Origin of the sequence: Pseudomonas sp. R3-52-08 (assembly GCF_003851745.1) — a bacterium.
Taxonomy (GTDB): domain Bacteria; phylum Pseudomonadota; class Gammaproteobacteria; order Pseudomonadales; family Pseudomonadaceae; genus Aquipseudomonas.
Genome location: NZ_CP027730.1, coordinates 3,135,059 through 3,247,484 on the forward strand (window position 1 = coordinate 3,135,059; position 112,426 = coordinate 3,247,484).

The 112,426-nt window shown below is 60.6% G+C and carries 110 protein-coding genes, 1 tRNA gene and 4 pseudogenes (2 of these 115 cut by a window edge); 63 read left to right on the top strand and 52 right to left on the bottom strand.

Going from position 1 to position 112,426, the window contains the following annotated elements:
* From fucP to C4J91_RS28180, 4 genes and pseudogenes are all read right to left on the bottom strand, one after another.
* Positions 1-969, bottom strand: the 5' portion of a protein-coding gene (gene fucP, locus C4J91_RS14255) for an L-fucose:H+ symporter permease (protein ID WP_124362920.1). Its footprint begins 363 nt before the window's first position; the window shows 969 of its 1,332 coding nt (coding positions 1-969); the start codon lies at positions 967-969; its stop codon lies off the left edge, out of view.
* Positions 970-995: 26 nt separating this feature from the next.
* The gene (gene rbsK / locus C4J91_RS14260) at positions 996-1,916 is read right to left on the bottom strand and encodes a ribokinase (protein ID WP_124362921.1); all 921 of its coding nucleotides are present in this window, start codon (positions 1,914-1,916) and stop codon (positions 996-998) included.
* A 190-nt stretch (positions 1,917-2,106) separates the two neighbouring features.
* Positions 2,107-2,970, bottom strand: coding sequence for a methyl-accepting chemotaxis protein (locus tag C4J91_RS28175; RefSeq protein WP_372238019.1), 864 nt, complete (start codon positions 2,968-2,970; stop codon positions 2,107-2,109).
* A 42-nt stretch (positions 2,971-3,012) separates the two neighbouring features.
* A pseudogene (locus C4J91_RS28180) lies at positions 3,013-3,720 on the bottom strand (MCP four helix bundle domain-containing protein); the annotation flags it as partial.
* 134 nt (positions 3,721-3,854) lie between these two features.
* On the opposite strand from C4J91_RS28180, the gene C4J91_RS14270 reads away from it, so the two are divergent.
* Complete coding sequence (locus tag C4J91_RS14270) at positions 3,855-5,051, top strand: multidrug effflux MFS transporter (RefSeq protein WP_124362923.1); 1,197 nt, start codon at positions 3,855-3,857, stop codon at positions 5,049-5,051.
* A gap of 3 nt (positions 5,052-5,054) precedes the next feature.
* On the opposite strand, the gene xerC is transcribed toward C4J91_RS14270, so the two are convergent.
* Positions 5,055-5,969, bottom strand: coding sequence for a tyrosine recombinase XerC (gene xerC / locus C4J91_RS14275; RefSeq protein ID WP_124362924.1), 915 nt, complete (start codon positions 5,967-5,969; stop codon positions 5,055-5,057).
* A gap of 108 nt (positions 5,970-6,077) precedes the next feature.
* Positions 6,078-6,890, bottom strand: a complete 813-nt coding sequence (locus C4J91_RS14280) for a M949_RS01915 family surface polysaccharide biosynthesis protein (RefSeq protein ID WP_124362925.1) — start codon at positions 6,888-6,890, stop codon at positions 6,078-6,080.
* 412 nt (positions 6,891-7,302) lie between these two features.
* Here C4J91_RS14280 and arnC point away from each other — a divergent pair, with 412 nt between their 5' ends.
* The 12 genes from arnC (at position 7,303) to C4J91_RS14340 (ending at position 20,355) form a co-directional block, all read left to right on the top strand.
* Positions 7,303-8,337 carry an undecaprenyl-phosphate 4-deoxy-4-formamido-L-arabinose transferase gene (gene arnC, locus C4J91_RS14285; RefSeq protein ID WP_124362926.1) on the top strand — a complete coding sequence of 345 codons (1,035 nt, stop codon included), beginning with the start codon at positions 7,303-7,305 and terminating at the stop codon, positions 8,335-8,337.
* Positions 8,334-10,325: a bifunctional UDP-4-amino-4-deoxy-L-arabinose formyltransferase/UDP-glucuronic acid oxidase ArnA gene (arnA, locus tag C4J91_RS14290; protein WP_124362927.1), complete on the top strand. Its 1,992-nt coding sequence runs from the start codon at positions 8,334-8,336 to the stop codon at positions 10,323-10,325. The genes arnC and arnA overlap by 4 nt, the downstream gene beginning before the upstream one ends.
* Positions 10,325-11,209 (top strand): 4-deoxy-4-formamido-L-arabinose-phosphoundecaprenol deformylase, encoded by an 885-nt coding sequence (gene arnD / locus C4J91_RS14295; protein ID WP_124362928.1) that lies wholly within the window; start codon positions 10,325-10,327, stop codon positions 11,207-11,209. The genes arnA and arnD overlap by 1 nt, the downstream gene beginning before the upstream one ends.
* Positions 11,206-12,861 carry a lipid IV(A) 4-amino-4-deoxy-L-arabinosyltransferase gene (gene arnT / locus C4J91_RS14300; RefSeq protein WP_124362929.1) on the top strand — a complete coding sequence of 552 codons (1,656 nt, stop codon included), beginning with the start codon at positions 11,206-11,208 and terminating at the stop codon, positions 12,859-12,861. The genes arnD and arnT overlap by 4 nt, the downstream gene beginning before the upstream one ends.
* A complete protein-coding gene (arnE, locus tag C4J91_RS14305; protein ID WP_124362930.1) occupies positions 12,858-13,205 on the top strand; it encodes a 4-amino-4-deoxy-L-arabinose-phosphoundecaprenol flippase subunit ArnE in 348 nt (115 codons plus the stop codon). Before arnT ends, arnE begins: the two co-directional genes overlap by 4 nt.
* Positions 13,202-13,615, top strand: a complete 414-nt coding sequence (gene arnF / locus C4J91_RS14310; protein WP_124362931.1) for a 4-amino-4-deoxy-L-arabinose-phosphoundecaprenol flippase subunit ArnF — start codon at positions 13,202-13,204, stop codon at positions 13,613-13,615. Before arnE ends, arnF begins: the two co-directional genes overlap by 4 nt.
* Positions 13,612-14,991 carry a UDP-glucose/GDP-mannose dehydrogenase family protein gene (locus tag C4J91_RS14315; RefSeq protein ID WP_124362932.1) on the top strand — a complete coding sequence of 460 codons (1,380 nt, stop codon included), beginning with the start codon at positions 13,612-13,614 and terminating at the stop codon, positions 14,989-14,991. The genes arnF and C4J91_RS14315 overlap by 4 nt, the downstream gene beginning before the upstream one ends.
* Positions 14,992-14,994: 3 nt before the next feature.
* The gene (locus C4J91_RS14320) at positions 14,995-16,617 is read left to right on the top strand and encodes a glycosyltransferase family 39 protein (protein ID WP_124362933.1); all 1,623 of its coding nucleotides are present in this window, start codon (positions 14,995-14,997) and stop codon (positions 16,615-16,617) included.
* Between the two features lie 296 nt (positions 16,618-16,913).
* A complete protein-coding gene (locus C4J91_RS14325; RefSeq protein ID WP_124362934.1) occupies positions 16,914-17,093 on the top strand; it encodes a hypothetical protein in 180 nt (59 codons plus the stop codon).
* A gap of 164 nt (positions 17,094-17,257) precedes the next feature.
* Entirely contained in the window at positions 17,258-17,965 is a 708-nt protein-coding gene (locus C4J91_RS14330) for an HPP family protein (protein WP_124362935.1), read from the top strand.
* Between the two features lie 131 nt (positions 17,966-18,096).
* Complete coding sequence (locus tag C4J91_RS14335; RefSeq protein WP_124362936.1) at positions 18,097-19,200, top strand: enoyl-CoA hydratase/isomerase family protein; 1,104 nt, start codon at positions 18,097-18,099, stop codon at positions 19,198-19,200.
* Between the two features lie 3 nt (positions 19,201-19,203).
* A complete protein-coding gene (locus C4J91_RS14340) occupies positions 19,204-20,355 on the top strand; it encodes an acyl-CoA dehydrogenase family protein (RefSeq protein ID WP_124362937.1) in 1,152 nt (383 codons plus the stop codon).
* A 145-nt stretch (positions 20,356-20,500) separates the two neighbouring features.
* Here the strand turns inward: C4J91_RS14340 and C4J91_RS14345 are convergent, their stop codons facing one another.
* Genes C4J91_RS14345 through C4J91_RS14365 form a run of 5 tightly spaced genes read right to left on the bottom strand, consistent with a single transcriptional unit; the run spans position 20,501 to position 26,058 of the window.
* Positions 20,501-21,274: an enoyl-CoA hydratase gene (locus tag C4J91_RS14345; RefSeq protein WP_124362938.1), complete on the bottom strand. Its 774-nt coding sequence runs from the start codon at positions 21,272-21,274 to the stop codon at positions 20,501-20,503.
* A gap of 11 nt (positions 21,275-21,285) precedes the next feature.
* Positions 21,286-22,413 carry an acyl-CoA dehydrogenase gene (locus tag C4J91_RS14350; RefSeq protein ID WP_124362939.1) on the bottom strand — a complete coding sequence of 376 codons (1,128 nt, stop codon included), beginning with the start codon at positions 22,411-22,413 and terminating at the stop codon, positions 21,286-21,288.
* 9 nt (positions 22,414-22,422) lie between these two features.
* Positions 22,423-23,607 carry an acetyl-CoA C-acyltransferase gene (locus tag C4J91_RS14355; protein ID WP_124362940.1) on the bottom strand — a complete coding sequence of 395 codons (1,185 nt, stop codon included), beginning with the start codon at positions 23,605-23,607 and terminating at the stop codon, positions 22,423-22,425.
* A gap of 12 nt (positions 23,608-23,619) precedes the next feature.
* Positions 23,620-24,387, bottom strand: coding sequence for an SDR family NAD(P)-dependent oxidoreductase (locus C4J91_RS14360; protein WP_124362941.1), 768 nt, complete (start codon positions 24,385-24,387; stop codon positions 23,620-23,622).
* A gap of 21 nt (positions 24,388-24,408) precedes the next feature.
* Complete coding sequence (locus tag C4J91_RS14365) at positions 24,409-26,058, bottom strand: AMP-binding protein (RefSeq protein WP_124362942.1); 1,650 nt, start codon at positions 26,056-26,058, stop codon at positions 24,409-24,411.
* 203 nt (positions 26,059-26,261) lie between these two features.
* Here C4J91_RS14365 and C4J91_RS14370 point away from each other — a divergent pair, with 203 nt between their 5' ends.
* From C4J91_RS14370 to C4J91_RS14380, 3 genes are all read left to right on the top strand, one after another.
* Positions 26,262-27,320, top strand: a complete 1,059-nt coding sequence (locus tag C4J91_RS14370) for a tetratricopeptide repeat protein (RefSeq protein ID WP_124362943.1) — start codon at positions 26,262-26,264, stop codon at positions 27,318-27,320.
* Positions 27,321-27,464: 144 nt separating this feature from the next.
* On the top strand, positions 27,465-28,967 hold the full coding sequence (locus C4J91_RS14375; protein WP_124362944.1) for an ATPase domain-containing protein: 1,503 nt from the start codon (positions 27,465-27,467) through the stop codon (positions 28,965-28,967).
* Positions 28,964-30,634 (top strand): ATP-binding protein, encoded by a 1,671-nt coding sequence (locus C4J91_RS14380; RefSeq protein WP_124362945.1) that lies wholly within the window; start codon positions 28,964-28,966, stop codon positions 30,632-30,634. Before C4J91_RS14375 ends, C4J91_RS14380 begins: the two co-directional genes overlap by 4 nt.
* A gap of 25 nt (positions 30,635-30,659) precedes the next feature.
* Here the strand turns inward: C4J91_RS14380 and C4J91_RS14385 are convergent, their stop codons facing one another.
* From C4J91_RS14385 to C4J91_RS14405, 5 genes are all read right to left on the bottom strand, one after another.
* Positions 30,660-31,037: a response regulator gene (locus tag C4J91_RS14385; RefSeq protein WP_015372062.1), complete on the bottom strand. Its 378-nt coding sequence runs from the start codon at positions 31,035-31,037 to the stop codon at positions 30,660-30,662.
* Between the two features lie 78 nt (positions 31,038-31,115).
* Entirely contained in the window at positions 31,116-32,309 is a 1,194-nt protein-coding gene (locus C4J91_RS14390; protein ID WP_124362946.1) for a hybrid sensor histidine kinase/response regulator, read from the bottom strand.
* Complete coding sequence (locus C4J91_RS14395; RefSeq protein ID WP_124362947.1) at positions 32,303-32,902, bottom strand: chemotaxis protein CheB; 600 nt, start codon at positions 32,900-32,902, stop codon at positions 32,303-32,305. The genes C4J91_RS14390 and C4J91_RS14395 overlap by 7 nt, the downstream gene beginning before the upstream one ends.
* Positions 32,899-33,729: a protein-glutamate O-methyltransferase CheR gene (locus C4J91_RS14400; RefSeq protein ID WP_372237478.1), complete on the bottom strand. Its 831-nt coding sequence runs from the start codon at positions 33,727-33,729 to the stop codon at positions 32,899-32,901. The genes C4J91_RS14395 and C4J91_RS14400 overlap by 4 nt, the downstream gene beginning before the upstream one ends.
* Positions 33,730-37,227: a response regulator gene (locus tag C4J91_RS14405; protein ID WP_124362949.1), complete on the bottom strand. Its 3,498-nt coding sequence runs from the start codon at positions 37,225-37,227 to the stop codon at positions 33,730-33,732.
* Positions 37,228-37,463: 236 nt separating this feature from the next.
* Between C4J91_RS14405 and C4J91_RS14410 the strand changes: the two genes are divergently transcribed.
* Both C4J91_RS14410 and C4J91_RS14415 read left to right on the top strand, forming a co-directional pair.
* Positions 37,464-37,820, top strand: a complete 357-nt coding sequence (locus tag C4J91_RS14410; protein WP_124362950.1) for a response regulator — start codon at positions 37,464-37,466, stop codon at positions 37,818-37,820.
* Positions 37,821-37,927: 107 nt separating this feature from the next.
* Positions 37,928-39,322, top strand: coding sequence for a DUF1254 domain-containing protein (locus C4J91_RS14415; protein WP_124362951.1), 1,395 nt, complete (start codon positions 37,928-37,930; stop codon positions 39,320-39,322).
* A 54-nt stretch (positions 39,323-39,376) separates the two neighbouring features.
* Here the strand turns inward: C4J91_RS14415 and C4J91_RS14420 are convergent, their stop codons facing one another.
* The gene (locus C4J91_RS14420) at positions 39,377-40,048 is read right to left on the bottom strand and encodes a DUF3313 domain-containing protein (protein WP_124362952.1); all 672 of its coding nucleotides are present in this window, start codon (positions 40,046-40,048) and stop codon (positions 39,377-39,379) included.
* A gap of 424 nt (positions 40,049-40,472) precedes the next feature.
* A complete protein-coding gene (locus tag C4J91_RS14425; protein WP_124362953.1) occupies positions 40,473-40,967 on the bottom strand; it encodes a hypothetical protein in 495 nt (164 codons plus the stop codon).
* 245 nt (positions 40,968-41,212) lie between these two features.
* Between C4J91_RS14425 and C4J91_RS14430 the strand changes: the two genes are divergently transcribed.
* Positions 41,213-41,905: an aspartate/glutamate racemase family protein gene (locus tag C4J91_RS14430; RefSeq protein ID WP_124362954.1), complete on the top strand. Its 693-nt coding sequence runs from the start codon at positions 41,213-41,215 to the stop codon at positions 41,903-41,905.
* Here C4J91_RS14430 and C4J91_RS14435 read toward each other — a convergent pair.
* Positions 41,902-42,414: a GNAT family N-acetyltransferase gene (locus tag C4J91_RS14435; RefSeq protein ID WP_124362955.1), complete on the bottom strand. Its 513-nt coding sequence runs from the start codon at positions 42,412-42,414 to the stop codon at positions 41,902-41,904. The genes C4J91_RS14430 and C4J91_RS14435 overlap by 4 nt on opposite strands.
* Positions 42,415-42,632: 218 nt before the next feature.
* Here C4J91_RS14435 and C4J91_RS14440 point away from each other — a divergent pair, with 218 nt between their 5' ends.
* Positions 42,633-44,225: an alpha/beta hydrolase gene (locus tag C4J91_RS14440; RefSeq protein ID WP_177412829.1), complete on the top strand. Its 1,593-nt coding sequence runs from the start codon at positions 42,633-42,635 to the stop codon at positions 44,223-44,225.
* 8 nt (positions 44,226-44,233) lie between these two features.
* Here the strand turns inward: C4J91_RS14440 and C4J91_RS14445 are convergent, their stop codons facing one another.
* On the bottom strand, positions 44,234-45,373 hold the full coding sequence (locus tag C4J91_RS14445; RefSeq protein WP_124362956.1) for a glycerate kinase: 1,140 nt from the start codon (positions 45,371-45,373) through the stop codon (positions 44,234-44,236).
* A 97-nt stretch (positions 45,374-45,470) separates the two neighbouring features.
* Positions 45,471-46,571, bottom strand: coding sequence for a sugar diacid recognition domain-containing protein (locus C4J91_RS14450; RefSeq protein ID WP_124362957.1), 1,101 nt, complete (start codon positions 46,569-46,571; stop codon positions 45,471-45,473).
* 161 nt (positions 46,572-46,732) lie between these two features.
* Between C4J91_RS14450 and C4J91_RS14455 the strand changes: the two genes are divergently transcribed.
* From C4J91_RS14455 to rarD, 3 genes are all read left to right on the top strand, one after another.
* Positions 46,733-48,043: an MFS transporter gene (locus C4J91_RS14455; RefSeq protein WP_124362958.1), complete on the top strand. Its 1,311-nt coding sequence runs from the start codon at positions 46,733-46,735 to the stop codon at positions 48,041-48,043.
* Between the two features lie 168 nt (positions 48,044-48,211).
* On the top strand, positions 48,212-49,219 hold the full coding sequence (locus C4J91_RS14460) for an aldo/keto reductase (RefSeq protein ID WP_124362959.1): 1,008 nt from the start codon (positions 48,212-48,214) through the stop codon (positions 49,217-49,219).
* A 159-nt stretch (positions 49,220-49,378) separates the two neighbouring features.
* Entirely contained in the window at positions 49,379-50,260 is an 882-nt protein-coding gene (rarD, locus tag C4J91_RS14465) for an EamA family transporter RarD (protein WP_124362960.1), read from the top strand.
* A gap of 131 nt (positions 50,261-50,391) precedes the next feature.
* Here rarD and hppD read toward each other — a convergent pair whose 3' ends face one another.
* Positions 50,392-51,468, bottom strand: a complete 1,077-nt coding sequence (gene hppD / locus C4J91_RS14470; RefSeq protein WP_124362961.1) for a 4-hydroxyphenylpyruvate dioxygenase — start codon at positions 51,466-51,468, stop codon at positions 50,392-50,394.
* Positions 51,469-51,858: 390 nt separating this feature from the next.
* On the opposite strand from hppD, the gene C4J91_RS14475 reads away from it, so the two are divergent.
* Together C4J91_RS14475 and C4J91_RS14480 are read left to right on the top strand one after the other, a co-directional pair.
* Positions 51,859-53,400, top strand: a complete 1,542-nt coding sequence (locus C4J91_RS14475; protein WP_124362962.1) for an EAL domain-containing protein — start codon at positions 51,859-51,861, stop codon at positions 53,398-53,400.
* Between the two features lie 192 nt (positions 53,401-53,592).
* Positions 53,593-53,958, top strand: a complete 366-nt coding sequence (locus tag C4J91_RS14480; protein ID WP_124362963.1) for a histone-like nucleoid-structuring protein, MvaT/MvaU family — start codon at positions 53,593-53,595, stop codon at positions 53,956-53,958.
* Between the two features lie 99 nt (positions 53,959-54,057).
* Here the strand turns inward: C4J91_RS14480 and C4J91_RS14485 are convergent, their stop codons facing one another.
* A complete protein-coding gene (locus C4J91_RS14485) occupies positions 54,058-54,594 on the bottom strand; it encodes a DUF4946 domain-containing protein (protein WP_124365158.1) in 537 nt (178 codons plus the stop codon).
* 178 nt (positions 54,595-54,772) lie between these two features.
* Here C4J91_RS14485 and gloA point away from each other — a divergent pair, with 178 nt between their 5' ends.
* Positions 54,773-55,294, top strand: a complete 522-nt coding sequence (gloA, locus tag C4J91_RS14490; RefSeq protein WP_124362964.1) for a lactoylglutathione lyase — start codon at positions 54,773-54,775, stop codon at positions 55,292-55,294.
* A gap of 49 nt (positions 55,295-55,343) precedes the next feature.
* Here gloA and ahpF read toward each other — a convergent pair whose 3' ends face one another.
* From ahpF to C4J91_RS14505, 3 genes are all read right to left on the bottom strand, one after another.
* Positions 55,344-56,909, bottom strand: coding sequence for an alkyl hydroperoxide reductase subunit F (gene ahpF / locus C4J91_RS14495; protein WP_124362965.1), 1,566 nt, complete (start codon positions 56,907-56,909; stop codon positions 55,344-55,346).
* 123 nt (positions 56,910-57,032) lie between these two features.
* Complete coding sequence (gene ahpC, locus C4J91_RS14500) at positions 57,033-57,596, bottom strand: alkyl hydroperoxide reductase subunit C (protein ID WP_003191303.1); 564 nt, start codon at positions 57,594-57,596, stop codon at positions 57,033-57,035.
* 133 nt (positions 57,597-57,729) lie between these two features.
* Positions 57,730-58,662, bottom strand: coding sequence for a site-specific integrase (locus C4J91_RS14505; RefSeq protein ID WP_124362966.1), 933 nt, complete (start codon positions 58,660-58,662; stop codon positions 57,730-57,732).
* A gap of 171 nt (positions 58,663-58,833) precedes the next feature.
* Here C4J91_RS14505 and C4J91_RS14510 point away from each other — a divergent pair, with 171 nt between their 5' ends.
* Entirely contained in the window at positions 58,834-59,841 is a 1,008-nt protein-coding gene (locus C4J91_RS14510) for a DNA-binding protein (protein WP_124362967.1), read from the top strand.
* Here the strand turns inward: C4J91_RS14510 and gorA are convergent, their stop codons facing one another.
* Positions 59,842-61,200: a glutathione-disulfide reductase gene (gene gorA, locus C4J91_RS14515; protein ID WP_124362968.1), complete on the bottom strand. Its 1,359-nt coding sequence runs from the start codon at positions 61,198-61,200 to the stop codon at positions 59,842-59,844.
* Between the two features lie 106 nt (positions 61,201-61,306).
* Complete coding sequence (gene galU, locus C4J91_RS14520; RefSeq protein WP_003173830.1) at positions 61,307-62,146, bottom strand: UTP--glucose-1-phosphate uridylyltransferase GalU; 840 nt, start codon at positions 62,144-62,146, stop codon at positions 61,307-61,309.
* A gap of 299 nt (positions 62,147-62,445) precedes the next feature.
* On the opposite strand from galU, the gene C4J91_RS14525 reads away from it, so the two are divergent.
* On the top strand, positions 62,446-62,631 hold the full coding sequence (locus tag C4J91_RS14525) for a hypothetical protein (RefSeq protein WP_124362969.1): 186 nt from the start codon (positions 62,446-62,448) through the stop codon (positions 62,629-62,631).
* A 143-nt stretch (positions 62,632-62,774) separates the two neighbouring features.
* Positions 62,775-63,056, top strand: coding sequence for a hypothetical protein (locus C4J91_RS14530; protein ID WP_124362970.1), 282 nt, complete (start codon positions 62,775-62,777; stop codon positions 63,054-63,056).
* A gap of 9 nt (positions 63,057-63,065) precedes the next feature.
* Here the strand turns inward: C4J91_RS14530 and C4J91_RS14535 are convergent, their stop codons facing one another.
* The 4 genes from C4J91_RS14535 to C4J91_RS14550 all read right to left on the bottom strand — a co-directional run bounded on the left by C4J91_RS14535 (position 63,066) and on the right by C4J91_RS14550 (position 65,464).
* Entirely contained in the window at positions 63,066-63,296 is a 231-nt protein-coding gene (locus C4J91_RS14535; protein ID WP_124362971.1) for a hypothetical protein, read from the bottom strand.
* A 75-nt stretch (positions 63,297-63,371) separates the two neighbouring features.
* Positions 63,372-64,283 (bottom strand): c-type cytochrome, encoded by a 912-nt coding sequence (locus tag C4J91_RS14540; protein WP_124362972.1) that lies wholly within the window; start codon positions 64,281-64,283, stop codon positions 63,372-63,374.
* A complete protein-coding gene (locus C4J91_RS14545) occupies positions 64,280-64,927 on the bottom strand; it encodes a c-type cytochrome (RefSeq protein WP_124362973.1) in 648 nt (215 codons plus the stop codon). Before C4J91_RS14545 ends, C4J91_RS14540 begins: the two co-directional genes overlap by 4 nt.
* 186 nt (positions 64,928-65,113) lie before the next feature.
* Positions 65,114-65,464, bottom strand: coding sequence for a hypothetical protein (locus tag C4J91_RS14550; protein ID WP_124362974.1), 351 nt, complete (start codon positions 65,462-65,464; stop codon positions 65,114-65,116).
* Positions 65,465-65,676: 212 nt separating this feature from the next.
* Here C4J91_RS14550 and C4J91_RS14555 point away from each other — a divergent pair, with 212 nt between their 5' ends.
* The 10 genes from C4J91_RS14555 (at position 65,677) to C4J91_RS14595 (ending at position 74,312) form a co-directional block, all read left to right on the top strand.
* Positions 65,677-65,979, top strand: coding sequence for a DUF1883 domain-containing protein (locus C4J91_RS14555; protein ID WP_124362975.1), 303 nt, complete (start codon positions 65,677-65,679; stop codon positions 65,977-65,979).
* 26 nt (positions 65,980-66,005) lie between these two features.
* A complete protein-coding gene (locus tag C4J91_RS27575) occupies positions 66,006-66,173 on the top strand; it encodes a hypothetical protein (protein WP_164484542.1) in 168 nt (55 codons plus the stop codon).
* Between the two features lie 3 nt (positions 66,174-66,176).
* Positions 66,177-66,842 (top strand): DNA oxidative demethylase AlkB, encoded by a 666-nt coding sequence (alkB, locus tag C4J91_RS14560; protein WP_124362976.1) that lies wholly within the window; start codon positions 66,177-66,179, stop codon positions 66,840-66,842.
* A gap of 133 nt (positions 66,843-66,975) precedes the next feature.
* The gene (locus C4J91_RS14565; protein ID WP_124362977.1) at positions 66,976-68,043 is read left to right on the top strand and encodes a nitronate monooxygenase family protein; all 1,068 of its coding nucleotides are present in this window, start codon (positions 66,976-66,978) and stop codon (positions 68,041-68,043) included.
* A gap of 96 nt (positions 68,044-68,139) precedes the next feature.
* On the top strand, positions 68,140-68,892 hold the full coding sequence (modA, locus tag C4J91_RS14570; RefSeq protein ID WP_124362978.1) for a molybdate ABC transporter substrate-binding protein: 753 nt from the start codon (positions 68,140-68,142) through the stop codon (positions 68,890-68,892).
* Positions 68,893-69,573: a molybdate ABC transporter permease subunit gene (gene modB, locus C4J91_RS14575; protein WP_124362979.1), complete on the top strand. Its 681-nt coding sequence runs from the start codon at positions 68,893-68,895 to the stop codon at positions 69,571-69,573.
* A 5-nt stretch (positions 69,574-69,578) separates the two neighbouring features.
* Positions 69,579-70,658, top strand: coding sequence for a molybdenum ABC transporter ATP-binding protein (gene modC / locus C4J91_RS14580; RefSeq protein ID WP_124362980.1), 1,080 nt, complete (start codon positions 69,579-69,581; stop codon positions 70,656-70,658).
* 75 nt (positions 70,659-70,733) lie between these two features.
* Positions 70,734-71,783: a DNA topoisomerase IB gene (locus C4J91_RS14585; protein WP_124362981.1), complete on the top strand. Its 1,050-nt coding sequence runs from the start codon at positions 70,734-70,736 to the stop codon at positions 71,781-71,783.
* A gap of 125 nt (positions 71,784-71,908) precedes the next feature.
* Complete coding sequence (locus C4J91_RS14590; protein ID WP_124362982.1) at positions 71,909-73,543, top strand: ATP-binding cassette domain-containing protein; 1,635 nt, start codon at positions 71,909-71,911, stop codon at positions 73,541-73,543.
* A 64-nt stretch (positions 73,544-73,607) separates the two neighbouring features.
* Positions 73,608-74,312: a YoaK family protein gene (locus C4J91_RS14595; RefSeq protein ID WP_124362983.1), complete on the top strand. Its 705-nt coding sequence runs from the start codon at positions 73,608-73,610 to the stop codon at positions 74,310-74,312.
* Between the two features lie 121 nt (positions 74,313-74,433).
* Here the strand turns inward: C4J91_RS14595 and C4J91_RS14600 are convergent, their stop codons facing one another.
* The 4 genes from C4J91_RS14600 to C4J91_RS14615 all read right to left on the bottom strand — a co-directional run bounded on the left by C4J91_RS14600 (position 74,434) and on the right by C4J91_RS14615 (position 76,249).
* Positions 74,434-74,787 carry a hypothetical protein gene (locus tag C4J91_RS14600; RefSeq protein ID WP_124362984.1) on the bottom strand — a complete coding sequence of 118 codons (354 nt, stop codon included), beginning with the start codon at positions 74,785-74,787 and terminating at the stop codon, positions 74,434-74,436.
* 171 nt (positions 74,788-74,958) lie between these two features.
* Positions 74,959-75,270: an AzlD domain-containing protein gene (locus tag C4J91_RS14605; RefSeq protein ID WP_124362985.1), complete on the bottom strand. Its 312-nt coding sequence runs from the start codon at positions 75,268-75,270 to the stop codon at positions 74,959-74,961.
* Complete coding sequence (locus C4J91_RS14610) at positions 75,267-75,962, bottom strand: AzlC family ABC transporter permease (protein ID WP_124362986.1); 696 nt, start codon at positions 75,960-75,962, stop codon at positions 75,267-75,269. Before C4J91_RS14610 ends, C4J91_RS14605 begins: the two co-directional genes overlap by 4 nt.
* Positions 75,963-76,033: 71 nt before the next feature.
* Positions 76,034-76,249 (bottom strand): hypothetical protein, encoded by a 216-nt coding sequence (locus C4J91_RS14615; RefSeq protein WP_046068240.1) that lies wholly within the window; start codon positions 76,247-76,249, stop codon positions 76,034-76,036.
* A gap of 171 nt (positions 76,250-76,420) precedes the next feature.
* On the opposite strand from C4J91_RS14615, the gene C4J91_RS14620 reads away from it, so the two are divergent.
* From C4J91_RS14620 to C4J91_RS14630, 3 genes are all read left to right on the top strand, one after another.
* Positions 76,421-76,621, top strand: coding sequence for a helix-turn-helix transcriptional regulator (locus tag C4J91_RS14620; protein WP_124362987.1), 201 nt, complete (start codon positions 76,421-76,423; stop codon positions 76,619-76,621).
* A 19-nt stretch (positions 76,622-76,640) separates the two neighbouring features.
* Complete coding sequence (locus tag C4J91_RS14625) at positions 76,641-77,924, top strand: arsenic transporter (protein WP_124362988.1); 1,284 nt, start codon at positions 76,641-76,643, stop codon at positions 77,922-77,924.
* 66 nt (positions 77,925-77,990) lie between these two features.
* Positions 77,991-78,602: a LysE family transporter gene (locus C4J91_RS14630; RefSeq protein ID WP_124362989.1), complete on the top strand. Its 612-nt coding sequence runs from the start codon at positions 77,991-77,993 to the stop codon at positions 78,600-78,602.
* 25 nt (positions 78,603-78,627) lie between these two features.
* On the opposite strand, the gene C4J91_RS14635 is transcribed toward C4J91_RS14630, so the two are convergent.
* Positions 78,628-79,320, bottom strand: a complete 693-nt coding sequence (locus C4J91_RS14635) for a tellurite resistance TerB family protein (RefSeq protein ID WP_124362990.1) — start codon at positions 79,318-79,320, stop codon at positions 78,628-78,630.
* A gap of 125 nt (positions 79,321-79,445) precedes the next feature.
* Here C4J91_RS14635 and C4J91_RS14640 point away from each other — a divergent pair, with 125 nt between their 5' ends.
* Complete coding sequence (locus C4J91_RS14640; RefSeq protein ID WP_124362991.1) at positions 79,446-79,973, top strand: DinB family protein; 528 nt, start codon at positions 79,446-79,448, stop codon at positions 79,971-79,973.
* A gap of 10 nt (positions 79,974-79,983) precedes the next feature.
* Here C4J91_RS14640 and C4J91_RS14645 read toward each other — a convergent pair whose 3' ends face one another.
* Entirely contained in the window at positions 79,984-80,460 is a 477-nt protein-coding gene (locus C4J91_RS14645; RefSeq protein WP_124362992.1) for a hypothetical protein, read from the bottom strand.
* A 224-nt stretch (positions 80,461-80,684) separates the two neighbouring features.
* On the opposite strand from C4J91_RS14645, the gene C4J91_RS14650 reads away from it, so the two are divergent.
* Positions 80,685-80,771, top strand: a tRNA-Leu gene (locus C4J91_RS14650).
* A gap of 321 nt (positions 80,772-81,092) precedes the next feature.
* Here C4J91_RS14650 and C4J91_RS14655 read toward each other — a convergent pair.
* Positions 81,093-81,332, bottom strand: a pseudogene (locus C4J91_RS14655) (hypothetical protein); the annotation flags it as partial.
* Between the two features lie 80 nt (positions 81,333-81,412).
* Between C4J91_RS14655 and C4J91_RS14660 the strand changes: the two are divergent.
* On the top strand, positions 81,413-81,814 hold the full coding sequence (locus C4J91_RS14660) for a hypothetical protein (RefSeq protein ID WP_124362993.1): 402 nt from the start codon (positions 81,413-81,415) through the stop codon (positions 81,812-81,814).
* Positions 81,815-81,840: 26 nt separating this feature from the next.
* Here C4J91_RS14660 and C4J91_RS14665 read toward each other — a convergent pair whose 3' ends face one another.
* Positions 81,841-82,095, bottom strand: coding sequence for a hypothetical protein (locus tag C4J91_RS14665; RefSeq protein ID WP_124362994.1), 255 nt, complete (start codon positions 82,093-82,095; stop codon positions 81,841-81,843).
* Positions 82,096-82,213: 118 nt separating this feature from the next.
* On the opposite strand from C4J91_RS14665, the gene C4J91_RS14670 reads away from it, so the two are divergent.
* Both C4J91_RS14670 and C4J91_RS14675 read left to right on the top strand, forming a co-directional pair.
* Complete coding sequence (locus C4J91_RS14670; protein WP_124362995.1) at positions 82,214-82,660, top strand: hypothetical protein; 447 nt, start codon at positions 82,214-82,216, stop codon at positions 82,658-82,660.
* A 106-nt stretch (positions 82,661-82,766) separates the two neighbouring features.
* Positions 82,767-83,132 carry a hypothetical protein gene (locus tag C4J91_RS14675; protein ID WP_124362996.1) on the top strand — a complete coding sequence of 122 codons (366 nt, stop codon included), beginning with the start codon at positions 82,767-82,769 and terminating at the stop codon, positions 83,130-83,132.
* Between the two features lie 9 nt (positions 83,133-83,141).
* Here C4J91_RS14675 and C4J91_RS14680 read toward each other — a convergent pair whose 3' ends face one another.
* Together C4J91_RS14680 and C4J91_RS14685 are read right to left on the bottom strand one after the other, a co-directional pair.
* Entirely contained in the window at positions 83,142-83,462 is a 321-nt protein-coding gene (locus tag C4J91_RS14680) for a hypothetical protein (RefSeq protein ID WP_256681583.1), read from the bottom strand.
* Between the two features lie 13 nt (positions 83,463-83,475).
* Positions 83,476-83,751 carry a hypothetical protein gene (locus C4J91_RS14685; protein WP_124362997.1) on the bottom strand — a complete coding sequence of 92 codons (276 nt, stop codon included), beginning with the start codon at positions 83,749-83,751 and terminating at the stop codon, positions 83,476-83,478.
* Positions 83,752-84,308: 557 nt separating this feature from the next.
* Between C4J91_RS14685 and C4J91_RS14695 the strand changes: the two genes are divergently transcribed.
* A complete protein-coding gene (locus C4J91_RS14695) occupies positions 84,309-84,485 on the top strand; it encodes a DUF3606 domain-containing protein (RefSeq protein WP_124362998.1) in 177 nt (58 codons plus the stop codon).
* Between the two features lie 83 nt (positions 84,486-84,568).
* Here C4J91_RS14695 and C4J91_RS14700 read toward each other — a convergent pair whose 3' ends face one another.
* The 4 genes and pseudogenes from C4J91_RS14700 to C4J91_RS14715 all read right to left on the bottom strand — a co-directional run bounded on the left by C4J91_RS14700 (position 84,569) and on the right by C4J91_RS14715 (position 86,506).
* On the bottom strand, positions 84,569-85,030 hold the full coding sequence (locus tag C4J91_RS14700; protein ID WP_124362999.1) for a hypothetical protein: 462 nt from the start codon (positions 85,028-85,030) through the stop codon (positions 84,569-84,571).
* A gap of 173 nt (positions 85,031-85,203) precedes the next feature.
* Complete coding sequence (locus C4J91_RS14705) at positions 85,204-85,524, bottom strand: hypothetical protein (protein ID WP_124363000.1); 321 nt, start codon at positions 85,522-85,524, stop codon at positions 85,204-85,206.
* Positions 85,525-85,529: 5 nt separating this feature from the next.
* A pseudogene (locus C4J91_RS14710) lies at positions 85,530-85,886 on the bottom strand (ShlB/FhaC/HecB family hemolysin secretion/activation protein); the annotation flags it as partial.
* Between the two features lie 161 nt (positions 85,887-86,047).
* The gene (locus tag C4J91_RS14715; protein ID WP_124363001.1) at positions 86,048-86,506 is read right to left on the bottom strand and encodes an Hsp20 family protein; all 459 of its coding nucleotides are present in this window, start codon (positions 86,504-86,506) and stop codon (positions 86,048-86,050) included.
* Between the two features lie 230 nt (positions 86,507-86,736).
* Between C4J91_RS14715 and C4J91_RS14720 the strand changes: the two genes are divergently transcribed.
* A complete protein-coding gene (locus C4J91_RS14720) occupies positions 86,737-87,165 on the top strand; it encodes a hypothetical protein (protein WP_124363002.1) in 429 nt (142 codons plus the stop codon).
* Between the two features lie 56 nt (positions 87,166-87,221).
* On the opposite strand, the gene treS is transcribed toward C4J91_RS14720, so the two are convergent.
* Both treS and C4J91_RS14730 read right to left on the bottom strand, forming a co-directional pair.
* The gene (treS, locus tag C4J91_RS14725; protein WP_124363003.1) at positions 87,222-89,285 is read right to left on the bottom strand and encodes a maltose alpha-D-glucosyltransferase; all 2,064 of its coding nucleotides are present in this window, start codon (positions 89,283-89,285) and stop codon (positions 87,222-87,224) included.
* A 290-nt stretch (positions 89,286-89,575) separates the two neighbouring features.
* Positions 89,576-90,346 carry an AraC family transcriptional regulator gene (locus tag C4J91_RS14730; protein ID WP_124365159.1) on the bottom strand — a complete coding sequence of 257 codons (771 nt, stop codon included), beginning with the start codon at positions 90,344-90,346 and terminating at the stop codon, positions 89,576-89,578.
* 187 nt (positions 90,347-90,533) lie between these two features.
* Between C4J91_RS14730 and C4J91_RS14735 the strand changes: the two genes are divergently transcribed.
* From C4J91_RS14735 to C4J91_RS14790, 13 genes are all read left to right on the top strand, one after another.
* Positions 90,534-92,159 carry an APC family permease gene (locus C4J91_RS14735; protein ID WP_124363004.1) on the top strand — a complete coding sequence of 542 codons (1,626 nt, stop codon included), beginning with the start codon at positions 90,534-90,536 and terminating at the stop codon, positions 92,157-92,159.
* Between the two features lie 11 nt (positions 92,160-92,170).
* Positions 92,171-93,097 (top strand): 4-hydroxyproline epimerase, encoded by a 927-nt coding sequence (locus C4J91_RS14740; RefSeq protein ID WP_124363005.1) that lies wholly within the window; start codon positions 92,171-92,173, stop codon positions 93,095-93,097.
* A 37-nt stretch (positions 93,098-93,134) separates the two neighbouring features.
* The gene (locus C4J91_RS14745; RefSeq protein ID WP_124363006.1) at positions 93,135-94,082 is read left to right on the top strand and encodes a dihydrodipicolinate synthase family protein; all 948 of its coding nucleotides are present in this window, start codon (positions 93,135-93,137) and stop codon (positions 94,080-94,082) included.
* 146 nt (positions 94,083-94,228) lie between these two features.
* A complete protein-coding gene (locus tag C4J91_RS14750; RefSeq protein WP_124363007.1) occupies positions 94,229-95,800 on the top strand; it encodes an aldehyde dehydrogenase (NADP(+)) in 1,572 nt (523 codons plus the stop codon).
* Positions 95,801-95,803: 3 nt separating this feature from the next.
* Positions 95,804-97,063 carry an FAD-binding oxidoreductase gene (locus C4J91_RS14755; RefSeq protein ID WP_124363008.1) on the top strand — a complete coding sequence of 420 codons (1,260 nt, stop codon included), beginning with the start codon at positions 95,804-95,806 and terminating at the stop codon, positions 97,061-97,063.
* A gap of 221 nt (positions 97,064-97,284) precedes the next feature.
* Positions 97,285-99,192 carry a hypothetical protein gene (locus tag C4J91_RS14760; protein WP_256681584.1) on the top strand — a complete coding sequence of 636 codons (1,908 nt, stop codon included), beginning with the start codon at positions 97,285-97,287 and terminating at the stop codon, positions 99,190-99,192.
* Positions 99,152-99,910 (top strand): LuxR C-terminal-related transcriptional regulator, encoded by a 759-nt coding sequence (locus tag C4J91_RS27805; protein ID WP_256681585.1) that lies wholly within the window; start codon positions 99,152-99,154, stop codon positions 99,908-99,910. The genes C4J91_RS14760 and C4J91_RS27805 overlap by 41 nt, the downstream gene beginning before the upstream one ends.
* 167 nt (positions 99,911-100,077) lie before the next feature.
* Complete coding sequence (locus C4J91_RS14765) at positions 100,078-102,156, top strand: hydantoinase/oxoprolinase family protein (protein ID WP_256681586.1); 2,079 nt, start codon at positions 100,078-100,080, stop codon at positions 102,154-102,156.
* Between the two features lie 12 nt (positions 102,157-102,168).
* On the top strand, positions 102,169-103,827 hold the full coding sequence (locus C4J91_RS14770) for a hydantoinase B/oxoprolinase family protein (protein WP_124363010.1): 1,659 nt from the start codon (positions 102,169-102,171) through the stop codon (positions 103,825-103,827).
* A 208-nt stretch (positions 103,828-104,035) separates the two neighbouring features.
* Positions 104,036-104,782: a hypothetical protein gene (locus tag C4J91_RS14775; protein ID WP_256681587.1), complete on the top strand. Its 747-nt coding sequence runs from the start codon at positions 104,036-104,038 to the stop codon at positions 104,780-104,782.
* Between the two features lie 31 nt (positions 104,783-104,813).
* The gene (locus C4J91_RS14780) at positions 104,814-105,635 is read left to right on the top strand and encodes an aspartate/glutamate racemase family protein (protein WP_124363012.1); all 822 of its coding nucleotides are present in this window, start codon (positions 104,814-104,816) and stop codon (positions 105,633-105,635) included.
* Positions 105,636-105,655: 20 nt separating this feature from the next.
* A complete protein-coding gene (locus C4J91_RS14785; RefSeq protein ID WP_124363013.1) occupies positions 105,656-106,978 on the top strand; it encodes an MFS transporter in 1,323 nt (440 codons plus the stop codon).
* Between the two features lie 127 nt (positions 106,979-107,105).
* A complete protein-coding gene (locus C4J91_RS14790) occupies positions 107,106-109,040 on the top strand; it encodes an avidin/streptavidin family protein (RefSeq protein WP_124363014.1) in 1,935 nt (644 codons plus the stop codon).
* Here the strand turns inward: C4J91_RS14790 and C4J91_RS14795 are convergent.
* Together C4J91_RS14795 and C4J91_RS14800 are read right to left on the bottom strand one after the other, a co-directional pair.
* Positions 109,033-110,016, bottom strand: a complete 984-nt coding sequence (locus C4J91_RS14795) for a GlxA family transcriptional regulator (RefSeq protein ID WP_124365160.1) — start codon at positions 110,014-110,016, stop codon at positions 109,033-109,035. The genes C4J91_RS14790 and C4J91_RS14795 overlap by 8 nt on opposite strands.
* A gap of 365 nt (positions 110,017-110,381) precedes the next feature.
* Positions 110,382-110,989: pseudogene (locus tag C4J91_RS14800) on the bottom strand (LysE family translocator).
* Between the two features lie 226 nt (positions 110,990-111,215).
* Between C4J91_RS14800 and C4J91_RS14805 the strand changes: the two are divergent.
* Positions 111,216-111,473 carry a hypothetical protein gene (locus C4J91_RS14805; RefSeq protein WP_124363015.1) on the top strand — a complete coding sequence of 86 codons (258 nt, stop codon included), beginning with the start codon at positions 111,216-111,218 and terminating at the stop codon, positions 111,471-111,473.
* A 506-nt stretch (positions 111,474-111,979) separates the two neighbouring features.
* Here C4J91_RS14805 and C4J91_RS14810 read toward each other — a convergent pair.
* Both C4J91_RS14810 and mug read right to left on the bottom strand, forming a co-directional pair.
* Entirely contained in the window at positions 111,980-112,177 is a 198-nt protein-coding gene (locus tag C4J91_RS14810) for a hypothetical protein (RefSeq protein ID WP_124363016.1), read from the bottom strand.
* Between the two features lie 130 nt (positions 112,178-112,307).
* Positions 112,308-112,426, bottom strand: the 3' end of a protein-coding gene (gene mug, locus C4J91_RS14815) for a G/U mismatch-specific DNA glycosylase (protein ID WP_124363017.1). 391 nt of this gene lie beyond the right edge of the window; only the last 119 of its 510 coding nucleotides appear in the window; its start codon lies beyond the right edge, outside the window; it ends in the stop codon at positions 112,308-112,310.

The following is a 112,426-nucleotide window of genomic DNA, read 5'->3' on the forward strand; positions in this document are numbered from 1 at the left end:
GATTGCCAGGACCTTCGCGGGGTGCAGCCGCCGCATCAACAGGTTGGCGATCAGCTTGCCGACAAAATACGCGGCAAAGGTGGTCAGCAAAAACCAGGAGGCGCTGCGCTCGTTCATACCGCCCATTTGCATGGCCAGGCGAATGGTGAAACTCCACACGCCGACCTGGGCGCCCACGTAAAGAAACTGCGCCAATACGCCAAAGGTAAAGCGTGGGTTGCGCCACAGCCGGCCCAGGCTCTGACGCAGACTGCCGGGCTTGCTGCCAGCGGGCTTATTGCCCTTGCAGGCGGGAAATCGCGTAATGGCGATCAGGATAAAGATCAGCACCAGCACGGCGATCATCCACTTGTAGGGCAAGAGCGTGGACTGGATCATTTGCAACTGCGCAACCGCCGCCTCGGAAGCGCTCATCTGCGTCAGTTGTTCCCTGGTGGCGTCCGTGTCCTTGAACATCACAAAGCTGCCTACGTACACCCCGGCCATTGCGCCGAATGGGTGGAAGGTCTGCGAAATGTTCAAGCGTCGGGTCCCGGTTTCCCGTGGCCCCATCAGTGTCGAATAGGTGTTGCACGCAGTTTCAAGGAACGACAGCCCGGCGGCTATCACAAACAGCGCCAACAGGAACATGCCGTACTTGGCCGTGGACGCCGCCGGAAAAAACAACAGGCAGCCGAACATATACAGCAGGAGGCCGATCAGGATCGTGCTCTTGTAGCTGAAGCGACGCACCACCATCGCGGCCGGGATCGCCACGAAAAAGTAGCCCAGGTAAAACGCCGACTGCACAAAGGCGGTCTGGAAATCACTGAGCAGAAACGCTTTCTTGAAATGGGCGATCAGCACGTCGTTCATACTCGCCGCCGCCGCCCACAGCGCAAAGATGCTGCACAGCAGGATAAAGGCGAACCAGGGCGTGCGGTTCAGGTAGAAGCCATCGGGAGTCGGTTGCAGCGCAGGTTTGTTCATTATTGTTCTCCGGGCTGGGTTGGGTATTACCGCTGTTGCTGGAAACGCGTGAACGTTTCGTGGTCGGGATAAGACGTTTGCGTACCCAGCGCCATGACCGAGCACGCGGAATACGCTACCGCCTGTTCAATGGCCTGACGGATATGGCCGTCGCGGTTCCAGTGGTGAATGAAGCATCCGATAAAGGCATCGCCGGCCCCCGTGGTATCACGGGCCACCACCTGTACGCCGGGCACATGGAATTCGCCCTCTTCGCCCACGTACAACGCACCGTGCTCGCCAAGGGTGACGATCACGTGGCGAATGCCGCTGGTGACCAGGATGCGCGCGGCGGCCTGGGCCGAGGCCGGCGAGTTCACGACGTGACCGGTGATCAGCGCCAGTTCCGATTCGTTGGGGATCAGGAAGTCCAACTGCGCCAAGTGCTCGGCGCTCAACCCGGTCAGCGCCGGTGCCGGGTTGAGCAGCACCGCGATAGCGTGTCGGTGAGCGAATTCGATGGCGTGGTAGACCGTCTCCACGTTGATTTCCAACTGCAGCACGATCAGGGTGCATTCACGCAGGTCCGCTGCAGCGGCATCGATGTCCGCCGGCGACAGATGCGCATTGGCTCCTTTGACGATCAATATGCTGTTGTGCGAGTCAGTTCGCACGAAGATCGGCGCGACGCCGCTGGAAACACCCGGCACGCGCTGCACGTAACGGGTGTCGATGCCAAAGCGTTGGAAGTTGGCCACAGTGTTGTCGGCAAACATGTCGTCGCCGACCTTGCTCAGCATTAGGACATCAGCCCCCAACTTGGCGGCCGCGACGGCCTGGTTGGCCCCCTTGCCGCCGCAACCGAGGGCAAAACCCGGCGCTTCGAGGGTCTCGCCCTGGGCCGGCATGCGGTCGATGTAGGTAATCAGATCAACCATGTTGCTGCCGATGACTGCGATCTTGCTCATTGCTATTCCACCTTGTTACGGCACGACGAGGCAAGGCGTGCCGCTCTTGTTTTGTTATTTAAATAACATTAGGTGTGAATATTCAATCTTTTTTTGTGGGTCGAATCAATTTTGCCGGATGGTCTTACCCGGTTCCCCTTTCTGCGGACAAAAAAAACCGGCCTCAGAGGCCGGCCCTTGATCAACAGGTCTACACGCTGAACCGATCCACCGACTGCGACAATTTCCCGGCCAGGCCGGCCAGCTCATCGGTGGTCGCGGCTGTTTCACCGATGACGCGGCTATTGTTTTGCGACATACCGGCGATCATCTCCACCTGGTGGGCGATTTCATTGCTGGCCAGGCTCTGCTCGCCGATGGTCCGGGAGATGTCGTTGACCAACTCCGTGGTGCTCAAGGTGGCCTGCAGAATCTCGCGAATGGCGCGCTCCACATCGGCGGTCACGGCCATGCCTTTGTCCACCTGGGCGACGCCCTCCTCCATACTGGTCACCGCCTCCCGGGTGCTTTGCTGGATACGCCCGACCATGCTGGCGATTTCCTGGGTGGAGGCGCTGGTGCGGCCGGCCAGGCTGCGTACTTCGTCGGCAACAACGGCAAAACCGCGCCCTTGTTCACCGGCGCGAGCGGCTTCGATGGCGGCGTTGAGGGCCAGCAGATTGGTTTGGTCGGCGATGCCCTTGATCACTTGGATGATGCTGTAGATGGCCTCGGATTCCTTGTCCAGGGTGCGAATGACCAGAGCCGATTGCTGGGCGGAACGAGCAATGCCGTCCATGTCGCTGACCACTTGGTGAATCACCCGGCCGCCGTCCTTGGCCAGGGCTTCGGCCTGGTTGGCCATGTCCAGCGCGCGCCCGGCGTGGCGAGTGATTTCTTCGATGCTGGCGGTCATTTCGCTGGCGGCGGCGGCCATGGTGCTGGCGGCGGCGCTTTGCTGCTGGCTGCTGCCCGCCACTTCATGGCAGCCCTGGCTCAGTCGTTCGCTCACGCCATTGACGCCATGGGCATTGCTGCGCACCACGTCGATCATGCCGCGCAGGTCGCGCTGCATGGTGGCCAGGCTGCGTATCAATGAACTGGCTTCGTCCTTGCGGCTGGGCTCGACAATCGGTTCGCTCAAGTTGCCGCTGGCGATACTCGCGGCGATGCGGCTGGCTGCTTGCAGAGGCCCCATGATGCTGAGGATTACCCAGCGTCCCTGGGCCAGCAGTAGCAACAGGCTGGCGATCAGTACCGCGCCCAGGATCAGATTGGCGTTATGGATGGTGCGTTGGGTGGCTTCGCCCGTGCGTTCGGTATGGCTTTCGATCAACTCGCTGAAGGCGCCCATTTGATCTTCAAGCTGGCTGAAGGCTTTATTGAAGGTTTCAAGCTCCCCGCGAGCGCCTTCGGGGTTGCCCAAGGCCAGCGCGACGATACGCTCGGCGGCGCCGATGTAGGTGTCCAGGCTGGGCTTGATGTTGTCGAGATTGGTTTTGAGCGTGGCTTCCAACGGCAACTTGAGGTTGGCGTCCAGCGACTGGCGAAAGTGCTCGGCGTGCTCCTTGAGCGAGCTGTTGACCTCTGCGGCGGTGGTGGTGCTTTTGCCCAGGCCTACCAGCATGGCGGACAACACATCGGCTCGCAGCGCGTCATGCATCATGTCGGCTTCCATGTGGTTGCGCAAAACGGTCATGCTGACTTCGTTTTCCTGCACGGCAGCGCTCATCTGCCGGTTTCCAAGGTAACCGGCCAGGCTCATGACCACGGCGGTCAGCAACCCGGTCGCAATCAACAGCGTTAAGCGTAACTTGATCGTCATGCGGATATCCCCTTACCCAAGCGCCGATGCGTCGTTACCAGCGTTATCGGCATCACTGGCTGTTAGTGAAGCTCAAGTTTGCGGATCTGCGCGGATACCTTAAGCTGGGCGTCTTTTGCCTGCCCGGGACACCCATGCCTCAACGTATTGCCCACCTCGCCTTGCTGCTGGGGTTGATCACCGCCATCGGCCCGTTCGCCATCGACAGCTACCTCCCCGCCCTCCCCACCCTGGGCGCCAGCCTGCAGGCGTCGCCCGCCGCCGTGCAGATGAGCCTCACGGTATTTTTCATGATCATCGGCGTGTGCCAGTTGTTCTACGGGCCGCTCAGCGATGTGTATGGGCGCAAGCCGCCGATCTATGCCGGCCTGGTAATTTTCGCCGTGGCCAGCGTCGGTTGCGCACTGGCGCCGACCATTGAAGTGCTGATCGGGTTTCGCGCCCTGCAAGCGTTTGGCGCGTGCGCCGGCATGGTCATCCCGCGAGCGATCGTGCGCGACCTCTATACCGGCCATCAGGCCGCGCGCTTGATGGCGTTGCTGATGCTGGTGATGAGTGTGTCGCCGATCCTCGCGCCCCTGGCCGGCAGTGTGGTGATTTCACTCTGGAGCTGGCGCGAGGTGTTCGCCGTGCTGGCGGTGGTGGCCGTGCTGTGCCTGGTGATGACCGTTGTACAACTGCCCGAAACCCACCCGGCCGAGCGGCGCCTGGGCAAAACCCTGGGCGGTGCGATCCGCAGCTACGGCGCGCTGCTGCGCGATCCGGTGTTTATTGGCCTGGCGGTGGTCAGTGGTTTTGGCCTGGCCACGTTCTTTGTGTTTATCGGCAGCGCGCCGTTCGTGTATATCCAGTATTTCGGCTTGACGCCTACCCAGTTCAGCCTGTGCTTTGCCGTCAACGCCGCCTCGTTTTTCGCCATGAGCCAGCTGACGGCCCGCCTGAGCGCGCGCTTTGGCCTGGCACCGCTGATTCGCTGGTCGGTAATTGTCGTGGCGGCCGTGATGGCGCTGCTGGCGGCCACCACGCTGTGGGGCGATAACCTGGCGTTGATGATGACCCTGCTGTTTGTCGGCTTCGGCTTTCTGGGCCTGTTGTTGCCGGCCGCCGGGGTGTTGTCGCTGGAGGATCACGGTGCGGTGGCAGGGTCTGCGTCGGCGTTGCTGGGCGCGATTCAGATGGTCACCGCCGCTGTGTCGATGACACTGGTGGGGCTGTTCGCCGACCATACGCCGGCGCCGATGCTGGTGGGCATCGCGCTGTGCGCGGCCGCCGCCCTGCTCACGGTGATATGGACGCTGCGCCGCTTGCCGCCGCACCTGGCGAGTGCTTGAGCCTTACAAATCGAAGCGATCCACCGCGCGCCGCCGCTCATTGTCGTCACGCACGTCATAGCTGGCGGTGGTCTGGATATTGGTGTGATGGGCCAGCTTCTGCGCGATCGACAGGTCATGCTCCTCGATCACCCGGGTAATGAACGAGCGGCGAAAATCATGGGGCATGATCTTCACGCCCACCTGGTCCCCGCGCTGGCGAGCGATGTAGTAAATCGCGTGTTTAGTGATGCGTTCCCGGGTGATATGGCTGCCGCGACGGATTCGGTTGAACAGGAACGGGTCGTCCTGTTCGCCCTCCTTGAGTTGCCCGCGACGAAACTCCAGCCAGGCCTGCAGCTTGGCGAAGGCCCAGTCTGGCGCGTATTTGATCAGCTCTTTATTGCCCTTGCCGATCACGCGCAAGCTGCGCTGTTCAAAATCGATCTGCGCCAGGTCAAGGTTGACCGACTCCGATTTGCGCATGCCCGAGCCGTACAGGATGCCGATCACGGCGGCATCGCGCAGGCCTTGCGGGCGCGGGTCGGCGGCGCAGACCTCCATCATTTCGCGGATCAACGTGCGGCGCAGGTTACGCCCCTGCCCCAGGCGCGTACCGGACGCGGCCTTGACCGAGCGCATCTTCAACAAGTGTTCCTGGCTGATCAGGCTCATCCGCCATGCTTCGTTCATCACCCCGCGCACCGCATTCACATACAGCGATGAGGTGTTCGGCGCATAGCCGTCCTCGCGCAACGCGGCGACCAGGGCGATTACCTGTTCGGGCTGCAGCAGGTGCCAGTCGATTTCTTCAAGGTTGACGTCTTCAAAGCCCAGGCGGTCGGCGGCGTCCTGCAGCACGTAGCGCATGGTCAGCTGGCTGGAGGGCGCCAGGCGGGTGAGATAAAGGGTCAGCGGGTTGCGGATGGACTCAGTCAAGATAGATCAGCCTTTGGATTAAATATCACGAGCAATCTATTGATTAATCGCGATATTTATTGAATTGGCGAGGGCCGAGTCTAGCGCAATCCGGGCACTGCCATCAAATCACGGCGCCACGTCATCCTCTTCCGTGGGTTGCTGGGGTTGGGTCTGGGACTGGCTCCAGTCGGCGTCCTGTTTTTTCATCAGCGCAAACCAGTGCTGACGCATGAACGCCAGGTAGCTGTCCGGTGCCTTGGCAAAATCCTTCTCGTCGCCATAGCAGCCCGGCAGCGGTAGCTCGGTGCCCTGCTCTTTGTACTGGCTGACCAGCGCCTGCTGCGCGGCAACGCTGCAATCGGTCGGCAACGGCATGCCGCGCAGGGCGCCGGCGTCCTCGTCCCACCAGGCTGCGCCGTAACGGTCGACGCCGCGCAGGCGATACTTCTCGGACTTGCCCGCGTGCATGATCAGCTTGAATTCATTGGGGCTCACGTCGCTGGTACAGGTGCGCGAGTAGCCGACAGTCGCCTGGGTCGTGCCGTCACCCAGAAGGTCGGTGACTCGGGTGGCTGCCGTGTCAAAGTGCAGCCCGGCGTCGAATTCGCACTGGCGCACATCGTCGTAAAGCATCCACACGCGCTTGGGATGCTCGCCGGCCAGCAGGTACTGGGCCGCGTAGACAAAGGCCGACTGGGTGCCATCGTCGTCCCGCTCGCTGACCTGTTCGGCCAGCACCAGCAGGTTCTTGCCCTGGCGGTCGTCCCAGGTATAGGCAGCGACCTGCTTGCCGCGTACTTCGACGCCCTCCGGTACCTGGTCAATGCTCGCCAGGGTCACACCCTCATCGGCTCGCACGGTGGTGACCCAGGCAACGCACACCAACAATCCGATCAACACCGGCCGCAACTGGCCGCGTAAAAGCTGCACGCTATTCATCCGAGTACCCTGGCAAGAGATGGCTTACTTTACCGGCACTTGAAGGGCAATGCAGAGAAGATTGTTGAATACAGGCAGTGGAGCCATCACGTGCGCCGATCACGTGAACCAAATACGTGCCAGCCCGTTCCTATTCGGCTGAACATTCACAAGGTTTAACACCTTGGCCACATAGCTGAACACTGGCTGTCTACCTGTCAAATAAACGAGTTTTTCATCCGCCTTTCATATTCGTTGAACATTTTTGCGCTTAACCTTATAGGCATCACTTCAGAACAATCCGGGGTTTATCGACTAACCTGTTGATTACACTTTATCTTTAGCGCCGTTTTGTCATCTGCGGGCCGTAGTTTCGCCCACTAATCGCTGCTGTTTTCGCGCTCCAAGTTGCTCCAGCCGAGGTTATTAATCTTTGAAACCCTACCCTATTCATTGCGTATCGATCGTTATTCCGGTCTATAACGAGCAAGAGAGCCTGCCTGAGTTGCTGCGCCGCACCACGGCCGCTTGCCAACAGCTGGCCTACGACTACGAAATCATTCTGGTGGATGACGGTAGCCGCGACAATTCGGCGCAATTGCTCGAAGACGCCGCCGCCGAAGATGGCAGCAAGGTAGTGGCGGTGATTCTCAACCGTAACTATGGCCAGCACGCCGCGATCATGGCGGGTTTCGAACAGTGCCGCGGCGAAGTGGTGATTACCCTCGACGCCGACCTGCAAAACCCGCCGGAAGAAATCCCGCGCCTGGTGGAACAAGCCGCGCTGGGCTACGACGTGGTCGCCACGGTGCGCAACAATCGCCAGGACTCGGCCTTCCGCCGCTGGCCTTCGCGCCTGATCAACCTGGCCGTGCAGCGCTCCACCGGCGTGGCCATGACCGATTACGGCTGCATGCTACGCGCCTACCGCCGCACCATCGTCGACGCGATGCTGGCCTGCCGCGAGCGCAGCACCTTTATCCCGATCCTGGCCAACGGCTTCGCCCGGCACACCACGGAGATCCTGGTGCACCACGCCGAGCGTGAACACGGCGAATCCAAATACAGCGCCATGCGCCTGATCAGCCTGATGTTCGACCTGCTCACCTGCATGACCACCACGCCGTTGCGCCTGCTGTCCATCGTCGGGTTCAGCCTGGCGGCGCTGGGCGTGCTGTTTGCCTTCGCGCTGATCGTCATGCGCCTGGCCTTCGGTGCCACTTGGGCGGGCGACGGCCTGTTCGTGCTGTTTGCCGTGCTGTTCGTATTCACCGGTGGCCAGTTCATCGGCATGGGCCTGCTGGGCGAATACCTGGGCCGTATGTACAGCGATGTGCGCGCCCGCCCGCGTTTCTTCATTGAAAAAGTGCTGCGCAACCAACCGGCAGCACCGGCTCCCGTGGTCGTCGTCGATGGCCTGGTGTCTTCCCATACTTCTACTTCTTCTTCCGATCAGGTTCAGTCATGAGTTCAAAAGCCGTTGTATTCGCCTACCACGATATTGGCTGTGCGGGTATCGAAGCCCTGCTGGCTGCGGGCTACGACATTGCCGCCGTGTTCACCCATGCCGATGACCCCAAGGAAAACAACTTCTACGGCTCCGTCGCCCAGCTGTGCGCCCGCAACGGTATCCCGGTGCACGCCCCGGAAGACGCGAACCATCCGCTGTGGGTCGAACGCATCGCCAAGCTGAACCCGGATTTCATCTTCTCGTTTTACTACCGCAACCTGCTCAGCGAACCGCTGCTGGCCCTCGCCCGCCAAGGCGCGTTCAACCTGCATGGTTCGCTGCTGCCCAAATACCGTGGCCGCGCGCCAGCCAACTGGGTGCTGGTCAACGGCGAAACCGAAACCGGCGTGACCCTGCACCGCATGGTCAAGCGTGCCGATGCCGGCGCGATCCTGGCCCAACACAAAGTCAGCATCGAGCGCAGCGACACCGGGCTGAGCCTGCACGCCAAGCTGCGAGAGGCCGCCAGCCACCTGCTGCGCGACGCCCTGCCGCAACTGGCCCAAGGCAAACTGGCTGAAACTGCCCAGGACGAAAGCCAGGCCACCTGCTTCGGCCGCCGTACCGCCGCCGATGGCAAGATCGACTGGAACAAGCCCGCCGAAGAACTGTTCAACCTGGTGCGCGCCGTGACTCAGCCTTACCCTGGCGCCTTCTGCGCGGTGGGCGAGCACAAACTCATCGTTTGGCAGGCGGAAGTGGCCCAGGGCAACGAAGGCCTGGCGCCGGGCCGGGTGATCAGCGTCAATCCGCTGCGCATCGCCTGCGGTGAAGACTCGCTGGTGATCAAGTTCGGCCAGCGCAACGACAACGGCCTGTACCTGGCCGGCCCGTCCCTGGCCGATGAACTGGGCCTGGTGGACGGCTCCGTGCTGCGCGGCGCCGAGTCGGGCCGCAAGCCACGCCGCACCCGCGTGCTGATCCTGGGCGTGAACGGCTTTATCGGTAACCACCTGTCCGAGCGCCTGTTGCGTGACGACCGCTATGAAGTCTACGGCCTGGATATCGGCTCCGACGCCATCGAGCGCCTGCGCAGCCACCCCAACTTCCACTATGTGGAAGGCGATATCAGCATTCACACCGAGTGGATCGAGTACCACATCAAGAAGTGCGACGTGGTGCTGCCGCTGGTGGCCATCGCCACGCCGATCGAGTACACCCGCAACCCGCTGCGCGTGTTCGAGCTGGATTTTGAAGAAAACCTCAAGCTGGTGCGCTACTGCGTCAAGTACAACAAGCGCGTGATCTTCCCCTCCACGTCCGAAGTCTATGGCATGTGCCAGGACCAGTACTTCGACGAAGACACCTCCAACCTGGTAGTGGGCCCGGTCAACAAGCAACGCTGGATCTACTCGGTCTCCAAGCAGCTGCTCGACCGCGTGATCTGGGCCTACGGCGACAAGGGCCTCAAATTTACCCTGTTCCGTCCGTTCAACTGGATGGGCCCGCGCCTGGACCGCCTGGACTCGGCGCGTATCGGCAGTTCCCGCGCTATCACCCAGCTGATCCTGAACCTGGTGGAAGGCACGCCGATCCGCCTGTTCGACGGTGGCGAGCAGAAGCGTTGCTTCACCGACATTGCCGACGGCATCGAGGCCCTGGCGCGCATCATTGATAACGACAAGGGCGTCTGCGACGGCCAGATCATCAACATCGGCAACCCGGAAAACGAAGCCAGCATCCGTCAGTTGGGCGAAGAGCTGCTGCGTCAGTTCGAAGCGCACCCGCTGCGCGGCAACTTCCCGCCGTTCGCGGGTTTTCGCGACGTGGAAAGCAAGGCGTTCTACGGCACCGGTTACCAGGACGTGGCACACCGCAAGCCGAGCATCGAGAACGCCAAGCGCCTGTTGAACTGGGAGCCGACCGTGGCGATGAGCGAGACCATCGGCAACACGCTGGACTTCTTCCTGCGTGAAGCAATGCTTGAAATAGCGGATAAAAAGTAATGAAGGCAGGCCTGCGCATCGACGTCGACACCTACCGAGGCACCCGTGAAGGCGTGCCACGGCTGCTCGAGTCCCTGGACGAAGCCGGGATTAAAGCGACGTTCTTCTTCAGCGTCGGGCCGGACAACATGGGGCGCCACTTGTGGCGCCTGATCCGCCCGCAGTTCCTGTGGAAAATGCTGCGTTCCAATGCCGCCGGCCTGTATGGCTGGGACATCCTGCTGGCCGGCACCGCCTGGCCGGGCAAGCCGATTGGCCGTGACCTGGGGCACTTGATGCGCCAGGCCAAGGCCGCCGGGCATGAAGTCGGCCTGCACGCGTGGGACCACCACGGCTGGCAGGCCAACACCGGGCGCTGGAGCGACGCACAACTGGTCGAGCAGATCCGACGCGGTGTGGATACCTTGAGCGATATCTTGGGTGAGCGGATCGACTGTTCAGCGGCCGCCGGTTGGCGCGCCGACGAGCGCGTGGTGCAAGCCAAACAAGCCTTCAACTTTCGCTACAACAGTGATTGCCGGGGCACCAGCCTGTTTCGACCGACCTTGGCCGATGGCTGCGCGGGCACCCCACAAATTCCGGTAGACCTGCCGACCTTCGACGAAGTCGTCGGGCCGGTGGTGGCTGCCAAGGACTTCAACGCGTTTATCCTCGACCGGTTCAACGCGTCGAAGCTGAACGTCTACACCATTCACGCAGAAGTAGAAGGGATTCTGATGGCCCAGGATTTTCGCCAGTTGCTCGCCCAGGCAGGGCAGCGCGGCATTGATTTCCAACCCTTGAGCGCGTTATTGCCTGCGGATGTGACCACCCTGCCCCAGCAACAGCTGGTGCGCGGCGCGTTGAGCGGCCGCGAAGGTTGGCTCGGAGTGCAGCAGGCATGATCCGCCGCTGGGCATTGCCCTTGCTCCTGTTGGCGTTTGGCGTGTTTTACCTGTTACCACTGGCCACCCACGGCCTGTGGATTCCGGATGAAACCCGCTATGCGCAGATCAGCCAGGAAATGCTGCTGACCGGCAAGTGGGCCGCGCCGCACTTCATGGGCATTCGCTACTTCGAAAAACCGGCGGCGGGCTACTGGATGATCGCGCTGGGCCAGGCGATCTTCGGCCAGAACCTGTTCGGCGTGCGCTTTGCGTCGGCCTTGAGCACCGGCTTGAGCATCCTGCTGGTTTACCTGATGTCCCGCCGGTTGTGGAACGACCCGCAGAAAAGCCTGATCAGCAGCGTGCTGTACATGAGTTTCGTCAGCGTGGCGATGCTCGGTGGCTACGCCAATCTGGACCCGCAGTTCACCTTCTGGGTCAACCTCACAGGCGTAGCCTTGTGGTTCTGCTTCGACAGCCGCACGCAACGGGCCAGGTTGTGGTCCTGGGCCGTAGTCGGCCTGGCCTGTGGCATGGGTTTCATGACCAAAGGCTTCCTGGCGTGGTTGCTGCCGGTGTTGATCGCCCTGCCCTACGCCCTCTGGCAGAAACGCTCGACGGAACTGTTCAAGTTCGGCCCGGTGGCCGTGGCTGCGGCGATCCTGGTCAGCTTGCCATGGGCCCTGGCCGTGCACCTGCAAGAGCCGGATTACTGGCACTTCTTCTTCTGGCATGAGCATATCCAGCGCTTTGCCGGTGAAGACGCGCAGCACGCCGAGCCGTTCTGGTATTACCTGCCGTTGCTGGTGGCGTTTACGCTGCCCTGGGTTGCGCTGCTGCCGTCCAGCCTCAAACAGGCGTGGCTGGACCGGCGCCTGCCGAACACCGCGTTCCTGCTGCTGTGGCTGCTGATGCCCCTGGCCTTTTTCAGCCTGGCCAAAGGCAAACTGCCCGCCTACATCATGCCGTGCCTGCTGCCCCTGGCCTTGCTGATGGGGTCGACCTTGAGTGACAAGCTCGCTCAAGGCCGTGGCCGCGTATTGCGCATCAACGGTTGGCTGAACCTGGTCATCGGCGTGCTCGCCCTGTTGGCAATCATCTGGTTCCAGTGGAAGAAACCGGTGTACGAACCCGGTGAAGAAACCCTCAGCCTGGTGCTGCTGTTTACCTGTCTGTTCGGCTGGATCCTGGCCAACCTGTTTCAGGCTGCCCGCCCGCTGAAACTGTGGGCCGCGCCGCTGATCGGCAGTGCCTTGCTGGTTGCCCTGGTGCCCGCCGCGCTGCCCCATTCGGTGGTTTATAACAAGACCCCGGACCAGTTCATCATCGATCATGCCGAAGAACTCAAGCCTTCCATTGCGCTGTTGAGCAACGACCTGGGCGCCTCCGCTGCGCTGTCGTGGCGCCTGAAACGGCCCGACATCACGCTCTACAACACCTCTGGCGAGGTGAAATACGGCCTGGCTTATGCGGACACCGCCCAGCGCCTGGTCGACCGCAATCGAATCCAGGCCTGGATGGCCGAAACCCGCCGCAGCGGCGCTGTCGGCGTGGTGATGCGCGTCAACAGCCAGGGCGAAAGGGAAGAGCTCGCCCTACTGCCTGCAGATGGCAAGCGCTATGCGCAGGGCAATATCGTGATTCTGATTTTCCCGCAGGTCGCGCAATGATCACCCTGCTTCTGTTACTCAGCGCCTGCCTGCTCACATGCGCGGGCCAGGTCTCGCAGAAATTTGCCGTGGAAAGCTGGCGTGAATTGCCCGACGGTTGGGCGCTGAAGCTGCGCTCACCCTGGTTGTGGTCGGCCCTGGTGTGCCTGGGCATGGGTTTGCTGGTGTGGCTGCTGGTGTTGCAGCGCCTGGAAGTCGGGATTGCCTACCCGATGCTCAGCATGAACTTTGTCGTTGTCACGCTGGTGGCGCGCTTTGTGTTTGCTGAACACATCGATGGCCGCCACTGGCTGGGCGTGGTGCTGATCATTGCCGGTGTTGTGCTGCTGGGGCGCCAGGTATGAGCCGGATCCGCGGTTTCGCCCTGGCCCTGGGCAGTGTCGGCCTGGTCAGCGTGGCCCAATTGGGCATGCGCTGGAGCATGACACGCCTGCCGTTGCCGGATGCGTGGCTGAGCGCCTTGAGCAGCGCCAGCATCGACCTGAGCGCCCTGGGCGTGGTGGCCCTGGCGATCAGTGCCTATGCACTGTCGATGCTCTGCTGGCTCGGCGCGCTGAAGCACTTGCCCCTCGGGCGCGCTTACTCGCTGCTGAGCATCAGCTACGCGCTGGTGTATCTGCTGGCCGTCTGCCTGCCGGTATTCAACGAACACTTTTCGCTTGCAAAAACCCTGGGGGTGGCCTTGGTCATCCTCGGTGTACTGGTTATCAACTCTCGTCGTGCTAGCACCTCAAGTCCCAGGAATACCCCATGAAAATCAGTGTATTTGGTAGTGGTTATGTCGGCTTGGTACAGGCCACCGTATTAGCCGAAGTCGGTCACGATGTTATTTGCATGGACGTTGACCGGAGCAAGGTCGAGTCGCTGCAGAAAGGCCATGTGACGATCTTCGAGCCGGGCCTGGCGGCCATGGTCAAGGAAAACCTGGAAAGCGGACGCCTGCATTTCACCTACGACGAAAAACTCGCCGTCGAGCATGGTGAGGTGCTGTTCATTGCGGTGGGTACGCCGTCGGATGAGGACGGTTCGGCCGACCTCAAATACGTGTTGTCGGTGGGTGACGCGGTGGCGCGCCATCGCATGGCGCCGGTGATCCTGGTGGAAAAGTCCACTGTTCCCGTCGGCACCGGCGACACCCTGCGCTCGCATATCGAAAAAAACCTGCGCGCCGCCGGCCGTGAGCTGCAATTCGATATTGTCTCCAACCCGGAATTCCTCAAGGAAGGCTCGGCCGTGGCCGACTGCCGCCGCCCGGATCGCATCATCATTGGCTGCGAGCGCGAAGAAGTGCGGGAAGTGATGCGCGACCTGTACGCACCGTTCAACCGCAACCATGACCGCATTATCTTCATGGACCTGCGCAGCGCCGAACTGACCAAGTACGCCGCCAACTGCATGCTCGCCACCAAGATCAGCTTTATCAACCAGATCGCCGAGCTGGCCGAACACCTGGGCGCCGACATCGAAGCCGTGCGCCTGGGCATTGGCGCCGACTCGCGCATCGGCTACCACTTCATTTATCCCGGTTGCGGCTACGGCGGCTCCTGTTTCCCCAAAGACATGCGCGCTCTGATCCACAGCGCCAAACAGGCCAACTGTTCCAGCGACCTGCTGGAAGCCGTGGAAGCGATCAACCAGCGCCAGAAAAGCAAGTTGTTCGAGCGCATCAACGCGTTCTTCAAGGGCGACCTGCGCGGCAAGACCTTCGCCCTGTGGGGCCTGGCCTTCAAGCCCAACACCGACGACATGCGTGACGCGCCGAGCCGCGTGCTGATGGAAGCCTTGTGGGCCGCCGGCGCCAATGTGCGTGCGTTCGACCCCGAAGCCATGCAGGAAACCCAGCGCATCTATGGTGACGACCCACGACTGATGCTGATGGGCACGCCGGAATCCACCCTGGGCGGCTCCGATGCGCTGGTCGTCTGCACCGAGTGGCAGCAATTCAAGGCACCGGACTTCGACCTGATCCACCAGCGCCTGAAAACCCCGGTGATCTTCGATGGTCGCAACCTGTACGACGGTGAGCGCCTGACGCGCAAAGGCTTCAAATACTTCCCGATTGGCCGTGGTGACTCGTGCGAGTTGCCGATCCCCCAGCAAAACTGGGTGCAACAGGCCAAGGCAGGCTGATCAGTGCACAAGGTTCACCCGCCCCTGCTCACGCCAACGCTGCGCCGACAGTCACTGGGTCTGGGGCTGTTGGCGCTGCTGCTGTTCATCGCCGGCAGCTGGCACCAGGCGATTATCGGCTTCGACTCACGCTTCGTGGTGTTTGCCCAGGAGATGCTGCGCCATGGGCCGAGCTTCTTTCCCACCACTTACGGCCAGCCATATGCCGATTACCTGGCCACCTCGACCCTGCTGACCTGGCTGCTCTCCCTGCCTATCGGCCAGGTCACCAGCTTTACGGCCTGGCTGCCCAGCGCTGTGGCTTCGGCGTCGATCGTGGTGCTGGTCTATCGGCTCACCGCGCCCTACTCCGCGCGCTGGGGTCTGCTGAGCATTGCAATGTTGCTGCTCAGCAGCACCTTTATCAGCCAAACCCGCGCCGTCTCCCTGGACCAGATGCTCGCGGCCGTGACCCTGGCGGTGTTTTACCTGGGTTATGCCCATGAGCATTTTGCTGCAGCCAAACGCCTGCACTGGGTGTTTGCGCTGTTGATGCTGGGTTTTGCGATTCGTGGGCCGATCGGCCTGGTGATTCCTACCGGGGTGCTGTGCAGCTACTACCTGATCAACCGTCAATGGCGTCAGTTGTTCAGCTTCGGGCTGTTGGCGCTGGCCTTGCTGGCAGCGTGTATCGGCCTGCTGTTGCTGCTGGCCAAGCTCAGCGGTGGCGAAGACTTCATGCGTGAGGTGATTCGCATGCAGTTTCTGGGGCGCATGGATGGCAGCGAAGGCTCTGGCGGCGTGCTGTATTACTTCACCAGCTCCCTCGGCAACTACGCCCTGGCCTATCCGGTGGCGCTGCTGGTGCTGCTGGCCGTGATGAGCGGCGGCCGCCGAGCGCCAGACCCGGCGTTGAAGCTGGTGCTGTACTGCGCGGCGGCGGGTGTCTTGGTGATGCTTGGCTTGTCGGTACCCCAGGCAAAAAAGGCGCGGTATATCCTGCCGATGCTGCCGATGGCAGCGATCATTGCCGCGTATCCGTTTCAGGTCGCACAAGGCCGTCTGTTCAGCGGGTTGCGCGGCTTGATGCTGGTGCTGTGGACGCTGCTGCCGGCGCTGTTGGCGGTGGGCTTGATGGTTGCGCGACGGCGTTACCCGCAACTGTTGGCCGATCTCGGGCCGATGTTTGGCGTACTGGCAGTGCTGCAGGTATTGGCGTTGCTAGCACTGTTCTGGGCTCGACTGCGCCCGGTCGGTCCGGCATTCGCCGCGGTCATGGCGATCTGGACGACTTACATCATGGTCGTCGAACCCTTGGAGCGCAGCCTTTACGACACCCGCACATTCACCCTGGCGGCCAAGGAGCAGATCCTGCAACAACCGGCGCCATTGGTCTTGCATGCGTTGGGCAAAGACGCAAAAGCCATCAAGTTCATGGTCAACTTCAATTGCGACAAGGTTCCGCTGTTTACCCAGTTGCCCATAGAGCTCCAGCCTGTTCAGGCGCCCGCCTGGCTGGTGATGAGCCAGGCCGACTTTAACAGCCTGACTGACCCACGCTTGCGTGCGCTCACGCCGACGCTCACCGGGGCGTTCGATATGACCCCCTACGTGTTGTTGCACCTGGAGAAAAAAGCACCTCTTTGAGTGTGTTTACAGCCGTCACGTAAGAAAAACGCCCGCTTATAAACCCCCTGGGCGTTTTTCATCATAATCACCGAGAAACCCCCTACAGTGCTTTGCGTAACAGCCGCTGAACTTCGCCTTCCGGTGCCCGGAGCCCAACTGTAGACTCGTTTGCAAGGGCATTAACTATCTACCACCCGTATCAAGGGCTGCCTGTAACAGCCCTGGTCAGGGAACCTGCATAACGACATAACAACAAGGAGGGCAATGCCGTGCGAGAGGATCGGTTATCTGTAGCCGCGCCGAGACTGGATCGGTTGAGGGGCTTACGTGACGCGCTGGTAGCGTTGAAGGGGCCGCTGGCCGACGAACCAGGCTTGCAGGCGAACCTGCAAAAACGCCTGTTCAATGAGGAAGTCGACAGCCTTGTACTGGGCAAGATCTGCACGCCCGCCGCCCATAACACCAAGCGGATCTTTTTTGACGAAGCTCCTTAAGTACATAATTTTTGCATTCAACCCTCATTAATATGCATTGGCGCCGCTGCAACTCAGTTGGCACACTGTTTGGGTTCCTTCCCCCAATGTTGGAACTTTCAAGGGCTTTTCCGGGAAACCAGGCAGGCCTTTTTTTTCGCCCTCAGTTTCAGGACCCCTCTTCAATGCTCGCTCGCTGGTTACCTGCTGCCATCAATACCCGTCCTTCCGAATGGAGTCGCGCCGCTATCGGCATGGCCTTGGGCACACTGCTCAGTGTCTGGGTGTGTGCCCAGGTGTTCGGCATGGAAGTCGCCCTGCACCTGCTTGGCCCGCTGGGGGCGTCGGCGGTGCTGCTGTTTGCCGTGTCGTCGGGGGCGCTGGCACAACCCTGGTCGATCATGGGCAGCTATCTGTGTGCTGGCGTGGTGGCATTGCTCGTGGCGCGGGTGTTGGGACGCACCCTGGGCAGCGCTTGCCTGGCGGCGGGCATGACGGTCGTGCTGATCTGCTGGCTGCGCTGCCTGCATCCCCCGGCCGGTGGCCTGGCCATGACGCTGGTACTGGCCGACCCTGCCTCCATCGCCCTCGGCTGGCACGAACTGGCACCGGTCATGCTCGGCGCCGCTGCCCTGCTGGCGTGTGCGCTGGCCTACAACAATGCCACCCGCACGCGTTATCCCAAGGGACAAGCCGAACCGGTACCTGTCATGCTCGGCAGCGCGCCGGTGACCGACCCGGCCATCACCGCCGCCGACCTCAAGTTGGCATTGGCCGACATGGAGCAGTTCTTCGACGTCGAGCCCACGGAGCTGGAGCAATTGATTCATGCCGCCGAAGGCCATGCGCGACGGCGCAGTATCGGCGAAGTCCTGGCCAGTCGCGTGGTTTGACGCGGTGTGCATAAATGCAACAACGAGCTGCATGATTCCGGGTTGTAGGCGGCAAATTTGCGCTGGTACGATCACGCGATAGTTCGCCCGCGAACATCTTGATAAAGAACAATAAAAGCAGGGAGTTAGTGATGACTGCTCAGGTGTCCTCCGAAGCACGCCACACCGATATTCAGCAGGAAGAAGTACTCAGTGAGGTGCGTAACCATATCGGTTACCTCACCCTCAACCGCCCCACCGGCTTGAATGCCATCACCCTGGAGATGGTGCGTCTGCTGACGACGCAGCTGCAGGCCTGGGCCGATGATCCGCTTGTCTATGCCGTGGTGCTGCGCGGTGCCGGCGACAAGGCCTTCTGTGCCGGCGGCGATATCCGTTCCCTGTACGATAGTTTCAAGCGTGGCGACACCCTGCATGAAGACTTCTTCGTCGAGGAATACGCGCTCGACCTGGCCATCCACCATTACCCCAAACCCGTGCTGGCCTTGATGGACGGCTTCGTGCTCGGCGGTGGTATGGGCCTGGTACAGGGCGCCGACCTGCGCGTCGTGACCGAGCGCAGCCGGCTGGCGATGCCGGAAGTGGCCATCGGCTATTTTCCGGATGTGGGTGGCAGCTACTTCCTGCCGCGTATTCCAGGCGAGCTGGGGATTTACCTCGGCGTCACCGGGGTGCAGATCCGTGCGGCGGACGCCCTGTACTGCGGCCTGGCCGATTGGTACCTCGACAGCGCCAAACTGACGGAGCTTGGGCACGCGCTCGACAGCCTGCAATGGCGCGACTCGCCCCTCAAGGACCTGCAAGGCGTGCTCGCCGGGCTGGCCGTACAACAACTGCCGGATGCGCCGCTGGCGGCCTTGCGCCCGGCCATCGACCATTTCTTCGCGCTGCCGGACGTGCCGAGCATGGTCGAACAGCTACAGCAAGTCACCGTCGCCGACAGCCACCATTGGGCGCTGACCACCGTCGCCCTGATGCAGACCCGTTCGCCCCTGGCCATGGCCGTCACCCTGCAGATGCTGCGCCGTGGGCGCCACCTGCCGCTGGAACAGTGCTTTGCCCTGGAGCTGCATCTGGACCGCCAGTGGTTCGCACGCGGCGACCTGATTGAAGGGGTTCGCGCGTTGATCATCGATAAAGACAAGAACCCGCAGTGGAATCCGCCCACCCTGCAAGGGCTGGACGCCGACCATGTCGACAGCTTCTTTCACGACTTCAAGCAGATTGAGAAATAAGCCATGCAAGATCTTGAATATACTGAAGAACAAGTGATGATCCGCGACATGGCGCGTGACTTTGTCCGAGGTGAAATCGCACCCCACGCCCAGGCCTGGGAAAAGGCCGGCTGGATCGACGACGCCCTGGTGGCCAAGATGGGCGAGCTGGGCCTGCTCGGCATGGTGGTGCCGGAAGAATGGGGCGGCACCTACGTGGATTACGTCGCCTATGCCCTGGCCGTGGAGGAAATTTCCGCCGGGGATGGCGCCACGGGCGCACTGATGAGTATCCATAATTCAGTGGGTTGCGGCCCACTCCTCAACTACGGCACAGAGGCGCAGAAACATACCTGGCTGGCCGCGCTTGCCAGCGGCCAGGCCATCGGTTGCTTCTGCCTGACCGAGCCCCAGGCCGGCTCTGAAGCCCATAATCTGCGCACCCGTGCCGAACTGCGCGATGGCCAGTGGGTGATCAACGGCGCCAAGCAGTTTGTCAGCAATGGCAAGCGCGCGAAGTTGGCCATTGTGTTCGCCGTGACCGACCCGGAGCTGGGCAAGAAAGGCCTTTCGGCATTCCTGGTCCCCACGGATACCCCGGGCTTCGTGGTCGACCGCACCGAACACAAGATGGGCATTCGCGCATCGGACACCTGCGCCGTCACCTTCAACCAATGCACGGTGCCCGAAGCCAACCTGCTGGGCGAGCGCGGCAAAGGCCTGGCCATCGCCCTGTCCAACCTGGAGGGTGGGCGCATCGGCATCGCCGCCCAGGCCCTGGGCATCGCGCGGGCCGCTTTTGAGGCGGCGCTGGCCTATGCCCGTGACCGGGTGCAGTTCGACAAGGCGATCATCGAACACCAGAGCGTGGCCAACCTGTTGGCCGACATGCAAACCCAACTGAACGCCGCACGCCTGCTGATCCTGCACGCCGCACGCCTGCGCAGCGCCGGCAAGCCGTGCCTGTCGGAAGCGTCCCAGGCCAAGCTGTTTGCTTCGGAAATGGCTGAAAAGGTTTGCTCGAAAGCGATGCAGATTCATGGCGGGTATGGGTATCTGGAAGACTATCCGGTGGAGCGTTACTACCGGGATGCGCGGATCACGCAGATATATGAGGGCACCAGCGAGATTCAGCGGATGGTGATTGCCAGGGAGTTGAAGAATTATCAGCTCTGACTGATAAGGGTTGATCATTCCCACGCTCTGCGTGGGAATGCCACCTGGGACGCTCCGCGTCCCGCTAACGATGGCCACGGGTGACGCAGAGCGTCAAGGGCTGCGTTCCCACGCGGAGCGTGGGAACGATCTTGACTCTCCACAGCTACTTGTCTTTGAACTCCGGTGCGCGCTTGGCCACAAACGCCGCCATCCCTTCCTTCTGATCCTGGGTCGCGAACGCTGCATGGAACACGCGGCGCTCAAACCGCACACCTTCAGACAGGCTCACTTCAAACGCGCGGTTCACGCTTTCCTTGACCATCATGCTGATCGGCACCGATTTGCCGGCGATCAGGGTGGCCACTTTCAACGCTTCGTCCAGCAGCTCGTCAGCAGGCACGATGCGCGCAACGATGCCGCAACGTTCGGCTTCTACAGCATCGATAAAGCGCCCGGTCAGGCACATTTCCATGGCCTTGGCCTTGCCCACCGCACGGGTAAGCCGCTGAGTACCGCCCATGCCCGGCAGCACGCCCAGGTTGATCTCCGGCTGACCGAACTTGGCGCTGTCACCGGCCAGGATGAAGTCGCACATCAGCGCCAGCTCGCAGCCACCACCGAGGGCGAAGCCGTTCACGGCGGCAATGATCGGCTTGCGGCGGTTGGCCACGCGGTCGCTGTCGCTGAACAGGTCGTCCAGGTAGATCTGCGGGTAGGTCAGCTCGGCCATTTCCTTGATGTCCGCGCCAGCGGCGAAGGCTTTCTTCGAGCCGGTCAGCACGATGCAGCCGATTTCCGGATTGGCTTCCAGGCCATCCAACGCCAGGTTCAACTCGCTGACCAGTTGGGCGTTCAAGGCGTTCAGTGCCTGCGGGCGGTTGAGGGTAATCAGCCCGACGCGGCCCTGGACTTCGAGCAAAATGGTTTCATAACTCATGTATCGGCTCCTTAAAGATTGCGTGAGATGACCATGCGCTGGATATCGCTGGTGCCTTCGTAAATCTGGCAGACACGCACATCGCGGTAGATCCGCTCCAGCGGGAAGTCGCTCAGGTAACCGTAACCGCCCAGGGTTTGCAAGGCGGCCGAACAGACTTTCTCGGCCATTTCCGAGGCGAACAGCTTGGCCATCGAGGCCTCGACCAAGGCCGGTTTGCCGCTGTCACGCAGGGCTGCCGCGTAATGGACCATCTGCCGGGCGACGGCAATTTGCGTGGCCATGTCGGCCAGGCGAAAGGCCACGGCCTGGTGTTCAATCAGCGCCTTGCCGAAGGTTTCACGCTCGCGGGCGTAGTCGCGGGCCGCTTCAAAGGCGGCGCGGGCCATGCCCACCGATTGCGCGGCAATGCCCACGCGTCCGCCTTCGAGGTTGGCCAGGGCGATCCTGTAGCCCTCGCCCTCCTCGCCCAGACGGTTGGCGACCGGCACCTTCATGTCTTCAAACAGGATCTGGCAGGTATCCGATGCGTGCTGTCCCAGCTTGTCCTCGACCCGCGCCACGGTATAGCCCGGCGAGTCGGTGGGAACGATAAACGCACTGATGCCGCGCTTGCCCGCCGCCGGGTCAGTGACCGCAAACACAATCACCACGCCGGCGTTTTGCCCGGAAGTGATGAATTGTTTGCAGCCGTTGAGCACGTAATGATCACCGTCAAGGCGTGCGCGGGTTTTAAGGCTGCTGGCGTCGGAACCGGCCTGGGGTTCGGTCAGCGCAAAGGCGCCGAGCATGGCCCCGCTGGCCAGGGGCTTGAGGAACTGGTCTTTCTGCTGGTCATTGCCAAATTTGAGGATCGGCACGCAACCCACCGAGTTATGCACGCTCATGATGGTCGAGCAAGCCCCGTCGCCGGCGGCGATTTCTTCCAGGGCCATGGCGTAGGCCAGGTAACCCGTGTCGCAGCCGCCCCATTGTTCCGGTACCAGCATGCCGAAAAAGCCCAGTTCGGCCATTTCACCGATGGCCTCCCTGGGAAAGCGATGCTCGCGGTCCCATTCGGCGGCGAACGGTTTCAGACGCTCCTGGGCAAACTGCCGGGCCGCGTCGCTGATTTGCAATTGTTCGTCATTAGGCAGCATGGTCAGTCCTTAATACAGGCATTCAACGGCCATGGCCGTGGCTTCACCACCGCCGATGCAGATGGCGGCGACCCCGCGTTTGAGGCCTTTCTGGCGCAGGGCCGAGAGCAAGGTCACTAGGATGCGCGCGCCCGAGGCGCCGATCGGATGGCCCAGGGCGCAGGCGCCGCCGTGCACGTTGACCTTGCTGTGGGGAATCTCCAGTTTGCTCATGGTCACCAGGCTGACCACCGCGAACGCTTCGTTGATCTCGAACAGGTCGACATCCGCCACGTTCCAGCCGGTTTTGCTCATCAACTTACGGATCGCGCCGACAGGCGCCACCGGAAACAGCCCCGGCTCATCGGCGAACGCCGCATGCCCATGAATCACCGCCAGCGGCTTGAGGCCGCGTTGCCGTGCATCGGACTCACGCATCAACAGCAGCGCCGCCGCGCCATCGGAGATCGAGCTGGAGTTGGCTGCGGTCACCGTGCCGCCGTCGCGGAAGGCCGGTTTGAGGCTGGCGATCTTGTCCAGCTTGGCCTTGGGCGGCTGTTCGTCATGCAGGATGGTTTTTTGCTCTTTGCCGACGGTGACCTGGACCGGGACTATTTCGGCGGCAAAACTGCCATGGGTGATGGCTTCCTGCGCACGCGTCAGCGAGGCAATCGCAAAGGCGTCCTGGGCTTGTCGGGTAAAACCGTTATGCTCGGCGCAATCTTCAGCAAAGGTGCCCATCAGGCGCCCCTTGTCGTAGGCGTCTTCCAGGCCGTCGAGGAACATGTGGTCGAGCACCTCGCCGTGCCCCATGCGATAACCGCTGCGGGCGCGGTCGAGCAGGTACGGCGCGTTGGACATGCTCTCCATGCCGCCGGCAATCACCACGTCGACGCTGCCGGCGCGCAACGCGTCGTGGGCCAGAATCGTCGCCTGCATGCCGGAACCACACATCTTGTTGAGCGTGGTGCAGCGGGTGGCTTTGTCCAGCCCGGCGCCCAACGCTGCCTGGCGTGCCGGCGCCTGGCCGAGGCCGGCGGGCAGCACGCAGCCAAACAACACTTCATCGACGGCGTCGCTGGCGATACCCGCGCGCTCCACGGCCGCACGAATCGCGGCGGCGCCCAGTTGCGGTGCGGTCAGGCCCTTGAGGTCGCCCTGGAACCCGCCCATGGGCGTGCGCACGGCGCTGACGATAACGATAGGATCGTTCATGAAGAGACCTCCTTACTTGGCAGCCATACGCAAGGCACCGTCAAGACGGATCACCTCGCCATTGAGCATGCTGTTTTCAATGATATGCCGCACCAGGGCCGCATATTCGGCGGGTTTGCCCAGGCGCGGCGGGAACGGCACGCCGGCGGCAAGGGAATCGCGAACTTGCGGGGTCATGCCGGCCATCATCGGGGTTTCGAAAATGCCGGGCGCGATGGTCATCACCCGGATACCAAAACGCGCTAATTCCCGTGCGGCCGGCAGGGTGAGGCTGGCAATCGCGCCTTTGGAGGCGGCATACGCGGCTTGACCGATCTGCCCGTCGAACGCCGCCACCGAAGCGGTATTGATGATCACACCGCGTTCGCCATCGGCATCCACAGGTGTTTCAGCGATAGCCGCTGCAGCCAGGCGCAGCAGGTTGAAGCTGCCGATCAGGTTGACGTTGATCACCTGGGCGAAGCTGGCCAGGGCGTGCGGGCCGTTTTTGCCGAGGATTTTCTCACCGCGCACCACACCGGCGCAGTTGACCAAGCCATGCAACCCGCCAAAGGCGGCAACGGCGGCGTGCACGGCGGATTCGGCAGCGGCTTCCTGGCTGATATCCGCCACGGCGCTGCGGGCGTTATCGCCAAGTTGCCGGGCCTTGGCGGCGACGGCATCGGCGTTGAGGTCTACCAGCATGACCTTGGCACCCGCTGCGACCAGCATGTCGGCAGTGGCCGCACCGAGGCCCGAAGCGCCGCCGCTGACCAAAAATACCTTGTTTTCAATCTGCATCATGGTTTCCTTTTCAACGGATCACGCCACGGCCGCCTGGGCCTTGGCGATTTCCTGATTACGCAAAATAAAGCGTTGCAGCTTGCCGCTGGGGGTCTTGGGCAAGTCGCTGACGAATTCGATTTCCCGCGGGTACGCATGGGCCGCCAAGCGCTGGCGCACATGCAGGCGCAATTCTTCGGCGAGTTCCGGAGTCGCGCGGTACTGCTCATTGATCACCACGAAGGCTTTCACCAGTTCGGTGCGCTCCGGGCAGGGCTTGCCGACCACGGCGGCCTCGACCACGGCCGGGTGTTCGACCAGGGCGCTTTCCACGTCGAACGGTCCTACGCGGTAGCCGGAAGTGGTAATCACGTCATCACTGCGCCCGACAAAACTGATGCTGCCGTCCGGGTTGAGCTCCACGGTGTCGCCACTGAGGTAGTACTTGCCGACAAAGGCTTTGGTGTTGACGCCTTCATACCCGGCGAACCAGCACATTGGCGATTGCTCACGGTCGATGGCGAGAATGCCGGGCTGACCGGCAGGCAGTTCCTGGTAATTGTCATCCAGTACCACGATGCGATGCCCAGGCGAGGCGAACCCGGCCGAGCCGACGTGTACCGGGTGCGCCAGGCCATGGTGATTGCACAGCACCATGCCCAGTTCGGTCTGCCCGTAGTGATCGTGGATGGTCACGCCAAGGTTGTCGGCGAACCAGCGGATCACCTCGGGGTTCAGGGGCTCGCCGGCGCTGCTGACGATGCGTAGCTTGCCCTTGATCGAGCGGGCGAACGGCTCGCCGCCGGCGATCAACAGTCGATACGCGGTAGGCGAACCGGTGAGGTTGGTGATGCCGTATTTGTTGATGATCCGGCAGGTGCTTTCCACGCTGAAGGGGCCATCGTAGAAGGTGATCGGATGCCCCAGGGACAGCGGCCCGGTCACGCCGAAGTAGATGCCATAGGCCCAGCCCGGATCGGCCACGTTCCAGAACGCGTCTTCTGGGCGCAGGTCCACCGCGTCGCGGGTGTAGCTCTGGAACGCGACAATCGCCTTGAGCGGTACCGACAGGGCTTTGGATGGGCCGGTGGTGCCCGAGGTGAACATCAGCAGGAAGGGCTCGTCGCCCCCCAGCAGCACGGGCTCGCAGACGTTCGAGTGGTTGGGCAGTTCGGCCCAGAAGCTGAAATCGCCGCGTACCAGGCCTTCGCCCTTGGCCCCGGTGACCGTCACGATGGTGGGGCAGCCGTCAACGTCGGTGAGCTTGGGCCGGTTCACGGCATCGGTGACGACCAGCGCGGCGCCGGAACTGTTCAGGCGATGTTCGATCGCCTTGGGCCCGAATGCGGTAAACAACGGTTGATAGACCGCGCCGATACGCCAGGTGGCGAATACCACCACCAGCAGTTCGGCCGTGCGCGGCAACAGGCCGGCGACTTTATCGCCGCGCTTGACGCCCTGGGCCAGCAGGAAATTGGCGAAGCGTGAGGCCTGGTCCTGCAAGTCGGTGAAGGTCGCCGTGGCGCTGCGCTCGTCCCTGCCCTCCCAGAACAGCGCAATGCGCCCAGGCAATGCGTGACGGTCACAGCATTCCACACAGGCGTTGAGCGCCTGCAGGTTGCCGGCAAGGGCGGCGTCGACGGTGTGTTGGTAATCGAACTCGGTGGTGGCGGCCAGGTAATCACGCATCGCTTCAGTTCCTTGTGTGTTTTTGTTTTAAGGACACTTTCCAGGCGGTCAATCGCTCTCAAATAGTCGCCCTGCAGCGGCGCTACGAGCAATGGTCAAAGCCTTCAACATGGCTGACCGGTTTGGCCAATCGGGTTTGACACTCGCCCTGCACTGGCCGAAGCTTGAGGCTTTGTACCTGTACCCTGCCTTCGGACGCCTGCATGTCAAAGTCACGCCGTTACGCCATTGTCGGCCTGTGCGCCCTGTTGTCGATTTTGTTGATCACCTGGTTTTTCGCCCGCGCAACGCCGGTGGCCGTGCCGCCGGCGATTGCCCACGGTTATTCCCAAGCCTTGAAGCAGGCGCGCAACGGTGAGCCGGGCGCGGCGCGGGTGTTGTATCAACAGCTGGGGCGGCCGGACCTTTCACCTGAGCGCCGCGCCGCGCTGCATGCCGAATTGCCTAACTACCCCAGCCCCCAGGCGTTGAAGCTGGCAGATAAAGACTTGGCCAATGAATCGCCACGGGTGCGTGAAGCGGCAATTCACAGCATTGTCGGCCTGGTACCTTCCGGCCAGCGCACCTTGTTGCTCGGCCCGGTGCTGGATGACCCCGAGCAGCAGGTGCGCTTTGCCGCCGCCAACGCCCTGCTCGGCCTGTCGCCGGACACCCTGGGCCTGTACTTCGGACCGCTGCAGCAAGTGCTCGACGAATTCGCCAATACCCTCAAGGCCCAACCCGAGACCGCCGAAGGCTGGATTCAGTTGGCGCGCCTGTATATCCACAGCGCCCTGCTGCCGGAGGCGCAAAACGCCCTGCAGCAGGCCATGCGCCTGCAACCGGATAACCTGCAAGCGGTGGTGGCGCAGATCGAGCTGCTGGATAAACAGAGCAAGACCGACGAATCGCGCCAGCTGCTCGCGCAGCAATTGGCGGCGCACCCGGAATCGGCCTACCTGCAACACGCCCTGGGTATGTGGCTGCTGCACCATGGCGAGCGGCCTTATGCCCTGCTCGGCCTGTCCAAGGCGGTGGAGCTTGAGCCGGACAATCAGGACTACCGCTACGACCTGGCCACCACGCTGCACGACCAGGAAGAACTCGAGGCTGCCCAGCGCCAGTTGGAAGAAATCGTGCAGCGCCACCCGGCCAATCGGAAAGCGCGGGTGCTGCTGGTCAACTATTGGAAAGAGAGCGGCCAGTTGCAGAATGTCCAGGTGCTGCTGGCACAGCTTGAGCAACAGAACCCGGATGACCCCGCGCTGCAGCAGGGTCTGTGACCGCGCTCAAAAAAATGCATGGAAGATGCCGGCGCCGCGCACAAATAATTCAAAACGTTGAACCGCCACAGGTCGATACGGTCAAGTGAATATGGCGCGCCACAGCGGCGCGCACCCAACTTGTACGTGACCTGAGGGCACTTCTTGTCTACATCTAATTCGCTTTTAAGTGAAAAGGCAGCCACTGGTATCGAAGGTCTTGATGACATTCTTGCCGGGGGGCTATCGCGCAGCCACTTGTTCCTGCTGGAAGGCGAGCCGGGCACGGGTAAAACCACCGTCGCCCTGCACTTTCTGCAGGCGGGAGCGAAAGACGGTGAAAAATCTCTGTATATCACCCTGTCCGAAACCGAACATGAGCTGCGCCAAGGCGCCAAGTCCCATGGTTGGGACTTGGACGACAACATCCATATCTTCGAATTGACTCCGCCGGAAAGCCTGCTCAACGCCGAGCACCAGCAGAGCCTGCTGTACTCCTCGGACCTTGAGCTGGGCGAAGCCACGCGGCAGATTTTCGAGGTGGTGGAACGGGTCAAGCCGACCCGCGTAGTGGTCGACAGCCTGTCGGAGATCCGCCTGTTGGCGCAGAGCTCCCTGCGCTATCGCCGGCAGATCCTGGCGATCAAACACTACTTTGTGCGGTATGACGCCACGGTGCTGCTGCTCGATGACCTGACCACCGAATCCCTCGACAAAACCGTTCACAGTGTGGCCCACGGCGTGATTCGCCTGGAAGAACTGACACCCAGTTACGGCGCCGAACGCCGCCGGGTGCGGGTAGTGAAATACCGTGGCCAGAAATACCGTGGCGGCTTTCACGATTTCACCATCATGGGCGACGGTGTACACGTATTCCCTCGCCTTGTCGCCGCCGAACATCGCGGCGGCTACACGCGCCAGACCATGAGCAGCGGCATCCCCGAACTCGACGCCCTGATGGGCGGCGGCGTCGAAACAGGTTCCAGCAGCCTGATCCTTGGCCCGGCCGGCACCGGCAAATCGCTGATTTCAATGGTCTTCGCCGCCGCCGCCGTACAGCGTGGCGAAAAGGCCGCGCTGTTTATCTTTGACGAAGAGATGGGTTTGCTGTTCGAGCGCATGCATAACATGGGTATCGATCTGGCTGCGATGCAGGCCACCGGCAACCTGTTGATCGAACAGGTCGACGCGGCCGAGCTGTCTCCTGGGGAATTCTCCCACCGAGTACGGCGTTGCGTGGACGAAGGCGGCATCAAAACCGTGGTCATCGATAGCATCAACGGCTACCAGGCCGCCATGCCGGAAGAGAACGCGCTGATCCTGCACATGCATGAACTGCTGCTGTACCTGAACCGACGGGGTGCCGCGACGTTCATGACCGTGGCCCAGCATGGCCTGGTCGGCGATATGCAGACGCCCGTGGATATCACCTACCTGGCCGACACCGTGATCCTGCTGCGTTACTTCGAGGCACTGGGCAAGGTTCGTCGGGCCATTTCGGTGATCAAGAAACGCACCGGTACCCATGAGTCGACGATTCGCGAGTACCGCATCAGCAGTCGCGGCATGACCGTTGGCGAACCCCTGGATAATTTCCAGGGCGTGCTGCGCGGCATCCCGATCTACATGGGCGCCGGCTCGCCTCTGCTCAAGGAAGAGGGAGTGTGACGTCCCTTACCCCAGTCTCCGAACGGGCCGTTATTCTTGCGCCTTTGGGGCGCGACAGCTCGTTGGCGCTGATGATGCTCAAAGAGGCCGGCTACCATGGCGTGGTTGCCGGCAGCCTGGCCGACTTGTGCGAAGCACTGCACGAGGGCGCCGGCGTGCTGATCATTGCCGCCGAAGCCTTGCGGGGCGTGGACATGGAGCCGCTGCTGGAGTACCTGCACCAGCAGCCGGCCTGGTCGGACTTGCCCATTGTACTGATGACCCATCACGGCGGCAGCGAGCAAAATGGCTCGTCGCATCTGAGCGGACTATTGGGCAATGTCACCTTCCTCGAACGCCCATTTCATCCCATCACCCTGATCAGCCTGGTCAGCACTGCCCTGCGTGGGCGGCGCCGGCAATACGAAGCCCGGGACCGCTTGGTCGACCTGAGCGCCAGTGAACTGCGCCTGCAACGCACCCTGGAAACCCTCGAACAGCAAGTGGAAGAACGTACCGCGCAATTGCGCAGCAATGAAGAAGCCCTGCGCCAGTCGCAGAAAATGGAAGCCGTCGGCCAATTGACCGGTGGCATCGCCCATGACTTCAACAACATGCTGACCGGCATCATCGGCAGCTTGGAACTGCTGCGCCGGCGTGTGGCACGGGGCAAGCTGGATGATCTGGACAGCCTGATCGACCTGGGTGTCACCTCGGCCAACCGCGCCGCTGGCCTCACCCATCGCCTGCTGGCGTTTTCGCGCCGGCAGTCGCTGGACCCGAAACCGGTGGAAATCAATAAACTGGTAACCTCCATGGGTGAGCTGCTGGAACGCAGTATCAATGAAAGTATCTGCCTGCAAATGCGCCTGAGCGATACGTTATGGACGGCCGAAGCCGACCCGAATCAATTGGAAAGCGCCCTGCTCAACCTGGTGATTAACGCGCGTGACGCGATGCCCAGCGGCGGCAGCCTCACCGTGGAAACCACCAACCGTCACCTCGACAGTGTATTCACAGCCGCCTATGGCACCTTGAGCCCTGGTGACTACGTCGAGTTGAGTGTCAGTGACACCGGCTGCGGCATTCCAGAGAGTGTCATGGGCCGAGTGTTCGACCCCTTCTTCACCACCAAGCCGATCGGCCAGGGCACGGGCTTGGGTCTGTCGATGATCTATGGGTTTGCCCGTCAATCCCGGGGGCACGTCACGCTGCACAGCGAAGTGGACAAGGGCACCACCGTCAGTTTGTTCCTGCCGCGCTTTGTCGGGGAAATGGTTGAGGATGCCGCGGTGAATCCGGCCTTGTTGCCGTTCGCCAATGACGGTGAGACCGTATTGATCGTTGAAGACGACCCGGCGGTACGGGTGCTGGTGAGCGCGGTGCTCAAAGAGTTGGGATACGCCTTTGTCGAAGCCGGTGACGCCAGCACGGCGGTACCGATCATCGAATCCGATCAGCGTATCGACCTGTTGATCAGCGACGTTGGCCTACCTGGCATGAACGGCCGGCAATTGGCGGAAATCGGTCGACAAATCCGCCCTGACCTCAAAGTGCTGTTCATCACCGGTTATGCCGAACATGCAGCGGTGCGTGGCGGGTTTCTTGACCCCGGCATGCAGCTGATTACCAAGCCGTTCACGTTCGACCTGCTGACCGAGAAGGTGCGCGAGATGATCAGGGACTAGGGCTGCACGGCAGCCCTGGAGGGCGTCAGGCCAACAGGCGCTGGATATGCTCCTGCAGCGTATCCAGGTCAAACGGCTTGGCCAGGATCGGCGCGTTGCGCGTGATCGGGCTGTCGCAGTCGAGAATTTCCTGCGGATAACCGCTGATAAAGATCACTTTCAACTCCGGGCGCACCTTGAGCGCCGGTTCGGCGATCTGCACGCCGGAAATGCCGCCGGGCAGGCGGTAGTCGGTGACCATCAGGTCCAGGTGCGGTTTGGTCGCGAGGATTTCAAACGCCTCTTTTCCATTGACCGCCTTCAACACCCGATAACCCAGGCCCGCCAGGTATTCACCCAGCACAAACATAATGGATTCGTCGTCTTCGACGATCAGTACGACATCTTGCGCATCTTCACTCATGGGAAGCCTTTGTTCGGTCAGTTGCTGGTGTTACGACCATGGGGTCACGTAGAGGTTGCGTCCAGGTGACGATTGATTTCATGCCGTCGCCTGAAGCGGCAGGCACACCCGGAACAGCGCGCCCTCGCCTATCTGGCTTTCGACCTCGATGGTACCGCCGTGGGCTGCGACGATCTGTTCGGAAATGAACAGCCCCAGGCCCAGGCCGGCCGCCGCGTGGTTGACGGAAACCCGCTCGAACTGCTGAAAAATGCGCTTCTGGTTCTCTTCACTGATACCAATGCCGTGGTCACGCACTTCCACGCGCGCTTCGCCGTGTTCGGTGTAAACCCGCACTTCGACCGGGCTCTTGGCGCCGTAGCGCAGGGCGTTGGTCAACAGGTTGGTGACCACCTGCTCGATGCGGAACTCATCCCAATGGCCTTCCACCGGCTCGTCGGCGACCAGATGCATTGACGATTCGGCGGCAGCGACCTGCGGCTCGAAGTTATGCACCAGATTGCGCACCAGTTGCGCCAGGTCAAAGCGCGCCGGGCGTATCGACAGTTTGCCGGTGCGGATGCGCGACACGTCGAGCATGTCCTCGATCAGGCGGATCAGGCTTTTGATCTGGCGCTCATCGCGGTCGACCATCGCGTGCATCTTGTCCAGGGTGAACGCTGCGGCGTTGTCGCGGGCCAAGTGCATCTTGCGCAATTGGGTTTCCAGGATCAGCCCGTTGAGCGGCGTACGCACTTCATGGGCGACGATCGACATGAAGTCATCGCGCATGCGCACGGCCTGCTCCAGCTCGGCCTGGGTGGCCTGCAGGCGCGTCAGCAGCAGTTCCTGCTCGCGGCGGCTGCGCTCCAGGGCTTCGACCTGCAGCTTCATCGCCTTGCTCTGGCGGTACAGGTCAACGAATACATTGACCTTGCTCTTCACCGCGTGGATATCCAGCGGCTTGTGCAGGAAGTCCACCGCACCGCTTTCATAACCCTTGAAGGCGTAATTGAGTTCGCGGCCGGCGGCGCTGACAAACACGATCGGGATGTTCTTGGTCTTTTCGGTGCCGCGCATCAGTTCGGCCAGTTCGAAACCGTTCATGCCAGGCATCTGCACGTCGAGGATCGCCATGGCGAATTCATGTTCCAGCAACAGGGACAACGCCTCGTCGGCACTCAATGCCTTGAATACCTGGCGGTCTTCGCGCTTGATCAGCGCTTCGAGGGCCAGCAGGTTTTCCGGCAGATCGTCGACGATCAGCAGTTTGGCCTGGACAGTACTTAACATGGGGAAGGTTCCAGGGAAGCCAGCAATGAGCCAATCTGGCTCAAGGAAAGAATATGGTCGGGTGTGTGCAACGCCAGGGCCGCCAGGGGCATCACGGCAATCCGGGCTTCAGCGGGGTCCTGTACAACGGTGATGCCGCCCGATTGCTTGACGTGGGCCAGCCCGCGCGCGCCGTCCTGGTTGGCGCCGGTCAGCAGGATCGCCAGCAGGCCTCGCCCGTAGGCATCGGCGGCCGAGGCGAAGAGAAAATCGATGGCTGGCCGGGAATGGTGCACGCGGTCCTCCTGGCTCAGGGACAGGCTGCGGTCGTGTTCCACCGACAAATGATAGCCAGGGCCAGCGAAATACAAGGTGCCCGCCTCGATCGACTCCTTGTCCCGCGCCTCCTTGACCGGAATGCGCAAGCGCCGCGCAAAGACCTCCGCCAATTGGCTGCGACGTTCATCCGGCAGGTGCAGCACGGCAATGATCGGCAGGCCGAACGTATTCGGCAGCCTGCCGAAAATACTCAGCAACGCCTCCACGCCGCCGGCGGAGGCGCCGACGACGATGGCTTCAATCCCGATAATCGGGGTGATTGCAGCGTCGCTCATAATTTGCGGTAGATCCGTTCCTGTTTGACCAAGGGTTCGAATTGCTTGCTGTAGGCGGAAAAATCCAGGGTTTCCTTGCTGCCCAGCACCAGGAAACCGCGATGGCACAGCGACTCATGAAACAACCCAAACGCCCTGTCTTGCAACTTTTTATTGAAATAAATCAAGACGTTGCGACATGAAATTAATTGAGTTTCTGAGAATACGCTGTCGGTCGCCAGGCTATGGTCGGCGAACGTGACGTTCTCGCGCAGCGTCTTGTCGAAGATCGCGTTATCGTAAGCTGCGGTGTAGTAGTCGGCAAATGAGCGTTGTCCACCGGCCTGCTGGTAATTGGCCGTGTAGGCGCGCACGTTCTCCAGGGAGAAGATGCCTTGCTTGGCCTTGTCCAGCGATGCCGGGTTGATGTCGGTGGCGTAGATGATGGTGCGCTCGAGCAAGCCTTCTTCGCGCAGCAGGATCGCCATGGAGTAAACCTCCTCGCCCGTGCTGCAGCCGGCGATCCAGATCTTGATCGACGGGTAGGTCTTGAGCAGCGGCACCACTTCCCGGCGAATCGCGAGAAAGTGCGAGGGGTCGCGAAACATCTCGCTCACGGGGATCGTCAGGAACTGCAGCAACTGCATGAACGCGGCCGGGTCGTGCAGCACCCGCTCCTGCAGCGCGGAAATGGTCGCACAGTCGAACTGGCGCAAGGCATGGGCCACCCGCCGTTTGACCGACGCACCGGAGTAGTCGCGAAAGTCGTAGCTGTACTTGAGGTAAATCGCCTCGATCAACAGGCGCAGCTCAATGTCGCTGCTTTTGTCCAAAAAACTTCGCTCCACTTAAATGCGTTCCATCTTTGGTAGCCATACGCGAATCAACGAGAACAGCCGGTCCAGATCAATCGGTTTGGCCAGGTAGTCGTTGGAACCTGCCGCCAGGCAACGCTCCTGGTCGTCCTTCATGGCCTTGGCCGTCACGGCGATGATCGGCAGCTTCTTCCAGCGCGGGTCCTGGCGGATCAGGGCGGTGGCTTCGTAACCGTCCATCTCCGGCATCATCACGTCCATCAGTACCAAATCGATATCCTCGACTTCATTGAGCTTGTCGATCGCTTCGCGGCCGTTGCGCCCGATCACCACCACGGCGCCTTTGTGCTCCAGGGCGCTGGTCAGGGCAAAGATATTGCGCACGTCGTCGTCCACCAGCAGGATCTTGCGCCCTTCGAACACCTTGTCGCGGCTGCGCGCGGTCTTGAGCATCTTCTGGCGGTCATGGGACAGCTGGGATTCGACTTTGTGCAGAAAGAGTGTGACTTCATCGAGCAGGCGTTCCGGAGAACGGGCGCCCTTGATGATGATCGAGCGCGAATACTTGCGCAGTTCGGCCTCTTCGTCGCGGGTCAGGTTGCGCCCGGTGTAGACAATTACGGGTGGGAACGAGCAGATATCCTCGGTGGCCATGCGCTTGAGCAGCTCGTTGCCGAGCATGTCCGGCAGCTTGAGGTCGATGATCATGCAGTCGTAGACATTGGTGCGCAGCAGGTCCAGTGCAGCCTGGGCGTAGCCGACATCGGTGATTTCAATGTCATCGTCGCCGATCAGGCGGGCAATGCTGTCGCGCTGCAGGTCGTCATCCTCGACCAGCAGCACGCGCTTGACCTTTTGCGTCAGCTTGGCTTCCAGGCGCGCGAACACGTCCTTGAGCTCTTCACGGGTGGTGGGTTTCACCGCGTAACCGATGGCGCCCATGTGCATGGCGGCTTCGACGCGGTCTTCCACGGAAATCACATGCACCGGAATGTGCCGGGTATTGGCGTGCGCCTTGAGACGCTGCAGCACCGTCAGCCCGGAATGGTCCGGCAGGCGCATGTCGAGCAGGATCGCGTCGGGGACGAACTCCTCGGCCAGGCTGTAGCCTTCGTCAGCACCGTGGGCGACCAGGCAGTTGTAGCCCAGCTCATGGGCCAGGTCGAAGAGGATGCGCGCAAAGTTCGGTTCATCTTCCACCACCAGGATGCAGCGGGTGGTGAATGGCCCTTTGTCACGGTCGTCGGCAAAGCGCGGGATCGGCTCGGCATCGGCTACCGGCAACGTCGCAACCTTTACGGGCGCGGGGGCCGGTACCGCTACGGCCTGGCGTGGGGCCTCGATCGGCGCGGCGTCTTCGGCGCGCTCAACATACTGTTCCGGCAATACCAGCGTGAAAATGCTGCCCTTGCCCGGCTCGCTGGCCACGCTGATGTAGCCGCCCAGCAAGTTAGCCAGGTCACGGGAAATGGACAGGCCCAGGCCGGTACCGCCGTAACGGCGATTGGTGGTGCCATCGGCCTGGCGGAAGGCTTCGAAGATGCTTTCCTGCTGATCCTGGGCGATACCGATGCCCGAGTCGCGCACGGTAAAGGCAATGCCCTCCCCCGGTGCACGGGACACCGTCAGGCTGACATCGCCCTGCTCGGTGAACTTGATGGCGTTGGACAGCAGGTTCTTGAGAATCTGCTCCAGGCGTTGGCGATCGGTGAACAACAAGGACGGTGCGCCTTCCTGCAGGTCGATCTGGAAGCCCAGATGGCGATCCTTGGCCAGCGGCTCAAACATGCCGCGCAGGCCATCCACCAGGCGCTCGACGCTGGAATTTTCCGGGCGCACTTCCAGCTTGCCGGCTTCTACCTTCGAAATATCGAGGATGTCGTTGATCAGGTTGAGCAGGTCATTGCCGGCCGAATAGATCGACTCGGCAAACTTGACCTGTTCGGCACTGAGGTTTTCCTGGGGATTCTCGGCCAGCAACTTGGCCAGGATCAACGAACTGTTCAGCGGCGTGCGCAGCTCGTGGGACATGTTGGCGAGGAACTCGGACTTGTACTTGCTGGAGCGTTGCAGCTCATCGGCGCGGTCTTCGAGTTCCAGCTGCACCCGGTTGAGTTCGATGTTCTTGCGGTCCATGGCATCGCGCTGATCGGCCAGGGTCTGGGTCTGTTCGGCCAGTTGTTCGTTGGTCTGCTCAAGCTCCGCTTGCTGGGTTTCCAGGTGCGCCTGGGATTCCTTGAGGATGCGTGACTGTTCTTCCAGCTCCTCGTTGGCGGTCTTGAGCTCTTCCTGCTGCACTTGCAGCTCTTCGTTGAGCTGCTGGGTTTCAGCGAGTACTTCCTGCAAACGCTGGCGATAACGCGCGGCTTCGATGGACGTACCGATATTGCCCGCGATCAGCTCCAGCAATTCGACATCGCGCTCTTCCAGCGGGCGCAGGAAGCCCAGCTCGATCACGCCGTTGACGCGATCGTCATCGCTGGTCGGCACCACCAGTACGCTGCGGGCCGCGCCCTCGCCCAGCCCCGAGCTGACCTTGAAATAGTCCACCGGCACGTCGTCCAGGCGGATCAGGCGATCGAGCTGGGCGGCCTGTCCCACAATGCCTTCGTCGCTGTAGATCGCTTGTTCCAGCTGCGCCTGTTCGCGGGAGAAGCCGTAGGTGGCCACGCGTTTGAGCCCGCCGTGTTCTTCGCGCACATACAACGCTCCAACGGCCGAGCCCATGTATTGGGCAAAGAACTGCAGGATATTGCGGCCCAACAGGTTCAGGGTCAGCTGGCCGAGCACCTGTTCGGCCAGTTCAGTTTGGCCGTTGCGCAGCCAGGCTTGCTGCTCCAGGCGCTTGGCGATCTTCTTTTGTGACGCGAGGCTTGCGCTGTAACTGTTTGATAGTTCAACTAAGTTTTTTCGGCCGACATACGCCAGAAACCCACTGAGCCCGAGTACGAACACCAGGTACAGGGTGACGCTGAGCACCGTGGTGCGGGTGACCTCTTCATTGCGGGTGATACGGAACTGCTGCTCCATCGCCACCGCGTCGTCATATTCCTTGCGAATTTCATCAGTCAGGCGCTTGCCCCGGCCCGCCTTCACCGCACCGCGGAAGTCGCCGCTGTCGCGCTGCAATTCAATCATCGACTGCGCGTAGTTGTTCCACTCTGCCTGCAACGCTTCAAGACGCTTGAGGCGGTCGACCTGCTGCGGGTTGTCGGCCACCAATTCCTGCAAATTGCGCAGGTCGGCAATGATTCGCGGCTTGGCCACCTCGTAAGGGTCGAGGAAATGCTCGTCACCGGTAATCAGGAAGCCGCGCATGCCGGTTTCCAGGTCGACCGTCAGTTTGGACGACTCATTGAGGTTGTTGATGACCCGGTCGGTGTGCTCCACCCACTGGATCACCGACAGCAAGTAAGTGATCAGGAAAACGAAAAACACCGCACTGAGCACACCCACGCCCAATGGCAGGGCCACATTGCGGCCCAGGAGTTTACGGAAGCTCTTTTCATCAACTGACGACGCGGGAGTCATGGGCATGCCTTGGCCAAGTGCGGAAAAACCGGGAGTTTGCCCCAAAGTGACGGCCAAGACCATTTTTCTGGAATGATTTGGTACAGATTCCTACGATAGAACAGGCTATTCTGACTGGTCTTTTCTATCGTTTTTACCGCCCGACGGAACTTGTCGATAACCTGCGCTTACTCAAGTAACAGGTCGGTCAGAACGGCCGCTGGTAAAAACCTCGTCTTTTTTGGGAACGCCTTATTATGTCTAGCTCCACCATCCTTGTTGTCGAAGATGACGCTATCGTGCGCATGCTGATCGTCGATGTGCTTGAGGAGTTGGAGTTCACGGTACTCGAGGCCGCCGATGCCGAAGAGGCGCTGAAGATTGTCGAAGGCAAAGACACGGTCATCGACCTGATGATGACCGACGTCGGCCTGCCGGATATGGACGGTAAGCAACTGGCGACCAAGGTGCGCGAACTGCGCCCCGCCCTGCCCATCCTGTTCGCCAGCGGCTATGCCGAAAACATCGACGTGCCAGCCGGTATGCAGGTGATTGGCAAGCCATTCTCGATCGATCAACTGCGCGATAAAGTCAAATCGATGTTGCCCGCATGATCCCTTGTCCTTTTGCAGGTTTTAACGTGACGTCCGGGAAATAAAACAGGAAACTCATCGCCTTTATTTCCCCGTCAGTCAAACGAACTCTGGAAGGACGCAACAACATGATTGGACAACCCGCGCGCCTGGTGTTGGCGAGCCTCTCGATACTCCTGAGCACCAGCGCCTGGGCCGACTTCACGGCGACGCCGACCGAAGCACGGGCCATTGCCAAGGAAGCCTATTTGTACGGCTATCCTGTGGTGCAGATGTACAAGACGCTCTATACCCAGGCCGTTGATAAAGGCGGTGTCAACTACAAGGCCGCGTTCAATCACATCGGCAATACCGCGCAGGTTTTCACCCCCAAGGACACCGCGTTCGTGACCCCGAACTCGGACACGCCCTACTCCTTCGTCTGGATGGATCTGCGCAAGGAACCCTTGGTGCTGACCCTGCCCAAGGTCGAAGACAACCGCTACTACTCGGTGCAGTTGATCGACCTATATACCCACAATATTGCCTACCTGGGCACGCGCAGCACCGGCAACAATGGCGGTCACTACATGATCGCGGGGCCCGACTGGAAGGGTCAGCAGCCAGTCGACATCGACCGCGTGGTCTACAGCGAAAGCAATATCGCCTACGCGCTGTATCGTACCCAGTTGTTCGATGAAAAAGACTTGAGCAAGGTCAAGCAAATCCAGAGCGGCTACAAAGTGCAGCCGCTGAGCAGCTACGTGAAACAAGCGGCCCCGGCCAAAGTGCCGAAGATCGAGTGGCCCAAGCCGATGGCGAACATGAGCGACAGCCCGCAGTTGTTCCGCTACTTGAACTTCATGCTGGCCTTTGCGGCGCCCCAGGACAGTGAGAAAGACCTGCTGGCGCGTTTTGCCACAATCGGCATCGCCCCCGGCGCGCCCTTCAAGCTGAACCAACTGACCGCCGAACAGCGTAAAGCGCTGGAGGACGGGATTGCCGACGGCAAGGCCGAGTTCGCCGCCTTCAAGAAAGACAAGATCGACACCCACCAGGTCTCCAGCGGGGAGCTGTTCGGCAGCCGTGACCGCCTGAAAAACAATTACCTGTACCGTTACGCTGGCACCAACCTGGGTATTTTCGGCAACTCTACCGACGAAGCCGCTTACTTCACCTACTTCGATGACAGCGAAGGCAAGCCGGCCAACGGCGCACGCCGCAGCTATACCGTGCACTTTGCCAAGGACCAGCTGCCGCCCGCCGATGCGTTCTGGTCGCTGACCATGTACGACGCCAAGACCAAATTGCTAGTGCCCAACCACAAGAAACGTTACCTGATCAACTCACGCATGCTGCCTGAGCTGAAGCGGGACGCCGACGGAGGCCTGACCCTGGCGCTGCAGCATCATGAGCCACCGAAGGCCGAACAGAGCAACTGGCTGCCCGCCCCCACCGGGCCGTTCTTCGCGGTGCTGCGTATTTACCTGCCCACGCCTGAAATCAGTCAATGGACGTTGCCGCCGTTGACCCCGCTCAAGTAACACCACGCGTGGCGGGACTCGACTCACAGTGGCCTCCCGTCGCGCGTTTATGCGTCATTGCTGTTTGAGCTTCAGAAAAGACTGATGCAGGTCGGTTGCCCATCCATCGATGACGCTTTTTACATCACCGGCCTTCATCACTTGAGTGTCGTTTGCCAGAGGCTTCCCTGTGCCTTTGCGCACCACCTGGGCAATCACTTTTGCGTTGGCGCCATCAAGGAACTGCGCCTCGGTGCCCAAGGTGGTTTGCTGGTCGCGGATCCCCGTGCCGGTACTTACCGCCGCCGCGACAAACGCAACCGGAATGAACTCGTAAGGCTTGAGCCCTTCGGTTTTACTGCTGACGGCTGTAATCGCTGCGCGCACGACGATCACCCCGGGGCCAGGGCCATTTGCCAACGGCATTGAACGGGCCAGTTCACGCTTGAGCGCCTGGTTGTAATAGTCGTTGATGCCGCGCAGGGTGCTGTCTGGAATTCGGGGGGTGGCTTGAGGCTTGGGATAGAACTGCGTGGGTTCGATGTACACCGCGCTGTAGCGGTTCAGGTCCAGTGTGGGATCGACCCAGCGCATCACTTCGGCTCCGGAGGGCGACTTGGCTTCCTTGAGTCGGCTGTAGTCCGACAGAAAGCCCGAATATTCGTCCGGTTGCGTGACCTTGCTGGCGCAGCCCGCCATGCCGATCGAGGCGATGCACAGCATGCTGACCATTAGCCTGAGTTTCATCGTTGGAGCTCCCCATCGATAGTTTGAGCTCTAGGTATAGCCAATCTTGGCAAAACGGGCTGCTTATTTTGGCCACGGGCCTTGGGGTGCGAAGCCACAGGTTGTCGGTGACGGCTCGGGAGCTGAAGCCTCTTAACTGGCGCCCCGCGTTCCAAATGTGGGAGGGGGCTTGCCCCCGATGGCGGCCTGACAGCCGACCAGAACGCTGGATCAGAGCAAGTACATATTCAGATCAAGAGCTTCGCATCGTGGTTACTTAGGCTGCAACAAAGGTGTGTAGATACCTATGCCCCGACGAGGGAGCGTCTGTAAATGCATCTGCTACTGACCCATCGCCATCGGGGGCAAGCCCCCTCCCACATTTAGCTCGCGGAGCATCAGTCAGGCAGTCGTCGGCCGCCTCGCCCCTCATGATCAGTATTGCTCAGCCGCGTTCGCGGGGGATCAGGCTCTGCAATTGCGCAGCCAGGAAATTGGCATCGAAGCCGAAGGTATCCGGGTCTTTCAGGCCATTGGTCTTCTTCCAGAGCCAATCATTTTTATCCGCCGGCAGCACCAGCGACACGCTGCCATGCCGGGCGGCGGTCAGGCCCATTACCGCGACAGAAATAAACCCGTCCGCGCCCATCACGTCCGGCACGAACTCCACGCTTTTACCTGTGATGTTCACATTCAACTTCTCGGTCTTGAAGGTCGATGCCTCCACTGGCACGCTCGGACTGCTAGCAACATAGGCTTCCCGACGCACCTCCAGCAAACCTGCGCTTTTGACCGGTTCCAGCCACTGTTCGATCTGCTCGAACAACTCGCCAAGCTTCAGCGCCCAGCGCGCCGACTGCACCTCGAATTGTTGTTTTTTCTGCGCTTCGCTCTCGGCGTAATGACGAAGCATCTCGCCCAGTTGCTGTAGATCGTCCATTGCGGATTTCCTTGGGTGAGCCAGGTTGCGAAGCCCGATCATGGCAGATACGTGCCTTCGGCGTACGGGTTATGGGCGGCTGCGCCAGCGCCAGGCAGCAGACAGGTCATATCCGCTCAGTACCTGAGCAGTCCCAGGCCACCAAACGCGCATGAACTGCTCTGGTGAATTGACGGGCAACTGCACATGACTAATCCACCTTCGGTGAGTATGGTGGAATCCACATTCCCTGCCCGGAGCATCGCATGCGCACCATCGGCCTTATCGGCGGCATGAGCTGGGAGTCCAGCGCCGAGTATTACCGCATTATCAACCAGCAAGTACGCGACCGGCTCGGCCCGCTGCGTTCGGCGCAAGTGTTGATGTACAGCGTGGACTTCGGCCCGGTGGAACAGGCGCAGCACGCCGGGCGCTGGGACGATGCCGCGTTGATCCTGGAAGACGCCGCGCGCCGTTTGCAGGCCGGGGGCGCCGAGTGTGTGGTGCTGTGTACCAACACCATGCACCGGGTGGCGCCGCGTATTGAGGCGGCGGTGTCGATTCCCTTCCTGCATATCGCCGACGCGGCGGGCGCTGCCGCCGTACAGGCGGGCACCTTGACCGTGGGATTGCTCGGCACTGCATTCACCATGGAACAGGACTTTCTCAAGTCCCGCCTGGTCGCACAGGGCCTGACCGTACTGGTACCGGATGCGGACGAACGCAAAGCGGTGCACCGGATCATCTATGAAGAGTTGTGTGTGGGAGTGATCAGCGCCGAATCACGCGCCGTCTACCAGCGGGTGATCGAATCCCTGGCCGCGCGCGGTGCCCAGGCGGTGATTCTCGGCTGTACCGAAATCAGCCTGCTGATCAAACCCGAGCACTGCGACCTGCCGCTGCTGGACACCACCGAGCTGCATGCGCGGGCTGCGGTGGCGTTTGCGCTGGAGGACTAAACCGGCGTGCGCAGGCGCGCCATGCTCAAGGTGTCGACGAACACACCGTCACGCAGGGCGTAATCGCGCAAACAGCCTTCGACTTCGAAGCCGAATTTGCGGTACAGGTTGTGCGCCGCTTCGTTGTCGGCGTACACCGTGAGTTCTACGCGATGCAGGTTCATCCAGTTGTCGGCCACATCCAGCGCGGCGGTCAGCAACTTCGAACCCACGCCCTTACCCTGCCAGGCCGTCGCCACCCCCATGCCGAGCGACCCCACATGCGCCTGGCGCACGCGCAGGTACTGTTCCAACCCCAATTGGCCAATCACTTCGCCGCCGTGCACCGCCACCAGTTGCAAACGGCGTTCGTTATCCATTACCAGGCGCTTGCGCCACGCTTCCACTGACTGAAAAGGCATTTGCAGCACCTGACGGCATACCGCCGGTTCGTTATAGAGCGCAGCAACGCCCTCAAGATGGGCCTCGGTGAAACGCTGGATCACGATATGGGGCTCGGGGGTGTGCATCGTATTTCATCCTTTGAAAGACACGTGGCCGCCCAGTGTAGGAGCAAATTCGGCGCCCTGGCGAGCCCTTGACCTCCCGTGTACCAGGCGGCTGGGTCGCAGGCTGGTTGAGTATTATCGGAAGTTGCTGACCAAACAACCGATACGGTCCTACATTCACGGCAGGCTTTACTTGAAAAACTCGGGCGGGTCCAACCCTGCAACCGAGTGTCTGCCAATTGATAAAACAACGAACGCTATCAGCCTGCTTTTTTGTCTCTGTGCTATTGGGGGGCAGCGCTTGTACGACGAAACAACTGCCTGAGTGGGGTATCCGCTGGCTGCCGGATTGCGCCGGCCGGCCCTTCGCCGGGCTGGATCCGGAGGTGGTCGCCAGGACGCAATGCGGCATCGCCACCGTGCCCCTGGACCACCTGAACCCCAGCCTGGGCAAGCTCAAGCTGGATATCACCCGCGTTTCAGCGTTGCTGCCCGCCGAGCGCGAAGGTGCCCTGTTTACCAATCCGGGCGGGCCCGGCGCCGAGGCCGACGGATTCACCGTGCTCCTGGCCTCCATATGGAAAGGCTACGCCGATCAGCCACAGGGTGAGGCCTATCGGCACCTGCTCAATACCTATGATGTGATCGGAATTACACCAAGAGGGATGGGCAGTGACCCTCAATCGCAACTGGTGTGCCGATCCGACGAGGACATCGTTGCGCAAAACGACATCACTGAAGATCGCAGTCCGGCCAATATCGAGGCTATCGGGCATAACGCTGGCGTACTGGCCCGGGGTTGTGCCAGCCAGAGCCTGGCGCCCTATATCAATACTGAACAAACGGCGCGGGACATGGAGCTGGTGCGTGTGCTGCTCAACGAACGCCAGCTCAACTACTTCGGCAACTCTTACGGCACATGGCTGGGCGCCTGGTACGCCGGCTTGTTTCCAAAGCAGGTCGGGCGCATGGTGCTCGACTCGAGTACAGATTGGACCGCCACGTTCCAGGACGCCTCGTTGGTTCAAGCACCGGAAAAAGAACGCGTGTTCGCGCGATTTGTTGCCCAGCGCGCCGCCGACGATCCGCACCGCTACCAGATGGGAGGCACCCCACAGGCAATAAGCGCGGTTTTCCTCGACCTGTTGCCTCAAGTCAGGGTGGCGCTGCGTTCAGACAACGAGTACTACAGCGCGCCTGAATACCTGATGGCTGCCCGCGCGCTCAATCAGTGGCTACGTGAGTCGCCAGACCTGCCAGACGCCAAGCTGTTGGCCAACGCCGGAGCCCATCGATTCAGCCCCGACGCTGGCGTAAATGCGCTGGCGAAACAGGCCTTTGCACGCCTGCTCGACGTCATTCGCCGCCCGTCACCGTGGAATGGTCTGGCGCTTGGCCCCTTGAACCTCACGCCCCAGGAGTCCGTCCGTAGCACCGTGTTATGCAACGATTCAGTGTCCGCAGGCGAAGCATTCTGGACCGAAAAAGAAAACCAGTACGCCATCCAGTATCCGGTGGGGGGCAGTTTCTTCCCGTCGAGGCATTGCGCCGAGTGGCGCGGCCAACAGCTTGACGGGGTCCCGCAGCGAAGGCTGGCGCAGGTCGACGGCCTCTTTATGGTTCAGGCCGAATATGACGATCAGACGCCCGCAGCAGGTGCTCTCAAAGCGTTCAGAAGCGTGCCTGCTGCGCACATGACGCTGCTCAAGGGCGCCTACCGACACGGCGTTTCGTTCTCCGGGTTCAACGTCTGCGTAAACAGGAACGTCGGAGATTTTCTGGCCTATGGACGTAAACCTGACCGCTTCTCGATCTGCTACGAATCCCCCTGAACTCAGGTTCAGCCTCGCAGCGCTGTCCGCCATAGCCGGGCGATGTCCGCCGCACGCTCACGCAACAAGCGCGGCGCCTCGCTGCATGCCTGGGCAAGACTCATCGGCCCCGAGGGCAGCGCAAAGGCGGCATCCACGCCGTGGGCGTACATCTGCTCGTAGCCATCGCCCAGGGTTCCGGCGATCACGATCACCGGGACATTGTGTTGCCGGGCAATACGCGCCACGCCAAACGGGGTTTTCCCGCGCAGGGTCTGGGCATCGAAGCGGCCTTCGCCGGTGATGACCAGGTCGGCGCCACGCACCACGGCGTCGAGGCCAACCAGCTCGGCCACCACTTCAACGCCGGCGCGGAACTGCGCGCCGAGGAATGCCTTCGCGGCGAACCCCAAGCCGCCAGCGGCGCCGCTGCCCGGTTCGTCACGCACGTCCTGGGCCAGCACCCTGGCGCAATGGTCGGCAAAATGACCAAGGGCAGCATCCAACTGCTGCACCTGTTCGGGGTTGGCGCCTTTTTGCGGGCCGAAAATCGCCGAGGCGCCGTGGGGACCGCACAGCGGGTTGTTCACATCCGCCGCGATTTCGAAGCAGACCCGCGCCAAGCGTGGGTCGAGGTTTTCCAGGTTAATACGCGCCAGGCCGCTCAACGCCAAGCCACCAGGTGCCAAGGGCTGGTTCTGGGCGTCGAACAACTGCACGCCGAGCGCTTGCACCGCACCTGCGCCGCCATCGTTGGTGGCACTGCCGCCGATCGCCAGGATAATGCGCCGGGCGCCCAGGTCGAGCGCGGCGCGGATCAGCTCGCCGGTGCCATACGTGCTGCTGGAGCAGGCGTCACGCTGGCCCGGTGCAACCAACTGCAGGCCGCTGGCCTCAGCCATTTCGATGATCGCGGTGTGGCTGTCGGCCAACCAGCCCCAATGCGCCTGCACCGTATCGCCCATTGGCCCGCGCACGGCCTGGCTGCGCAATTGGCCGTTACACGCGGCGAGCACTGCTTCGACCGTCCCCTCACCGCCGTCCGCCATCGGGCATTGCACCAGCTGTGCGTCAGGCCAGACCTGAGCCAACCCTTGCGCAATGGCCTGGGCGACCCCTTCGGCACTCAGGCTGTCCTTGAACGAGTCGGGGGCGATGATGATTTTCATGGGCGTTCTCCGGTTTTTATAGCGCCCATGCTGCCAGTTGGCACCGCCAATGACGCCGGTCCGATGCACAAGTGCAGCTGAGGTTTGTTGTTCATTTTTACAAAGCCTGGGGCAACAGTTGCACGCCCAGGTACAGCGCAAGCATGCCATCCAGAGTCAGCGGGTCGACGCCGCTCAGTTCGGCAATCCGTTCCATGCGGTAGCGCAGGCTGTTGCGGTGAATCCCCAGGGCATCGGCACAGGCCTGGCTTTGCCCGTCGTGGTCGCACCATGCGCGCAGCGTGGCCAGCAGTTGGCCGTTGTTGTCCCTGGCGAGGACTTTGCGCAGCGGGTTGAGCAATTCATCCAGGGCATCGTCGTTACGATGGCGCCAGAGCATGACAGGCAGACGATAGCGGTTGAGGATCAACAGGCGCGAATGCGGCAGGATATCTCGACCGTAGGCCAGCAAATCGCTGACACGGCGATAGCACCTGCGCAACCCGGCCAAACCTTGCGCCTGCCCGCCTACGGCGACCCGCAATACCGTCCAGCCCAGGCCGTCGAGCTTTTCCAGCAGGCGCGGGTTATCGATCTGCACTGACGCGGGTCGACACCACAACAGCGACAACGGCGCTGAACTGACGCACCAACTGTCCGGATAACGCGACGTCAGCCAGGCACTCAAGGCTTCGGCCGACTGCCCCGCGCCCAGTTCGAACAGGTAAGGCGTACGCGCCAGTTGCGGCTTGAGGCCCAGTTGTTGCGCTTCGTCGACCAGGCGCGGCGAGTCACCGGTATCGGCCAGCAGCAATGCCAGCAGGTCGTCACAGCGCTGGCGCCGCCACTGCTGCTCGGCCTGCTGGTGGCGGTGACTGACCAGCATCTCGGCGGTCATGCGCACCAGTTCGGCGTAGGTGCGCAGGCCTTGGGGTTCACCGGTGATACCCAGCACACCGATCAAGCGCTGATCATGCATCAGCGGCAAGTTGATGCCAGGCAGCACACCCTTGAGGTGCTTGGCGGTCTGCCCATCGATTTCCACCACGCGCCCGTTCGCCAGCACCAGTTGGGCGCCTTCGTGGCGGGTGTTGATGCGTTCCGGTTCGCCGCTGCCGAGGATCAGGCCCTGGTTGTCCATAACGTTGACGTTGTAGGGCAGGATCGCCATGGTGCGATCGACGATATCCTGTGCCAGCTCATGATCCAGCTCGAACATGGGGCTATTTTCCTTCCAAAGCGAATTGGTCACCGGCACAGCGCAAAGCGGGCATGGCTGTGCGCAAGCACAAAGACAGTTGCCCATCGCGTCGCCGAGACTGTTTGGGCGATCAACGTTACCCTCGCATCGCTAAAAAACATAATAAAGAGAGACTCGCCATGTCACAGAGCGCCGCCGCAGCACTGGCCACCGATGACGATAAAAACGCCATCTACAAGCGCGTTACCCTGCGCCTGATCCCCTTCATCTTTATCTGCTACCTGTTCAACTACCTTGACCGGGTGAACGTTGGCTTTGCCAAGTTGCAGATGCTCGACGCGTTGAAATTCAGTGAAACCGTGTACGGCCTGGGTGCCGGGATCTTCTTTATCGGCTACGTGCTGTGTGGCGTGCCGAGCAACCTGGCGCTGACCCGGTTCGGGCCAAGGCGCTGGATAGCGCTGATGATGATCGTGTGGGGCACCTTGTCCACCTGCCTATTGTTCGTGACCACCCCGACGCATTTCTACACCTTGCGCCTGTTCACCGGCGCCGCCGAGGCGGGGTTCTTTCCCGGTGTGGTGCTGTACCTCTCGCAGTGGTTTCCGACGTTTCGCCGAGGCCGGATCATGGCGCTGTTCATGTCCGCGATTCCGGTCTCCGGCCTGCTTGGCAGCCCGTTCTCCGGCTGGATTCTCAACCACTTTACGGCAGGTCAAGGCGGCCTCGCCGGTTGGCAGTGGATGTTCCTGTTGCAAGGCATTCCCACCGTGATCCTCGGCGCCCTCGCCTACTTCCTGCTCAGTGACAGCTTCGCCCACGCCAAGTGGCTCAAACCCCACGAACGCGCGGTACTGGAAGCCGACCAGGCCACCGATCTTGCGAACAAACCGAAGACCACCACCGACTCCCTGGCCGAGGTGTTCAAGAACCCGGCGATCTGGGCATTCGGCCTGATCTACTTCTGCATCCAGAGCGGCGTCTACGCGATCAACTTCTGGCTGCCGTCGATCATCAAGAACCTGGGGTTCAGCGATAACCTGGTGATCGGCTGGCTCAGTGCGATCCCGTACTTGCTGGCTGCGGTGTTCATGTTGCTGGTGGGGCGCTCCGCAGACTTGCGCAAGGAACGCCGGTGGCACTTGGTGGTGCCGATGCTGATGGGCGCAATTGGCCTGGTGATCGCGGTGAATTTCGCTACCACCCCGGCTATCGCCATTCTCGGCCTGACGATCGCCACCATGGGCGCCCTCACCGGGCTGCCGATGTTCTGGCCGGTGCCCACCGCCATGCTCAGCGCGGGCGCGGCGGCGGGTGGGCTGGCGTTGATCAACTCTATGGGCCAGATGGCCGGGTTTCTCAGCCCCTACATCGTCGGGTTCGTGAAGGATGCGACGGGCTCCACGGATGTGGCGTTGTACTTGCTGGCAGCGGTGATCGTGGCCGGCAGTGTGTTGGCGTTGCGCATGACACGCACCTTGAAGGTGTAAAGTGCGCATCGCCTGCAGGTATCGGAACGGGTGAAAGTGCTGCAGCGTTTTCTACAGGTGCGCTGCCAGACGTTGCTGAGCGCGTGAAGAAATACGCACAGGGCTTGTTCCAGAGCGTTGGTGTCTGGTATTGCATGAGCCACGTTTGCCTGCCATGAGGAGCTTTGCATGATTTACCGCACATTGGGCCAGTCCGGGTTGAAGGTCAGCGCACTGACACTAGGCACCATGATGTTTGGCGAACAGACCAGCACCGAAGACTCGCTGCGCATCATCGATAAGGCCTGGAGTCAAGGCATCAACTTTATCGACACCGCCGACATCTACACCGGCGGGCGCTCCGAGGAGATCGTCGGCGAGGCCATCGCGCGCAACCGCCAGGACTGGGTGGTGGCGTCGAAGGTCGGGATCGGCCCGGTGGATGGCGTGCCCAACCGCAACGGGCTGAGCCGCAAACGCCTGTTCAACGCGCTGGAGGCGAGCCTGGCGCGTTTGGACACCGATTACCTGGACATCTACTACCTGCACCGCGAGGACCACGACACGCCGCTGGAAGTCACGGTATCGGCGATCGGCGACCTGATTCGCCAGGGCAAAGTGCGCTACTGGGGGTTATCCAACTACCGTGGCTGGCGTATTGCCGAGGTCATCCGCGTGGCCGAGCGCCTGGGCGTTGACAGGCCCATCATCAGTCAGCCGTTGTACAACATCGTCAATCGCCAGGCCGAGGTCGAGCAAATCACCGCCGCGGCCGCCTATGGACTGGGCGTGGTGCCCTACAGCCCGTTGGCGCGTGGCGTGCTCAGCGGCAAGTACGCCCCCGACCTGACACCTGAACCGGGCAGCCGCGCGGCACGCCAGGACAAACGCATCCTGGAAACCGAATGGCGCGTCGAATCGCTGCGCATCGCCCAGCAGATCCAGCAATACACCCAGGGCCGTGGCGTGGGGATGGTTGAGTTCGCGATTGCCTGGGTGCTGGACAACGCGGCAGTGAGTTCAGCGATTGTCGGCCCGCGCACCGAGGCGCAGTGGGATGCATATACCGGGGCATTGGCGGTAGAGATCACGGCGCAGGATGAGGCGTTCGTCGACTCATTGGTAACGCCGGGGCATTCGTCCACGCCGGGCTTCAATGACGTCGGGCATTTCGTGTCGGGCCGAGTGACGCGTTAGTCGCGATGACGCGTTCTCGCTGACCACGAAAACGCGTTCAAACCGCGCATTACACGAAAATTTACGCAAGCCCGCCCCAAAACAGCGCAGCGCTTTGACGCTAAAAGCACCATAATCCTCTGCTGGAATTGGATCTGAATCGGCTTTCGCGAGGACAGCGTGTCTAAAGGTGTTGCGTTATCGGTATTGGCCTCGGTGTTGTTCGCCGTGATGTATTACTTCACGTCCCTGCTCACACCGTTGAGTGGCCTGGAAATTTTCGGCTGGCGCATGTTGCTGACCGTGCCCTGCATGACCGTATTCATGGTAGTCAGCGGCGAATGGCGGCGGGTGTGGGAGTTGCTGCGTCTGCTGGCGGCCAGGCCGCGCTTGATCGGCGGCGTGCTGGTGTCGTCTGCGTTGCTCGGCGTGCAGTTATGGCTGTTCATGTGGGCACCGCTCAATGGCCGCAGCCTGGATGTGTCGGTGGGGTATTTCCTGTTGCCGCTGACCATGGTGTTGACCGGGCGCCTGGTCTACGGCGAACAGTTGTCGCGCTTGCAGCAGATCGCCGTGGTATTTGCCGCATTGGGTGTGCTCAACGAGCTGTACCAGGCCGGCGGTTTTTCCTGGGCGACGCTGGTAGTGATCATCGGTTACCCCGTGTATTTCGTGGTGCGTAAATACCTGACCACCGACCATCTGGGCGGCCTGTGGCTGGACATGGCGTTGATGTTGCCGGTGGCCTGGTGGTTCGTGCAAAGCGGCGAACAAGGCTTTGCGGTACTGGATGCACAGCCCAAGCTCTACGCGTTGATTCCCATGCTGGGCGTCATCAGTGCCTCGGCGCTGGTGAGCTATATCATCGCCAGCCGTTTGCTGGCCTTCAGCCTGTTCGGCCTGCTCAGTTATGTGGAGCCGGTGTTGTTGCTGGCGGTCGCGCTACTGCTGGGTGAAGGCATCAAGGGCGGGCAATGGCTGACCTATATCCCGATCTGGCTGGCGGTGATGGTGCTGGTGTATGAGGGATTCAAGCACTTGGTGCGTCAGCGCAAGGCTTGACTCGGTCAAAAATGTGGGAGGGGGCTTGCCCCCGATAAGGCAGTGTCAGTCAGCGCATATGTGACTGAGCCACCGCCATCGGGGGCAAGCCCCCTCCCACATTTGATCGCTGTTGTGTCAGGGATTATTGCTTAGTCAGCGGTCAACACACCGCGACGCACCTGATCACGCTCAATGGACTCGAACAACGCCTTGAAGTTGCCCTCGCCGAAGCCATCGTCGCCTTTACGCTGAATGAATTCGAAGAACACCGGGCCCATCAGGGTTTCCGAGAATATCTGCAGCAGCAGGCGCTTGTCGCCCTCGATCGAGGAGCCATCGAGCAAAATGCCGCGCGCCTGCAGTTGGTCCACCGGTTCGCCGTGGTTCGGCAAGCGGCCTTCGAGCATCTCGTAGTAGGTGTCCGGCGGCGCAGTCATGAAACGCATGCCGATCTTCTTCAGCGCATCCCAGGTCTGGACCAGGTCGTCGGTGAGGAACGCCACATGCTGGATGCCCTCGCCGTTGAACTGCATCAGGAACTCTTCGATCTGGCCGGCGCCCTTGGAGGACTCTTCGTTCAACGGGATGCGGATCATGCCATCCGGCGCGCTCATGGCCTTGGAGGTCAGGCCGGTGTATTCGCCCTTGATATCGAAGTAGCGCGCTTCACGGAAGTTGAACAGCTTCTCGTAGAAGTTGGCCCAGTAAGCCATGCGGCCGCGGTAGACGTTGTGGGTCAGGTGATCAATGACCTTCAGGCCGGCGCCCTGCGGGTTACGGTCTACGCCTTCGAGGTAGACGAAGTCGATGTCATAGATCGAGCTGCCTTCGCCAAAACGGTCGATCAGGTACAGCGGCGCCCCGCCGATGCCTTTGATCGCTGGCAGGTTCAATTCCATCGGGCCGGTGTCGATATGAATCGGCTGGGCCCCGAGTTCCAGGGCGCGCTTGTAGGCTTCCTGCGAGTTCTTCACGCGAAACGCCATGCCGCACACCGACGGCCCGTGTTCGGCGGCGAAGTACGAGGCCAGGCTGTTGGGCTCATTATTGAGGATCAGGTTGATCTCGCCCTGGCGGAACAGGTGCACGTTCTTGGAGCGGTGGGTTGCAACCTTGGTGAAGCCCATGATCTCGAAGATCGGCTCCAGGGTGCCCGGGGTCGGCGAGGCGAATTCAATGAACTCAAAGCCCATCAGGCCCATCGGGTTTTCGTATTGGTCGGTCATGTTCGGTGCCTCATCATGCTTGGGGTAACAACTAGTTATTTACTAGCTATATGGTTATTTGCGGGCAAGGATGAGGTCAGCGGGTGGCGCACAGGAAAGGCCTCGCACGCTGCGGGCGAGGAAGTCGCCAAAGATGAGGGGCGAACCGAGTTGCTTCATGTCATCAGTCTCTGACGGCGAGGCTTGCGTGAGCGCAAGTCCATATTCTTGTATGCGTAAATCGATTCTACACAGCGTAACCGTGTTTGTCCGTACTCTTATCAAATCTCCATTGCCTTGCTGTGCGCAAGGAGTTTAGTGCGCAGATAAGACGTTACGTTTTGCCGAGCACCGTGTGGCAATGCCATCTATCATCGGCATAGTCTCCCCTTTCTGCATGGCTGCCCCTGTATGCCCCTGACCTCCCAAGGCCCACGAAACCGAGTCGCCTGCTATGTGTTCAGCGCAGTCTGCGGCCTGCTTCCCGTTTTGCTTGGGGTGGTAATTCTTTATTGGCAGGCCGAGCGCACGCTTGAGCAAAGCACCGCGCAAACGGCGCAGGAAGCCGTGCGTCAGTTCGACTTGATGCTCGACAACACCGCCGCCGCCGCCCAAGCACTGTTACCACTGGCCGGCTTGCCGTGTGATAAGGCCGCGAAGCTGGCGCTGCGTGAGCAGGTCACTCGTCGGCCGTTCGTGCGCGCCACCACCTTGTCCTGGCAGAAAAACATTTATTGCAGCTCGTTGTTTGGCAGCGGTTATGAGTCGCCGGTCAACCCGGATGACTACGTTGACGGCAGTTTGTGGTTGATGAACGGCAACCCCGTCACGCCGGATACCGCGCTGCTGGTTTACCGGCTGGTCGACGGCGATCGAGCCGCGTTCGCTTCAATTGACGGCTACCACCTCACCAATGCCCTGCGCCTGATCAGCCGCTATGCCTTCCTGGTGCTGAAGGTCGGCCCCCATTGGCTGGACGCCGGGGGCAAAGTGCATACCAGCGCGCCACCGACGTTTGCCGTGGCCCAGCACTTTTTGGCCTCCAACCGCTATCCCTACAGCGTTGACGTGGGCATGCCCGAGGGTGAGGTGTGGCGTTATATGCAGGCGCGTTACCCGGCGGTGTTCAGTCTGGTGGTGTTTTTTGGGGTGCTGGCCGGCGTCCTGGCCCATTGGCTGCAGAAGCGCTCTTCGGCACCTACCCACGAGTTGCAACGGGCCTTGGGCGCCAACGAGTTCATTCCCTATTTCCAGCCGGTGGTGCGCGGCGACACGCGCCAATGGGCCGGCTGCGAAGTGCTGATGCGCTGGAAGCATCCTAAAGAGGGACTGGTGCGGCCGGACCTGTTCATCCCCCTGGCCGAGCACTGCGGCCTGATCGTGCCCATGACCCGTGCCCTGCTGCGCCAGACCGCCGCGCAATTGGCGCCGCATGCCGAGCACTTCAGCCCGGGCTTCCATATTGGTGTGAACATCACCGCGCGGCATTGCCACGATCTGGATCTGGTGGACGACTGCCGGGAGTTCCTTGCGGCCTTCCCGCCCGGCCAGGTCACCCTGGTACTCGAGTTGACCGAGCGCGAGCTGATCGAACCCACCGACATCACGCGCCGCTTGTTCGACGCGTTGCACCAGTTGGGCGTGATGATCGCAATCGACGACTTCGGCACCGGGCATTCAAGCCTGGCTTACTTGCGCAACTTCAATGTGGATTACTTGAAGATCGATCAAAGCTTCGTCGCCATGATCGGTGCGGATGCGCTCTCCCGGCATATTCTCGACAGCATCATAGAACTGTCCGCCAAGCTCGACCTGGGTATCGTGGCTGAGGGTGTGGAAACAGCGCAACAGTGTGATTACCTCATTGCAAAAGGCGTGGACCTTTTGCAGGGTTACCTGTTCGGCCGTCCGGTACCCTGCGATGAATTCATTAAGGCGTTGACCCGCCATTGAATAGCCATCGACTTTAGATGAAACAATCTTATTTAGACAAAGACATGATTTACTCGAAGTGGATTAACCACTACAATTTTTCGTGCCGGCGATACACTCACGCAGGTGTTTTCGTTGAGTTAGCTTAATCCTCTTGGCTTAAGGCTTTCTTCGCAGTAGCTATCAGCTAACTACACTATTGGAGTACAGATTTTGTCCAGACTCGCCGAATTTCGCGCAGCAGAAAAAGCCCTTCAAGAGCAGCTCGCCCAGCTGGAATCGCTGAAGAACGACGCCGGGCTGAAGAAAGAAATCGAATTCGAAGAAAAACTTACAAAGCTGATGAGCAGTTATGACAAGAGCCTGCGCGATGTGATCGCCATCCTTGATCCAAACCCGGGCAAATCGGCTGCTGCAGCCGTTCGTGCGCCGAAACAGCGCCGCGCACGTGTGGTCAAGGTTTACCAGAACCCGCATACCGGCGAGCTGATCGAGACCAAAGGCGGCAACCACCGCGGCCTTAAAGCCTGGAAAGAAGAGCACGGCGCAGCCACTGTAGACTCTTGGCTTCGCGGTTGATTAACATGCACTAACAGAAAGCCCCGCTTACGCGGGGCTTTTCGTTATAGGTTCACAAACGAAACTAACTTAAGTTCACATTCGTTCGCCTAGAACCATTCAAAGTTTGAGGCTATCACGCACCGAACTGACCTCATCTTTGCTGGCCTCGTACGCTTGCGCCTGGCCCGCATATGAAAACACGTAGGCTTTATCGACATCCACTGCCCCCACTAGTGTTTGCGACAGCACATGTCGACCGTTCTCGGTAATCACACAGGTAGTTTCCAGCGCCTCAAGACGGCTCAATGTAGCGGGGTGCATTTTGGTGCACACGCTTTGATAACCACCCTGGGCAAAATCTTTCTGGATGGATTTACGCATTTCCAGCAAAACGCCTTGAAGATTGACGTTATGCCCAGCCTCGATCGGCGTACCGGTCAACTCCATCACCATCAAGGTCTTGCCATTTTCATCATTTTTGATCGCGCGCTGCCGCGACACGCTCTGGGTCTTTCCGGTTGCGTTGCCATCGGGCTCAACTTCCTCGACCTGCCAGCCGCTGGGCCAATGAATTTCCGGCTCGGCCGCCAGTACGAACGGGCTGCCCAACACTAAGCACAACGTAGCCAATAACGGTTTACGAAACTCGATCATTGCCAAAAGCATCCAAGGTTCCAGCACCAAAGTTTGCGGCCCGAGCCCCGCCCCTCGCAAGGGCCGCGTGAGCTTTTTCATTTGGCGCGATCGGCAGGCCTTGCGTATCATGGCTCGGCTGCACGGATGCTTGCCGCAAGCCAAGGGACCGCTTTGCCCCATTTTTTCTGGAGGGCCCATGAGCCTGCACGAACTGAACACCTTTCCCGGCGTTACTGCCCAACCCGACACCGCCACCACGAACTTCGTGTTCAACCACACCATGTTGCGGGTCAAGGACATCACCAAGTCGCTGGATTTCTACACCCGCGTCCTGGGTTTTTCCCTGGTTGAAAAACGCGATTTCCCGGAAGCCGAATTCAGCCTGTATTTCCTGGCCCTGGTGGACAAGGCACAGATCCCGGCTGACGCTGCCGAGCGCACCCAGTGGATGAAGTCGATCCCAGGCATTCTGGAACTGACCCACAACCACGGCACCGAAAACGACGCCGACTTCGCTTACCACAACGGCAACACCGACCCGCGTGGCTTTGGCCATATTTGCATCTCGGTGCCGGATATCGTCGCGGCATGCGAACGCTTCGAGGCCCTGGGCTGCGATTTCCAGAAGCGCCTGAGCGATGGCCGCATGAAAAGCCTGGCCTTCATCAAGGACCCGGACGCCTACTGGGTTGAAATCATTCAGCCAGCACCGCTGTAAAACAAAAACCCCATGATCGCTCATGGGGTTTTTTATTTGCGCGCTGTTTTTACGCCGGCGCGGACGTGCGGATCAGATGGTCGAACGCGCTAAGGGAAGCCTTGGCGCCCTCGCCTACCGCGATGACGATCTGCTTATACGGCACGGTCGTCACGTCACCGGCGGCGAATACACCCGGCAATGAGGTCTCGCCACGCGCATCGACGATGATCTCGCCGCGAGGCGTCAGTTCCACGGTGCCTTTGAGCCAGTCGGTGTTAGGCAGCAAACCGATCTGCACGAAAATGCCTTCCAGGTCGATGGTCTTGAACTCGCCGCTGTCGCGGTCCTTGTAGGCAAGACCAGTGACTTTTTGGCCATCGCCCTTGACTTCACTGGTCAGCGCGCTGGTGATCACATCGACGTTTGGCAGGCTGTACAGCTTGCGCTGCAACACAGCGTCAGCACGTAGCTTGCTGTCGAACTCGAGCAACGTGACGTGGCTGACAATGCCGGCCAGGTCGATGGCCGCTTCGACGCCGGAGTTACCGCCACCGATCACCGCCACGCGTTTGCCCTTGAACAGCGGGCCATCGCAGTGCGGGCAGAAGCACACGCCCTTGGCCTTGTATTCCTGCTCGCCCGGCACACCCATTTCACGCCAGCGCGCACCGGTGGCCAGGATCACAGTCTTGGACTTGAGCGTCGCGCCGCTTTCGAAGCGAATTTCGTGCAACTCACCGGCATTCTTCGCGGGTACCAGGCTGCTGGCACGCTGCAGGTTCATGATGTCGACGTCGTACTGACGCACGTGGGCTTCCAGGGCATTGGCCAGCTTCGGGCCTTCGGTTTCCTGGACCGAGATAAAGTTCTCGATGGACATGGTGTCCAGCACCTGGCCACCAAACCGCTCGGCGGCCACGCCGGTACGGATGCCTTTGCGTGCAGCGTAGATCGCGGCCGACGAGCCCGCCGGGCCACCGCCGACAACCAGTACATCAAAAGCATCCTTGGCACTGATTTTCTCGGCCGCTTTTTCAATACCGCTGGTGTCGAGCTTGGCGAGGATTTCTTCCAGGCCCATGCGGCCCTGGCCGAAATTCACACCGTTGAGGTAGACACTGGGCACTGCCATGATCTGACGCTCATCGACTTCGGCCTGGAACAGCGCGCCGTCGATGGCCACGTGGCGGATATTGGGATTAAGCACGGCCATCAGGTTCAGCGCCTGGACCACGTCCGGGCAGTTCTGGCACGACAGCGAGAAGTACGTCTCGAAGCTGAACTCGCCTTTCAGCGCGCGGATCTGTTCGATCACTTCGACACTGGCCTTCGACGGGTGGCCACCGACTTGCAACAGGGCCAACACCAAGGACGTGAATTCATGGCCCATGGGGATGCCGGCGAAACGCAGGCTGATATCGGCACCCGGGCGGTTGATGGAGAACGACGGCTTGCGCGCATCATTGCCATCGATGTTCAGGGTAATCAGCGTAGTGAGGCTGGCTACGTCCTGCAAAAGAGCGAGCATTTCCTGGGATTTCGCACCGTCGTCGAGGGAGGCGACGATCTCGATCGGCTGGGTGACCCGCTCCAGGTAAGATTTCAACTGAGCTTTAAGATTGGCGTCCAACATACGGGCGATTTCCTTTAATTCTGGTATAAAAAAACGCCCGAACGAATCTCGCCCGGGCGTTTTTTGAGGGCGGTTGCAGCTTACTGGGTAGGTGCGGATACCCGCCCTTGGGACTTCACAGACTTAGATCTTGCCGACCAGGTCAAGGGACGGAGCCAGAGTGGCCTCGCCTTCTTTCCACTTGGCTGGGCACACTTCGCCTGGGTGGGCAGCGACATACTGAGCAGCCTTGATCTTGCGCAACAGCTCGGAAGCGTCACGGCCAACACCGCCGTCGTTCAGTTCAACGATCTTGATCTGGCCTTCCGGGTTGATCACGAAGGTACCGCGGTCTGCCAGGCCAGCTTCTTCGATCAGCACGTCGAAGTTGCGGGAGATGGTCAGGGTTGGGTCGCCGATCATGGTGTACTGGATCTTGCCGATGGCTGGCGAGGTGTTGTGCCAGGCAGCGTGGGCAAAGTGGGTGTCGGTGGACACGCTGTAGATTTCGACGCCCAGTTTCTGGAATTCGGCGTAGTTGTCAGCCAGGTCTTCCAGCTCAGTCGGGCAAACGAAGGTGAAGTCGGCTGGGTAGAAGAACACTACGGACCACTTGCCTTTCAGGTCAGCGTCGGTCACATCGACGAAGCTGCCGTTTTTGAAAGCGGTGGCTTTAAACGGTTTTACTTGGCTGTTGATGATAGGCATCGTTGACTCTCCGTCAGGGGTTAAGAAGTTGATGAGGTGAATCCTACCCACTCCAACCGACGATGGCTCATTGGCAAACCTGATGCTGACGATTGGTTTTCCCTATCAGGCGGCTGTATTAATAGAAGAAATCTCACAGCAGCGGTTGAGTCGCCAGCGTCATGCCGAGAAAGGGCGTCGCTTCAACATAGCGCATGGCCGATTTCATGTCGCTCCAGCCGACGTAACTCATCAATGACTTCAAATCCCAGCCGCTGCGATGGGCCCAGGTAGCGAAGCCACGTCGCAGGGAGTGGCTGGTGTACTGCTCGGCGGGGATGCCTGCGCGCTCCAGGGCTTGACGCAATAAGGGGATCACGCTGTTGGGGTGCAGCCCCTCCTCCCCCAGATTGCCCCAGCGATCGATCCCGCGAAACACCGGGCCACGTACCAATGCCGAGGCACTGAGCCATTCGCTATAAGCCTGTACCGGGCACAAGCGCAACAGCGCGGGGGTGTGGTAGGTCTTGCCGAGGTTATCGCGGTCACTTTTGCTGCGCGGCAAGTACAGGCTGATGCCGGCCCCAGGCACTGCCTGGACATGCTCGATGCTCAAGCGACACAGCTCATCGCTGCGAAAGCCGCGCCAGAACCCCAACAGGATCAGCGCCGTGTCTCGCTTGGCACGCAGTAACCCGGGCTGATCCTGGTTTTCAGCGGCTTGCCTGGCCTCATTCTCAAGCGATGCAACCACCTGCTCCAGATGCGTGAGCTGCAATGGCTGCGCTTGCCGCTCCTGCGCCGGGTGCACGGCGCGGATGCCCTTGAGCACCTTGCGCACCACCGGCGCCTTGGTCGGGTCGGCAAACCCCTGACTGGTGTGCCACTGCGCCAAGGCAGAGAGCCGCAACTTCAAGGTGTTGACGGCCAGCACGCCCGCATGCGCCACCAGATAGCGCGCCACGCTGTCGCTGGTTGCCGGCAGGAACCCACCCCAACTGACTTCGAAATGCTCGATGGCCGCGCGGTAGCTACGGCGGGTGTTATCGCGGGTAGCGGCATTGAGGTAACGGTCAAGATCACTCATGGCAGGGCCCATTCGTACTGCGAACGCCTGTATCGACGTTGAAAATGCGTGTGACACGGGATAATACGCCAATATCCCATCTGTTAAATAATGAATTTAAAGAGTTTTTCAGCCGTGATACCGTATGTATATACATATCATGTACCACAGTACGAAATCGACGGAGACCCCATGGCACGCGGCGGCATAAACAAAGCAGTGGTTCAAACGGCACGCCAGGCAATCCTCGCCCGCGGTGAAAACCCCAGCATTGATGCTGTACGCATCGAGATGGGCAATACCGGCTCGAAAACCACGATTCATCGCTATTTAAAGGAACTGGACGAAAGCGAAGCCCGGCAAACCATCACCGAAGCGCCTATCGACGATGAGCTGGGTGAATTGGTGGCACGCCTCGCACAACGCCTGAAGGAGAAAGCCCAGGAACCCATCGACCTTGCCCTGGCGCAGTTCGAGCAGCAGAAAAGCGCCCTGCTCACTCAGTTTGAAGCCCTGCAGGAGGCCCATCACCAACTGCAACAGCAGTTTGATATCCAGGCCGCCGCCCTCGCCGAGGAAAGCGCTGCGCTGCAAACCGCCAGTACCAGCCTGCAGGCCGAGCAAACGCGTAATGCCGGGCTAAGCCAGGCATGCAGCGATTACGAACTGAGGATCAACGACAAGGACGAGCAGATTCGCTCCCTGGAAGACAAGCACCTCCACGCCCGCGATGCGCTTGAGCACTACCGCAACGCCGTCAAGGAGCAGCGTGAGCAGGAACAGCGTCGCCATGAAGGCCAGTTGCAGCAGGTACAGGCCGAACTGCGCCAGGCCCAGCAGAGTGCGCTGGTGCGTCAGGATGAAATCACTCAGTTGCATCGAGACAATGAACGCGTGTTGATCGAGCATCGGGTGACTGCCAAGGCGCTGAGCGCACTGCAGGAGCAGGTACGCAAAGACCAGGCGCTGCGACTCGAATTGAACGAGAGGATTAGCCAGGTCGACAGCGAGCGCACGCTGCTTCAAGAGCGCCTGCGGGTTGCGCTGCTGGAAAGTCAGTCACGAAAGGACGCGCTGACCGAACATCAACAGGCCAACAAGGCGCTGGAACTGGACCTGATCAAGGCCCAGGCCAGCATTGAAGCGTTGCGCCTGGCCGCCGTCGTTGCAACGACGCCAGAGGCAACGCCCGAGCCCTGATCAGCTCGCCACAGGCGTGCGCATGGTGACGAACTCTTCCGCCGCCGTCGGATGCACGCCAATGGTCTCGTCGAAATGCTGTTTGGTCGCGCCTGCCTTGAGCGCGATCGCCAGGCCCTGCACGATCTCGCCGGCGTCGGGCCCAACCATGTGGCAGCCCAGCACTTTGTCGGTGTCGGCGTCGACCACCAGCTTCATCAGGGTCTTTTCCTGGCAGTCCGTCAGGGTCAGCTTCATGGGCCGGAAACGGCTTTCGAAGATCTGCACCTTGTGGCCGTTCTTCTTCGCCTCTTCTTCCGTGAGGCCCACCGTACCGATGTTCGGCAGGCTGAACACAGCCGTTGGAATCATCGCGTAATCCACCGCGCGGTATTGCTCGGGCTTGAACAGGCGACGCGCCACCGCCATGCCTTCGGCCAGGGCCACCGGCGTCAATTGCACGCGGCCGATCACATCACCAATGGCCAGGATCGACGGCTCGGCGGTCTGATACAGATCATCCACGCTGACAAAGCCACGCTCGTCGAGTGTGACACCGGTGTTTTCCAGGCCCAGGTTGTCCAGCATCGGCCGGCGGCCGGTGGCGTAGAACACACAATCGGCTTCCAGCACGCGACCGTCTTTCAAGGTGGCCTTGAGGCTGCCATCGGCTTGCTTGTCGATGCGCTCGATATCGGCATTGAATTGCAGGTCGAGGCCGCGCTTGGTCAGCTCTTCCTGCAAATGCTTGCGCACCGCGCCATCGAACCCGCGCAGGAACAGGTCGCCGCGGTACAGCAACGAGGTCCGTGCGCCCAGGCCATGGAAAATGCCTGCGAACTCAACGGCGATATAACCACCGCCCACCACCAGTACGCGCTTTGGCAGCTCTTTCAGGAAGAACGCTTCGTTCGAGCCGATGGCGTGCTCACGCCCTGGAATCTCAGGGATCTGCGGCCAGCCGCCCGTGGCGATCAGGATATGTTTGGCGGTGAAGCGCTGGCCGTTGATTTCCACCTGATGGGGATCAACCACGCGCGCATGCCCTTCGTGCAGGGTCACGCCGCTGTTGACCAGCAAATTGCGATAGATGTCGTTGAGACGGTTGATCTCGCGGTCTTTGTTGGCGATCAGGGTCGCCCAGTCAAAGTTCGCTTCACCCAACGACCAGCCAAAACCGCTGGCCTGTTCGAAGTCTTCGGCAAAGTGCGCGCCGTACACCAACAGCTTCTTTGGCACGCACCCCACATTCACACAGGTACCGCCCAGGTAGCGGCTTTCCGCCACGGCCACCTTGGCGCCAAATCCGGCGGCAAAGCGCGCCGCGCGAACACCGCCGGAACCGGCGCCAATTACATACAGGTCAAAATCGTAGGCCATTTCATTCTCCTCGGCAGGCCATCAGCATACCGACTTACATGGGGCTGAAAAACGAAAAAGCCACCCGAAGGTGGCTTTCACTTGAAACAGATGAGCAACGCTAAAATCAGTAAGCTTTGCCAGTCTTGTAGAAGTGCTCGTAGCAGAAGTTGGTAGCTTCGATGTAGCCTTCAGCGCCGCCGCAGTCGAAACGCTGGCCTTTGAACTTGTAGGCAATCACGCAACCGTCTTTGGCTTGCTTGAGCAGGGCGTCGGTGATCTGGATCTCGCCGCCTTTGCCTGGCTCGGTTTCTTCGATCAGCTTGAAGATGTCCGGGGTCAGGATGTAACGGCCGATGATCGCCAGGTTGGACGGTGCATCTTCCGGCGCAGGTTTTTCGACCATGTCACGCACGCGGATCAGGCCATCACCAATGTCGTCACCGGCGATCACGCCGTACTTGTTGGTTTCTGTCGGGTTTACTTCCATCACTGCAACGATGGTGCAGCGGTATTTCTGGTAGAGCTTGACCATCTGGGTCAGCACGCCGTCGCCTTCCAAGTTCACGCACAGGTCATCGGCCAGTACCACGGCGAACGGTTCATCACCGATCAGTGGACGACCGGTGAGGATGGCGTGGCCGAGGCCTTTCATCTGGGTCTGACGGGTGTAGGAGAACGAGCATTCGTCGAGCAGCTTGCGGATACCGACCAGGTATTTTTCCTTGTCGGTGCCCTTGATCTGGTTTTCCAGCTCATAGCTGATGTCGAAGTGGTCTTCCAGCGCGCGCTTGCCGCGGCCGGTCACGATGGAGATTTCATTCAAGCCGGCATCCAGTGCCTCTTCGACGCCGTACTGAATCAGTGGCTTGTTCACCACCGGCAGCATCTCTTTGGGCATGGCTTTGGTCGCTGGCAGGAAGCGAGTGCCGTAACCGGCTGCTGGGAACAAGCATTTCTTGATCATATGAGTCCTTACAAAGGGCTGTGCGTACGGAATTCGGCGCAGTCTAATGAGGCCGCAGTCACCTTACAATGGGTCCTGCTGGCGCCGCGATGTCATCATAGAGAAAAAATGTCGGCGTAAGTTCCGCTGATCTTTCAACAGGCAGACTGACCGGCGCTTGGGGGTTGATGTTTCCAAGGGCTGCACCCTTTGTAGCACGCTTTTCGGCGTCCGGCACCGGGCTTGAATTACTTGGGCAAACCCGGAGTATTTGCGGCTATCATTGCACCCTTGAATCAGCTTAAGAGATTGCTAATTAGATGTCAGAACCAAAAGGCGTAAACGGCTACCTGATCACCCAACGTGCGGACGGCTGGCACCTGATCAACTTCCATGGCGACAGCATCGCAGGCGTTTTCGAGACCGAAGCCATGGCGATTGCGGTAGCCGAAGTGTTTGTGGATGAAGCAGGTCATGCGTCGAGCAAGCGGCCAAAAGGCAAATAATCCACGTTGCCTTGCATCAAAAGCCCCGCCAAGCGGGGCTTTTTTGTGTTTGGCTGTACCTAGATGGCAGTTCGCTATAATCTTCCGCCAACGCCCCACAATAGTGTCAGCGCTCCCCTCAACACCTTCGAAGACGACTCTCTATGAACAAGATCCTGGCACTCACTGCGGTATTGGCGCTGGCCGGCTGCACCACCACGTCGGACACCTACCTGAAAAATGGCGAACAAGGCTTGACCATCGACTGCTCGGGCGAAGCCAACTCGTGGGCCAGTTGCTATGAGAAAGCTGACGCCTCGTGCGCAGGGACTGGCTACCGTATCGTCGGCACCGACGGCACCCCATCACTCAAGGAAAGCGAACAGACACTGGGCAAGGACGTGGGCAATTTCAAAAGCCGCAGCGTAGTGGTGGTGTGCAAGTAAGCCGTAGCACTACAGATGAACTTCGGCGAACTTGATCCCAAGGCTGCGCAGGATTTCGATCAAGTCATCCAGGCGCGGAAATGACTCGACCTCATCCTGATCATCCACCAGGAAGTAACTGCGGCCGTCACTCTTCTTGAAAAAGACGATCCACTCGCCCAGGTCGGCGGGGTTCTGGATGACGTGGGTCGCCGTGATCTGACCTTCAGCATGGCGGGCTTTAACGTGTTCTCGCTTCATAATGGGCGTTCCAGGCAGGGCATGCCGCTCAGACCCAGGGTTTGAGCGGCATTTTTGTAGGCGGTGACCGACAGTTTACCGGATGCCTTGCCCGATCAACACGCCATCTACCGTCTGGCCATAGAGATTGACGCCATCATTGGCGTGAAACTTGATGCGAGTCTTCTCTATCGATCCCTCGACCAGCCTTGGATCCTGGGGCCGCTCGTGGCTGTTGATGTACGCCGCGACATCCCATGCCTGCTGATCGCTCAAGCTGCCGATCTTGCCCAGCGGCATGTTGTGCTTGATGAAGGACGCTGCCGTGTTGATCCGATGCATGCCGGCGCCCCAATTGTAGGAATCCTTACCCCATAACGGCGGCATGACATAACCCTCGCCCACCTTCTGCCCCTGCCCTTCAGCGCCATGGCACACCGCGCATTGCCGGTTGTACACCTGCGCGCCCTGGGCCAGGTCGTAGCCTTTAGCCGGTTGCGCCACCTCGGGATAGCCGCGCCCGGGTAATTCAACCCCCAAGGGCGCTTTGCTGGAGAGCCAGTAGGCATACACCGACAGCGCGGTAATTTCGGGACTGTCCGCCGCCGGCGGAGTACCGCCGTTCATGCTGAACTGGAAGCAGCCCTGCAAGCGTTCGGCAAAGGTATTGACCTTGTCATTCTTCTTGCGATAAGCCGGGTACATCGGGTACGCACCCCACAATGGCGCCGAGTTGGCCATGCGGCCTTGATCCAGATGGCAGTTGCTGCAGTTGAGCCCGTTGCCTACAAACTGTGGTGCCAGGCGCTTGGTGTCGACGAACAAATCATACCCCTGCCTGACCAGCTTGCCGTAGGCATTGTCCGGCAGTTCGCTTTCCTGAGGGGGTTGAAAGGCAGGGGCATTGGGGTGCGCAGCGGCCTGCAATTGGGATTGGTCTTCCATGGCGATCGGCGTGGCATAGGCGGGCACTGCCATCAACATCCCCATCAACATGAGCGCCTTCATGGCTTGGCCTCCAGCGGTAATGAGGCGAAGTACTGGGCCACGCCCTGCACCTCATCCGGGGTCAGGGATTTGGCGATGTGCCCCATCAGGTCATTGGGATCGTCGCGCCGTGTACCGTTCTGCCAGGCGCCCAATTGCGCGGCCAGGTACGCCGCCGGCTGGCCGGCCAACGGCGGGAATGCGTCCCCCACACCGACACCGGAAGGGCCATGACAACTGACGCACGCGGGAATCTGCCGCTCCCACGCTCCTTGCAGGACCAGTTTCTGTATCGGGTTGGCAGGCATTTCGCTGCGGGGCATCCTGGCGGTTAAAGGGGCTGGCATCGCGGCCACAGCCTCGCTTAGCGCGGCGATTTCGGCGTCGGTGAGCGCCTTTGCCAACGGCTGCATCACCGGATTACTTCGCGCCCCACTGGCAAAGTCCGACAATTGCCTGCGCACGTATTGTGCGGGCAACCCCGCCAACCTGGGGAAACCTGCCGCCGCAAGCCCCAGCCCATCGGCGCCATGACACGCCACACAGGGCATCGCGCCTGGCTGAGAGCCGCCCTCGGTATAAGTTGTGTTGCCGTCGAGCGCGAAGGCATTACCCAACAGCAGCCATAACGCGCTTCCCACCAGTGCTCGTTCCAGAGACTTCATCACAGCTCCATCTTTATGGTTATAAGCTTAGGCATAAAAAGCATAACCATGCAGATAGTATGGGAATTAACCCAGCGTCACAACACCCCGAAACAGCCAAAAAAAAAGCCCCACCCTGTAGGAGCGAAGGTGCTCGTGCCTACAGGGTGTGGCTTTATCGGGTCAGTGCGTGGGATTCGCCTTGGCTTAACCGGAAATGCAATCTTCCCCGGCTTTCTTCACATCGCCCGGCCGGATCGGCACATTGGACATGCTTTCATAAAGCTTGATGCTGCTACCGCTGGAGCGATCCTCGATTTCGAAGATCGCCGATGGATCGGCCGAGAACTTCTGCGGCACGATCACTTGAAAACCCTCTTTATGGCGCTCGATCTGCGGTGGACGACGTGTCGCCTCCAATTTGCGCACTACGCACGCAGCATATTCCTGCGGTTTTTTCCCGGAAATGACCACCAACGTAGGTGGGGTCTGCTTGATATCTGCAACCGAAGCACAGCCACCTATCGCCAAGGCCAGCACCAACACACTCCACTTCATACTAAAACCTCCGATAAAGACCCTACGACAGCGGGCGCAGGAGATTTCTCCCGCCGATGTAGGATTTATCTCTGAAAACTCGGTAAATAACTGTTTTAAATTGTCGAAGTCGTCGTCGACGACCCGATAATAAACGCGCTGGGGCTGATAAACTCTATCTTATCCTACGTATCGTTCTGATTTTTCAGAAAAAGCCCTTCTGGAGACACCCCATGAAATTTATCCATCAGCGTGAGCACCTCAACGAGGGAGACATTGTCGTCATCGAATGCTCGCAGACCTGTAATATTCGTCTCATGAGCGACGCGAATTTTCGCAGCTTCAAGAACGGCGGTCGCCATACCTACCACGGTGGGGCATTCGACACATTCCCGGCAAAAATCACCGCACCCAGCACTGGTTTCTGGAACATTACCCTTGATGTGGTCACGCGCCGCGCCATCAGCGTTACCCGCAAGCCCGCGTTGTCCCACAAGATTCGCATCGTTCGTCGCACCGGCACCAAGCTGAGCTGACCCCGAACACCGCAAGGAAAAAAGCTGTGACCACCACGACCAAATACGTCATCAAGTACAAGCTCAACGGCGAACGTCGCTTCGAATTTGCCCAGTTGACCAGCAATAGCGTTGAGGAAGCCAAGCAAGCCCTGGCGAAAATCCACGATGCGAGCGACGAAATTACTGACATCAACGTGAGCAAGGCGCTGTAAGCCATGCCGGGCCCTCCTGCTGACCTGTTTGCCGACGACGCCCTGCAACAGCCCGCAAGGCGCGAGAAGATTGGCGAAGAGTCTTATGTTCTGGGAGGCTACGCCCTGCCCTGGGTTGAGCGTTTACTGCCAGAGTTGCGGCGTATCCTGGCCCAATCGCCGTTTCGGCAGATGGTCACGCCCGGCGGCTTTACCATGTCGGCCGCGCTGAGCAGTTGCGGCGAGCTGGGCTGGACGACCGACAAGGCCGGCTATCGCTACAGCCCACTCGATCCGCGTAGCCAGCAGCCTTGGCCGGCGATGCCCGACGCGTTGCGCGAACTGGCGATATCGGCGGCAAACGCGGCGGGCTTCCCCGATTTCTCACCGGATGCCTGCCTGATCAACCGCTATGTGCCCGGCGCGAAAATGTCCCTGCACCAAGACAAGAACGAGCGGCGTTACGATGCACCGGTGGTCTCGGTGTCCCTCGGTCTGCCGGCGATTTTTCTGTTCGGTGGTCACCAGCGCAGTGACAAGGCGCAAAAGATTTCGCTGTTCCACGGTGATGTGGTGGTCTGGGGCGGCGTGGATCGCCTGCGCTACCACGGGGTGATGCCAGTCCGAGAAGGCGTTCACCCGATCATGGGGCCGCAACGCATCAACCTGACCTTTCGCACCGCCGGCTGATTTGACCGCAAGCTTCGCCCGTTAACCCGCTGCACAACGCACCGCCCCCGTCCAGTGAATAAAACAGACTGGCCGGGCGCCAGGGGGCCTGCTAAAACAGCGCAACGCCTTACTGAAGCTGGAGACGCACCCCATGAGCACCTGGCCAGACACGCGCATTATCGATCTGCTGGGCATCGAGCTGCCCATCATCCAGGCCCCGATGGCGGGAGCGACCACTACCGCCATGGTGATCGCCGCCTGTCAGGCCGGTGCGCTGGGGTCCATGCCTGCGGCGGCGCTGAGCATCGAGCAACTGCGCGAGGCGTTGACCGTCATTCGGCAAGCCGGCGTCCGCCCGCTCAATGTCAACTTTTTCTGCCATCAGGCGCCCGAGGCGGACGAAGCGCGCGACCGCGGCTGGAAAGCATTGCTTGCGCCCTACTACCGCGAACTGGGCGCCGATTTTGATGCGCCGACGCCAGTATCGAATCGTGCGCCCTTCAACGAAGCGGCATGTGAAGTGGTTGAAACCTTCCGCCCTGAAGTCGTCAGTTTTCACTTTGGTCTGCCGGAAAAATCCTTGCTGGCCCGGGTAAAAGCCACCGGTGCCAAGGTGTTGTCATCGGCTACAACGGTGGAGGAAGCGGTCTGGCTGGAAGAAAACGGTTGTGACGCCGTGATTGCAATGGGCATTGAAGCCGGTGGGCACCGGGGGATGTTTCTCAGCGACGACCTCAACAGCCAGATCGGCTTGATGGCGCTGCTGCCGCAAATCGTCGACGCCGTCAGCGTGCCGGTGATCGCGGCTGGTGGTATCGCCGATTCGCGCGCAATGGTCGCGGCCTTTGCCTTGGGTGCCTCGGCGGTGCAGGTCGGCACCGCGTATCTGTTCACCCCTGAAGCCAGCGTCAGCGCTGCCCATCACCATGCATTGCGACATGCCCAGGCCAGCGAAACAGCCCTCACCAATCTGTTCACCGGGCGTCCGGCGCGGGGCATTGTCAATCGGGTGATGCGTGAGTTGGGCGCGATCAACCCCGCTGCGCCGGCGTTTCCACGGGCCGGTGGCGCGTTGATGCCGCTCAAGGCCAAGGACGAAGCCGGCTTCAGCAACCTGTGGGCAGGCCAGGCCTTGCGCCTGTGTAATGAACACTCAACTTATGACCTGACCCGCCATCTGGCAGCGCAGACCTTGGCCAAACTGCAACGGCAGCGTTAGCGCTTGGAACAACGCGGCACTGTACCGGCAGCAGGCAACCGCTATATATTCTCCTACATAGCGATACCCAGCCGTACATCCTCAAGGAGTTGTTTAATGTTGATCCGCGCCTCACGCCTGGCCCCCCTGCTTGCCGCCTTTGCCTTGGGTTCGGCGCATGCCGATGAGGTGCAAGTCGCCGTGGCCGCGAACTTTACCGCGCCGATCCAGGCCATTGCCGCCGACTTCGAAAAAGACACCGGTCACACGCTGATCGCGGCCTACGGGGCGACCGGGCAGTTCTATACCCAGATCAAGAACGGCGCGCCGTTCGAAGTGTTCCTCAGTGCCGACGACACCACCCCACAAAAACTCGAGGCCGAAGGCGATACCGTCAAGGGTTCGCGCTTTACCTACGCGGTCGGCACCTTGGCCCTGTGGTCGGCCAAAGAAGGCTACGTGGATGCCAATGGCGACGTGCTCAAACAGAATGCATTCAAGCACCTGTCCATTGCCAACCCGAAAGCCGCGCCCTACGGCCTGGCAGCCACCCAGGTGCTGGCCAGGGAAGGCTTGACCGACAAGGTCAAGGACAAGCTCGTCGAAGGCCAGAACATCACCCAGGCCTATCAATTCGTCTCCACGGGTAACGCCGAGTTGGGCTTTGTGGCGTTGTCGCAGATCTATAAGGACGGCAAAGTGTCCAGCGGCTCGGCGTGGATCGTGCCGTCGTCCTTGCATGACCCGATCAAACAAGACGCCGTAATCCTCAATAAAGGCAAGGACAGTGCTGCCGCCAAGGCACTGGTTGACTACCTGAAAGGGCCGAAGGCCGCTGCGGTGATCAAGTCCTACGGTTACGCGCTGTAAATGCCGCTGACGAGCGCCGATTTTTCCGCGATCTGGTTGACGGTCAAACTGGCGTCGCTGACCACTGTGATCCTGTTGGTGATCGGTACGCCGATCGCCCTGTGGCTGTCGCGCACCCGTTCCTGGTGGCGCGGCCCGGTGGGGGCCGTGGTTGCGTTGCCATTGGTGTTGCCGCCGACGGTCATCGGTTTTTACCTGCTGTTGTCCATGGGCCCCCATGGCTACTTCGGCCAGTTCACCCAATGGCTCGGCCTGGGCACCCTGACTTTCAGCTTCGCCGGGCTGGTGGTAGGGTCGGTGATCTACTCCATGCCCTTCGTCGTGCAACCGCTGCAGAACGCCTTCTCAGCCATCGGCACGCGCCCGCTGGAAGTGGCCGCGACCTTGCGCGCCGGTCCTTGGGACACTTTTTTCACGGTGATCCTGCCGCTGGCACGCCCCGGCTTCATTACGGCGTCGATTCTCGGCTTCGCCCACACCGTCGGCGAGTTCGGCGTGGTGCTGATGATCGGCGGCAATATCCCGGACAAGACCCGGGTGGTTTCGGTGCAGATCTACGACCACGTCGAAGCCATGGAATATGCCCAGGCCCATTGGCTGGCCGGCGCGATGGTGGTGTTCGCATTCCTCGTGCTGCTGGCGCTCTACTCCAGCCGTAAAACCAACATGGGCTGGAGCTGAGCGCGATGATTGAAGTACGTCTGCACTTGAAATACTCCGGTTTCGCACTGGACGTGGAGCTGCAACTTCCCGGCCGTGGCGTGACCGCCCTGTACGGCCCATCGGGCTCCGGCAAAACCACCTGCCTGCGCTGTATCGCTGGCCTGGAGCGCGCCGAAGACGGATTTGTGCAGATCAACGATGAAGTCTGGCAAGACAGCCGTAACGGGCGGTTCGTGGCGCCGCATAAACGCGCCTTGGGTTATGTCTTCCAGGAGGCGAGCCTGTTCCCTCATCTGTCGGTGCGGGCCAACCTGGCGTTCGGCCTCAAGCGCATCCCGCGTTTGCAGCGGCGTGTGGAGATGGCCCACGCCACTGAGTTACTGGGCATCGCGCACCTGCTTGAGCGCAATCCGCAGCATCTGTCCGGCGGTGAGCGACAGCGCGTCGGCATCGCACGCGCGTTGCTCACCAGCCCCCGATTGCTGCTGATGGATGAACCCCTGGCGGCCCTCGACAGCCAGCGCAAAAATGAAATCCTGCCCTATCTCGAACGCCTGCACGACGAGCTGGATATCCCGGTGCTGTACGTAAGCCATGCCCAGGACGAAGTGGCGCGGCTGGCCGACCACCTTGTCCTGCTCGGCGACGGCAAGGTCCTGGCCAGCGGGCCCATCGGCGAAACCCTGGCGCGGCTCGATCTGCCCCTGGCACGAGGCGACGATGCCGGTGTGGTGGTCACGGGCAGCGTGATTGCCTACGACGATCACTATCAGTTGCTCACCCTGCAATTGCCCGATTGCCCGCTGCAGATACGCGTGGCCCACAGGCCGATGGCCGTGGGCAAACAGCTGCGGGTAAAAATTCAGGCGCGGGACGTCAGCCTCAGCCACCAGGCGCAGGAACACAGCAGCATCCTCAATCGCCTGCCGGTGACGGTCATCCAGGACGTCGCCGCGGATAACAGCGCCCATGTACTGGTACGCCTGGATGCCGGTGGCACGCCGTTGCTGGCGCGCATCACGCGGTTCTCGCGGGACCAACTGCAAGTGCAGCCGGGCCAGGCGCTGTGGGCGCAAATCAAGGCGGTGGCGGTGCTGGCCTAAACCATTTGGCACGACCGCAGGGCGACGCGGTCAATCAGACATACCGGCCTGATCCATTGCCAAGGAACCTGCACCATGCCCGACTCTTCGCCGCCCGTCGCTCTGCCCCGCGACCTGCATTACGTTGACGACACCCAACCCGGCATCCGCCGCAAAAAAATGCGCGGTAAGTTCCAGTATTTCGGCCCCGACGGCGAGCGCATCACCGATGCCGATGAGATCAAGCGCCTGAATGCCCTGGCGGTACCGCCCGCCTACACCGATGTGTGGATCTGCGCCGACCCGCAGGGGCACCTGCAAGCCACTGGCCGCGACGCCCGTGGCCGCAAGCAGTACCGTTACCACACGCGTTGGCGCGAAGTGCGCGACAGCGACAAGTACGCACGGCTGCAGGCATTCGGCAGCGCCCTGCCCAAGTTGCGCAAACAGCTGGAAGCCCAGATCGCCGAACCCGGCTTCACCCGCGAAAAGGTGCTGGCCACGGTGGTGATGTTGCTCGACGCCACGCTGATCCGTGTCGGTAATACTCAGTACGCTCGCGACAATAAATCCTACGGCCTGACTACCCTGCGCAACCGCCATGTGGACATCAAGGGCAGCGAGATAAAATTCCAGTTTCGCGGCAAAAGCGGCGTGGAGCATCAGATCAGCGTCAAGGACCGGCGCCTGGCCAGCGTGGTCAAGCGGTGCATGGAGTTGCCGGGGCAGAACCTGTTCCAGTATCTGGACGAGGACGGTCAACGCCATACCGTCAGCTCCCAGGACGTCAATGCTTACCTGCATAGCCTGACCGGCGAAGATTTCACCGCCAAGGACTATCGCACCTGGGCCGGCACGGCCATGGCGCTGGCGGTGTTGCGCGAGTTGGCGTGGCAACCGGAGTCCGATGCCAAACGGCACGTGGTGACCATGGTCAAGGACGTCGCCCGGCAGTTGGGGAATACGCCGGCGGTGTGTCGCAAGTGCTATATCCACCCGGCGGTGCTGGAGCATTTCAGCCTGGGTGAGTTGTCGAAACTGCCCAAGCCACGGGTGCGCAAGGGGCTGAAAGCCGAAGAAGTTGCCCTGGCCATGTTCCTTGAGCAACTGGCCGCCGACTTGCCCGGGCAAGCCAAGGTGGGTTAGCCTCTGCCTCCCTTCTGAATCGCGGGACGATCGCCGACGTGAACAACTAAGCCTTCCAAAATGTATCTGCAACAAGCCCGCCTGGCGCGCTTGTTGGCCTGTTCGACATTTTTCTGGAGGTGCTGATGACTCACGTCAACCGGCTGCCCGTACTGGTCTCCCTGCAACACCTGTCTTTCCAGTTCGCCAATGGCGAAACCTTGCTGGAAGACCTCACCTTGTCCATCGACCACACGCCGACCGGCATTGTCGGCCGCAACGGGCGCGGTAAAAGTATCCTCGCGAAACTGATCGCCGGCATCCTGCAACCCTCCTCCGGTACGCTGAACGCGCCGGCCCAGGTGGCTTACGTGCCCCAGACCGTGGTGGTGCGGCCGGGTGCGACCGTCGCCGATATCACCGGCACCGCCCAGTGCCTGGCCGCCCTTGCACGCATGGCCCAGGACGCAGGCGTGGCCGGTGATCTTGAACGGATCGATGATCGCTGGGACCTCGCCGAACGCCTGCGCGTGGCCCTGGATACGGCGGGGCTGCCCTCGCTCAGCGCGGCTTCCCGGGCCGACCGGCTCAGTGGTGGCCAATTGGCCAAGGTGGCGCTGATCGGCGCATTGTTGGCGGCGCCGCCGTTACTGATCCTCGACGAACCCAGCAACCACCTCGACAGCCTCGGGCGCGTTTGGCTGCTGCAGCAATTGTCGCAATGGCGCGGTGGCCTGGTGGTGGTCAGCCATGATCGCCAACTGCTCAACGCCATGGGCCGGATCATCGAACTGTCGCCCCTGGGTGCGCAGGTGTATGGCGGCAACTACGATGCCTATCTTCAGCAACGCGATACACAACGGCAGGCGGCTATCGCGGCGTGGGAACACGCCCGCGAACAGCGCAGCCGCGAACGCCGACGCTTGCAAAAAGACCATGACAACCTGCAGCGCAACGCGGCGCGTGCATGCCAATATGCAGCGACCGCCAACGTCGACCGGTTTACCAAGGCACGATGGAAAAGCGCGGCCACGCAAATCGTCAGCACTCTGGGCAGCGCCCATCATGATCAAAAAGACACCCTCAATGCGCAGGTGCGCCAAGCTTACGAGCGCGTGGTGGATGAGACGCCGACCTTGTTGGCCTTGCCGGGTGCGGCGGTGCCCAACGGCCGCCAGGTTCTGAGCCTGCAACAGGCACAGTTGCCCTGGCTGGATCCGCAGGCACCTTCCACCTTTCTGACGCTTGACCTGATCGGCCCCATGCGGGTGGCTGTGCGCGGGCCGAACGGTTGCGGCAAATCCACCCTGCTCAAGCTGCTTGCCGGGCAATGGCAAGCGCCCAGTGGGACGTGCACGGTGGCGCTGCCCTGCGCGTATATCGATCAGCACCTGACGCTGCTGGATGACCAGCGCACTGTCGTCGAACAGCTCAACCTGCTCGACACGCCGCTGGTCGAAGCCGAACTGCGCACGCGCCTGGCCTTGCTGCAACTGGATGCCTCGCGGGTGACCCAGCCGGCAGGCCAACTCAGCGGTGGCGAGCGGTTGAAAGCGGCGATGGCGATCGCTTTGTGGCGCGGCGTGCCGGCGCAACTGTTGCTGCTGGATGAGCCGACCAACCACCTCGACCTGGAGACGGTGATTGCGTTTGAACAGGCCTTGAAAGGTTTTACCGGGGCATTGCTGGTGGTGTCCCACGATGAAGCCTTCCTACAGGCGACCGAGCCCAGCCATTACTTGAGCTGGCATAGCACGGGCTGGCGCCTGGAGCCGGTGTGAGGTGATTGCGCGCGCACGCAAAGCGCCCTAGGGTAGTGGCCGAATAACTTCACTGGAAAGCCCTATGCTGCCTTCGCCCGCCAAGCCTTACACCAACGCCGCGCTCGCCCATCGACAGCGTTGGCGTGGGCGTGTGGGCTTAATGCTGGTGGCCGGTTTGTCGGTACTGGCAGGCATGACCGATGCCATTGGTTTCATGGCCAGCGGCGATTTTGTCTCGTTCATGAGCGGCAACACCACGCGCCTGGCGGTTGCGATCAGTGCGGGTGACCTTGGCCTTACCGGGCGGTTGCTGTTGCTGGTTGCCACCTTCATCGTCGGCAATGCCTTGGGCGTGGTTGTCAGCCGCGTAAGCAAGCGTCGCGCGCTGCCCTTGTTGCTGGGCATCGCCGCGCTGCTCTGCGGTGCGGCGCTGCTGCCATGGGCCGAGACCTTGCCCGCCCTGTTAGCGGCGATTATCGCCATGGGCATGCTCAACGCGGCCGTCGAGCAAGTGAACGGGGTGCCGGTAGGGCTCACCTATGTCACGGGGGCGCTGTCGCGTTTCGGTCGCGGGCTGGGCCGCTGGTTGTTGGGCGAGCGCCGCAATGGTTGGCGCATGCAGCTGATACCTTGGGCGGGAATGTTTATCGGCGCCGTGATCGGCGCGCTGCTGGAGCAGCAGATCGGCCTGAGCGCCCTGTGGGTCAGCGGCGCGTTGGCGGGATCATTGGGCCTGGCGACCCTGGCGATTCCGCGACGCTGGCAGTTAGGCTTCATGCCACGCTGAACAGTGGCCCCGGAAGGAGGTGCCCGCCCGACGTTTAAGCCTCGACATCCGTGTACCGGTAAAGAGCCATTACGTCGGGCGAGCGGGTGAATAATAGGCCAAATATGACCAAGGCAAAGTATTAAAGACAAGTGGCGAGTGCGGCCAAACGGCGTTTGGCGGGCATCGTGTCTTCTGCGGCGTAATACTTGACGGTAGAACCTGCGCCCGTGCTCAGCACATCCACAAAATAGTCTCCGCCGGTGGTGTACACCGTGAAACCCCCGGCCTCGGTGGCTTCCTTGAAGCCGCCGGCGTCGACGCCAAATACGCTTTCGTCCTGCCAGCCGTACTGGATGCATTGGGCGACCACCAGGGTGGCCTTGTCCGAGGCCATGGTCTTGTAAGGGCTGCCCGCGCGCGCCTCCTTCATCTTCGAACCCGCGCAACCGGCCAGTGCTGCCAGTACCAATGCGCCTATCACCGCTTTATGCATGCTCGTGCTTCCCTGGAAAAACCGTGACTCTACCATTGCGCCGCCGCCAACTGACGCGCCCATGAATTTTGTTTCACTGTGCAGGCAAAACCGGCCGCTTATAGTGGCCAGGCTCATTTTCAAGAAGTCCTCCTTCTGCCCGCCCTCCGCGGGCTTTTTTTCGCCTGCGGCTCACAACCACCAGCGCAACAGATAGAACAACACCATGCTCGACAACACCGTGATCAGCACGCTGCGCGTCCAAATCATCAGCGCCACGGCGCAGATCCCAGCCAGCAAATAGGGGTTGCTCGGGCTCAGGTTGAGCTGGTGGTCTTTGATGAAAATAATCGGCCCGCAAATCGCGGTGAGCATGCCCGGCACGGCGAACCCGAGGAACTCACGCGCCCCCCGGTTCAGTCGCACCGGCAGGCGCGGTTCGATAAACAGGTAGCGATTGAAAAACACCACCAGCCCCATCGCCACAATCATCAGGTAGATCATCGCTGGCCGACTCCCAGGCGCTTGCAGGCGAACCCGGCGCTCATTCCCAACACCCCCGAGACCACCACCGCCGATTCCCAGTGCAGGTAACTCAGCCACACCGAGCACAACAGCGAGACGGCAACGCAGACCACCGTCGGCACGTCGCGCACTACCGGCGTGATCAGGGCGATAAAGGTTGCGGCAATCGAAAACTCCAGCCCCAACTGGTCCAGGCCGGGAATGCTTTTGCCCAGGACGATGCCGGCCAAAGTGAACAGGTTCCAGATGATATAGAACGTCAGGCCGACACCCAGGGCATACCAGCGATTGAAGGTCTGGCGGTCATAGTGGTTGACCAGGGCAAAGAACTCGTCGGTCAACAGAAAGCCCAGGCTCATGCGCCAGCGGGTGTTGAGCGAGGACAGCGTCGGGCGCATGTGCATGCCATAGAGCAAGTGCTGGGAGGTCAGCAGCAAGGTGGTCAGCACGATGGAGATCAGGCTCGCGCCGCTTTTGACCATGCCGATCGCCACCAACTGAGCGGCGCCGGCGAACACGATGGCGGACAACCCTTGGGCTTGCAGCGGGGTGAACTGCGCATCGATTGCCATTGAGCCGGCGAGCAAGCCCCAGGGGGCACAGGCCAGGGATAACGGAATAACAGCGATTGCGCCACGCGTGAACGCGTCATGAGGCAGGGCAGTAGGCATGGATGAGGCTCATCGACAGACAGTCGGCAAGCATGCCAGCGCGCCCAGGCACTTGTCTTGAACGATCTTGCTCAGGCGAGCTTTACCGACACCAGCTCCACCGAGTCGCGCGCTTCGCGTAGTTCGTAGGCGTCCTGGTTCAACCGGTGAATGGTGTTGAGCAGGCGCTGGCGCAGCACCTCATCGCCGAGTTTTTCGACGGCACGCATCAGGTCGAACGCAGCGGTTTCGTTATTTTCCGCGACGGAATCCAGGGTCTTGCGCAGGTTACGAGTGGCTCGGGTCACGCGGGATCTTCCTTCATCAGCAATGGGCGGCACTTTAGGACATTCGTGTTTCAGTTTAATTTCAATCACTTGTGGCCGATTACGAGGCAGTTGATCCACGTCAAACGAAATCAGGATTTGGCTTACATCGAGGCTTATCCTCCTGTGCGAAGTCGCAAACAGGCAAACGCCATGGATAGGTCGGCCCCTACCCTGTTTAAATGCCTGGCCAACGCCACCCGAGCACAGCTGATGCGATTGATCCTGCGCAAAGGCGAACTTTACGTGGGCGAACTGATCCATGCCTTGGATGACAGCCCGCCAGGGTTGCAAAACGACGCGCGGCGTCTGGATGCAATGGGCGACAGACCACAACAGGCCAGCACTTGCTGAGCCATCGGAGCGTTTATTCATGCTTGTCGCAATTGCTATTTTCATCATCACCATCGTGCTGGTCATCTGGCAGCCCAGGGGCCTGGGCGTCGGCTGGAGCGCCTCCCTGGGCGCGATCCTGGCCCTGGCCTGCGGGGTGATCAGCCTGGCGGATATTCCGGTGGTGTGGCACATCATCTGGAATGCCACCGGCACCTTTGTCGCGCTGATCATCATCAGCCTGTTGCTGGATGAAGCCGGGTTCTTTGCCTGGACCGCGCTGCATGTGGCGCGCTGGGGGCGTGGCCGGGGCCGGCGATTGTTTGCCTATATGGTGCTGCTGGGCGCACTGGTGTCGGCGTTGTTCGCCAATGACGGCGCGGCGTTGATCCTCACCCCGATTGTGATGTCGATGCTGTTGGCCCTGCGCTTTTCGCCGGCGGCGACGCTGGCATTCGTCATGGGCGCGGGCTTTATCGCCGACACGGCAAGCCTGCCGCTGGTGGTGTCGAACCTGGTGAATATCGTCTCGGCGGACTATTTCAAGATCGGCTTCAATGAATACGCCGCCGTGATGGTGCCGGTGAACCTGGTCAGCGTCGCCGCGACCCTGGCGGTGCTGCTATGGTTTTTCCGTCGCGATATTCCGCAGTCATACGACCCCGCCGACCTGGAACAACCCGCCAGTGCCATACACGACCGTGCGACCTTTCGCGCCGGCTGGTGGGTGCTGGGTATTTTGCTGGTGGGCTGCTTCGCACTGGAACCGCTGGGCATTCCCATCAGTGCAATTTCCGCAGTATGCGCCGTGCTGTTGCTGGTGATTGCCGCCAAGGGCCACACGATCTCCACACGCAAAGTGCTGAAAGACGCGCCGTGGCAGATCGTGATCTTTTCCCTGGGGATGTACCTGGTGGTCTATGGCTTGCGTAACGCCGGCCTGACCGACTACCTGGCCACCTGGCTCGACACCTTCGCCAGCTACGGTGTGTGGGGCGCGGCCATGGGCACCGGCGTGCTCACCGCGCTGTTGTCCTCGGCGATGAACAACCTGCCAACGGTGTTGATCGGCGCGCTTTCCATCGAGTCCAGCCATGCCGTGGGCGTGGTCAAGGACGCGATGATCTATGCCAACGTGATCGGCAGCGACCTGGGCCCGAAAATCACCCCTATAGGCAGCCTGGCGACCTTGCTGTGGCTACATATTCTGGCGCGCAAAGGCATCACCATCACCTGGGGTTACTACTTCAAGGTCGGGATTGTGCTGACCGTGCCGGTGCTGTTGATCACCCTTGCCGCCCTGGCCTTGCGCCTGAGCGTGTAAAGGACACGGTGTTCATTCATCTCGACACTGACATATGCTCTCGCATTTTCTCGAAAGGACGCGGGCATGCTGACGATCTTTTTCTATGCGCTGGTTTTCGGTTTTGTGTTTTGCCTGTCTCCCGGCGCGGTGCTCGCTGAAACCCTGCGCCGAGGCTTGCTGTACGGTTTCACACCGGCCCTGTTGGTGCAGATTGGCTCGTTGGTGGGCGATGCGGTCTGGGCGGTGATCGGGCTGACTGGCATCGCGCTGCTGATCCAGCATGACGCGGTGCGCGTGCCGCTGACGGTGGTCTGCGCGCTCTACCTGGCCTGGCTGGGCATCCGCAGCCTGGTGGATGCGTGGCAGCTACCGCAAGTCGAAAGTGCACCCACCAGCTCCGGGAAAAACGCCCTGGCGGTGGGCGCGGCGATCTCACTGGCCAATCCGAAGAACATCGTCTACTGGGGCGCCCTGGGCAGCGCGTTGTCGGGCATCGTCGGCACCACCCCGAGCCATGGGCAAACGCTGATGTTTTTTGCCGGCTTCATGCTGGCGTCGGTGCTGTCATGCTTTCTGACTGCCGCGCTGGTCAACGTGCTGCGCAAGAATGCTTCGCCAACTTGGCAACGCATCAGCTATGGCGCCTGTGGCCTGGTATTGATTTATCTGGCCATTCTCGCGGCGCAGGGTATTTAACAGGCCGGGGCTCGACGGTGAGGTTTCAGGCCTTGGTCTGGTGCTCCAGCTGCACTTGCAACTGCGCATCGATTTGCAACTGGGCGGCTAAATCGTCCAGGTAATTGCGCTCCGCGTCCTGCTGGTCATCCACCAACATGACGCTGGCCAGATACACCTCGGCCGCCAACGCCGGGTCGCTGGCGAACTCGGCGAAATCTGCCGCATCCAGAGGCTTGGCGACTTCAGCGTCGAGCCACTCCTGCAATTGCGGGTCGTCGGTATGCTTGCCCAGCTCATCGGAGATCAACTGCTGCTCGTTCGCATCGATCCGGCCATCGACCTTGGCGGCAGCGATCAGTGCGCGCAATACGGCGTGGCTGTGCGCTTCGATTTGCGCGCCCGACAGCTGATCGGCCGTCTGAAAGGCCTGCTGCGGCTGGCTCGCCTGTTGGCTCTGCCAGGCCTGATACGCCTTGTAGGCCATCATCCCCAGAGAAGCCAACGCGGCATAGTTCATACCACCGGCGCGCCCTTGCGTCGAGCGCGTTGCCGCGCCACCGCCCAGCATGCCTCCCAGCCCACCCAATATTCCGCCCAGGCCGCCGCCGGCCGAAGCATTGCCGGCGCTGGTGCCTTTGAGCAGCCCGCCAAGCAGACCGCCCAACCCGCCGCCCGAAGAAGCACCGCCCTGCCCTGCGCCGCGCAACAGTTGTTCCAGTAGATCGCTGGTATTCATGGTGTCGCCCTCCAAGGCGCATAGTGGGGTTAAATCAACCTTAGTCCGCCGCTGATGGAACACCATGACCGCTGGGCGGGCAAGCTTTATGATGGCGCCACTCCGCCATTCGAGAGGACGCATCGGTGAACCGCATTGAGCACATCAGGTTGATGGCCAGCTACAACCAATGGATGAATCGCAAGGTCTACGAAGCCGCCGGCAAGCTGACAGACGCGGCGTTGGCAGCAGACCGACAAGCGTTTTTCGGCTCGATCCTCGGCACCCTGAATCACCTGGTGCTGGGCGACACGGTCTGGCTCAAGCGCTTTGCCGAGCACCCGGCAGGTTTTGCCGCGCTGGCCCCCCTCAGCACCATCGCCACACCCGTCGACCTGAGGCAGTTGGCGTTCGCAGACATACGCGAACTTTCGGCCCAGCGTGCCTGGCTGGATCAATTGATCCTCAATTGGGCCGAAAGCCTGCAGGAAACCGACCTGGACCAGCGTTTGCGCTACCACACCATGCGCGGAGCAGCGGCTGAGAAACCGTTCTTCGGCCTGCTGGTGCATTTTTTCAATCACCAGACACATCATCGTGGCCAGGTGACCACGCTGTTGAGCCAGGCCGGGGTGGATGTGGGCGATACTGATCTACTGGCGTTGTTCGACTGAGAGCGACTGATCATTTCACCTTGCTGCTCAGCGTCTCCACACTGCGCTTCAAATCATCCAGGCTGCGCTTTAAGCCCTCGATCTCGCTTTTCTGCCGATCAATAGTGCTTTTCTGCTCGTCCAATGCACGCTTGAGGCTGGCAAGCTGACTCTCATTGCTACCGGTGCTGGAGCCATCCTTGCGCTTGAATTCGTCGAAGGCGCGGTCCTGATCCTCTACTTTACTTTTGAGGCTCTGCAGTTCGCTGGCGGTAAGCTTTCGCGCCTCTTTAAGCGCCTCAATATCCCCGACTTTGATATTCGACGGATTCAACACTAACGCGTTACCCGGCCCCAATGTGGCAGCGGTCAGCGGGTCTTCCGACCACGCTCTGCGGTCACCCCACTGCACCGCAGTCGCAGCCTGCGCCGGGACGATTATCGCAGCGCTCAAAAAACCAACCATGCCTGCAGCCATCATCCAAGAATGCATACGGACCTTGCGCATCAACTGACTCCTTAACGAACTGCCGGGGTGGCATATCGCTATGACTGTCATTTATAGAGCTTGTTCCTGGGTAGGGCCCATGCCATGGGAATAATCTGGAAGGCTGCGTAGATCACTGATCTGGCAGGTTTTTTCGGATAACTGTTTGTGCAGGAAAGCGTGCATCGAGGTTGCGCCGAAGCCGCTGGATCTATATATTCGCAACCCTGCTGCACCGCGCTACCGCCCGAATGGCGAAACTGGTAGACGCATGGGACTTAAAATCCCCCGCTCGTAAGGGCGTCCCGGTTCGATTCCGGGTTCGGGCACCATAGATATCAAGGGCTTGCCGGGGAAACCTGGGCAGGCCCTTATCTTTTGTGCTGCGCAATTCCCTTCTTTCGGCGTCCTGCCGACCTATCTCCCTATTCATAATTTGCCTGCTACCTTGTTCACTCCACGGAGGAACACTGATGCCGAGCACAGATCTACTCCCTTCCCTGCTTTTCAAACTCTACGAGAATCAACTCACCCTCGAAGCCGCCATTTTGGAGCTGTCCAATTGGGTTGCCCGGCAAGGTTCTGCCGACATGGTCGGACTGCTCGGCCCGGCCGCCAGCCTTCGCCATTTCATCCAGGCTCGTTTTTGCCTGGATTGCATCGGCCGAGTCGATCTTGACGCCGAGCTGCTTGTTGAAGCTCGACGACGCCCACATGATCCGGATGTCTGCATCCATTAGGTCGGCATGGACTTCGTTGTGAATGCTGCCTGTGTCGGCGAGGATCTCGGCCTAAAGCCATTCCCACACCTCAGAGGCTGGTGTCAGGCGGATGCCGAAGTCGGCTTGGTCAGACAGCTCAAGTATTGAAGGCGGAGGGAATGGCCTATCCATGGGGCACCTTGAGCTTGTAATAGTCGCGACTTGCCGGTTATAAGTCGCCCGATAACGCTACAGAGTTCAAGGTGTAGGAAATGGATAACCTGATAAAGTTGCGTATCGGACTGACAATTGCGGCGGTTGTCGGGCTTGTACCAATCACCATCCTCTTCACGATCGGCGTAGTGGCGTTCTTTATTCCGCTCATTTTTGTCGCCAAGAGTCCTCCGCTTGGGACGCTAGCACTTATAGGCGCAGCAATCGTCTCGGCATTCGCGATATGGTCGGCATGGAAGATCTATGCACTTTCAATGGCAGCGGCACCTGTTGAGCGCAACTCACACTTGCTGGCATCGGGAGCGGTGATTGCGATGATTTGGGGTATGGTCCTCGCGTACTGGACGCGCGATCTGCCCGAACTCACATACATATTTCTTATGCCAGGAATAGTCTCGAGCTCCATGCTCGCCCTTACATTGAAAAGAGCGAAGGCTTGAGGCGGGCGACGAGTTGGGTCAGCAATTTACCCTTCTGAATTTTCCAGCAGCACATCAATCAGCTTCTGCTCACCCAGGCGCATTGCACCGAGACATTGCAGGTCGTCGCACTTAGGACCGAGGCCGAACACCGTCACCTCTCCCTTGGCGCCGATCATGGTCAGCGCACCCACGGTGCATTCGGGATGCTCACCCGCATCGAGGTCGTCGGCGATCTTGCGCAAGGTCTTGGCGGCGTCGCGACAGTCTTCCCGCTTGAACTCCAGCAATTTAACGGTCATTCAGGCCACCATGAATTTGTTGATCCGCAAGCTGCGCGCCAGCATGATCTAACGTTCCGATCCGTAAAAAACGTGACCAGACTGCCTGGCACTACACCAGTCAAAGGATACTGACCTAATGAAGTCAATGCTCACCGCTGCAGCGCTAATAACTGCGACGACTCTTATTGCAGCCTGTCAGAGCGGGCCATACACCCCGCCGGGGCCTAAAACTGAAGTACCGACTGCCAAAATGAGCGTTGGCAACTTCATTTCACCGAAAGCGTGTACGAGTGGCACAAATACTCTGAATGGCAAATTGATTGGAGCCAGCCTATGTATCCGATCGCAGAAATATGAAGTCTTCGGTGGCCCAGATATCACCCTGAGCTTCAATCGTGAGCTCGTTACGGTGCTGACCCCTGAGGAAGCGGTCAAAGGGTTCAGAGCTACAAAATACGGCGTCACTGCTTCATTCAAGTGCGAAGAAATCCCGAAAAAAGACACCGATGAAGGGCGCTCTTATCATTGCTCCTACGATGCAAGCAATCTTCCTTTGATCAGGGCTGATATCACATTTCCATAGCCGAGCATGGCACCCAATCTCGCGCCACGATTTAGCGCATTCGAAAACGTGGCGCGGATGAGCCGGGTCTACTCCGCTGAATTTGATTTTATGAGACTTCAACACCATGCACGCACGTTTGTATCTCATCGCGTTACTTCTCACTGGCCCAGCACTGGCATCGGAGCCATCCCGCTACAGCTACGACGAAGCCCCTACTGACGGCTACATGTACGCCGTCAGGTATCAACAGGCCAAGCTGGCTTGTGAATCGCTGCCTGATGACCTTGAAGCGGACTATGCGAAAGCGATGCGCCTTACCAAAGAAGCTAACCCCGAATTTGAGCGAACTTTCGTCAAAGGCTTAGCGGCAGATCTTAGGTGGCGCAAACCAGCGACGCCCGAAGATCAGCATTTGGAGTGCGATCAAAGTCAGCATGCACTGCGCGTGACGGTAAGTCTCGCCCGCCAGTGGTTTCCAGGGGCATGGTAGGCGCTTGTATTATTTGGTCCGCCGCTCGACACCATCATGCGCCTTGTCACAATGCAGGCAGTGCTCGCAGCTCAGCGTCCGACATAGCCAGACCTTCACCCGCTGCCAGTACTTGACCATGAAGATGTGCCGGGCACCGGCCATAGCCAGGGATACGTGTAGCGTCAGGCCGGCGGTGGTCGGACCGAAGAAGATATTCTGGCTACGCACCGACACAACGAAACCGGTGATGGCGATCGTGGTGTAGATCAGCTTCCCAAGAATGCCGCCGTCTGGTTCGCCTACGTCTCCATCTGAGGGGCGGAATTTATGGCTGTAGAGGACAGCCATCCTGAAGCCTTCGTCATTTCCTTGGGAATAGGCATCTTAGAGCAACCGCAAGAGCCGCCGCTAAGAAGGAGGCAGCAATTTTCGAAGATGAATGAATCACATTGAGAAAATCACCGAAGGTCGCCGTCTCCGGATCAGCTTTCAGGAGAAATAATACGATGAAGCCAAGATAACAGCCTAGAGCACACCCTAAAAACGCCTTCATTTCAGATCGCGCGAAAGCGATGGAGCGTTGAGTTAACAAAGCACCACTGTGGGCGGCACTTCTTAGCGACTCGTTGAAATTCATAGGCTGGTTCCTTCCATTGATTGTTGGCGGACCAATAGTAAATCAGATGCGCGACTCGCGCGCTAAGGCAGGTACCGACAAGGCAGCGTCGAGCGGTGACATTTTGCAAGCTCGTGATCAGCTCGGGCACACCACCGTGGTCATGGCCGAGAACTACATTCGCAAAAGGATCGGTAAAAGGTCACGCCGACGAGGTGAATTCTGCACCGCAATCATTTTCTTCCCCTTGAAAACAAAGAACTGCAAGGGGTATTAAGAGAACGCATAGCGGTGCAGAATTGACGCTATGTCATTGTTTTAAACGATTACATTGCGGACTTAAAATCCCCCGCTCGTAAGGGCGTCCCGGTTCGATTCCGGGTTCGGGCACCATAGATATCAAGGGCTTGCCGGGGAAACCTGGGCAGGCCCTTATCTTTTCTGCTGCGCAATTACCCTTCTCCGGCGCTCTGCCGATCGATTGACTCCCACAGAAAATCAACCGAACTACGCACGCATCCCAAGGTTCTATCAGGAGACACCTGGACATTTCCAGGCCAACCCGCATGGAGCTGAACATGTCTGACGATCTGAAAAACCGTGGCCCGCAAGACCGTGCTCGAGTGAACACCTCCGAAGCCTGGGAGTTGAAACATTGGACGAAAGAGTTTGGCGTGACTGAGCAACAGCTCAAGGAGGCAGTGAAAGCTGTTGGTCCAATGGTCGACGACGTGCGTAAAAAACTCGGCAAGTGAGAGTGGTGACGCCCCTGCTGCATCAATTGAAGCCGCACCTGTTGCGGCTTCAATCATTGGCCAGATGGCCGTGCGAATGCTCTCTACGTCAACGAAGAAAAACCTTGTGGGCTTTTGATTTTCTTAATAAAGACGTACAGAACCAGCCCAACCACGCTAACCACTAGACAGCTAAACCAGATCGCCCAGAGGGTCTTTTTAGCAGCCTCATGAAACGACATCGTGCCGGTATAATCCCGCTGGCTAAGGATGACATTGGACAACAGGTTGGTTGCAAGGCCTGCACTGAAAAAAGGTATCAAATACAGCACGACCTGATATTGATTTCGAAGATCCCTTTCTTCGGCGGTCGAGTCTGGCAAGAGTCCAAAAATGCTTTGAACCATCCCCAGAAAAAGTGCTGCCCATACGAGCAATAGTATCGATGCCGCCACATCCATCCATTTGGGGGTCTTGGGGTCGCGTATGGCAACCAACATTGCTGCTGCACCTAGACCGCCCAGAAGGGTAGCACCGATGTGAAAGTTTTTAATTAAGTCGAACAACTGCGCAATCTCCTGTCCAGGCTGAGATATTTGTCTTACAAAGAACCAAGACAAAAAAAGACAACCGTTTAGCCTATTTCCATGCCCCTGCGAGGGCACTTAATTAATAGGATCACTCCATCCCCAACAATAAAAATCCGCCGCCCTACAAGCACCTCCACTTGAATATCCAATTAATTCATCCTGAACGGGTCAAATAGAACACTTTGTCCTAAAAGCTTCACTTTACGTATAAATTCCACCGTTAGCTTGACTGCTTCGGAAATCTTTGGATTTAAGCTGGCGGCTGCTAATAATTCGTCTACAAGTGCGTCAATCTGCGAACCAGAAAATATATCGTAGTCATCAAAACTCAAGTTGGAAAGCATTGGAAACTGCTTGCTATCCAGCTTGAAGAAAAGATTCGCAGCACTTAAAGGGATTTCAATTTTATCAAGACAACCCTCTTGCCCAGTGGCTGCTAGATCTTTATCCCACATCATTAAGTAATACATGATTTAAGTCTTAATAACTCATTAGTGTGCAGATAGGCCCCACAGCGCTGGCCGATGTAGGGTTTGATCAGACGCGTGCGCTCAGCCTCGGTCAGCGCATCGGCGCCGCCCAGCTCGATGGTTCTGATCGGGAAGCAGCGGGTGTCGACGGGGGTGGCCGGTGCTGCTGTCGCAGCGGACTTGCCCGGCAGGTCTTTGAGTTCGTCGATGCGCCGTTGCTGCTGTTCGAGCAAACGGTCTTGGCGGTCGCGAATCAGGTCGGTGATGCCCGGCGTGTTCTGCGCCGTGGCGGCTTGCACCCAACCGGTGGTGCTCAAGCAAACGATAACGGACAGGCCGCCCAGACGTATCAAACGCCACATGTCTAGATCCCTCTATGTGGCTCAGTGCCACCAACGGGCGCGGATCTTAAAGTGGCATTTTGTTGGCGTCAATTAAATGTAGAAATTTGTTTCTCTGGTCAGCTCTGTGCGATTCAAACAAAAAAGGCGCTCCGTAGAGCGCCTTCTTACCGCCGATTGCGTTACTGCAAACTGACCTGACGCAACTCAGGCTTTGCCTCGCTACCAATCGTGATGCGTTTGGGTTTGGCCTCTTCAGGCACCTCGCGCAGCAGGTCGATGCTCAGCAAGCCGTTGTTCAGGGATGCGCCACGCACTTCGATGTGGTCCGCCAGGCGGAACGACAGCCGGAACGCACGTTGGGCGATGCCCTGGTGCAGGTAAGCGACCTTCTCGTCGGTTTCGCGTTTTCCGCCGGAAACCGTCAGAACGCCTCGTTCGACCTGAATATCCAGATCCTCCTCGGTCAGGCCAGCCACTGCGATGACAATCCGGTAGGCGTCATCACCGTGCTTTTCCACATTATGAGGTGGATAGGAGTTCGGAGCCTCGCTGCGCAGCGCCGACTCGAACAGGTCATTGAAGCGGTCAAAGCCCACCGATTGACGGAACAGTGGGGCCAACGAAAGGGTAGTAGCCATTTTAAAATCTCCTGAGTTTCTCCAAGTGATTTAGTACGCGACCCGTCTTCGGCATCGCGTGATCAAAAATTTATGGACGCACAAAAAGAATTCAAGAGGGCTGAGAAAAAATTTTTATCTGGCGGATAACGCTATCGCGAGAACTGCGGCGTTATCGCTTGTGCTCTAATCTTAAGCCCAGGCGTGCTTTAACCCGTGAGCGCCTGAGACAGCCCTTGAGGTACAAAAAAATGAAAATGACTCTCCCTGCCCTTGCATTGGGCATCCTGATTTCCCAAGGCGCCATGGCCGCCGGGGATGGCACTGCCGCCCTGGGCGGTGGTGTCGGCGGCGTGCTGGGCAATGTGGTGGGCCAGCAGCTGGGTGGTTCGACCGGCGCGGCCATCGGCGCCGGTGTAGGTGGCGCAGCCGGCGGCGCGGTGGGCGCGCAGAAAGGCAATCGCACGGAAGCAGCGCTTGGCGGCGGGGTCGGGGCTGCAGGGGGTTCGGTTATCGGTAACCACCTGGGCGGCAGTACCGGTTCGACCATCGGCGCAGGCCTGGGTGGCGCCGCCGGTGGCGCGGTGGGCAACAACCTGGCGGATGACGAGAGCAGCCATCGCTCCGACGGCCGCAAGCACAAGGGCAACAAGCATAAACACAAGAACAAGCACCGTTGATCTGACGCTGCCCGGGCTGAACGACGTTAAGTGCCGTTCAGCCCGGCCTGCCAGCATTACATCGGCGTACTGCTCACCACGCGCAACGCCAGCCCTTCATACGCATCCAGCGTAATCGTGAACGTCCCCTCTTCCGTCAGGTCCCCTTCCACACGCTCATTGATGATGTCCACCACCGGCCCCGGTGCGATGTTGGGCAGGTGCAGGGATTCGGTGATCGGCGTGGCGCCGAAGTTGAGCGCAGTGATCTGCGTGCCCTTACCCGCCGGCAATTCATGAACCATGATCAGCAGGCCTGGGTGTTCTACATCCGGGATCAGGATCTGGCGGCTGGCGGCGATGTCGTAGGCGCGGCGCACGCCGAGGATTTTCTGCAGCTGCGAGGCGAATGAGTCCGGGTCCTGCAACTGGCTGTTCAAGCTGCCATACAGGCTTCTGGAACGCGGCATCTGCCCGGCCGACAGCTCGGCGTCGGGGTTGAGGTCGACCAGATCGTAGGCGCCACGATGAATCCAGCGCGTATCGCCATCGGCCATCAGATGCGCGACTTCTTCGGCGGCCAACGGCAGCGCGCCCACCAAGTCCCACCCCGATAGCGCAAACACCCCAGGCTGCATGGCGTTGTACATCACCAGCAGCAAATGGATCTGGCGAATCTGCTGGATATCGGCTGCGGTGATGGCCTCCAGGTCACGAATGCCGAGGGCGGCGGTAATGATGCTGGCGGTGGTGCAGGACACGCCGTTGGTGACGAACTTGAGGTTATACGGCGCATGTTCACCGGTCAGGCGTTCGTACATCTGCTCGCGGATATGCTCACGCAGGATATTGCCGGGGAAGGTCTGGCCCTGGAACATAAAGCTGTCATGGGCATGCAGCGTCCAGAAATGCACCAGCTCCAGGGTCAATTCATCGTGGTTTTGCAGCGCGTGGATCAGCGAGCCAGGGTCGATGCCGAGGCTGTGCATCTGGCGCAGCATCAGGCGCAGGAATTCAGTGTCGCCCATCAGCAACGCGTGCTGGTAGGCCGGCCGGGTGATGAAGTCATAGGACAGGTCGGCGCCGCCATGGGACATGGAAGCGATGTCGTCCACGGTGAGGTTGAGTTCCTGGAAACTGAAACCGCCGGCCTTGCGGATCGCCCCGCCGAGCAACTGGTTGCCGGTGATCGACAGCGGATGGCTCTCCGACCAGGCGCTGCCGTCGAGCTTGCGCTCCACGCCGAGGAAGCCGTTGGCGTCCAGGCGCAGGATCTTGGCGCCCATCACGTCGATGGCGTGCAGCGCGTCGCCGATAATCATCTGCTGGGCGGCGAAGGATGGATCGAGCCAGTTCAGCGACGGCTGCCCTTCCTTGAAGTAATGCAGGTACACCCAGCGCCGCGGCTTGCCGTCGACACCCAGCACCACCGGCGTGGCGCTCCAGTCGGTTTCCTTGACGCCGGGCTCGAAGAAGATCACCCGCTGCAATTGGCCGACGATGTAGTGCTTGTCGCGCAGCGCATCCACCTGCGGCGGGCTTAGGTTCTGCGCGTCGCGGCCCTCGGCGACGTCCGGCAGCAACGGCCAGTCTTCTTCGCGGATTTCGACCATGTGGTACAGGCCGGGATAGTCTTCATAGGCCATTTCCGCCAGGCGAAAATCCGCGCCCTTGCCAGTGTGCGAGGGGATCACGTCGTCGATGATCACCGCGTTGTGCGCGGCGGCCATGCGTGTCAGCGCCTGCAACTGCGCCTCGGTGCCCAGTTGCGGGTCGATGTCGAAGCTGATGCGGTCGAAATTGCCGTCGATGGTCGGCGTATGTTCGGTACCGGACAAGCCGCCGGATTTCTTCAGCGGCCCGTTATGGATGCCCTGGATGCCGATCTTCGACAGCACATGCCACAGGGTTTCGTCGCCCAGCGCTTCCAGCACCGTGCCGTCTTCGCGAGTCACTATCGATGCCGGATACGCCGTGAACCACACCGATGACAAGGCTGACGCGTCACGCGGCCGGGTTTGCGCAAAGGGCTGCTGCCACATCCGCCCCTGCCCCGAATAGAGTTTGGCCCGCTGGCGCGCCGCGTGCAGCATGGAGCATTGCACCAGCCAATTCACATGATCGTTGTCCGCCGCCGTCATAAGCCTGATACCTGTGGTCGTGAAAGGTTACTCGTACGCATAGGAGCGACGCGCGGGGCGATTCGTTGCATTGAGATGCAGATTCAACTGTGGGAGGGGGCTTGCTGATCGTTGCTGATCGTCCCCACGCTCTGCGTGGGAATGCCTCCTGGGACGCTCCGCGTCCCGCCGACCGCTGCACCTGGGAGCGACTGCGCATAGGTGACGCAGAGCGTCACGGGCTGCATCCCCACGCGGGAGCGTGGGAACGATCGTCATTAGGGCTTGCCCCCTCCCACATTGGATAGCAGCTATATCAAGCCTTGCGTCGCCTGTCGGTACTGCCTCGGCGTGAACCCCGTCGACGCCTTGAACTGCCGGGTAAACGCGCTGTGGTCGGTGTACCCGCACTGCAACGCCACGTCGGTGATCGGCAGCGCGGTATGCAGCAATCGGTGGGCATGTTCCAGCCGTACCTTCTGGATCATCTGCCGAGGCGTGAGGTGGAACACACGCTTGCAGTAGCGCTCCAGCTGCGCCACGGAAATGCCCGCAATGCGCGTCAGCTCGCCGAGGGTGACACGGCGGTTGAAGTGCGCGCGGATATGCGCGTCCACTGCCGCCAGGCGCTGGTAGGCCGGGTGGGTTTCGCTGGCCGATTGCAGGTCGACCGAGATACCGGCCAGGCCGATGATCGTGCCGCTATCGCTATACAACGGCCATTTGTGCGTGAGGCACCAGCCGGGTTCGCGGCTGCCGTACAGGTGCAGCTCAAGCTGGTCTTGCAGGACGAACCCCTGTTGCAGCACCCGTCGGTCCTGCTCGGTATAGCCCGGCCCCAGTTGCGCGGGGAACACTTCGGCGCTGGTCTTGCCCAGCAGCGGTTGCAGTTGCCGCAGGCCGCAGCGCTGCACCAGGGTGCGGTTGGCGAGCACGTAGCGGGCGTCGATGTCCTTGATGAAAATCGCCGCGTTGGGGATCACGTCCAGTAACGGCAACAGCTGCGCAGCGCCCGTCAGCAGTTGCTCGATGCTGTGGGGGCGGCTGCCCTGCAAGAGACTCGCCAGCATGTTCTGCACCATGACATTCATCGCCCGTTTCTGACCCCGACGCCGAGCAGAGTGCCCCATGCCCGGGACGCTGTCGAGCGCCGGCGATTGTGCTGAATTCGTCATCCATCCCCACAAAAAACATCAATCGCCGTGGGTTTATCGGGCTCACGATAGGGCCCCTGCATGCCTATCCAATAACTCACAAGAAGGCGCCGCTATGTCAGGCCAAGGCAAGTTCAAGAAACAGCTGTCATTGATGGACCTCACCTTTATCGGGTTGGGTGCCATCTTCGGTTCGGGTTGGTTATTCGCCGCCAGTCATGTGTCTGCAATCGCCGGTCCCGCCGGGATTATCTCCTGGCTCATCGGCGGCTTCGCCGTGCTGCTGCTGGGCATTGTGTACTGCGAACTCGGCGCCGCCCTGCCCCGTGCCGGTGGCGTGGTGCGTTACCCGGTGTATTCCCATGGCCCGCTGTTGGGTTACCTGATGGGGTTTATCACGCTGATCGCGTTCTCCAGCCTGGTGGCGATCGAGGTCGTCGCCTCGCGCCAATACGCTGGGGCGTGGTTTCCCGAGCTGACCAAGGCCGGCTCCAGCGACCCGACCACCCTCGGCTGGCTGGTGCAATTCGCCTTACTGTGCCTGTTCTTCCTCCTCAACTACCGCAGCGTGAAGACTTTCGCCATCGCCAATAACCTGGTGAGCGTGTTCAAGTTCATCGTGCCGCTGCTGGTGATCGGCGTGTTGTTCACCTTTTTCAAGCCGGCGAATTTCCAGGTGCAGGGCTTTGCGCCGTTCGGGCTGTCGGGCATCGAGATGGCGGTGTCGGCCGGCGGGGTGATCTTCGCCTACCTGGGGCTGACGCCGATCATTTCGGTGGCCAGTGAAGTGAAGAACCCGCAACGTACGATTCCGATTGCATTGATCCTTTCGGTACTGCTGTCGACGGCAATCTACGTGCTGCTGCAAACCGCGTTCCTGGGGGGCGTGCCCACCGAGATGCTTGCCAACGGCTGGGCCGGGATCAGCAAGGAATTGGCGCTGCCCTACCGCGATATCGCCCTGGCACTCGGCGTGGGCTGGCTGGCGTACCTGGTGGTGGCCGATGCGGTGATCTCCCCCAGCGGCTGCGGCAATATCTACATGAACGCCACCCCGCGCGTGGTGTATGGCTGGGCGCAGACCGGCACGTTTTTCAAGATTTTCACCCGCATCGATGAAAAATCCGGCATCCCGCGCCCGGCCTTGTGGCTGACCTTCGGCCTGTCGGTGTTCTGGACCCTGCCGTTCCCGTCCTGGGAAGCGCTGATCAACGTGGTCTCCGCTGCGCTGATCCTGAGTTACGCCGTAGCCCCGGTCACCGTTGCCGCGCTGCGCCGCAATGCACCGCAGCTGGCGCGCCCGTTCCGGGTCAAGGGCATGGCGGTACTGGGCCCGCTGTCGTTCATCATCGCCGCGCTGATTGTGTACTGGTCGGGCTGGAGCACGGTGTCGTGGTTGCTCGGCCTGCAGATCCTGATGTTCGTGGTGTACCTGCTGTGCGCACGCTGGGTGCCCACCGCGCACCTGAACCTCAAGCAACAGGTGCGCTCGTCGGCCTGGCTGATCGGTTTCTATGCGGTGACTATCCTGCTCTCCAAGCTCGGCAGTTTCGGCGGCATCGGCCTTATCAGCCATCCGTTCGACACCGTCGTCGTGGCGGTCTGCGCCCTGGGCATTTACTACTGGGGCGCTGCCACCGGCGTACCGGCCCACCTGGTGCGCCTGGAAAGCGAAGACGATGAAAGCGAAGCCGTCAATGACGATCACTACAGCCCACCACTCTCTGCAGCCACTCACTGATGGAGCCTTGCATGAAACGCCTGCACGTCATCGACTCTCACACCGGCGGCGAACCTACGCGCCTGATCATGAACGGCTTCCCGGCGCTGGCGGGGGCCACTGTCGCCGACCAGCTCGACGACCTGCGCAGCCACCACGACCAATGGCGCCGCGCCTGTCTGCTGGAACCGCGCGGCAACGACGTGTTGGTGGGCGCACTGTATTGCGCGCCGGTCACCCCAGGCGCCACCTGCGGCGTGATCTTTTTCAACAACGCCGGCTACCTCGGCATGTGCGGCCACGGCACCATCGGCCTGATTGCCTCGTTGCACTACCTGGGGCTGATCGAGCCCGGTGTGCACACCCTCGACACCCCGGTTGGCCCGGTGGCGGCTACGCTGCACGACGACGGCACAGTGACCCTGCGCAACGTGCCCGCCTATCGCTATCGCCGGCACGTCGCGGTGGACGTGCCCGGCCATGGCGCGGTGATGGGTGACATTGCCTGGGGCGGCAACTGGTTCTTCCTGGTGTCCGACCACGGCCAGGCGTTGCAGATGAGCAACGTCGACGCCCTCACCGACTACACCTGGGCCATGCTCAAGGCCCTTGAGGCCCAAGGTATCCATGGCGCAGACGGCGCGCTGATCGACCACATCGAACTGTTCGCCGATGACGCCAATGCCGACAGCCGCAACTTTGTGATGTGCCCCGGCAAGGCCTACGACCGGTCCCCTTGCGGCACCGGCACCAGCGCCAAGCTCGCCTGCCTGGCCGCCGACGGCACACTCGGCCCCGGCGAGCCGTGGGTTCAGGCCAGCATCACCGGCAGCCAGTTCCAGGCCCGCTATGAATGGGACGGCGAACGCATACGCCCGTTCATCACCGGCCGCGCCCACATGACCGCCGACAGCACCTTGCTGATCGACGAGCAAGACCCTTTTGCCTGGGGCATCTGAGCCCCTCTTCCTACTCAAGTACCAAGGAGTCAGTACCATGAGCGACAACATCTTCACCGGCTGCATGCCCGCCCTGATGACGCCCTGCACCCCGGCGCGCACACCCGACTTCGATGCCCTGGTGGCCAAGGGTCGCGAGCTGGTCGATATCGGCATGAGCGCCGTGGTGTATTGCGGCTCCATGGGCGACTGGCCGCTGCTCACCGAAGCCGAGCGCCAGGAAGGCGTGGCGCGCCTGGTGGCCGCCGGCGTACCGACCATCGTGGGCACCGGTGCAGTCAACAGCCGCGAGGCCGTGGCCCACGCCGCGCATGCCGCCAAGGTCGGCGCGCATGGCTTGATGGTGATTCCGCGCGTGCTGTCCCGTGGCGCTTGCGCCACCGCGCAAAAGGCCCACTTCGCGGCGATCCTCAACGCAGCGCCGAACCTGCCGGCGGTGATCTACAACAGCCCGTATTACGGTTTCGCCACCCGCGCCGAGCTGTTCTTCGAACTGCGCCGCGAGCACCCGAACCTGATCGGTTTCAAGGAATTCGGCGGCGCTGCCGACCTGCGCTACGCAGCGGAAAACATCACCTCCCAGGACGATGACGTGACCCTGATGGTGGGCGTCGATACCCAGGTGGTGCACGGCTTCGTCAATTGCAACGCCACCGGCGCGATCACCGGCATCGGCAACGCATTGCCACGGGAAGTGCTGCAACTGGTGGCACTGAGCAAAAAGGCCGCCAAGGGCGATGCCAAGGCCCGTCGCCAGGCGCGGGAGCTGGAAGCGGCGCTGGCGGTGCTGTCGTCGTTCGATGAAGGCTGCGACCTGGTGCTGTATTACAAGCACTTGATGGTCCTCAACGGTGACCAGGGCTATGCCCTGCACTTCAACGCAACCGACGTGCTCAGCGACGCGCAGCGCCGCTATGCCGAGCAGCAGTACGCGCTGTTCCGCCAGTGGTACGCCAACTGGTCGGCAGAGCAGAACGTTGACTGACCCTTGTGGCGAGGGAGCTTGCTCCCGCTGGCTGCATAGCGGCCTCCGGCCTTTATTGGGGGGCGCTGCGCACCCCAGCGCAAGCAAGCTTGCTCGCCACAAATGTCTCGCGCCTACTTACTCTTTGTGTTTTCCAGGATGATCCCATGACTCTGACGGGCAATATGCTGATCGGTCAGCAATCCCTTTGCGGCACGCGCGAAGCGATCCGGGCCGTTAACCCCGCCACCGACACGCCCCTGGAGCCCGCCTACGCCGGCGGCGACAGTCAGCATGTCGAGCAGGCTTGCGCGCTGGCGTGGTCCGCTGCTGACGCTTACCGCGAAACCTCCCTGGCCGCCCGTGCCACGTTTCTCGAGACCATCGCCGACAACATCGAAACCCTTGGCGATGCGCTGATCGACCGCGCCATTGCTGAAACCGGCCTGCCCCGTGCCCGAATCCAGGGCGAACGCGGCCGCACCTGCGGGCAGTTGCGCACCTTTGCCCGCACTGTGCGCCTGGGCGAATGGCTGGACGTGCGGGTGGACCCCGCGCACCCTGAGCGCCAGCCCTTGCCCCGCGCAGACCTGCGCCAACGCCACATTCCCCTGGGCCCGGTGGCGGTGTTTGGCGCCAGCAACTTTCCCCTGGCCTTCTCGGTGGCCGGCGGCGATACCGCGTCGGCACTCGCCGCCGGTTGCCCGGTGATCGTCAAGGCCCACCCGGCCCACCCCGGCACCAGTGAGCTGGTGGGCCGCGCCATCGCCCAGGCGGTGCAACACTGCGGTTTGCCACACGGGGTGTTTTCACTGCTCTACGACGCCGGGCATGAGGTGGGTACCGCGCTGGTGACCGACCCGCGTATCAAGGCGGTGGGCTTTACCGGTTCGCGCAGCGGCGGCATCGCGTTGTGCCGGGCGGCCCAGGCACGCCCCGAGCCGATCCCGGTGTATGCGGAAATGAGTTCGATCAACCCGGTGTACCTGTTTCCAGCCGCGCTGCAAGCACGCGGCGCGGCGCTGGCCGAAGCGTTTGTCGCCTCACTGATCCAGGGCGCCGGTCAGTTCTGCACCAACCCAGGCCTGGTGATCGCCCTGCGGGGCGCCGCCCTGGAGCGCTTCATCCACAGCGCCAGCGACGCGCTCCAGCGGTGCCCGGCGCAGACCATGCTCACCCCCGGAATCTTCCAGGCCTACGAACGCGGCGTAGCCAGTCTGACCCAGTATGCGCGAACCGCCGCACAGGGCTTAGCGGCGAGCGGACCGAACCAGGGCCAGGCCCAGCTGTTCGTGACCCAGGCCGAGGCATTCCTGAGCAATCCACACTTGCAAGCCGAAGTCTTCGGCGCCGCCGCGCTGGTGGTGGAATGCCGCGATGCCGAGCAAGTGCGCCAGGTATCCGAACACTTGGAAGGCCAACTCACCGCCACCCTGCATCTGGATGAACCTGACCTGCCACAGGCACGGGCGTTGTTGCCGGTGCTGGAACGCAAGGCCGGTCGCCTGCTGGTCAACGCCTGGCCGACAGGCGTGGAAGTGTGCGACGCCATGGTGCATGGCGGGCCGTTTCCGGCCACCTCGGATGCGCGCAGCACCTCGGTGGGTACGGCGGCGATCCTGCGGTTCCTGCGCCCAGTGTGCTACCAGGACTTCCCGGACGCTTTGCTGCCCGCCGCACTGCAGCAGGGCAACCCGTTGCGGTTGCGCCGCTTGCTCGACGGCCAGAGAGAGGCGTAGACGATGGCCACGCCCAACTCAGCGGATATCGTCGTGGTCGGCGCCGGCATCATTGGCGTCGCCTGTGCCGTGCAACTGGCGCGACAAGGGCGCCAGGTGCAGGTGATCGACGCGCAGGCGCCCGGCCTGGGCGCCTCCTATGGCAATGCCGGACACCTGGCGACCGAGCAGGTGTTTCCCATCGCCGACCTGTCAATCCTCAAACGCTTGCCGGCCATGCTGCTGGATCCCATGGGCCCGCTACGTCTGGACTGGACCTACCTGCCCCGCGCCCTGCCCTGGTTTATCCGCTTGCTGCTGAACCTGCGACCGGCCCCCTACCAGCGCAGCGTGGCCGGCATTCGTGCATTGAACGAAGCCAGCCTCGGCGCGTGGCAGCGCTTGTTGCAGTCCATCGGGCAACCTCAGCTGTTACGCGAAGACGGTTCGCTGCTGGTGTATGAGCGCGCCGAATCCCGCGCAGCGCTGGATGCCTTGCAACAACGCATGATCGCGCAAGGCGTGCCGGTGGCGTTCTGGTCGGCTGAAGCGGTGCACGCGGCGGCGCCGCACTTGAGCGAGGCCATACAGGGCGGTCTGTTTTTCCCCGCTACGGGGCATTTTCTCGACCCGTACACGGTGGTTGGCGCCCTGGTGGATGCGGCCAAAGCCCTGGGCGTGGACTTCTTGCAGCAGCGCGTCCTCGACGCCCGTGTGGACGGCAGCGGCGTGTCACTGCTCACCGACCAAGGCCCAGTCACGGCGCGCCAGGTCCTGATCGCCTGCGGCGCCCACTCGGCGGCGCTGACCGCCACACTCACCGGCAAACGCGTACCGCTGGACACCGAGCGCGGCTATCACCTGATGCTGCCCCACGAACACGCGCGCCTGCCCTTCGCCGTCACCTCGCTGGAGCGCAAATTCATCATGACCCCCATGCCCGGCGGCCTGCGCCTGGCCGGCACCGTCGAATTCGCCGGCCTGCAACGCCCGGCGAACATGCAGCGGGCGTGGCAGTTGCATCGCTTGGCCAACGGGCTGTTCCGCCAGCCGTTGAATGCTGACGAAGCCACGCCATGGATGGGCTTCCGGCCGTCGCTGCCCGACTCATTGCCGATCATTGATCGGGTGTGCGATGGCAAGGTGTTGCTGGCGTTCGGTCATCAGCATTTGGGGTTGACCCAGGCGGCGGTGACGGCAGAGCTGGTTGGGCGGTTGGCATCAGCTGATGTGGAACAGCCCGACACATCCTTTATTGCGCCCTATCGCCTCGGGCGATTTTGATACGGCAGCAACTTACGAAAAACCAGGAGAATCCCTACAAAGAGCCGTTGAAGTCTCCGCCGCAGCTTAAAAACAAGGCATAGCGGGCGGATGAAGGTCACACGCGCTCTGGCGTTGGCCCCATAAACGGCACGTTTAAACATCAAGCAATAATTCAACCCGTGCGCTGGAAACGTTGCTGATAAAACCATAGGCGGGCCCCTCTCCACGAGAACAACGCCGTGAAAACCCCGTCCTCTAACGACTCGATCAGCGCCTGGTGCTGGGTGGGCAAACTGATGCCGCCGCTGACGTTACTGACAACCCTGCCACGCAAAGCCTTACTCGACACTTTGCGTATGCGCACCAAAGGCACGTTGGTGTTGGTGGTCGCACCGGCCGGATACGGCAAGACGACACTCTTGATGCAATGGCGACAAGCGTTGCTGGCGAGCACTCCACCGGCATCCGTAGCCTGGTTGTCATTGGACGAAGCCGACGCGGACCCTAATCGTTTCCTGTCTTATCTGATCCTTACCCTGGACCGCGCCGGGTTCGATCTGGGTCACTTGCCACGTCTGGCGCACAACCAGTCACTGGACGCACAGCCCAAGCGCACGCTGACCGCCCTGCTTCACGCACTGGCCAGGGAGAACCGCCAGATCACATTGTTTGTCGATGACTATCACGCCGCCGCAAATCGTGATCTTGACCCCCTTGTGCAGGCCCTGCTCGAACAGGCCGCGCCTTGGCTGGAATGGGTAGTGTCCGCGCGGATACGGCCGGATTGGCCCTTGGCACAGTGGAAGGCCCATGGCTGGGTGCATGAGGTGTCCGCCCAGGCACTGAAACTGACAATGGCCGAGACCGGTGAAATCCTGGGGGCGGAGGTTGCGCCTCGCGAACTTCAACATGTTCACGAAATAACCGAAGGGTGGCCAGTGGCTGTGCAACTGGCCCGTCTGTGGCGCGCCGAGGGTGATACATCCATGTATGGCCTGGCGGATTTTAGCGGGCGCATTACCGACATGACCGACTACCTGACAGGGCAAGTGGTACAGCGACTGTCGCCTGAATGTCAGGACCTCCTGCGTGACATGGCACTGCTGGAACGCTTCAATGCCGAACTGGCCAACGCTGTGCGCGGGCGCAGTGACAGCGCACGGTTATTGATGCAGATGGCCCATCTGGACGCCCTCCTCGTGCCACTGGACGCCAAGCGCCAGTGGTTTCGTCACCATCGCCTGCTGCGGGACTTTCTCAAGCAAAGCATCGATGCAGAGGCGGCGCGCACTATCCATTATGCGGCGGCGCAATGGTTCGCTGAAGAACGACACTGGGCAGCGGCAATCGCCCACGCATTGGGCGCATGCGACACACGGCTGGCGGTCGACTTGCTGGTGCGTGCAGGGGGCTGGGAGGTGGTGCTGTACCACGGCATTCGCTACGCCCAAAGCCTGCTGCACTTGTTCGAAGAACATACCCGCAGGACAGAACCCGATCTGCTCCTGCTCCAGGCCTACCTGCACGCCAAACTCGGCGACTACGCCCTCGCCGCTCAATGGCTTGATGAAGCCCGACGTCGGATCAAGGACGCTCCGCGCCTGGCACGCGACTTTCATGTAATCCAGACACTGGCCAACGCCTACGTGGATCAATTTGAGCGCCATCCCTGCACAGACATCGTAGGCGACGGCTCGCTGGCACAGGCTACGCTCGCGTGTGTGCATGCGCTGCAAGCGTTAGTGGAGGGGCAGTTGCCGCAGGCTTTAGAGACCATCCGCGCGGCACACCTGAAGATGCGCCTGGTCGCCAGCTTGCGCGGCGAACACTATTGCAGGGTGCATGAAGCACAGGTGCTGGCCATGGCGGGCGATGTGCGTGTGTCAGCCAGGACGGTCGATGAAACGTTGGCAATGGCCGACAGGGAGTTCGGCAGCGAAAGTTCGCTACGAGCGCTAGTGGGCTGCCCCGGCACAGCATCTGTACTGGCAGGGCTTATGGACCGAGGCAACGCCCTGGTTTCGCGATGGCTGGGTGTCGCTGGAGCACACGGATGGCTGGCTGGACATCGCAGCCGTCACTGCGGAAGTAGCATGGCGTATAGCGTTGAGAAACCTGGGCTTGCAACCGGCCTTGCTGGAGCTTGAGCACGCCAGTCAACTGGCGGCCTCGCGCAACTGGCAACGCCTGGCCCGGTTGGTGCGTACCTGGCGAGTCGATGCGCTGGTACAAAGTGGTTCATTGACCCAGGCGCGCCAAGAGGCGCTGGCGGCCCAATTGGAAAAGGCGGCGGCGAGCCCGGACGACTGGCGCAACCAGGAGGCCGCCACGCTGGCGTTGGCCAGGCTCAACTTCGCGACAGGCGCATCCGGCGTCGCGCTCAGTGGTTTACGAGCCGGGGCCAAGGCTCTGCAGGACAAAGGCTTGCAATTGCCCGCCTGGCGCCTGCAACTACTGACCCTCGCAGGCTACGCAAAGGGCCACGCTGTTAGCCAGGATGCGGTCCTGGCGTCCATTCCAGCGTATGTGTTGCCAGGGCTGCTGTTGGAGGCCGGCCCATGCTTACTCACTGCACTGGAAGCAAGCCCCGCCACCCGTGCCAACCAGCAGGCAGTTATTACACGCATAAGGGGATGGCGCGCGCACCCTATTCGCCCACGCTCCTCATTCAGCGCCAAGGAAACCCGGATTCTGATCCTGCTTGCCGAAGGGCAATCGAACAAGGCGATCGCCCAGGCCATGGCTATTTCCGAGAACACCGTGAAGTTCCATCTCAAACACGTATTCACCAAGCTCAATGTAGAAAGCCGCACAGCGGCTGTGGCTGCAGCGTTGCGCCTGGGCCTCGTTGCTGCACTTGATTGACGCACCAACCTACCCGGACGGGTAGTCGACCTGCCCAGTTCATCACGCCCTACCCGCCAGCCGTGTAGCCGTCTCCCCAGCCGCGCCCCTAGTCTTTTATCAACACCAGCGAGAGGCGCTCTCCTGGTTGCAAAAACAATAAAGACAACAGGAGGTTCCCTATGGGTATGAACGGCAAAACAGTGCGTGTGGCCACCGATGTCGGTGGAACCTTTACTGACCTTGTGTATTTCGAAAGCGATTCGATCACTGGCGAACAGACAATTCGTACCGCCAAAGTCGATACCACCGCGCCGAACTTCGCCGACGGGGTGCTCAACGTGATACGCAAAGCCAACGTCGACCTCGACACCGTGGATTTCCTGGCACACGGCACCACGGTTGTCATCAATGCCCTCACCGAGCGCCGGGGTGTCAAGACAGCCCTGATCACGACCCAGGGTTTCCGTGACGTGCTGGAGATCGCCCGGGCCAATCGCCCCGACTATTTCAACCTCAAATGGGTCAAGCCGGCGCCTTTCGTGCCGCGCTATTTGCGCCGCGAGGTTGCCGGCCGCCTTGGCACCTCGGGCCAGGAACGCGAGCCGCTCGACCTCTCGCAACTGCCTGAAATCCTTGAAGCGTTTCGTGCCGACAAGGTGCAAGCCATTGCGATCTGCCTGCTGCACGCTTACGCCAACCCGGCGCATGAACAGGCACTGTTGCGCGAAGTCCGCAGGCTTTGGCCGACCGTATCGGTCGTAGCGTCCCATCAGATCACCCGCGAATGGCGTGAGTATGAGCGCTCAAGTACCACCGCACTCTGTGCGTACATACAACCTATCGCTGCGCGTTATCTCGATGATCTCGCCGACGGATTGCGCGAGGGCGGGTATAAAGCACCCTTGTACATCATGCAGTCCAACTGCGGCGTCGATAGCGTGGAGCATGCACGGGAAACGCCGATCACCATGGTCGAATCGGGCCCTGCAAGTGGTTTTTGGGCTGCGGCCGAACTGGGAAAATTAATCGACGAGCCCAATATATTGGGCCTCGATATTGGCGGCACTACCGCTAAATGTGCGTTGATTCGCAACGGCCAGGTATCGATAAAAACCGACTACTGGATCGAGCGCAATCGAATCAATGCGGGCTATCCCATCATGGTGCCAGTGGTCGACCTGGTCGAGATCGGCAACGGTGGCGGGTCAATTGCCTGGGTCGACGATTTCGACAAGCTGCACGTCGGCCCCCTGTCTGCCGGCGCCGTACCGGGCCCGGCCGCTTATGGCAACGGTGGCACCATGATCACCACCACCGACGCCAACCTGGTGCTCGGGCGCATCAACCCGAATTACTTTTGTGGCGGCAGCATAGTTGCCGACCTGCCGGCTGTAACCCGCGGCCTGAATGACCTTGGGCAACGCTTGCAACTGCCGACCGATGAAGTGGCCCGGGGCATCGTGCGCCTGGCCAACGATAATATGGTCAACGCCTTGAAGCTCGTGTCCTTGAGCCGTGGACATGACCCACGAGAATTGACGCTGATGGCGTTCGGCGGCGGCGGTGCCATGCACGCTGTCGCGCTTGCGCAAGAACTGGGCGTGGAGAAAGTGATCGTTCCACGCAGCGCGTCGGTCTTCTCCGCCTGGGGCATGACGCTCTCGGACCTGCGGCGGGACCTGTTTATCAACCGCTTCGTGGATACCACACAAGACGGCAGTCTTGCGCAGACACAGCAGTTCCTCGATGAGCTGACAGGCCGCGCCCGCGAGCAGTTCATCACTGAAGCGATCCATCCGCAACAGGTCGAACTCCAGGTTCTGTGCAAGCTGCGCTATCAGAACCAGGAACATTCCGTCGAGGTCCCCCTTAACCCGCTTGAGTCCCTGCACACCGATTGGGCGGCGATCGAGCAACGCTTCCATGATCTTTACGAACAGCACTACACCTATCGTCTGCAGGCACCTTTGGAAATCATCGGTTTTCACATCGTCGCCGTTGGCCAGATTGACAAGTTGACGCCCCATGCACTGCCGATTACCGGCCGCCGGATCAGCGAAGCCTGCAAAGGCCAGCGCCTGGTGGATTACGCCCAGGAAGGCATTCATGAGGCCAGCCTTTACGACTACAGCTTGCTCGAGCCCCTGATGACATTTTTCGGGCCGGCCATCGTCGAGGACGCGGGAACCACCGTAGTGGTTCACCCCGGCAACCGCGTGCACGTAGACCGCCTCGGCAACCTGCACATCATGATCCACGGCTAAGGGAGCACTGCCATGAGTAGTCTCGATATTTTCACTCGCGACATCATTCAAAATTCACTCCAGGCGATCGCGGACGAAATGTTCACCGTCATGCGCAAGGCCGCGATGAGCCCGGTGATCTACGAAGTGTTGGACATGGGCACCGGGATTACCGACGCCCAGGGCGAAATCGCCAGTTCCGGCGCGGGTATCCCGGCGTTTGTCGGTGTGCTGGACAAAGCCGTAAAGAAAATCCTGCTGCATCACCCTTTGCCCCAAGACATCGAAGACGGTGACGTTTTCATCAGCAACGACCCACATGACGGCGCGGTCACCCACCTCAATGATGTGGTGCTGGCCATGCCTGTGTTCGCCGACGGTCAACTGATCGCCTGGACCGCCAACATCGCGCACTGGAATGATGTTGGCGGCAGAGTCCCCGGATCACTGTCCACGGATGCCTCGGATATTTTCCAGGAGGGCTTGCGCCTGGCATCGGTCAAGTTGATCAGCCGAGGGCAACCGATTCGCTCGGTCTTGCAGATCCTGCACGCCAACACGCGGATGCCGGACTTCATGGAAGGCGACCTGTGGGCGGGAGTGGCAGCAGTGCGCGGCGGGGCCACGCGATTGCGAGAGTTGGTGAGCAAGTACGGCAGCGCGCTGTTTCTACTGGCCATGCAAGACTTCATGGACCTTGGCGAAAAAGTTTCGCTCAGAGCCCTGGCCGCGTTGCCCGCCGGGCAATTGAACCTGGAAGAACTGCAAGACGACGGCAGTCTGTTCAAGGTGCGTATTGATATACGCAACACCGAATTGGTGATTGACCTTCGGGATAATCCCGACCAATGCCTGGGCCCGACCAACCTCAGCCGCGACGGTGCTGTAGTCGCAGCACAGATGGCGTTCAAGGCGTTAACGGCCCCGCAAGGCATCACCAATGGCGGCACGTTTCGCCCGCTCCGGGTATTGACCCGCCCCGGGTCGCTGTTCGACGCATTGCCGCCTGCCGCTGAAGGCTTCTATTTCGAAAACCTGATTCGCGTACATGACTTGATCCTGTGTTGCCTGGCGCAACACTTCCCCGACCGGCTGCCCGCCGGAAACTTTGCCTCGGTGTGCGCCACGATCATTGGCGGCGTGCACCCAGACTCCGGCCGCACGTTCACCCTTGTCGAACCGGAAATCGGTGGGTGGGGCGCCGAACCAGGACGCGACGGCAATAACGCTGTTTACTCCGGATTACATGGCGAAACTTACAACTGCCCGGTTGAGGTCTGTGAGGCCCGCTATGGGCTGTATGTCGAACGTATGACACTCAATGATGAACCCGGCGGGCATGGGCAGTTTCGCGGCGGGCGCGGTGTGTGCATTGACTACCGCATTCGTGCCGACGGCAGCTTCCTGACTTGCGGCTATACGCGCTCGGTCATTCCGCCCTGGGGCCTGGAACAGGGGGCCGAAGGCACGCCCAATTACGTCGAAGTCGTCCGCACGAACGGCGACAGCGAACGCTATTGCATGGCCAGTGGCATCGCCCTGAGCGCCGGGGACTTGGTCAGAGTGCGCACTGGAGCCGGTGGTGGATACGGCCCTGCCAGCCAACGTGATCCGGACGCCGTACGCGACGACCTTAAAAACGGCTATGTCGACGCCGCCACGGCGCGGCAGGTGTACGGCCTGGTGACGTGATCCCTGGGAGAGACTGACCTCCCGCACAGACCTCAAGAACAACAACAAAAAAGAGAGCAACACTATGAAACCGCAATACTCATCGCGTTTATGGGTAGGGCCCACCCTTGCCTTGGTTTTAGCAATCAGCCCAGCAGCTCGGGGCGATCAGTTCATTGGATTTGCTCAACCAGGCTTACCCGGCACGTGGGCCCTGGAATCGTTTCCAGTGTTCAACCGCACCGCAAAAGGCGACGTTCGCGCCGGCAGCAATACCGTTCTGGCGTACTTTTCGGAAACCGGCCTTACGGGAACGCAGCGTGACCAATTGCAATTCTGGGTGGGCGCCGATACGGGGTATACCCGCACTAATGGCGCCAGCAACGATGATTCATGGAGCGTCGCATCACCGAACCTGGGCCTGGCTTATTACTACAACGTGCTTGAGCCCACCAGCGCTTATGGCTCAGATGACTACACCACCTTCTGGGTCAATCCGACGCTCTCCCTTGAGTTTCCCAACGGCAATGATCAAGGAACGGGTTATGGCGCTTTTGCCAACCGTTATGGCGCCAGCTTCAGCCTTCCCTTCTACGTTCGCATGGGCCGCTTTGCCGCCACGGTCACTCCCGCCGGCATCCACTATGCGGCGCGCAATCGACACGCCACCGACCTTGGCGACGGCAACCCGAGCCAACTGCGCGGTGGCGTCAGTTACTGGCTGGCCAATATCGCTGCCGGGTACGCGGTGACGGACGACCTCTGGCTCGGGGTGCATCACGCCTACCACATCAACAACCGCTCGGCGTCAGACTTCAAAGAGTCCCGGCAAGGCAAGATCGGTCCGGCGATGACCTACACAGGTTTCAGCAAACAGAAGTTCTACCTGTCCGCCAACCTGAATTTTGACTACTACCACAGCGATAACCTGCCCTATTCCAATAGCTTGACCATGGCTCTGGTGAAGTTTTTCTAGTGCCATCAGCCCACTGAGAGAGGAATACCCTATGGACAGTTCAAGTTCGAACAACCCCGCGCAAGACGTACCCGTGACCGTACGCTGGCTCAACCCGATTGGCTGCTCGACGTTCGACACACCCATTGCGCAATTGCTGCATAGCATCAAACAACCCTCCACGCGGATCGAGGTGGTGTCGTTTGACATGAATCCCAGCCCGACACACCTGGAATATCGTGCCTATGAAGCACTCACCTATGAGCGCATCGTGCGCATTGCTCGTGACTGCGAGCCGTCGGGCGTGGATGCGCTGGTACTGGGCTGCTTCTACGATCCGGCGCTGGAAGATGCCCGTGAAATATCAGGTGAAACCCTGGTAGTCGGGCCGTGCCAGGCGAGCCTGCAAGTCATGGAACACCTGGCCAATCGGTTTTCGGTCATTGTCGGCCGGACCAAATGGATCGAGCAGATGCGTACGCGAGTGAACGGCTACGGCGCAGGCAATCGACTGGCGTCAATGCGATCGTTGGACATGGGTGTGGATGAATTCCAGCGTGACCCTGCCCTGACGCGACGCAAGATTATCGAGCAAGCCCATCGCGCGGTACAGGAAGACGGCGCCGAGGCCGTCATCCTGGGCTGCACCATCGAGTTCGGCTTTTTCGAGCAGGTACAACGCGAAGTGGGCGTACCGGTGATAGACCCCGTCGTCGCTGCCTTCAAGGTCGCGGAATCCATGGCAGGAATGAAGCGCCGGTTTGGATGGCGGCCCAGTCGGGTGGGCAGTTGTGAACCGCCGCCTGAAGCCGAAATCGCACGGTTCGGACTCTTTCAGGGCCCCGCCCCGATCGGCAACCGCGTTGAAGCCTGACACTAAAGAGGATCGTCACCATGAGTGAGATACCGTCGACGCTCGCCCCCAACGTGGGCGATGTGTTCAAAGACGTCCCCCTGACACGCACGCATCTGCGATGCTGCCTTGTCCTGTTCCTGGTATTTGCGATCGAAGCCTGGGAGATGATGATCATCGTCTACACCGCGCCGCTGATTGCAGAAGAGTTTTCCCTGGATGCGCTTGCCGTAGGCAACCTGATCGGCGCGATGTTCATTGGCATGCTGCTCGGCGCGCTGGCGTGGGGCAGGCTCGCTGAACGCATTGGCCGTAAACGCGCAATTATCTGGAGCCTGGCCTCGTATGGGGTGGTTTCGCTGGCCAGCGCATTTTCGCCAGACTACACGACGCTATACGCCTTGCGCCTGCTGTCGGGCGTTGCAGCGGTGGGGATGATGGTGGTGACCTTTGCGCATTTCCAGGAGCTGTTGCCGATACGCCACCGAGGTGCACTGACCGTGTATCTCGCGTCCGGCTGGCCCATCGGCATGCTGCTGGCCCTCGGCGCGACGGTCTGGTTGCTGCCCCAAGGATGGCGAGCGATCATCATCTTGAGCTCGCTCGGTGGGCTCTGGGCCATCGCGGTCGCGCGCTGGGTTCCGGAGTCGCCTTACTGGCTGGCCTCGGTGGGTCGACAACAGGATGCCCGGGCGTCGATCAATGCCTTGAGCCGGGGCGCAGTGAAGCTCGATGATGATTGTGTATTGCAGGTTGACCGCAGTACCTCGGGCCTGCACCGTGAATTGTTCAAGGGCGGCTTGCTCGGCATCAGCCTGCTGCAGATCACCGTTAACTTCACCTTCTCCTGGGGCTACTGGGGCTTACAGACGTGGCTCCCCACGTTGCTGCAACAACGTGGCCTCAACCTGCCGCAAAGCTACGGTTTCATTGCGCTGTCGGCGCTCTGCATGATCCCCGGCTACATGACCGCGTCGTACCTGACAGGACGTTTCGGGCGCAAGAAAATCATCGTGGGGTTTATCAGCGCCTCCGTGCTGGCCGGCTACGGGTTTGCCAATTCCACCAGCCTGGAAATGCTCTATCTGAGCAACTTCGCCTTGGCATTCTTCAGCCTGGGGGCATGGGGCGTATGGGGCGCGTGGATCGGTGAGCTGTACCCGACATCATTGCGTACTGTGAGCTACGGTTGGGCGATTTTCGCGCAACGTATGGCGAACGTACTGGCACCCTCGCTGATTGGTGCGCTGATCGCATACGGTTCTTCGTTCAACCAGACGACTACGATCATCAACGCGTTCCTGGTGGTCACGGTGGTTCTCACCGCGTTCATGCCCGAAACCGAGGGCAAGGCATTACGTTGAAGTCACCTGTTCAGCGCAGAATCCGACGCGTCGCAGGACTCTGCGCTGACTGTGCCCCACTTCAAAACCAGGCTGAATGACAGCCGCCACACCCAACAATCCTTCTCCCCTTGGAAACGGAGTTCCCATGGACAATCAACACCCCCCAACCCGCCTGGTAGTGCCCATGCAGCGCGGGGCTTATCAAAACAACGGTGCTTCACCCTGGTTCTGCACCCTGAAACTTGGCACCCCCGCTCAACCGCTCAGGTTCGCGATTGACACGGGTACGAATATGAATTGGATTACCTCGACACTGTGCCCTGCCGACCAGTGCGTGCACTTTTCCGGTGGCCGTTTCGATTTCGCGGCGTCCAGCACCTTCGCCTTTACCGATTGCCTGCGACGCCCCTACAGCTTCGGACCCTGGGGCACTATGCAGGTCGAGGCCGCCTGCGACGTATTGGCCGTTCCCAGCGACGACCTCGTGGATATCCAGTTGTTCTTAACGGCCGCCTACGAGGGAGAGCAATTCAAACAGCTGGACTGGGACGGTGGCCTGGGCCTGCCGTGCAGCAGTGCCTACCTGGAAAACCGCAACTCGTTTGTGCTTCAGTCATTGATGCGTGAAGGTCAACTGGCCCCTACCTGTCCCTACGTGACGTTTGATTGGAATAGCCGGTCGCGCAACGGCACTTGCCAAATGGGCGCCGTCGATCCGTCAAAAACCCAAGGGCCCCATCTGTTTTTACCTTGGTCCGTCTATAACAGGTTGCCCGGAGTGGAATACATCTGGTCAACAGCGCTGGAATCCTATTCGGTCGGCTCGCACTTATTGGCGAGGGACATTCAATTCGCACTCGATTCCGGCTCTTCACAATTCAAGGGCGACGATTCACTTATGCGTCAAACATTGGCGCTTATTGCACAGGGGGAGCACCCAGATATCGTGCTCGGGTTCACCGATGGAGAAATAACCTTAGGCGCAGACCTTTATAACTGCCTGATCGAGGAAGGCCCGCAAAAAGGCCAAAGGCTGCCTCAGTTCGCACCGTTGGGCATGACAGACCTGGTGTTGGTCGGGTCGCTGGTGATGGAGCACTGCTACACCGTGTATGAGTATCAGGTGGTCAAATGCGATCGCGAGGTCTATTCGTTGGCGCCCGTAGGCGTTTGGTTGTTCAATCGGCCCGACGGCCCGCAGATCATTACGCGATCCTCTTCGAAACGCTTCGTACCTGGAGCGCGAGCCGTGCTCAACCATAAAGTCACCCTCCCAGGCCCTATGACTAAAACGACTTCGGTGGCGGGCATCTGGAAAAACGACTATGGATCAGTCATGAGTCTGGAGGTATCGGGACAAAACATCCACGGGTCGTATCGTTCCTCGACCGGCTCGACGGGCGAGTACCGGATCACCGGATATTCGGCGGGGCCAGGCGCAACCCGTACCAAGAGTCAGCCAATCGCATTAGCCATTGAATGGCACGATCTGGGCAATGAAAAGCCCGATCCCAGCTGGAACTGGACCTCGGGACTCAGTGGCCAATTGAGCGTCTCGCCCGAGGGTGATGTGCTGACCCTTTCCCACCTGTTGGTTGCCAGTGGCGATTTCCCTGAGCTTGCGAGCTGTGGTACCTATGTCGACAAGCTGATTTATCATCGGGTTGAACCGTCACTGCGTCATGCGCCGGTTGCCACCTCAGAATGGCTGCCGGTTGAAAACGCCCTGGCAGGCAGATGGAACGCCGCTGATGGCGCATCGTTGGTACTGAGTGTGCGCAGTGATAGCCAGCAGCGCTTTGGAAGCGTTCACGGCCATTTCACCAGCGTCCAATCAAGCATAGCGACTGAAATTTCCGGCTTTACCGACATCCATGCGCTGGCCAGCAAACTCACCTTGCAGTCAGTCAGCATCACCGTCGCCAATACGCAAGACTCAACAGTTTCCAGCCTGAGCGGGATTCTGGATTTAAAGAGCGACGCGTTGCATCTGCAGGTTTTGGCCAGCTCGTCAGGTGCTCCCGACCATGCGTACCTGGCAACCAAACTCTCAGCCATGCAGTTCACCCGCGCTACTTGACCAACCTTTTTTCTTTCGATGGCCTGTAGCCGAAATACGCGCTGTAACACTTGCTGAAATGACTCGGCGACACGAACCCGCACGCCACGAGTACGTCGACTTGCGACAGCTCGGTGTGCTGCAACAGGCGCCGCGCTTCGGTGACGCGCAATTCCATGTAATAGCGTTGCGGCGTGGTGCCCAGTTGTTCCTTGAACAGGCGCTCCAGCTGGCGGCGCGAGCGGCCGGCGTATACGGCCAGTTGGTCGAGTTCCAGGGGTTCTTCGAGGTTGGCGTCCATCAACTTGACCACTTCGCGCAGCGGTGCGCTGACGCAGACGTTTTCGGTCGGTTTGATACGCCGGTAGCGCGACTCCTCGAAGGCGAGGATGTCTTCGATACCTTCGACCAGCGCCTTGCCGTGCAGGCTCTTGATCCAGTCCAGGGCCATATGGAAGGCGCCCGACGGGCTGGAAGCGGTCAGGCGGTCGCGGTCGATCACATAGGGCTCGCTAGTCACCTGCGCGGCCTTGGACACCTCCGCGAGTGCCGGGCGATGCTCCGGGTGGATGGCGCAGCGGTAGCCCTGCAACAACCCGGCGCGGCCGAGGAACCACGAACCGTTCCACAAACCGGCAAGCCCGATGCCGTGTTCGGCTGCGGCGCGCAGGATGTGAATGAAGTCTTCACTGGCCTTGAGTTCGGTGCGAAATCCACCACAGATCACCAGCAGGTCCAACTCCGCCAGCACGGCCAGTTCCAGGCGCGCATCGGGGCGGATGACCAGCCCAAGGTCGCTGATGACCTCACGCTCGTCCCAACCGAACGTGCGCGTCGCGAACAGCTCGGGGCGCAGCAGGTTGGCGGTGACCAGGGTGTCGAGGGTTTGGGTGAAGGCAGGCAAGGAGAAGTGTTCGAGCAACAAAAAGCCGATGCGGGTGACCGCAGCCGGCTGCCGGGGGTTGTCATTGAGGTAGCGCAGGTTCTTGCCCTTCATGCCACCGCTGAACTGGCGTCTTTCCATCGAGGGTTGGCCCACTCTTCTTGTTGATGCAATGGGCGCTATCTTAGGGGCAAATGGGGTACCTGTCTCAATCCATGGTGCTGAGCTTTAAAAACCCGAGGGGCGTTTACCCCCCCGGTTCAGCCGCTGCGGCGCAATCTGATACGGTTTTTTGCGCGCCATCTGCGTCTGTATCGAAAACCGCCCGAAGCGGACAATGGCACCACCACGATATTACTGTCGTCCCCCCTTCCCTTCGGAGGCCTTATGACCAAGATGGCTATTTTCCTGTTCGGTTTTCTGGTGTTGACCATCGGCATCGGCTTGCTGGCGACCATCTCGCCGGTTTGACGGGCCTGTCACCCGGCAACGAGCATCGGATACAACGACAGCACCAACAGACCCGCCATCGTCCAGTTGAAAACCTTCAACCAGCGCGTTCACGCAATACGCTGCGCAAGCCGCTGCCGCAGCCGACCCACACGCACACACTGGGCAAGTTAACCACGGCAAACACCAGCGCGATCACCAGCACATTGGTCACATACCCCTCGGCCGGCGTGTAGGTGGTGATCGCGCCCAGCGCCATGATCCACGCCTTGGGGTTGACCCACTGGAAGGCCGCCGCGCCGAGAAAAGTCATCGGCTTGCCCTGTTCGTCCGTGCTGTCCGCCATGCCGCCAGCGTTGGCGATCTTCCAGGCCAGGTACAGCAGATAAGCAGCACCGACATAGCGCAACAGCGTGTACGCCCAGGGGAACAGCTTGAACACTTCGCCCAGGCCCAACCCCACGCAAATCACCAGCACCATGAAGCCAATACTGATACCCAGTGCATGAGGCATCGAACGCCGAAAGCCGAAATTCACGCCTGAGGCCAGCAACATGGTGTTGTTGGGGCCCGGCGTGATCGAGGAGACGAAGGCGAACAGCACAAAGGCTGAAAGAAGGCTGGTGGACATGAACATGGCGCGGCATCCAAGCGGGGTTGATGTCCTGCGACAGTAGAGGGTTGCGCAGTTTATCGCCCCATACAGCTGGTGTTGGATCGAGGAATACACTTTGATGACATGGGTTTCACAAAGCTTTCACAGACGCAGGCCTAAGGTTAACCCAGCTCCTACATGAACACCTTTTAGCCCGCTCCCCCATCGCGGGCTTTTCTTTGCCTGTGATTTTTCCCGGATAAACAGGGTGAACGCTGTGATAGACGATCTTGGCGGTCCCAGAACCGCACAACAAGCACTGTTCTACGACCTTGAAGATGCCAGCGCCGTAATCGGCTGGTCGGTGGTTGAACTGGCGGCCCTGGCGGCCAGCGGCAAGACGGGCGATCAAGCGGCGCTGCTGACCAAAGTGTGCACACTGCTGGCCGTCCAGCAGAAACGTCTTGAGGCCTATGCACATGAAGTCAAAGAGCAGCGAATCAATCGATCTGAAGCGGCTGGCTGAGACCAGCCGCATCGCTGCATAGGACTGATCAGCGGTGTTGCGTTAAATGCTGACCGCCGTCAGCATGTTGTTTTTTTACACGCTTTCGCGCTCTGAGTTCGTATTGATGATGAAAGAACCAGGCCACCAAGAGTAGGCCTGTCACACCGAAAACCAGGGTTAACAGCTCTAATGCAGTACCTTCGTGTGAAAACATTTTTCGTTCCTCGTCCTGAAGCCGTGTGACTGGAAAACAGTCACACCGAAATTGTTTGTAACAATACAAACATTTTCAGGGTAGTCGGCCAAGACGCTGATGACAACCCTGACCGGGCTATAACCCTTGATCTAGACGCGTCACTCGTCGAAAAACCGCTCAAGAACCCTGTGGCGAGGGAGCTTGCTCCCGCTGGACTGCGCAGCAGTCCCCTTCCAGCCCCCCGCCCGAGCCGAGCAAGCCCTCCCGTACGCACCACGAGCGCAAAAAAACCCGGCACCAGGCCGGGCTCGGAAAGTTGAATCAACCACTAGTTATCCGGATGTTCACTCGCCACCGAATCGGCCGCATCCACATCGGACATATCCTCCTCCAGAGGCGCCTCGTCGTCCGGCGGCAACGGAATACCATCTTCGTCGCGCTTGGGATCGTGCCCGGTTTCGTTGTCCGTGCTGCGGGTCACTGCCTGCTGGGAAAGGTTTCCTGGGGCATTTTCATTGATGTGCATGCTGGCTCTCCGTTCAAAAACGCTCGGGATATCCGCGCTTGATATTCAGAGACGGCATGGCAGGCAGAGTGCCGGCTGTTAGACGAATGGTGGTCGGCTCAGCATTCCGGGAGTCGGCGCAAACACGTCCTTAGCTGCATGCGACCTGCCTGAGCTGGCGGTAGGCAACCACCAGTTGCTCCAGGCTGAACGCCAGGTTTCGCCCACTGGGATTGGGCAAGACCCACACGGCGGCATTGCCGAACGTCC

What these genes read in the sequence shown, in the direction of transcription:
- C4J91_RS14360 (WP_124362941.1), bottom strand. Translation starts at nt 24,387, where the DNA reads ATGCAGATTGAAAACAAGGTATTTTTGGTCAGCGGCGGCGCTTCGGGC.
- C4J91_RS14330 (WP_124362935.1), top strand. Translation starts at nt 17,258, where the DNA reads ATGCTCGCTCGCTGGTTACCTGCTGCCATCAATACCCGTCCTTCCGAA.
- C4J91_RS14315 (WP_124362932.1), top strand. Translation starts at nt 13,612, where the DNA reads ATGAAAATCAGTGTATTTGGTAGTGGTTATGTCGGCTTGGTACAGGCC.
- C4J91_RS14630 (WP_124362989.1), top strand. Translation starts at nt 77,991, where the DNA reads ATGCTGACGATCTTTTTCTATGCGCTGGTTTTCGGTTTTGTGTTTTGC.
- modA (WP_124362978.1), top strand. Translation starts at nt 68,140, where the DNA reads ATGTTGATCCGCGCCTCACGCCTGGCCCCCCTGCTTGCCGCCTTTGCC.
- C4J91_RS14450 (WP_124362957.1), bottom strand. Translation starts at nt 46,571, where the DNA reads ATGTTCGAGCTGGATCATGAGCTGGCACAGGATATCGTCGATCGCACC.
- C4J91_RS14510 (WP_124362967.1), top strand. Translation starts at nt 58,834, where the DNA reads ATGGCACGCGGCGGCATAAACAAAGCAGTGGTTCAAACGGCACGCCAG.
- gorA (WP_124362968.1), bottom strand. Translation starts at nt 61,200, where the DNA reads ATGGCCTACGATTTTGACCTGTATGTAATTGGCGCCGGTTCCGGCGGT.
- C4J91_RS14695 (WP_124362998.1), top strand. Translation starts at nt 84,309, where the DNA reads ATGTCTGACGATCTGAAAAACCGTGGCCCGCAAGACCGTGCTCGAGTG.
- C4J91_RS14685 (WP_124362997.1), bottom strand. Translation starts at nt 83,751, where the DNA reads ATGAATTTCAACGAGTCGCTAAGAAGTGCCGCCCACAGTGGTGCTTTG.
- C4J91_RS14555 (WP_124362975.1), top strand. Translation starts at nt 65,677, where the DNA reads ATGAAATTTATCCATCAGCGTGAGCACCTCAACGAGGGAGACATTGTC.
- C4J91_RS14595 (WP_124362983.1), top strand. Translation starts at nt 73,608, where the DNA reads ATGCTGCCTTCGCCCGCCAAGCCTTACACCAACGCCGCGCTCGCCCAT.
- C4J91_RS14545 (WP_124362973.1), bottom strand. Translation starts at nt 64,927, where the DNA reads ATGAAGTCTCTGGAACGAGCACTGGTGGGAAGCGCGTTATGGCTGCTG.
- C4J91_RS14795 (WP_124365160.1), bottom strand. Translation starts at nt 110,016, where the DNA reads ATGAAGGGCAAGAACCTGCGCTACCTCAATGACAACCCCCGGCAGCCG.
- arnA (WP_124362927.1), top strand. Translation starts at nt 8,334, where the DNA reads ATGAGTTCAAAAGCCGTTGTATTCGCCTACCACGATATTGGCTGTGCG.
- C4J91_RS14270 (WP_124362923.1), top strand. Translation starts at nt 3,855, where the DNA reads ATGCCTCAACGTATTGCCCACCTCGCCTTGCTGCTGGGGTTGATCACC.
- C4J91_RS14810 (WP_124363016.1), bottom strand. Translation starts at nt 112,177, where the DNA reads ATGCACATCAATGAAAATGCCCCAGGAAACCTTTCCCAGCAGGCAGTG.
- alkB (WP_124362976.1), top strand. Translation starts at nt 66,177, where the DNA reads ATGCCGGGCCCTCCTGCTGACCTGTTTGCCGACGACGCCCTGCAACAG.
- C4J91_RS14785 (WP_124363013.1), top strand. Translation starts at nt 105,656, where the DNA reads ATGAGTGAGATACCGTCGACGCTCGCCCCCAACGTGGGCGATGTGTTC.
- C4J91_RS14485 (WP_124365158.1), bottom strand. Translation starts at nt 54,594, where the DNA reads ATGATCGAGTTTCGTAAACCGTTATTGGCTACGTTGTGCTTAGTGTTG.
- C4J91_RS14410 (WP_124362950.1), top strand. Translation starts at nt 37,464, where the DNA reads ATGTCTAGCTCCACCATCCTTGTTGTCGAAGATGACGCTATCGTGCGC.
- C4J91_RS14505 (WP_124362966.1), bottom strand. Translation starts at nt 58,662, where the DNA reads ATGAGTGATCTTGACCGTTACCTCAATGCCGCTACCCGCGATAACACC.
- C4J91_RS14550 (WP_124362974.1), bottom strand. Translation starts at nt 65,464, where the DNA reads ATGAAGTGGAGTGTGTTGGTGCTGGCCTTGGCGATAGGTGGCTGTGCT.
- C4J91_RS14625 (WP_124362988.1), top strand. Translation starts at nt 76,641, where the DNA reads ATGCTTGTCGCAATTGCTATTTTCATCATCACCATCGTGCTGGTCATC.
- C4J91_RS14475 (WP_124362962.1), top strand. Translation starts at nt 51,859, where the DNA reads ATGCCCCTGACCTCCCAAGGCCCACGAAACCGAGTCGCCTGCTATGTG.
- C4J91_RS14745 (WP_124363006.1), top strand. Translation starts at nt 93,135, where the DNA reads ATGAGCGACAACATCTTCACCGGCTGCATGCCCGCCCTGATGACGCCC.
- galU (WP_003173830.1), bottom strand. Translation starts at nt 62,146, where the DNA reads ATGATCAAGAAATGCTTGTTCCCAGCAGCCGGTTACGGCACTCGCTTC.
- C4J91_RS14350 (WP_124362939.1), bottom strand. Translation starts at nt 22,413, where the DNA reads ATGCTGCCTAATGACGAACAATTGCAAATCAGCGACGCGGCCCGGCAG.
- C4J91_RS14645 (WP_124362992.1), bottom strand. Translation starts at nt 80,460, where the DNA reads ATGCGCAAGGTCCGTATGCATTCTTGGATGATGGCTGCAGGCATGGTT.
- C4J91_RS14670 (WP_124362995.1), top strand. Translation starts at nt 82,214, where the DNA reads ATGAAGTCAATGCTCACCGCTGCAGCGCTAATAACTGCGACGACTCTT.
- C4J91_RS14730 (WP_124365159.1), bottom strand. Translation starts at nt 90,346, where the DNA reads ATGGTGCAGAACATGCTGGCGAGTCTCTTGCAGGGCAGCCGCCCCCAC.
- C4J91_RS14600 (WP_124362984.1), bottom strand. Translation starts at nt 74,787, where the DNA reads ATGCATAAAGCGGTGATAGGCGCATTGGTACTGGCAGCACTGGCCGGT.
- C4J91_RS14460 (WP_124362959.1), top strand. Translation starts at nt 48,212, where the DNA reads ATGATTTACCGCACATTGGGCCAGTCCGGGTTGAAGGTCAGCGCACTG.
- C4J91_RS14620 (WP_124362987.1), top strand. Translation starts at nt 76,421, where the DNA reads ATGGATAGGTCGGCCCCTACCCTGTTTAAATGCCTGGCCAACGCCACC.
- C4J91_RS14585 (WP_124362981.1), top strand. Translation starts at nt 70,734, where the DNA reads ATGCCCGACTCTTCGCCGCCCGTCGCTCTGCCCCGCGACCTGCATTAC.
- treS (WP_124363003.1), bottom strand. Translation starts at nt 89,285, where the DNA reads ATGACGGCGGCGGACAACGATCATGTGAATTGGCTGGTGCAATGCTCC.
- ahpF (WP_124362965.1), bottom strand. Translation starts at nt 56,909, where the DNA reads ATGTTGGACGCCAATCTTAAAGCTCAGTTGAAATCTTACCTGGAGCGG.
- C4J91_RS14370 (WP_124362943.1), top strand. Translation starts at nt 26,262, where the DNA reads ATGTCAAAGTCACGCCGTTACGCCATTGTCGGCCTGTGCGCCCTGTTG.
- C4J91_RS14715 (WP_124363001.1), bottom strand. Translation starts at nt 86,506, where the DNA reads ATGGCTACTACCCTTTCGTTGGCCCCACTGTTCCGTCAATCGGTGGGC.
- C4J91_RS14780 (WP_124363012.1), top strand. Translation starts at nt 104,814, where the DNA reads ATGGACAGTTCAAGTTCGAACAACCCCGCGCAAGACGTACCCGTGACC.
- modB (WP_124362979.1), top strand. Translation starts at nt 68,893, where the DNA reads ATGCCGCTGACGAGCGCCGATTTTTCCGCGATCTGGTTGACGGTCAAA.
- C4J91_RS28175 (WP_372238019.1), bottom strand. Translation starts at nt 2,970, where the DNA reads ATGCAGCGCGACCTGCGCGGCATGATCGACGTGGTGCGCAGCAATGCC.
- C4J91_RS14635 (WP_124362990.1), bottom strand. Translation starts at nt 79,320, where the DNA reads ATGAATACCAGCGATCTACTGGAACAACTGTTGCGCGGCGCAGGGCAG.
- gloA (WP_124362964.1), top strand. Translation starts at nt 54,773, where the DNA reads ATGAGCCTGCACGAACTGAACACCTTTCCCGGCGTTACTGCCCAACCC.
- C4J91_RS14345 (WP_124362938.1), bottom strand. Translation starts at nt 21,274, where the DNA reads ATGAGTTATGAAACCATTTTGCTCGAAGTCCAGGGCCGCGTCGGGCTG.
- C4J91_RS14720 (WP_124363002.1), top strand. Translation starts at nt 86,737, where the DNA reads ATGAAAATGACTCTCCCTGCCCTTGCATTGGGCATCCTGATTTCCCAA.
- C4J91_RS14540 (WP_124362972.1), bottom strand. Translation starts at nt 64,283, where the DNA reads ATGAAGGCGCTCATGTTGATGGGGATGTTGATGGCAGTGCCCGCCTAT.
- C4J91_RS14445 (WP_124362956.1), bottom strand. Translation starts at nt 45,373, where the DNA reads ATGAAAATCATCATCGCCCCCGACTCGTTCAAGGACAGCCTGAGTGCC.
- C4J91_RS14420 (WP_124362952.1), bottom strand. Translation starts at nt 40,048, where the DNA reads ATGAAACTCAGGCTAATGGTCAGCATGCTGTGCATCGCCTCGATCGGC.
- C4J91_RS14790 (WP_124363014.1), top strand. Translation starts at nt 107,106, where the DNA reads ATGGACAATCAACACCCCCCAACCCGCCTGGTAGTGCCCATGCAGCGC.
- C4J91_RS14735 (WP_124363004.1), top strand. Translation starts at nt 90,534, where the DNA reads ATGTCAGGCCAAGGCAAGTTCAAGAAACAGCTGTCATTGATGGACCTC.
- C4J91_RS14765 (WP_256681586.1), top strand. Translation starts at nt 100,078, where the DNA reads ATGAACGGCAAAACAGTGCGTGTGGCCACCGATGTCGGTGGAACCTTT.
- C4J91_RS14665 (WP_124362994.1), bottom strand. Translation starts at nt 82,095, where the DNA reads ATGACCGTTAAATTGCTGGAGTTCAAGCGGGAAGACTGTCGCGACGCC.
- C4J91_RS14610 (WP_124362986.1), bottom strand. Translation starts at nt 75,962, where the DNA reads ATGCCTACTGCCCTGCCTCATGACGCGTTCACGCGTGGCGCAATCGCT.
- C4J91_RS14605 (WP_124362985.1), bottom strand. Translation starts at nt 75,270, where the DNA reads ATGATCTACCTGATGATTGTGGCGATGGGGCTGGTGGTGTTTTTCAAT.
- arnE (WP_124362930.1), top strand. Translation starts at nt 12,858, where the DNA reads ATGATCACCCTGCTTCTGTTACTCAGCGCCTGCCTGCTCACATGCGCG.
- C4J91_RS14740 (WP_124363005.1), top strand. Translation starts at nt 92,171, where the DNA reads ATGAAACGCCTGCACGTCATCGACTCTCACACCGGCGGCGAACCTACG.
- C4J91_RS14435 (WP_124362955.1), bottom strand. Translation starts at nt 42,414, where the DNA reads ATGCACACCCCCGAGCCCCATATCGTGATCCAGCGTTTCACCGAGGCC.
- arnD (WP_124362928.1), top strand. Translation starts at nt 10,325, where the DNA reads ATGAAGGCAGGCCTGCGCATCGACGTCGACACCTACCGAGGCACCCGT.
- C4J91_RS14385 (WP_015372062.1), bottom strand. Translation starts at nt 31,037, where the DNA reads ATGAGTGAAGATGCGCAAGATGTCGTACTGATCGTCGAAGACGACGAA.
- C4J91_RS14675 (WP_124362996.1), top strand. Translation starts at nt 82,767, where the DNA reads ATGCACGCACGTTTGTATCTCATCGCGTTACTTCTCACTGGCCCAGCA.
- C4J91_RS14395 (WP_124362947.1), bottom strand. Translation starts at nt 32,902, where the DNA reads ATGAGCGACGCTGCAATCACCCCGATTATCGGGATTGAAGCCATCGTC.
- C4J91_RS14455 (WP_124362958.1), top strand. Translation starts at nt 46,733, where the DNA reads ATGTCACAGAGCGCCGCCGCAGCACTGGCCACCGATGACGATAAAAAC.
- C4J91_RS14770 (WP_124363010.1), top strand. Translation starts at nt 102,169, where the DNA reads ATGAGTAGTCTCGATATTTTCACTCGCGACATCATTCAAAATTCACTC.
- C4J91_RS14705 (WP_124363000.1), bottom strand. Translation starts at nt 85,524, where the DNA reads ATGTATTACTTAATGATGTGGGATAAAGATCTAGCAGCCACTGGGCAA.
- C4J91_RS14660 (WP_124362993.1), top strand. Translation starts at nt 81,413, where the DNA reads ATGGATAACCTGATAAAGTTGCGTATCGGACTGACAATTGCGGCGGTT.
- C4J91_RS14430 (WP_124362954.1), top strand. Translation starts at nt 41,213, where the DNA reads ATGCGCACCATCGGCCTTATCGGCGGCATGAGCTGGGAGTCCAGCGCC.
- C4J91_RS14335 (WP_124362936.1), top strand. Translation starts at nt 18,097, where the DNA reads ATGACTGCTCAGGTGTCCTCCGAAGCACGCCACACCGATATTCAGCAG.
- rbsK (WP_124362921.1), bottom strand. Translation starts at nt 1,916, where the DNA reads ATGAGCAAGATCGCAGTCATCGGCAGCAACATGGTTGATCTGATTACC.
- C4J91_RS14425 (WP_124362953.1), bottom strand. Translation starts at nt 40,967, where the DNA reads ATGGACGATCTACAGCAACTGGGCGAGATGCTTCGTCATTACGCCGAG.
- arnF (WP_124362931.1), top strand. Translation starts at nt 13,202, where the DNA reads ATGAGCCGGATCCGCGGTTTCGCCCTGGCCCTGGGCAGTGTCGGCCTG.
- C4J91_RS14535 (WP_124362971.1), bottom strand. Translation starts at nt 63,296, where the DNA reads ATGAAGCGAGAACACGTTAAAGCCCGCCATGCTGAAGGTCAGATCACG.
- modC (WP_124362980.1), top strand. Translation starts at nt 69,579, where the DNA reads ATGATTGAAGTACGTCTGCACTTGAAATACTCCGGTTTCGCACTGGAC.
- C4J91_RS14525 (WP_124362969.1), top strand. Translation starts at nt 62,446, where the DNA reads ATGTCAGAACCAAAAGGCGTAAACGGCTACCTGATCACCCAACGTGCG.
- hppD (WP_124362961.1), bottom strand. Translation starts at nt 51,468, where the DNA reads ATGACCGACCAATACGAAAACCCGATGGGCCTGATGGGCTTTGAGTTC.
- C4J91_RS14590 (WP_124362982.1), top strand. Translation starts at nt 71,909, where the DNA reads ATGACTCACGTCAACCGGCTGCCCGTACTGGTCTCCCTGCAACACCTG.
- C4J91_RS14680 (WP_256681583.1), bottom strand. Translation starts at nt 83,462, where the DNA reads ATGGCTGTCCTCTACAGCCATAAATTCCGCCCCTCAGATGGAGACGTA.
- C4J91_RS14355 (WP_124362940.1), bottom strand. Translation starts at nt 23,607, where the DNA reads ATGAACGATCCTATCGTTATCGTCAGCGCCGTGCGCACGCCCATGGGC.
- C4J91_RS14405 (WP_124362949.1), bottom strand. Translation starts at nt 37,227, where the DNA reads ATGACTCCCGCGTCGTCAGTTGATGAAAAGAGCTTCCGTAAACTCCTG.
- C4J91_RS14755 (WP_124363008.1), top strand. Translation starts at nt 95,804, where the DNA reads ATGGCCACGCCCAACTCAGCGGATATCGTCGTGGTCGGCGCCGGCATC.
- arnT (WP_124362929.1), top strand. Translation starts at nt 11,206, where the DNA reads ATGATCCGCCGCTGGGCATTGCCCTTGCTCCTGTTGGCGTTTGGCGTG.
- C4J91_RS14340 (WP_124362937.1), top strand. Translation starts at nt 19,204, where the DNA reads ATGCAAGATCTTGAATATACTGAAGAACAAGTGATGATCCGCGACATG.
- C4J91_RS14365 (WP_124362942.1), bottom strand. Translation starts at nt 26,058, where the DNA reads ATGCGTGATTACCTGGCCGCCACCACCGAGTTCGATTACCAACACACC.
- C4J91_RS14280 (WP_124362925.1), bottom strand. Translation starts at nt 6,890, where the DNA reads ATGAATAGCGTGCAGCTTTTACGCGGCCAGTTGCGGCCGGTGTTGATC.
- ahpC (WP_003191303.1), bottom strand. Translation starts at nt 57,596, where the DNA reads ATGCCTATCATCAACAGCCAAGTAAAACCGTTTAAAGCCACCGCTTTC.
- C4J91_RS14530 (WP_124362970.1), top strand. Translation starts at nt 62,775, where the DNA reads ATGAACAAGATCCTGGCACTCACTGCGGTATTGGCGCTGGCCGGCTGC.
- C4J91_RS14565 (WP_124362977.1), top strand. Translation starts at nt 66,976, where the DNA reads ATGAGCACCTGGCCAGACACGCGCATTATCGATCTGCTGGGCATCGAG.
- C4J91_RS14390 (WP_124362946.1), bottom strand. Translation starts at nt 32,309, where the DNA reads ATGTTAAGTACTGTCCAGGCCAAACTGCTGATCGTCGACGATCTGCCG.
- C4J91_RS14415 (WP_124362951.1), top strand. Translation starts at nt 37,928, where the DNA reads ATGATTGGACAACCCGCGCGCCTGGTGTTGGCGAGCCTCTCGATACTC.
- C4J91_RS14750 (WP_124363007.1), top strand. Translation starts at nt 94,229, where the DNA reads ATGACTCTGACGGGCAATATGCTGATCGGTCAGCAATCCCTTTGCGGC.